This window comes from Rhizobium sp. YJ-22, from assembly GCF_029601685.1.
In the GTDB taxonomy this organism is placed as follows: domain Bacteria; phylum Pseudomonadota; class Alphaproteobacteria; order Rhizobiales; family Rhizobiaceae; genus Metarhizobium.
The window spans coordinates 1-113424 of the sequence record NZ_JARRIR010000004.1; the positions used below are offsets into that span (position 1 = coordinate 1).

Sequence of the window (113424 nt, forward strand, 5' to 3'; positions counted from 1 at the left end):
GTGACCCGGAAGTCATCAAACGCATCATGGCAGACGAGCCGAAATCATAAGCCCCGCGGCCTTCGCCGGATGGATACGTTTATTCCCCAAAAGTATTCGCCGTAATAAACTGAGTGCGTCAGTATCCTGTGAATTGCCTGAACGCTCCATCGCGACCCCGATCTGGTGCGGTACCCGTGCTCATTCAGCCAAACCACTATCGACTTGACGCCCATGGGCGGCCCGTTCCCGTCGCCGAAGACAGCCATCGAGTATGTCTTCTCGACCATCATCCGCTCCTCATTGTCTACATCAAGAACGGATCGCTGCGGGTTTTCGGGGCAAGCGATGCGCTTGTAGCCATAAGGAGGAGTGCCGCCTGGCCAGTAGCCTTTCTCGATCATATACAGGCGTGCGCGGGTTGAATCGACCGATGACCTGACGGAGTAAAATTCATCCATAAGGTTTGTCATGCGCAACGCTACCATTCCACCCGCATCTTTCGAAAAGGATTGTGATACGGCGAGAATATCAATGTTCCGATGTCGAAGAAGAGACTCAAAGAGCGAGTAGTCTCTTGATGATCGAGCAAACCTTGCGGTGTTATGTATCAGAATTTTATCGAATGGTGGATCGCCTTCGCCGGAGGCATCTCTAATCATTCTTTTGAATTCTTTCCTCGCGGTGGATTTTGCTGACCTTCCCGGCTCATAGTACACAGCGACAATCAACCAATTCTGCTGCTCGCAATATTTTCGAAGATGGCCCTCTTGATCGGGCATTGACAGATCGCTGCGCACACTTCTTTCGCCGGATACGCGAATGTACAGGGCTGCCCGTACGGGGCCTTTTATTACCGTATGGCTCGTTGTACCCGTCAGAGAGGCTTGACGCTTTCGGCGGTCTTCGGTGGTTTCTTTCTTTGTCTGCTGGCCCAATAGGTCGTTAAAGAGCATCTCCAATGGCGTCTGTGACCTATCGATGCGTATTCCGTTTGCCGTGAATTTGGTCGCCGGTGCGGCCTTTAATTTTGCACTCTTATCCCGACGGGAGGTAGAGTTTGATCGTTGGCGCGTCTTTGTCATGGGTAACTCCTTCACACGTTTGGGGTCAATTTTCGGGTCAATATTTGCGCTAAAGCCGCAACTTCCCGCTCGGTAACGCGAGATGGCAGTGCGACAGAATTTGAAACGATCCACAGCGTCTTATTGGTGCGGTAACTCGCGATTGGCTCGGTCAGTCGCATCTCTTTTTTAAATGCCTCCTGCCCAACAAAGCCAAATGCAGCATCTTGCGGCGAAATTGGTGGGGCACGGCGGCGATTGGGATTGTCGATGGTCGGCGCTTTACCATTCTCATATTTGACGGCCATTCACGCACCTCGGTTACTCGGCTTAGTACTCTGATGGTGACGAGATCGCTTCCTCTCAGTAATTCCGACACGTCGCCCTCTAATCCACAGCCATAGTGAAGCAACGATGGTGGAAAGAGTCAACAAATATCTGAAATCATTAATTAAACTCAGAATAATTGTAGACCTCATTTAAATTGAATGAGGCAATGGAGGGAAATGCCGTAGTGAAGTCTTCTACGAAAGACATCGATTTGCGCAATGCCCCAAATGATGCATTTCGAATGCATCATCTTAGTGTGCGACTCGGTTGGGGAGATGGAACAGTAGCCGGCTTCTAGCGCGTAAAAAGCCAGAGCGATGCGTTATAAATGCATCATCCAATGCCGTTCCGGTGCGTTATGAATGCATCGATGTGTAAATGTCAGTCGATTCTAGCGACCGTGGGAATATCGAAATCATGCAGGCAGCGTACCCACCTGAGCTGGCGTCGTTATTTTTCTGAGGGGAATGAGAATATTGATTGGAGCCAATTGCGGCCGCTATTGCTTGGTCGCCGTCAAAATAAGGCGGTCTATTCGGCGGTAGCCGCGTCCGGATCATGTATCTTTGCAAATCTGAGCCCACAGATTTGGCCACTAGCCTCGTCGCGTATCAACGACACACCGTTTTCAAAAAGCACTTGCAGAATTTTTTCCAGCGTCTCTTTTGTTACGCGTCCGTCTTTCTCAAGCTTATAAATCGTTCTCGATGCGACGTTTGCCTTCTGGGCCAATGCTATGTGTCCAAGGCCGGTATAAGCCCTGGCGGCACGCGCAATCGCGGGTTCAAAGATTTTTTTCAAGCTCAAGCTCTTCTGACTTTGTGACTGATTGTCTTAAATGATCTCGTCATGCGGAGATTCCGCCCTAAGGCTCATCCCTCCATCGGACGCCAACGCCATAGAACAAGCCGGAGGTCACATCGCCCCATCCAAGAAAGGCAATACCCTCCCGCTCATAGAACGATCTCAGACGATGTGATGACTGTTGGTCCGTAGACCCGCCTGCCTCGAGCTGCCCGATTTTCCGCTCAGCCATATTCAGTAGGCCAGCGATCTCGGATTGCTTTTTATTTAGCAGTGACCTCGCGGCGGCGAAGGCGACGCCAGTTCGCTCCGTACGAAACTCCGATGCTCTCTGTGCGTGTTCAGGTAACTCCGCTGGCACTCGCCATCGTGCACCAAGTCCTGACGTTCGCCCTGAAGCGAAATCGATCGTCCCAAGAAATTCAATGCCCAGCGCTTCATAAAGCGCCCGCAGCCTTATGTTTGTTGATCTACCAAGCTCGTCTGTGTTTTCAGCGATCCATACCGCTTTCTGCGTGATGGCAATACGCGCAGCCGCCTCTCGCTGACTAAGACCAGCGAGTGTTCGGGCCACCCTGAGGGCATCGGCGAATAATAGCGTCGTCATGAAACCGTAAGGCCGGTTTCCTCTACAAATGTCAATTTTCTCCTTTTTGAAGTCTTTTAATGCTTCATAGAATCAATATAAATGCATCTATGACGTCTTCATGGGCGTCGCATGGCATGGCGGCACCACAGGCTCCTTGATTCGGTGGGGCGGTCTTCTTGACGGCGGTTGTGCGTGGGCCTGACCGAGCACAGGCCGCTCACCACGAATGACACTTAACGGAGAATAAGATGAGTCACGCGCCATCACTGGGATGGTTTGGGATGATCAACGCTCAGTTGATCGATCAACCACAAAGTCTTGCTGTAGAGTTACAGGAGCCAACCATTGACGCAAACGGGGTCGCAACAGCGTCCATTGATCAATGGTCCGTGACTACACGAGCAGTCCCCCGCCTTATTGGCCTTCCGTCTTTACATGCGAAGATTGTTGACGGCAACCCGTTGTTCTCTGTTGAATTGTATAACGCCGACCAGGAGGACAGTGTCGCGGGAACTTTTTCGCGCTGGTATGAGCTGAGAGCCGAACCGGCGTATTGCGAACATAATTATCCGAGGCCGCGATGAGGGCCTGGATATTCTCCGACTTGCACCTCGAGGTCGACCCAGAGTTCAAACTTATGGATATCCCCGACGCGGATGTTTGCTTATGTGCGGGCGACATCTTCGACGGCGGGGTTGCGGCAAGTATGTTGTTTTTACGCGATTATGTGGCTCGCCAGATGCCGGTCGTGTTCGTCCCCGGAAATCATGAATACTACCGGGGGTCTATCAAGGAGGGATTGGAGGTCGGTTACCGGTTGGCTGAGAGTTGCGATGACCTGTTTATGCTGAACGGAGATTCGGTGTTAATTGGCGGCTATCGCTTTATCGGTGCAACGTTATGGACAGATTTCGATCTCTACGGCGAACCGCGGTTGGCAATGGCAATCGCTCGCGAAGAGTTGAACGACTTTAAGCGAATCAAGCTTTCAAAGACACCATTTAAAAAATTCACACCGCAGGAAAGCCAGCACCTGCACCGGATCGCGACCATTAACATCGACAACGTGTACCGGTCCCAGCCAAATCTTCCGACAGTCATCGTCAGCCACCATGCGCCGAGCATGATGTCGGTACCGCCGCAGTTTCTAAGAGACGGCCTGACACCCTCCTTCGCGTCGCGGTTCGAGCGCCGAATACTTGAATATGAGCCGCTCCTGTGGGTGCACGGCCACATCCATACACCTAGCGACTATCGGATAGGGAAAACACGGGTTGTGTGTAATCCACTCGGTTACCCCGACGAGCCTTCGCGGAAAACGTTCAATCCTCATCTGGTGATCGATCTTGCCAAACTCGCCGAAGCATAAAATCCTGAGAATGCGCGGTCGGTCGTTGTGGGCTCCGGATAATACCGCCGATCTTTCCGATCTGACCGTGCCTATCCATCTCGCTTATTGTCAGGTGGTCGCCGCGCTGCGGCATCACGCGGGCGCGGGACCACCGAACCTTGCCATTGTTGTGGTTCCAGCGGTCGACGCCGTGGATAGCTTCGTTTCGGCCAGTCGCCTCTATCTCCGTCAGGTTCTCGATCAAAACGGATACATCGAACCATTCGTTCGCGCGCTGAAAACTACGAAACGGGATCGACTGACGGAACTGGAAATTCAGCGCCGAGCGGCTGAGGCGGGTAAAAGCATTTTGATTTGTTCGAGCGTGGATGAGGTAGACGAGGAACTTAGGTTGTTCGCGGACGTCATCGCAATGATCCCGACGCCGACGTCACATCAGATCAAAGCGACCTTCCGTCGATACGGACACGCGGTAACGACGGCCGACGAGGAGATGATAAAATCGGAGACCTGGACGCGGCTCGTCTACGCGTTTCAACCCAATCGCCCGGTCAAAGCGGCGCTGCGCCGACTGAGGGATACCATAGATCGTCCACCAGCGCCAACGGCTGCACCGCTTTCCACTGGGCCGACGCTGGCCGATCTTAGCGGGCTCGGCGCGGCGAAGGACTGGGGTCTCGAGCTCGCGCGCGACCTCGATGATTTCAAAGCCGGTCTGATCGCGTGGGATGACGTCGACATTGGGGCGCTGATCTCAGGACCACCTGGAACCGGGAAGACACTCTTCGCCGAAGCCCTTGCGCGGACATGCCGCATACCGATCGTGGTGACGTCCGCTGCACAGTGGCAGGCCTGTGGCTATTTGAACGACATGTTGAAAGCCATGCGCGACAGTTTCGCCGAGGCACGGTCGATAGAGACGGCGTTGCTGTTCATCGACGAGATCGACGCCGTCGGCAGCCGGGCAACCAACCGAAGTCACAATGCCGATTACACGCGCCAAGTCATCAATGGACTTCTTGAACTGCTCGATGGCTTCGAACGCCGTCGCGGGATCGTTGTCGTCGGAGCAACAAACCATCCGGAATACATCGATCCCGCGATTCTGCGGCCGGGACGCCTCGATAAGCACTTAGTTATCCAACTTCCGGACGCAGCCACTCGTAGACAGATATTTCAATTCCATGCCGGCTTCCCCGTGCCCGAAGATCAAGAGGATGGGTTTGCGCGCTCGACGCAGGGGATGGCAGGCGCTCACCTGGAGCAACTCGTTCGAGATGGTCGTCGAACCTCACGTCGCCAGGGACAGCCATTCGAATTCCGACACGTGGCATCGATCGCCACTCCATTGATAGACCTTCCCGCCGAGCAAATGCGGCGCGCCGCCTATCATGAGGCGGGACATGCGATTGTCGGTCTCGAACTCGGAATGGAGCTTCATGGCATATCGATCAACGATAAGGTCTTGGCGACCGGCGTAGACAATCTGGGCGGCGCGGTATTCAGGACGCCCACATTTCCGATGAAGACACGATCATACTTTCTCGATCAGATATGCATGTATCTCGCGGGGCTCGGAGCGGAATCCTTGATCTTCGGCGAGTTCACAGAGACTGGAGGCGATCCGCGATCGGACCTGGCTCGGGCCACGGCGATCGCGAGCAAGGTTGAAGCGTGTTACGGGATGGGAGCCACGCTGGCGATCGATTTGGTGGAAGAGCGCGATCTCGCACGGCTGCGCGCTGGAGACTTTAGGCTTCGCAAGGCGGTTACCAAACTTCTCGACGCGGAATCGACAAGGGCGAAGACAATTCTGGACATGAGGATCGATGCCTTGAACACGGTCGCCGAAACTTTGATGGAATCACGCGTCATAAGCGCCGCAGAGGTGCAGGATACCCTGAAGGTTCATCCTGCACGGGAAGATTCCCTGGGAGTGGAAGGGGATCGACCTGACTATGCGGCGCGAGTTGCACGCCGGGTGATGCACGGTCTTCATGAGGATGACATCCGCAAGGAGGTTGATGCAGCGCTGAGGCGCTGGGGCATGATCTAGCCCGCCACTGTTAGGGGAGACATCACCTTGTCAAAACGAAGAAAGACAAAGAAAGGGAAGTCAGATGGCGGCGAGCGCTCGTTCGGATCGGGTCTTGATGAAGTAGGCTGGAAACCGCGTTCCGGAACATCCCATCTCAAGCCGCGTGTGAATAAAACACCGAATGACATTCGTCGGACCTACGAGCGCGCGTTCGATGCCCTGGTCGCCGAGGGGCGGTTCGGCGGCCCAAGCCATATCTCTACCGAACTCGAGATTCTTGAAGAAGCTACCAGGCTTGTTAAGCAGGCGCGCGAAAAAGGCGATTAACACGTCGCTTACCGCGACCTGTCGTGGACGTAGGAACCGACCGTGCGATCTGCAGGTTCTGGGCAAGCGAAACCGTTCAATACGGCACGTCCAGCGATGCCGCGCACCATTCTAAAAACTCTGAACTACGTGCAGCATCGTGCGCTTGCTAGGTCGCTGCAACAATCTGCATTGTCGTCCAGCTTCTGGGCTAACCAGCGATCACGTGGCTTGCAACTGGCGGGCCTTGGCATCAGGTTTATGGCCAGAGCGCCATTTCCCGTCACGGGTTGGTCGGCGCAGAAAAGCTGCATCGGGCGTACGCCGTCACTGACCTCGAAGGTCAGCTTTGCCGATGCGTCCAGTTTAACGTGTTCGGAAACCTTGCGGACGATCGCCGAAAACTTTCCCGCAGTCATATGCGTTCGCTCGCCTTCCTCGACATCCCATAGCTGTACGAAGATTTCCGACCAGGCTTCGGGATTGGCACCACAGTCCAGCGCCGAAAACTTTCCCGCCTTTACTTCCGTGACATGATAGCCTGGCTTGATCTGGCGGCCATCGTAACTGAATACCAGCGGAAGTTCCGGCGTCTCCGCCATCCTGTCGAGAAGATCGCCGAGTGTGATGTCCGTGTCAGCCGAAACCGCCTTGTCGATCATGTTCATCTGCGCTATCTCCTGATTCAACTATTCAAGGAATATTGAAACATGGATGAACGTCAAGCCCTGTCTTCTTTCTCGGCCCTGTCTCAGGAGACCCGCCTCGGAATCGTAAGGTCTCTGGTTGTCGCTGGACATGAAGGTCTGGCAGCCGGGGCAATCGCACAACGTCTCGGTGTATCGGCTTCCGCTCTAAGCTTCCATCTCAAGGACCTTGTCCACGCGAACCTGATCGCGCAACGGCGGGAATCGCGGTCGCTCGTTTACACGGCGAACTACGACGCTCTGGCCGCGCTGGTGACGTTTCTCCTTGAGGACTGCTGTGCAGGCCATCCGAAAGTCAGGACCTCTGTGGAAGCCTGCTGCGCGCCGGGTGCCGAGAGCGGAGCCGACGTCGTTGCGTGATAACAGCATTCAGACCGGGATAGTCGCGGCGCTCGGGGTCACGCAGATCATCGGATACGGGACACTCTATTACGCTTTTTCGATTCTCGCCGAGGGCATGGCCTCCGACTTCGGTATCAGCGTCGAGCAGGTCTTCGCCGTCTTCTCCGTGTCGCTGTTCGTCGGCGGCCTCACGGCTCCCCTGATCGGGCGCGAGCTGGACCGCAGGGGTGCGGCCGCGGTCATGACATTCGGTTCGGCGATCGCGGCCGCCACGCTCGCCCTTTGTGCCTGGTCGCCATCCGTCGCCGTGTTCGCGCTCACCATTGTTCTGCTCGAGGTCTCGTCGGGCATGGTCCAGTACCAGGCTGCCTTCGCCGCCCTCGTGGAGAGCGACCCCAAGACTGCGCCGAGGAGCATCACTTATCTCACGCTGATCGCGGGTTTCGCCTCCAGCATCTTCTGGCCGATCTCGGCGGCGTTGACGGCTTATCTCTCATGGCGGGAAATCTATCTCGTTTTCGCGGCCCTTAATCTGGCGCTCTGCATGCCCTTGCACTTCTGGATCATGCGGGCGGGAAGGATCGCCAACGCGCAGGGGATGCGGAAGGAAAGGCAACACGTCGTCGGGGCGATCCCCGTCGAGCGCCGTCGAGGCGCGATGCTGGTCGTATCCGCGGCTTTCGCCCTCCTCGGCTTCACGCTGGCGTCCATCCTTGCCCACATGGTGCCGATGCTGGGCGCGCTCGGGCTTGGCGGCGCGGCGGTGGTCATCGGTTCACTGTTCGGACCGGCTCAGGTCCTGAGCCGCCTGATCAACATGATCTTCGGCACGAGCCTCGCGCCGCCCGGTCTCGCGGTCGTTTCCGCCGTACTGATGGTACTCGGCGTCTTCATCCTCGGGGTTTCCGGGGAATGGCTGCCTGGCGCTGTGGCCTTCGCGGTCTGCCTCGGTTTAGGCTCGGGCATCAACTCGATCGCGCAAGGCAGCCTCCCTCTGTATCTGTTCGGGTCTGACGGATACGGGGCCGTTACGGGGCGCATGGCCGCGGCAAGACTCGCGGCCGGCGCAGCAGCACCCTTCGCGTTCGCCGCCGCCATGCATCAGATCGGTATCGGTTTCTCGCTATTCGCGACCGCCGCGCTCGGGACACTTGGCATCGGCGCATTCGTCCTGGTCGCGATCGAGGCACGTCGTCACCCCGTCGCGGCCGAATGACCGATTAGATCGACTTGAGGGAAACCCGCTTCTCGAGTTCGGCCGCAGCTTCTCTCCGCTCGCTGTAACGGTCCGTCAGGTATGGCGATGCGTCCCGTGTCAGGATCGTGAACTTGACCAGTTCCTCGCAGACGTCCACGACGCGCTCGTAGTACGAGGACGGCTTCATGCGGCCGTCGGCGTCGAACTCCTGAAACGCCTTGGCAACGGAAGACTGGTTGGGGATGGTGATCATCCGCATCCAGCGCCCGAGGACGCGCATCTGGTTTACGGCATTGAAGGACTGACTGCCACCTGACACCTCCATGACCGCAAGCGTCTTGCCCTGTGTCGGCCGAACCGATCCGATCGACAGCGGTATCCAGTCGATCTGGGATTTCATGATGCCCGTCATCGCGCCATGGCGCTCGGGGCTGACCCATACCTGGCCCTCAGACCACTCGGACAATTCGCGGAGTTCCTGCACCTTGGGATGGCTGACTGGCGCTTCGTCGGGAAGCGGCAGGCCCTTCGGATCATAGACGCGGACCTCGCATTCGAAATACTCGAGCAGACGACGTGCCTCGTGCGCGAGAAGCCTGCTGTACGACACCTCCCGAAGAGAGCCGTACAAGATCAGGATGCGCGGCTTGTGCATCGAGAACTGGGGACGCAAGGCCTCGAGGTCGGGCTTTCGAAGATGGTCGATGGATGCGGCGGACAATGGTTCAGACAATGCGCTTTCCTTCTTCGTCGAGAAGACGCTCGCCGTCTTCCTTTGCAAACGGCCCCTTGAACGCTTCCGCCGGGAGGATGTCGAGCACGACCTCGGATGGCCGTGACAAGCGCGTACCAATCGGCGTGATGACGAACGGGCGGTTTATCAGGATCGGGTCCTTCAGCATGGCGTCAAGCAACTGGTCATCCGTCAGGTCGGGGTTGTCGAGACTAAGCTCCGCGTAGGGCGTTCCTTTCTCCCGGATCGCCTGCCTGACAGTGAGACCCGCCTCCGCGATCATCGTCACGAGCTCGTCGCGGGTCGGCGGTGTCTTGAGATATTCGATCACCGTCGGCTCGATCCCCGCATGCCGGATCAGATCGAGAGTGTTGCGCGACGTCCCGCAGGCGGGATTGTGGTAGATGGTGACGTCCATGTTCAGGTCCTTTCGGAGACGGTGTTTCTGGAAACGGCCGGCGCGGCTTCGTACCAGCCCTTGGAGCGGTTCACGATCCAGACGACGGATAGCATCACCGGGACTTCGATCAGGACGCCGACGACTGTCGCCAGCGCCGCCCCCGACTGGAATCCGAACAGGCTGATGGCTGCGGCCACGGCCAGCTCGAAGAAATTGGAGGCACCGATCAGCGCCGAGGGTCCGGCCACGCAGTGGCGTTCGCCCGACATGCGGTTGAGGACGTAGGCCAGGCCGGAATTGAAGTAGACTTGGATCAGGATCGGGACGGCAAGCAAGGCGATTATTGTCGGCTGCGCGATTATCTGCTCGCCCTGGAAGCCAAACAGCAGCACGAGGGTCGCCAGCAGTGACACGAGCGAGATCGGCGAAAGCACCTCAAGCATCCGGTCAAGCCGGGCGCTCGTGCCGTCGGCCGTCAGCTTCCTCCGCAGAACCTGCGCGATGATGACCGGGACGACGATATAGAGCCCGACCGAGATGGCGAGCGTGTCCCATGGCACCGTGATGGCCGACAAACCGAGAAGCAGACCGACGAGAGGTGCGAAGGCGACGATCATGATGGCGTCATTCAGTGCCACTTGGGACAGCGTGAAGAGCGGCTCGCCGCGGGTCAGGTTCGACCAGACGAAGACCATGGCCGTACACGGAGCAGCGGCAAGGATTATCAGGCCCGCGATGTAGGAATCGATCTGGTCGGCAGGCAGGTACGGCCTGAACAACCACCCGATGAAGAGCCACCCGAGGAGCGCCATGGAGAACGGCTTGACGGCCCAGTTGATGAAAAGCGTGACCCCGATACCCCGCCAGTAGGTGCCGACCTTCGCCAGGGAGCGGAAGTCGATCTTGAGTAGCATCGGGATGACCATCAGCCAGATCAGGACGGCCACGGGAATGTTGACCTTGGCGATCTCCGCTGCGCCGACAGTCCGGAAGACACCGGGCATCAGATGGCCGAGCGCGATCCCGACGAGAATGCAAAGGGCGACCCAGACGGTCAGGTAACGTTCGAACGTGGACATCAGGCAGTCCTCGTGTCCGGTCGCGTCGAACCTTCCATAGCGCCGATCTGGCGGAGCTTGGTTTCGAGCGCCATTCGGTCGATGGACTCGAGCGGCAGGCTAAGGAAGGCGGTGATACGGTTCTTGAGGAAGCGGGCCGCCTGTGCGAAGGCGCGCTGGATTTCGACATCCGTGCCGGCGACGGCTGCGGGGTCTTCGACGCCCCAATGAGCGGTCATCGGGTGTCCGATCCAGACGGGGCATGCTTCGCCCGCGGCGCTGTCGCAGACGGTGAAGATGAAATCCATCTCTGGTGCGTTCGGCTCGGCGAAGACATCCCAGCTTTTCGACGAGAAGCCCGTCGAGGCGTAGCCGAGGGCGGAAAGCTCCCGAAGCGCGTGCGGGTTCACTTCTCCTTTGGGTTGGCTACCCGCCGAGTACGCCGTGAAACGCCCGCCGCCCTCCTTGTTGAGGATGGATTCGGCGAGAATTGAACGTGCGGAATTGCCCGTGCACAGGAAGAGCACGTTGTAGGTTTTATCGGTCATGGTCGTGATCCGTTGCTAGGTCGGTGGCCTGTTGAGCTTCATGATGGTGGCCGACGCCGGGCAGATGCCCGAAAGCTGGCGGGTGGAAAGTACGGCGGCTGGAACATCGCGTCTGTCGATCAGGCCGAAGCCGAGGCGCTCGAAAAGGGGAGCCGCGCTCGTCGTTGCCAGAAAGACGCCGACATCTCTACCGGCCTTTTCCACGGTGGCTTCCGCAAGCGTCCGACCGAAGCCCCTGCCGCGGAAGCTTTCAAGAACGACGAGTGACCTCAAGAGGACGTCGTCGCCGCATGCTTCCAATCCGGAGTATCCGACAGTGTCTCCGTTAGACGTCACGGCGCGGAAGAAAGAGCGCCCTTCGTCTTCGACGTCTGCCGTCGGCAGTCCGGCACGGACAAGGGCATCCTTGAATTCAGCATCGCTTCCGGAAACAGGAACCAGCTCGATGCTCATGACGATATCGCCTTGGGTCCGCAACACGGGGTCAGTTCGGCAATGAGCGGTGCGCACAACTCCGCTGAACCGCCGCAGCAGTCCTTGAGGAGAAAAAGGGTCAGATCGCGTAGGCCGTCCAGATCGGCCCGGTAGATGATCGAACGGCTCTGGCGCTCGCTTTTAACGAGGCCCGCCCGTGACAGGGTCGCGAGATGCGCCGACATGGTGTTCTGCGGGACATCAAGCATCCTCGCAAGCTCGCCCGCCGGGACGCCGTCTGGTTCGTGTCGGACCAGAAGCCTGAAGGTGTCGAGCCTCGTTGTCTGTGCAAGCGCTCCAAGCGCAGTGATTGCCGTATTATTTTCCATATATCCAGAATAATGGATATTTTAGGCGTGTCAATCCTTCACCATGCACATACAGCCCCTAGTTATCTGCTTTAAAAATGGCGGTACACGATGATAGGATAACTGCTGTTGTTGGCTCAAAGCAAACATTCAGCTCCTCGGCCATCACATTCTCACGGTCGCGGGTGGCAGCATGCGGACAACCGTGATCTAGGAAATACCAAGCTACTTTGCGATCAGTCCGTTGAGAGCTTCAAAAAGCGTCTCCGCGCGTTTAAGCGTCTCCAGAACCGGCTCTGCACCCCCGGCGAGCGTCTCGGGGTGCATTAGCAACCAGGAAGCTGGGGTGAAGTGACTATAAAGCGGTGCCGGCTCAGGAAGCACATTGAAGTACGCCTCTGCCTTCTTCACCTGACGCTGGGTGTTCTCGTCAGCGGCGATGAGTTTTCCTGGATCAAGCGCCTGCTTGCCTTTCAGTTCATAGGTACCATTGACGATTGTACAGAACAGCTGCGGATCAAAGAGGTCTTCGATATCGGCCTCCTCTTGGGTCACGAAGTCAGCGATCGACAACACCCCGCCGTCCTTGATGACCTCAGATTTCCTGAGGTTTTCAAGCTTGTTCTTGTCTTTTTTGGTATAGTCGGAAAGCGCTACCACATCGAGGCTATTGCCTGCGAAGAGAGACACAAACGATTGAATTTTATCGATTCCGCCAGCTGGGCACATAACCCATTTAGGATTGAGACCGGTACGCTGGCGGCGGATTAGCTCAGCCGAGAGCGCTTGTAGATAGAGAATGTCGCCCGGTCCTTCAACGAGCACGGTGTGCTTTCCGATGAAGAGCGACTGGGTCAGCGAGTAGCCAAGCGCTCCCTGAAGGGGAAACACAGAATCCTTTTCGGCTTTGAGCACGTCTTCACGTACCATCGTGCCAGTAGGCGTACGCCGTCCACGCCCATCGACTTCCACAAGGTCCTCAACAATTCTCGAGGCCATAATGTTGTCGTGTGGCACCATAAAGGGGGAGTGTGTCGAGTAAATGATCTGGTGGTGCGGCTCGAGCTTTTCGGTGAAATATCGCAGCAGATCGGCTTGGGCCAAGCCGTGGAGCGTTAAACCCGGCTCGTCGAGGAGCAGGAAGACATTACCCGTGGCGTCCTTCTTCACACGGTCAAACTTTATGAGGAATGAGAAGAACCAGGTAAAGCCGGCGCTCCTCTCCGAGAACGACGTGTCCGCCTTGTGGAGAAGATTATAGATACGGGCACGGCCAACGGCTCCGGAGTTGAAGGGTGCTGGATCGCCGGGGAGGCCCTCGGCAACGCTCACACGTATCTCAATGTCTTGGTTCTGGGTCCAGTATTCCAGGATTTCTTCCGTTAAAACGTTAGATGCAGCCTGCAATTTTGCGTTGAAGCTCTCGAACGTCGTCGTACCCAAAATCTCAGACAGGGGCACACCCGAGTACTCGAGGAATTCCCAGAAAAGCCTATCGCCTCGGTATAGATCATTGCTGAAAAGCGTTTTGTCGTTCGCCCAGGCGTTAAGCGATGGTAAATGCACCATCGCATTCATGCGGTCGTAGTTTGAAAAATACATGAATTGGGGAAAGTGCGGCTCGAGAATCTCTCGCGCCCTAGAATAGATCGACTTGTACGGGTAGGCGTTGACAAGATCGAGAAACGTCTTGTGTTTGGTGTTCGCCTCAAGCTCGGTAAGCTTAGCGATAAGCTCCCTAATCGTCTTCGGGCTGCCAACCTGACTCTTCTCGGCAGCTGAAAAGCCACGCTGAGAGACTAGGAAAGCTATTGCCTTTTCCTCATCGATCGGGAGAGTCCAAACCGTGCCGGTCGAGTTGTAGTAGCGAGAGACCGTTATCGTTGTGCCTGTGACCGCGTCTGGACCAAATTCACCCTTCAGTTCATCTCTTTCTTCCTCGCTAAGCTCCCAGACCGAGCGAATAACTTCGGCTTGTTTGCCCTCGTGCCGTTCCTTGTACCGAGCCAGATAACGCTTCGGGTAATCGCGTTCAAGTTCATACCCAAACGGCGTTGCAGGGTGGGGATTGAGGCCTGCTATCGCTTGAAGAATAGCGGTCTTGCCTGCTTCATTCTTGCCGACGAGGCACGTGAGATGTTCAACGGTAAACTCGCCTGAGTCCTCGACGGAACGGAAATTCTTGATGCGTACACTTTTCAGTTCCACGGACCCCTCCAAGCAACACCGAATATAATGTCCAAAGACAACTAGCACTGAGGACATTGTGGCGCGAGTCTTGCGAAGTCGATATACCGAAATCTATGGTTCGATCCATCCTCGCTGTGTATCGTGTTAACAGCCGTCGTCACAGATCGGGACCGTCGAGAGAATCTCACATTTACAGCTAGATCAAGATCGCAAGGTCAAGCCCGCGATCCTGTCAGCGTGATCGCCGAAGGCCGACCAAACCACGTCGTTTTGCGGGATGAGGATCGTTATATGTCATAGGCTAGGCGGGCAGGGACAGACGACGGAGATTGCGACTTCTAACGCCATGTTTCATAGCCAATCATTGCATTTGATCGATGGAGTCACTGGGTCAAAGTTTCCCCTAAATTATGGTAACATCACATATCTGTCGGCCTCTCCGCTTCCGGAATTGATGCGGACCTCGTTTTTGGCATGCCGGAATGCTCGATCGTAGGGCTCCCCGTGCGCTAGCGCTCGGTAGAATGACCGCGTGAAGGCGACCGCCGCTTCGTCACCAATCTCGCTGTTGCAACCGATAACTGCTTTTAGATATGGGGCCGCAAGACGTGCAACGCTCTCCGAATAACATGCATTCAGGAGCAGGCACTCGATACTTCTATTGAGTTCTACCAACTCAGCAATCGCTTCCCCGGAAACTTCCGTGGTTTTTCCGCCGACATCTTCAAAAATCAATAGCCCATGATCGCCATGGCCGCTGAAGTGCAATATTTGCGGCTTTGCGTTCATCACTTCCATCTGGAGTTGGTTTGAACGTACCGCCCACCGATTTTCTAGCAGGACATCCACCGTCGGCTCTTGCACCAACTTCAATTGTTCGCGCAGATCACGCGCCTCGGTGTCCAGACGAAGAGGCTGCTGGTCGGTTGGCGACGAGGCAAGCATGAGAGCCTTGATCACTTTGCGTTCCTTCTTGATAAGCGGTGAGCCACGCAGCACTGCCTCGAGATCGGAACCATTCTGAAATAGGTCCATTGTTCCGTTTGAGGATTCATTTGCCTTCAATAGCCCATAAAGCGAGGTCTGCTCCGCCCCGAGAAATACGCGGTCCCGAAGATCAGGTTCCTCGTCCACGATCGCCAGCGCTTTGTCCGAATAGGGTGGGCATTCATCTGAGAATCGAGCGATGTGTTCCGCTAGAAGGCCTTTCACCTCGCGACTGTCCTCAGTGCCGAACCAGTTGATCGTGACCTCCTCGAGCCCATCATAGTAGTTGGCTAAAAGCCCTTTCGCCAGTCCGCAACGAGCCTCCGCATTCTCTATAAACGAGCCGCGATAAATCACATCATGCCGCTCTCTAGGGTCCTTTATCTGTTCAGCTCCCAGTTGAAGGAGCTTTGCCTGCACATTCGGAGCCTCATCCTCAAGGGTATCAAAAGATATCCCCAGGTCAGCGATTGATAAACGTTCGTTCTCGATTACCGACCAAACACAATACTGCCGGACGATGTCATCGGGATATTGTCCAAGCGCCTTCACGATCTGACCATTACTGTGCTTTGGATCAAAAAGGTTTTCGACATCGCGATTAAGTCCCACGGTGATTAGCGCGAGTTTTAGGACTTGGGGATCGGCGGTATCGATTTTAATCTGAAGCCCTGAAAGGTCGAGCTTCGAAGGCTCTGTCACCTGCATCGCAGCGAGAACCCTGATTTCCGGGTCAATAGAACTAAGGCAGTCCACCTCATTGAGCCGACCGTTGTACATTTTTGAAAGCGCCGCCACCGCGGAAGCAACTATTTCTGGCTTACCCTCATTCGCCTTCAAAGCAAGTTCGACATATTTCGTTGATCCTGTACGGGTCCCGAGTTGCGCCAAAGCGTTTAAACACCATCTGACGACCTTATCGTCTTGATGTGAAAGAACTATTCCGCATATGAGCTGCTCAAACGCAGCTCGTCCATCTGGCTTCAGATAATATTTACTTCGATACAGCCTTGAAATGTCCTGTAGCGCAGTCTTCTTACGCCGTGGACTTCCACTTTCGATCTCGTATTTGAGGAATGCCGTTTTCCCGGCTGAGATAACTGGTGACACTAGGCGCGGTTACCAATGCTTGCGACAGCGTCCAGCGCGGCCAGTGTCCAAGGCTCGAAGTCTTCAAGATTATTCGGCTTTACTCGCGTATCCATCCAGCTGGGATCATTGATGGATAGGCGACGCGTCGTCGGCTCGAACCACTCGGGACACGTCCAGTCCATCACGACCAACAATGCGCTGTCGTGGCCGTCACGATCAACTTTCAGAGCCCGCAACGGCTTAGGGCGTGAGATCGCACCTCCATGGACGGCGATTGCAGAGATATCCAGGTCAGAAAGGATCGCTTCGAGAGCATTTTCGCTAGCGCCGTAATCTCCATCCGAGAAAAGCGTACAGTCGAAGAGGCTAACGATACCCGGAAAGCCAATCGTTCGCTTGTTCGCGAAGGTATCGTGGTCGTCTCGATAGCGTCCAAGACGATAGGACAATACGTCGTAGCCCCGCCGGACGATCGAGAAAGTCCAGACCACTAACATGTTCGATTTCTCGTCGGAACTTGCGTAGTGTAAGGCGTTCGCGACCTCCGCAGACCGTATGAAAAGTGTCCAATCAGCGAGAAGTTTTGGGTTGCAACCCTCGACGAAACTCCGGTCGATTGCCAGAGCTGGCCCTTGGTGTAGGTCTCTTGTACGCCTTCGAGCGGCAAAACGCTCTTTGAATTTCTGCGGTATCTCAGGGTCGGCGATAAGCGCTGTAAGGAAAAAAACTCCCGGCTCAGTACGGAAAAATGCCGACGTCGATCTGTGATTAAGAATGTCAGTGCTCAGGCGCGCCTGTAAAGTTTTTGCCTGTGTTTTCCCGTAAAGATGTTTTGGGACAAGTCGCGCCTTATAGGCAGCATCGAGGATGCCCTTCGCCGTCATCGGGCGTCGCGATGCATTCAGAACCGTTTGGGCGATTTCAAGATAGCTATCCATGATGCGTCTGTATACTCAGGGTAGCGAACCATATCTAAGCGATTTCGTGCAAACAAGGTTTCTTATTTTATCAAACAATCGATACTCACGGTTTTCATGAGCGTCGCTACATTTGGGACGCCGCTGTGGCCTTTGCCCCGCCACGCGACCGGCCCATGTCCTTCCCGATGCAAGATTCTCGGAGGAAGCCCCGACTTCAATGGCGCGACGCCAGAAATCGGGGTCGCCGACGATCCGTTCTAGTTCTCACATTCTGCGTTCCGCCGTGCTTTCGCAGACGCTAAAATTCGCCAAACTGAAGACTTTCCGACACCGAGTGTCTTGGAGATACCATATGCGGGAACTCCGTTTGAATGCATCGCGATTATCTTCTGTTCATGCGACTGAGCGGAACCAAGCTTACATATTGATGCTCGTAAAATACTGATATTCCACACACTTTCTGGGTTCGCATTTATATTCTCCCTAATCCGCCAGTTCACCGCCGATTGCCGCACAAATTGGTTGGCTTCCTCTCAAGTACCGAAATGGAGATTCGTGGGCGCGTTCTCAGGAACCAAATATCTAGCGGACATAGGCAAACAGTCCGCCTGGAGCGCCACCGAACAGCGAGAGCGAGCCTGCGCCAGCGACGGCCAGGGCGAAAAATCCTCCCGCCATCGTTACGTTCTTCAGAAGTTCGGTGATGTTGGCTCGATGGGCATCATAGCCTGTAACAAGGCACCAGAGGCCAAGCAGGATGCTCGCCGTGCTGATCGGGTAGCCGAGGGCGACCATTATCCCACCGACGAACTCGCAGAATCCAACCAGATAGGCGAAGAACACGGCGTCAGGCAGCCCCAAGGCGCGAAGTCCCGGGACGAGCTTTGCCTCGCCGCCGCGCAGCTTCAATATTCCCCATACGATAAAGGGCACGCCCAAGAATAGCCGGGCGATCAAAAAGACCTTCATTATGCATATCGGGTTCCTCCAATAATTACGCTGCCCATGCGCCGCGATGAGCGCGCCAGATTCGGCCACGCAGGCGCGCCCATCCCCTGCTATCCTAGGGCTACTGATTTTGTAGGGCTATAGCGAAGACGTAGTTCTCATCGGTATCCCGCACGTCCCGCCAGAAAAGACACCCCCTTTTCATGGATACGGAAAACTCGCTTGTGAGCCTCGCGCGCGTGCGCGTATTGCCCGTACCGAGGATGGGGACGGCGCATCTCGCAATTCATGGACCGGATGCTCAGGGAATGAGCCGGCCAAGTATCGCATCCCGCCGCTTCCAGAAGTCGGCTGCATCGTGAAGAGCGGTAGCCATGGTCGACTGCGCCTCATCAGGAGGCTGAGGACGATCTGCCGCAAGGTACTGCGCGAAGGGATCAGCGTCGACTGGGAATGCCCTGATTGCGCACCAGGAGCGAGCGACGCGCATCGGAACGAAAGCCATGATGCCGACCCCATCCTCGTAACCGCCAGAATTCAACCGAATCCGAACCCTCAAAACGACAGCAATGCTCGCATCCCTGGCCGGTTGCACCGTGCCGTGGTCCTCGCTTTGACGTCACCAAAATTGGTCGGTAACACGATAGCAGAATACTCGGATTCCCGTTGCCAAAATTCCTCTTAACAGATTAATAAAAGTTAAAAAGTGCCATTTCGGAAATTTTAAAGTTAAGAGACGCGCCCATGGATGATATAGAAATTCAAGAATTGTCGATGTATAGGGAATTTACGAACACACCTAATCGGAGACATAATTTTTATTGCTATTGCTCGCATCTATATTGCCAAGAAATGGCAATATTCTTCATGCTCGTCGAAGATTTTCGCAGGGATCGGCGGAAACGTCAGGCTGTTTTTCTGACCGAATGGTTCGTAAAAGGAAATATCCCAAAGGATTTGAAAGACGAAGGCTTCCTGACTGAAATCAATATATCCTCGAAACAGGTCAAGGAATACGGCGCACGCGCAGAAGGGGCGGTAAACGCCGTCGGGCGCACTTTTATCGACAAGGCGAAAAATCACGGCGGCGGGGTCAAGGGGCTTTTGGGCGCCCTGAAGCAGAAGAAATCCGGCAATACACAGATTTCCGGTGAAATCTTCGACGATATGCAAATATATGTCATTGGAATGCTCAATGAAAATAGAGCGGCGGATTTCAAACTGGACCACGACTACATGCCGAATGGCAAATATGCCGGCAAGATAGCCAAGTTGCGAATGGCGCTGAAAGATGCCGGTTTCGACCCGAACGGCCTCGGCATTTATTGATCCGGCCAGCATCACGCCAGAAAAAGAAAATGGCTGCCGCATCGAAGCCGCAGCCATTTGCTAGCACAAATGAAGCTGTCTACCCGCCGGATTTCACCAATCGCGTGGCGGCGGTTTCGGCCCGTTGCCGAGGCGGCGTTCGAGTTCGAGGGCCTGGGATTCGGAGAGACGAACGTCGAGGCTGACGGAGCCGTCCTCGAGATCCTCACGGGCATCGACGATGGCGTGTTCGTAAAGCCAGGGCAGGATACCAAGCTTTTCGGCGGTCAGAATGACGGTCGCCTCGGTCATGACGCCGGAGAGGCGTTCGGCGATTTCGTCCAACAATTCGCCCACGCCCTCGCCTGTCACGGCTGAAAGGGCCGCGGCGTTGGGCATGGTGCGCGCCTTTTGCAGAAGGGCTTCCTGCGCTTCGTCTTCCAGGCGGTCGATCTTGTTCCAGACCTCGATCATCCGCTCCTGGCATTCCTTTTCGCCGATGCCGAGATCGCTGAGGATGCGCATGACATCGGCCGCCTGCGCGGGGTTGTCCGGGTCGGACATGTCGCGCACATGCAGGATGATATCGGCTTCCAGCACCTCTTCCAGCGTGGCGCGAAAGGCGGCGACCAGATGGGTCGGCAGGTCGGAAATGAAACCGACCGTATCGGAAAGAATGACCGTGCGGCCATGCGGCAGCTTCATGCGGCGCAGCGTCGGATCGAGCGTGGCGAACAGCATGTCCTCGGCGAGGACGCCGGCGCCGGTGATGCGGTTGAACAGAGTCGATTTGCCGGCATTGGTATAGCCGACCAGAGCCACGATCGGATGCGGCACCTTGCGGCGCTTGGCGCGGTGAAGCTGGCGGGTGCGCACCACCTGCTCCAATTCGCGTTCCAGGCGGACGATCCGCTCCTGCAACAGGCGGCGGTCGGCTTCGATCTGGGTTTCACCGGGGCCGCCCATGAAGCCGGCACCGCCGCGCTGGCGTTCGAGGTGGGTCCAGGAGCGGACCAGGCGGCCCTTCTGGTAATTGAGATGCGCCAGATCGACCTGCAGCGTGCCTTCCTTGGTGGAGGCGCGGCGGCCGAAAATCTCCAGGATGAGGCCGGTGCGGTCGATGACCTTGGCGTTCCATTCCTTTTCGAGATTGCGCTGCTGCACGGGCGTCAAGGGATGATCGACGATGACGAGGCCGGCATCCTGCGCATCGAGCATGCCAGAGATTTCCTCGATCTTGCCGGTTCCGAGCAGGGTCGCCGGGCGCGGCTGCGCCACCGGTACGATTAGGCCTTCGACGATATCGAGATCGATGGCGCGCGCCAGCCCCTTGGCCTCTTCCAGTCGACTTTCGCTGGAGCGGGTCGGCGCAGGCACCGAAGCCTCGCCCTGGGCGTTGCGCGCTGCGCGCTTGTCGGCCTTGAGAACGGGCACCAGCACGAGCGCCCGCATGTCGTTCCGGAGTTTCTTGCCTTCCGGAACGATCGATTCGTTTGATGTATCGCGGTTTGTGATCGCTTTTATCCTATCAGGATGCGGATTCTTCGCTTTCGAACATCTGCAGGGGCTGGCCCGGCATAATGGTCGAGATCGCGTGCTTGTAAACAAGCTGCGAGTGTCCGTCACGGCGCAGCAGAACGCAGAAATTGTCGAAGGACGTGACGACTCCGGTGAGCTTGACGCCGTTGATCAGAAATATCGTCAGGGAAATCTTTTGCTTGCGTACAGTATTGAGAAACAAATCCTGCAGGTTTTGAGAACGTTCCGCCATCGCGCCGCTTCTTTCTTTCGTTCTTGCCGGCCGTCGCGGCCGGTGAAAATAATCGATAGTCTCCCGCAGGCAGCGGCGTCAGCCCCTGCCCTGTCCGGGAGTCTTGGTATCAAATCGTCGTCTTTTCCGCAATGTCGAAAAAGGCTTCATGGATTTTCTGTGACACCCCTTAAAACACCGTCACACGCCGAGCGATTTCAGCTTACGGTGCAGCGCCGAGCGCTCCATGCCGACGAATTCCGCCGTGCGCGAAATGTTGCCGCCAAAGCGGTTGATCTGGGCGATCAGGTAATCGCGCTCGAACATCTCGCGGGCTTCGCGCAACGGCAGGGTCATGATGTGATAGTCGCCGCCCGAGGTGGTTTTCGGCAGCATGTCGCCCAGATCGGTCGGCAGCATGTCGGCGGTAATCGGCGAATCCGGGCCATCGGAACGGGCGAGAATCATCAGCCGCTCGATGTTGTTGCGAAGCTGGCGGATATTGCCCGGCCAGTCATGCGCCTGCAGCACCGCCATGGCGTCGTCGCCGATGCGGCGCTGGCGAATGCCGGCCTGCTCGGAAATCTGACGCATGAACATGTCGACGAGGAACGGGATGTCCTCGCGCCGCTCGGCCAACGCCGGCACGCGCACCGGCACGACGGCGAGGCGATGATAGAGATCCTCGCGGAAGGCGCCCTCGGCGATATGGCTTTCGAGATTATAGGCGGTAGACGAGATGATGCGCACATCCACCTTCACCCGCTTGGAGCCGCCGACGCGCTCGAACTGCTGGTCGACCAGCACGCGCAGGATCTTGTTCTGCGTCTCGCGCGGCATTTCGCCGACTTCATCGAGATAGAGAATGCCGCGATGGGCCTCTTCCAGCGCGCCGATCTTGCGCGCTTGGCCGGGGCCGCCCTCGGTGCCGAACAGTGCGATCTCCATGCGATCCGGGGTGATCGCCGCCGCATTCAGCGCCACGAAGGGACCACTCGCACGCGACGACTTCTTGTGGATCATGCGCGCCACCAGCTCCTTGCCGGAGCCGGAGGGGCCGAGAATCATCACACGGCTGTTGGTCGGCGAGACCTTCTCGACCGTCTGGCGAAGCTGCGAGACGGCAATCGAGGTGCCGATCAGCTCGACGGCGTCGCCGGCGCGCTTCTTCAGCTCCGTCACTTCGCGCTTCAGCTTGGAGGTTTCCAGCGCGCGCTCGGCGATCAGAATCAGACGGTCGGCCTTGAACGGCTTTTCGATGAAATCGAAGGCGCCGCGGCGGATGGCGGAGACGGCGGTCTCGATATTGCCGTGGCCGGAAATCATCACCACCGGCAGATCGGGATGGCGGCTCTTGATCTCGTCGAGCAGCGACAATCCATCGAGCTTCGAGCCTTGCATCCAGATGTCGAGGAAGACCAGGCGCGGCACGCGGTCGGAAATCGCGGCCAGCGCGCTGTCGCTGTCATAGGCTGTGCGCGTCTCGTGTCCTTCATCCGAGAGGATGCCGGATACGATTTCGCGGATGTCTTCTTCGTCGTCGACGACCAGAATATCAGACGCCATTTAAGCACTTTCCTTTTTCTCGGCGGTCTCCGGCATGGCCATGCGTTCGACGCGCGGCAGCAGAACGCGGATCATTGCACCGCGCCCGTGATCGAAATCCGCAGGCGCGTCGTGCAGCTCCAACTGGCCGCCATGTTCCTCGATGATCTTCTTGACGATGGCGAGGCCCAGGCCTGTGCCCTTCTCGCGCATGGTCATATAGGGTTCCAGAATGCGGTGCCGGTTTTCCACCGGCAGGCCGCGGCCATTGTCGATGACGTCGGCGATGAATCGGTCACGCACTTCGTCATAGGCGGCGCGGACAAGGATTTTCGGCTGCTCGCGCTTCTCGTCGGCGGGCACGCCTTCGATCGCTTCGACCGCGTTCTTGATGAGGTTGCCGAAAGCTTGTCCCAGCATACGCGAATCGAACATGCCCTGCAGCGGCTTGTCGCCGAACTCGCGCTGGAAGGCGATGTGGTTGTTACCCATCTCGCGCAGGAAGACGGCATCGCGCAGGATGCCGCGCAGGTCGGTCACTTCCTTCGTCGGTTTCGGCATGCGGGCGAAGGCGGAGAATTCGTCGACCATGCGGCCGATATCCTCGACCTGGCGAACAATGGTGTCGGTGCATTGATCGAAGACGGCGCGATCGTCCTCGGCGATCTGGCGGCCATATCGGCGCTTGATTCGCTCGGCGGAAAGCTGGATCGGAGTCAGCGGATTCTTGATCTCATGGGCGATGCGTCGCGCAACGTCAGCCCAGGCGGTGGAGCGCTGCGCGATGACCAGATCGGTGATGTCATCCAAAGTGACGACATAGGATTCCTTGGCGTCGTCGCGCGCTTCCTCGCGAGTGACCTGAATGTTGAGCGTCCGCTCGGTGCCGCTGCGCATCAGGTTGATCGACTTGCGGAAATCGTTGCGGTAGCGCGAAGCGGCCTCGGTCAACACCTGGTCGATTTCCGGCGCGACCTCGGCCAGCGGCTTGCCGATGAGATCGGCGGCCGGCAGCGCCAGGAACAGTTCGGCGGACGGGTTGACGATGCTGATGCGGCGGTCGTCCTCGACGCCGATGACGGCGGCGGTCACGCCGGACAGCACGGCCTCGATGAAGCGGCGACGGTCGTCCACCTCGTCCTTGGCCTCGAGGATCTCGTCGCGCTGGCTGCGGATTTCCGAGATCATCTTGTTGAAGGTGCGCGACAGGTTGCCGACGTCGCCATCGGCAGCGCGCACCGGCACGATGACGTTCATATTGCCCGAGGCGACGCTGTCGGCTGCACCGATCAGCAGGCGAATCGGGCGGACGATCCGGTCGGCGACCGCGATCGCGGTCCAGATCGCCGCCAGCAGCACGATCAGCGCGAAGCCGAGATAGAGCACGGCGAAAGCGAATTGCAGCGAGGCGCGCGAGGCCTCCATCGACTTGTATTCGGCGGTGTTCTCTTCCATCAGCCGCAACGCGGCCATAACCTTCGGATCGACAGCGCGGATGGTATAGAGGAAAGCACCAGGGATATCGTCGAGCTTGATGATCGCGCCGACGAGATTGGTGACGCCAGGCGGAATCAGCGTCGGCTGGCCGGCAGCGGAAGAGGCCAGCGCATCCTTGGGGATCGCCGGCAGGGGCTTTTCGGTGGTGACTTCGGCCTGCACGATGGTCGAGCCGTCGGCGCGAACCAGGAAGGCGCCCAACATGCCGCGTCCGCGTGCCTGTCGGGTCATCAGGTCGGCAAAGCCGGTGCGGTCGAGGCTGTAGAGCGCGCGGTTTCGCTCCAGGTCGTTCGACATCGACACTGTCTGACCCTGAAGATAACTGGCGTTTTCCATCATATAGGCCTGCGCCACGGCCATGGAGGACGAAACGATCGACTGGGTGCGTAGCGAGAACCAGCGATCGAGGCCGACATTCAGGGTGACGCTGGCGAAGATGGCGACGAGGATCGCCGGCGTGATGGCGACGATGGAGAACAGGACGACGATGCGCACATGCAGCCGCGCCGCCGCACGTCCACGACGCCGCGCCTTCAGCAGGCGGGCAATTTCGCGGCCGATCAGGATCGCGAGCCCGATGACGAACAGCGAGTTCACCCCGGCGGAAGCGATCACAACATTGGTGGTCGGCGGAATCGGTGTCAGGCCGAGCAGCACGATCAGGGATAGGATGGCGCTGATCAGCGCACCGCCGGCAAGGATCAACCCCGGCAATGCGAAAGACGCGCGACGATCATGCGCGATCGTCCCCGCCTCGTCTGTCGCCATTGGCGTCATCAACCCCTCCGCTGCTTGCCACAGCTTCAAGCCGCTTCGGATAGACCGCCGCGGCTTCGTTTCATTTACGATTACGCCAAACAGGCACACAATCTTGTGCGCAGTCGCCACCCACACGGACACCCGGCTCGGACTAGGAAAATCATTCTCCGAGTCGTTCGCGCCACGTCAGCGTGACCTTTAAGCAACGCATTGTGGCGAAAATGCAACGCTTTGCGTCGCAATGTCAAGCTGTGCGGGAACTGCGATACACGGAGACGCCAAGCTCGCGAATCTTCTTGCGCAGCGTGTTGCGGTTCAGGCCGAGCAGATCGGCGGCTTTGATCTGGTTTCCGCGCGTGGCCGTCAGCGCCGCCAGGATCAGCGGATACTCCATTTCGCCGAGGACACGCTCATAGAGGCCGGATGGCGGCAGCTTGTCGCCGAAGCTGGCGAAATAGGCGCGCATGTTCTCTTCCACCGCCTGGGCGATGGTGACGGACCCGGTCCGCACCACGCCCTTTTCGATTGGACTGTCGGGGACGTCGTTGCGCAGTTCGGCCTCGATGATCTCGCGGCTGATGATATCCTGCGGATAGAGCGCCATCAGGCGGCGGATGAGGTTTTCCAACTCGCGCACGTTTCCGGGCCAAGGATAGGCCTTCATCAGTTCCAGCGCCTCATGGTCGAAGCGCTTGGTGCCGAGCCCTTCCTTTTCCGCCTGCTGGATGAAGTGTCGCACGAGGTCTGGAATGTCCTCGGCACGGTCACGCAAGGGCGGCAGGCGCAAGGGCACGACGTTCAAGCGGTAGTAAAGGTCTTCTCGGAAAAGTCCTTGATTGATCGACTGTTTCAGATCCTTGTTGGTCGCCGCGACGATGCGCACGTCGGTGCGGATCGGGGTGCGTCCGCCGACGGTGGTATATTCGCCTTGCTGCAACACGCGCAGCAGGCGCGTCTGCGCATCCATCGGCATATCGCCGATTTCATCGAGAAACAGCGTTCCGCCTTCGGCCTGCTCGAAGCGCCCGGTGGAGCGGGCCTGCGCGCCGGTGAAGGCGCCCTTCTCATGGCCGAAGAGCTCCGATTCGATCAGGTCACGGGGGATCGCCGCCATGTTGATCGCCACGAACGGGCCGTTGCGACGCTTGCCATAGTCATGCAGGGCACGCGCCACCAGCTCTTTGCCGGTGCCGGATTCGCCTGTGATCATCAGCGTCAGGTCGGTCTGCATCAGCCTCGCCAGCACGCGGTAGATTTCCTGCATGGCGGCGGAACGGCCCACCAAAGGCATTCCGTCCTGCGATTCGTCCTCCAGCTTGGCCGGCCGGCGCTTCGGCTCCGAAAGGGCACGGCCGATGATGGCGATCAGTTCGGTGAGGTCGAAGGGCTTGGGCAGGTAGTCGTAAGCGCCCTTTTCGGAAGCCTTGATGGCGGTCATGAAGGTGTTTTGGGCGCTCATCACCAGCACGGGCAGATCCGGCCGCGCCTTTTTGATGCGCGGCAGCAGATCGAAGGCGTTCTCATCCGGCATGACCACGTCGGTGACGACGAGATCGCCCTCGCCGGCCGAGATCCAGCGCCAGAGCGTCGCGGCATTGGAGGTGATGCGCACGTCGTAACCCGCGCGGCTCAAGGCCTGGTTCAGCACCGTGCGGATGGCGGCGTCGTCGTCGGCGACAAGGATCGTGGCGGTCATCGATGGGTTCCTGTGGGGCTTGAATCTTCGAGCGCGGCATCCTTGTGGGCCGGCATCAGCACGCGGAAGGTAGTGCGGTGGTTCTGGCTGTCGCATTCGACGATGCCGCCATGGGCGCCGATGATCTTCGCGACCAGCGCAAGGCCAAGGCCGGAGCCGTTGGTCTTGGTGGTGATGAAGGGATCGAAAAGATGCGGCAACAGGTCGGCGGGCACGCCAGGACCGTTGTCATGCACACAGAACTCCAACGGCAGCGAAATCTTTTCCCGCGTACCGGCGACAGACAGACGGATACCGGGACGATAGGCCGTCGTCAGGACGATCTCGCCATCCGGCCGGTTGCCGACCGCTTCCGCCGCGTTCTTCACCAGATTGAGGAAGACCTGTATGAGTTGGTCGCGATTGGCATGGACCGAAGGCAGCGACGGATCGTAATTCTCGACGATCTTGATATCGCGAGCAAAACCGGCCTTGGCCACCGCCTTCACATGATCGAGCACCGCGTGGATGTTGATCGGCTGGCGATCGACCGGTCGCTCGTCGGAAAACACCTCCATGCGATCGACCAGCGAGACGATGCGGTCGGTTTCCTCGCAGATCAGCCGGGTCAGCGACCGGTCCTCGCCCGCGACGGCGCTTTCGAGAAGCTGGGCGGCGCCGCGAATGCCCGACAGCGGATTCTTGATCTCATGCGCCAGCATCGAGGCCAGCCCCGTCACCGAGCGCGCGGCGGCGCGATGGGTGAGCTGGCGATCGATCTTGTCGGCCATCGAGCGCTCCTGGAAGACGATGACCACCGAACCCTGCTCCGTCACGACCGGAGCGACATACAGATCGACCAGCTTTTCCTGCCCGAGACGCGGCGAACTCAGATCCACGCGGTATTCATTGACAGGCGCCAGCCGCTCACGAACCTGATCGATCAGGGCCAGCAGCGGGCTGCCGAAGGGAATGAAGGTGGAGATGCGGTAACGCGCCAGATGCGCGGCACTGGCGCCGAAAAAGGCTTCCGCCTCCCAGTTGGCGAAGGTGATGAAGCCTTCTTCATTGACCATGATGACCGAGTTCTGGATGGCGTTGAGCACGGTCAGGGCCAGCGCTTTGCCGGCGGCGTCCGGCATGTTGAACGAATCGTTCATGCTGCATCCCTTTCCGGGTTTGCGCCGGCCTCGAGCGCGACCGACAGGCGTTCGCAGACCACATCCGGCTCGCGGCAGGTCAGGAGCGCAGCCTTGTCCTCGCCGGCAAGACCAGGCGCAAAGCGTTGCAGATACCAATCGAGATGTTTTCGCGCGTGGCGAACGCCAACCGTCTCGCCGTAGAATTCCAGCATGGCGCGGTAATGGGCGACCGCGATGGCGGCGATCTCCCGCCGTCCCGGTGCGGCGTGGCCAGCCAACCAGCCGGCATGCCAGGGCCGCCCCTGAGAAGCCCGGCCGACCATGACGGCATCGGCACCGGAGCGGCGCAGAATCTCCAGCGCATCCTCACGGCTATCGACATCGCCATTGGCGATGAGAGGCACGGATACGACCTCCCGCACGGCGCGGATCGCATCCCAATCCGCCCGCCCCTCGTAGAATTGCATGCGGGTGCGGCCATGTACGGTGATGGCCGCGGCGCCAGCCTCCACCGCGCGGCGGGCAATCTCGGGCGCATTCAGCGAATTCTCGTCCCAACCGAGCCGCATCTTCACGGTCACCGGAACGGAGACGGCGGCGACCGTCGCCTCGACAAGCGAAAGAGCGAGATCGGGATCGCGCATCAGCGCCGCGCCGGAATAACCGCCGGTCACCTTCTTGGCGGGACAGCCCATGTTGATGTCAATGATATCGGCGCCATTGTCGGCAACGATCCTTGCCGCCTCACCCATCCAGCGCGCCTCGCGGCCGGCAAGCTGCACCATATGCGGCTTGAGGCCCATGCTTTTCAAGCGCGCCCAGGATTCATGGGCATTGCCGACCAGCTCTCGGCTGGCCACCATTTCGGTGACCACGAGGCCGGCGCCATAGCGCCAGGCCAATTGCCGGAAAGGCAGATCGGTAACGCCGGACATCGGCGCCAGGATCACGCGGTTGCGCAGAGCGACCCCGCCGATTTCAAGGGGTGTTTCCAGAAAGTTGAAGCTCAAATGATTATCTTTCGAGCAGTTCATTGTGTTGCACCATTTTTAGCCAGTCTTGCCGGGCTTGCCAAGACCCTTGTGACGACGGCGGTATTTTTTGGGCGGCTGCTGGAAAAGCCGTGGCCAAGCCGGTAGAGCTTGGGCGAAATTCAGCCTGACCAAAGAAACGCAAGGATCATGCCAGCGGAAGCTCCTTTCTCCATCGGCGTCGTGATTGTCGCCGCCGGGCGCGGCGAACGCGCAGGCGCGCCACAGGACGGGCCGAAACAATACCGTTTCATCGGCGGACGACCGGTGATCGCCCATACGCTGGATTGTTTCCGCAGATGGCGCCTGCCGGTTTCCGTCTGCATCGTCATCCATCCCGATGACGAATGCCTGCTGGCCCAGGCTGTTCCCAAGCGCGACGATGTCGCCGTGGTGTATGGCGGAACGACCCGGCAGCAATCGGTGCTGAACGGCTTGCGGCATTTTTCCGACGCCGGCATCGGCCATGTGATGATCCAGGATGCCGTGCGCCCCTTCATCGACCACGCCCTGCTCGACCGGGTGGTGAACGCCTTCGAAGCCGGCGCCATCGGCGTGCTGCCAGCCATTCCGGTTACAGACACGCTGAAGCGCGGCGACGCGCGGGGCCAGGTGATCGAGACGGTGCCGCGCGCCGGGCTTTATGCGGCGCAGACGCCGCAGTCCTTCCGCTTCGCCGAGATTCTCGATGCGCATGAGAAGGCGGCGTTGGCCGGCCATGCCGGCTTCACCGATGACGCCTCCATCGCCGAATGGGCCGGGCTACCGGTAACCCTTATCGCCGGCATGCCGGACAATGTAAAACTGACTGTGAAACGGGATATCGACATGGCCGACGAAAAGCTTTCCGCCCACCTGCCGGATGTGCGCACCGGCAACGGTTACGACGTCCACCAGTTGGAGCCTGGGGACGGTGTGACGCTGTGCGGCATCTTCATTCCGCATGATCAGCGGCTGAAGGGCCATTCCGATGCCGACGTCGCGCTTCACGCGCTGACCGACGCGCTGCTCGCCACCTGCGGCGCAGGCGATATCGGCGACCATTTCCCACCCTCCGATCCGCAATGGCGGGGTGCGGCGTCGCGCATCTTTCTCGAACATGCGGCCGGTATCGTCCGCGAAAAGGGCGGCACGATCATGAATGCCGATGTCTCCTTGATCGCCGAGGCCCCGAAGATCGGGCCGCATCGCGACGCCATGCGCGCCAATCTCGCCGACATGCTGAAGATCGACCTCGAACGCTGCTCGGTGAAGGCGACGACCAACGAGACCATCGGCTTCATCGGCCGCCGTGAAGGCATCGCGGCGATCGCCACCGCCACCGTCGTCTATGGAAGGAGAAGCGCATGAGCCTGTTTCCCGCTGATATCGAGGAGATAGCCCGCCGTATCGTCAACGACTTCACGTTACGGAAGCTGATGGTCGCTACGGCAGAATCCTGCACCGGCGGCCTGATCGCCGGCGCGCTGACCGAGATCGCCGGCTCCTCTGCCGTCGTGGATCGCGGCTTCGTCACCTATACCAACGAGGCCAAGAGCGACCTGCTCGGCGTGCAGACCGAGGCGCTGCGCCAATACGGGGCCGTTTCCCGCGAGACCGCATTGCAGATGGTGAACGGGGCGCTCTACCGGTCGCGCGCCAGCGTCGCGGTGGCGGTCACCGGCATTGCCGGCCCGGGCGGCGGCTCGAAGGAAAAGCCGGTCGGCCTTGTGCATCTCGCCGCCAAGGCCTGCAACGGCGATCCGCTGCATCGCGAGATGCGCTATGGCGATATCGGCCGCACGGAGATCCGGTTGGCGACGGTCAGGACTGCGCTGGAAATGCTGGTGGAAGCCGCCAGTTAGTTTTTCCCACGCCCGGACGGAAAGCCGGTATCCACTTTTCCCGGAAATGCTCAGGGCGCATAGATCTTGTCGGCGCGCTTCTCGAACGCTTCGGCGAACATGCGAAAGGCGCGGTCGAACATCGAGCCCATGAGCGCGCCGAGGATGCGGCTCTTGAACTCATAATCGATGAAGAAATTCACGACCGTGCCGCCACCGGGCGCCTCTTCGAAGCGCCAGCGGTTATCGAGATATTTGAACGGGCCGTCGATATATTTGACGTCGATCACCCGTTCGGCGCGATTGAGAAGCACCTGCGTCGCGAAGGTCTCGCGGATCGCCTTGTAGCCGACGGTCATGTCGGCGACCAGCAGTTCCTTGCCGTCCCGCTCCTTGCGGCTGCGCACGGTCAACGCCTCGCAGAGCGGCAGGAATTCCGGATAGCGTTCGACATCGGCGACGAGATCGAACATTTTTTCGGGGCTGTGGGCGACGGAGCGTCTGGTCTCGAACTGGGGCATGAATGGCAGTTAAGCGGGCGCATCGAGAAGATCAAGAAGGCGGCGCATCTGCTCGTGACTTTTCAACTGCACAACCGGAACATCCGGTCCGTATCTCTGCAACTGCAGCAGGATAATCGGAACAAAGCGCTTCTCGAAGTGCCAGATGTAAGACATGAACTCCCGGTCCGGAAATTTCTCGAGGCAACCCGGCGCCATCTCCGGGCGGGTCTGGCCCCTGTGTCGCAAACCGCGCCTGGTCACGCCGAGCAGGCACCGCCAGCGGGGAAGACGAACCCAGAGCACCATCTGCGCCCGCGGCAGCCTGAGATCAAAGGTCGACGGACCGCTGCCGTCCATCAGCCAGCGCTCGCGCGCGGCCGTTTCTGCGATCAGCGCCCGTTCCTCTGCCTTGTCGCGCTTGACCCAGCCCGGCAGCCAGTAGAAGTCGCGATCCATGGAAACGTAGGGAATGGCGAGCCGGGCGCAGAGTTTTTGCGACAGCGTGCTCTTACCGCCGCCGGAGCAGCCGATCACCATGACGCGCTCCGCCGTCCTCAGCCGTTCGGCTGCCTCTTCAAGCGAGATCGAAACCGTCATCCCTGCCTCCGATACAAAAAACCCGCCATGTCCTGCGGGACGGCGGGTTTAATCCAGGACGGCAGGAATGTCTATTCGGCGGCGGCCAGAAGTTTCTTCTCGCGGGCAGCGCGCAGGCGGGCGAAATCGTCACCGGCATGATGCGACGAGCGCGTCAGCGGGCTGGAGGCGACCATGAGGAACCCCTTGGAATAGGCTACGGTCTCGTAGGACTTGAATTCCTCCGGTGTGACGAATTTCTCCACCTTGTGATGCTTTCGGGTCGGCTGCAGGTATTGGCCGATGGTCATGAAGTCGACATCGGCGGTGCGCAGGTCGTCCATGAGCTGCAACACTTCATTGCGCTCTTCGCCAAGCCCGACCATGATGCCGGACTTGGTGAACATCGTGGGATCGAGTTCCTTCACCCGCTGCAGAAGGCGCAGCGAATGGAAGTAACGCGCGCCCGGACGGACAGTGAGGTAGTTGCCGGGTACTGTCTCGAGATTGTGGTTGAAGACATCGGGCTTGGCGGCGACGACACGCTCCAGAGCGCCCGGCTTCTTGAGAAAGTCCGGCGTCAGGATCTCGATGGTCGTCAGCGGCGAAGCGGCGCGGATCGCCCAGATCACCTTTTCGAAATGCTCGGCGCCGCCGTCTTCAAGATCGTCGCGGTCGACGGAGGTGATGACGACGTGGGACAGCCCCATGGTCTTCACCGCCCTGGCGACGTTTTCCGGCTCGTCCATATCGAGCGCATGCGGCTTGCCGGTCGCGACGTTGCAAAAGGCGCAGGCGCGGGTGCAGATCTCGCCCATGATCATGAAAGTGGCGTGCTTCTTGTCCCAGCATTCGCCGATGTTGGGACACCCCGCCTCCTCGCAGACGGTGACCAGCTTGTTTTCCTTCACGATGGCGCGGGTCTCGCTATAGCCCTTCGACACCGGCGCCTTCACACGAATCCATTCCGGCTTGCGCATCACCTCGGTATCCGGGCGATGGGCCTTTTCGGGATGGCGCACGCGCCTGGCGTCCGCCGTGATCGTGTCGAGAATCGTCACCATTTGCAAACCGCTTTCTCTGCGCCTTCGCGCAGAAACCAACTACCGCTTGATCAGCTTCACGACGAACAGCAGCAGGCTGGCGCCGAGAAATGCCGTCACCAGATAGCCGAGCTTGCTATCCTGGACGAAAACATTGAACTGCCGGAGCACGGCGACAGCGACCACAGAGCCGACGATGCCCAGGATGATGTTCATGATGACGCCGAAGCGCACATCCATGAACTTGCCGGCCAGCCACCCGGCAAGGCCACCGATGAAGATCGAAGCAATCCAGCCGACATTTTCCATATCACGTTCCCATACTATGCAATAAGCCGCGCCGCCAGCACGACGATGATGGCGCCGACCGTCGCGTGAATGATCTGCACCACCAGCGCGTTGTCGATCCCCAGGGAAATGCCGAGCGCCTGAAACAGGAAGCCGCCGACGAAAGCCCCGATCACCCCACTCAACAGGCACCGGATCAACCCGCCGCCGCCAACCACCAGGCTTGCCAGAAATCCGGCCACGAGGCCGATCAGCAGAAAGACGATCCAGGCTTGTGCACCGATCGATAGAGACATGGGCGTTTCCTTTCCTGTTTGCCAGCCTCGAAATCAAGAGCGGCAGGGGAAATTATCAAGCATTCAGCGCCCGTCCATAGGCGTCGAGCACGCTTTCCTTCAGCGTTTCCGAAATCGTCGGATGCGGGAAGATGGTGTGCATCAGTTCCTCTTCCGTCGTTTCGAGGTTCATCGCCACGACGAAGCCCTGGATCAGTTCGGTCACTTCGGCACCGACCAGATGCGCGCCGAGGAGTTCGCCGGTCTTCCTGTCGAAGATGGTCTTGACCAGGCCCTGGTCCTCGCCGAGCGCGATCGCCTTGCCATTGGCGACGAAGGGGAAGCGGCCGACGCGGATATCGCGACCCTGCTCCTTGGCCTTGGCTTCGGTCAGGCCGACGGAGGCGACCTGCGGCTGGCAATAGGTGCAGCCGGGGATCTTGTTCCGATCCATCGGATGAACGTTCGGCAGGCCGGCGATCTTCTCGACGCAGATGACAGCCTCGTGCTCGGCCTTGTGGGCAAGCAACGGCGGGCCGGCGACGTCGCCGATGGCGTAGATGCCGGGCACGTTGGTCTTGCCGTAACTGTCGATGGCGATGAAGCCGCGATCGGTCTTCACACCCAGCGCCTCAAGGCCGATATTCTCGATATTGGCCTGAACGCCGACAGCGGAAATCATGCGGTCGGCGGTGATCGTCTGGGTCTTGCCGTCCTTGGTTTCGATATGGGCGGTCACCGAATTGGCGCCCTTCTCGACCTTGGCGACCTTGGCTTCCAGCAGGATCTTCATGCCTTGCTTCTCGAACTGCTTCTTCGCAAGCGCGGAAATCTCCGCATCCTCGACCGGCATGACCTGGCTCATGATTTCGACGACCGTCACCTCGACGCCCATCGTGCGGTAGAAGGAAGCGAATTCGATGCCGATGGCGCCCGAGCCCATGACCAGCAGCGACTTCGGCATTTCCGCCGGCTTCATCGCCTCGAAATAGGTCCAGATCAGCTTTCCGTCCGGCTCGATGCCCGGCAGCGCCCGCGGGCGCGCACCGGTGGCGATGATGATGTGCTTGGCCTTGTAGGTGCCTTCCGGCAGAGTATTCTTCGGCTGCGGCGCCTGTGGCTGCTGGATGGCCTTCGTCGTCTTCGACACGACGATCTCGCCGGGCTTGACGATCTTGGCCTCGCCCCAGATGACGTCGATCTTGTTCTTCTTCATCAGGAAACCGACGCCGCCATTCATGCGCTCGGCGATACCGCGCGAGCGGGCGACGATGGCCTTCAGGTCCGGCTTGATCTGGCCCTCCAGCGTCAGGCCGTAGTTCTTGGCGTGCTGGGCATTGTGCAGCACCTCTGCAGAGCGCAGTAGCGCCTTGGTCGGGATACAGCCCCAGTTCGAGCAGATGCCGGCGAGATGCTCGCGCTCGACGACCGCCGTCTTCAGACCTAGTTGCGCGGCGCGGATCGCCGCGATGTATCCCCCCGGACCGGAGCCGATAACGATGACGTCGTAGTTCTCAGCCATTCTGTTTCCTGCCTTCTTTTTTATCAAACCGCGCTGCGGGTCATCAAAACCCATTGATGTCTGGCGCTTTCCGGATGCAGCGGCAGCGCATCGCGCCGCGCCGCTTCCGAGAAGCCCAGACTCTCGTAGAGAGACCGGGCGGCCTCGTTGTAACTTTCGGTGATCAGGCTGACCGGCCGTCCGGCCGCGCGCCCGATCTCGCTTTCCACCAGCCGCCTCGCCACGCCCTTGCGGCGGTGCCGGCGATAGACGCCGACGCTGTCGATGAACCAATGGCCGGCCAGCGGCCTTTGCAGATCGACCAGCGGCACAAGCGCCTCCTGCGCCGGCACGACGGCCAGGATATCCTCCTCCAGGGCGTAGCCGATGGCGGCCCCGGCGATATCGTCATCCGCCTCGGCGATCACCGCATCGCGCCATCCGCCGAGTTGGTCGTCGTCGGCAAGCCAGCTGCGACCGAATTCCATCGCCGTATCGGCCTCGCCGGCTTCGGTCGCGCCAAGCCACAGCCAGGTCGCAAAACTATGCGACGACAGGTCGACGATGACCGCCAGTTCCGCCGCATCGCGCCGCACGGCCGGACGAAGACGCAAGGCCATGCTCACAACCCCAGCAACATACGCACGACCGGCTCAATGCCGCGCCCGATCGCACGCGTGTTTTCCGCATCCAGGTGCACGCCATCGAGCGGCGTGGTCTTCGCCACCGAGCCGGCATCGAAGAAGCTGCATCCCAGTTCATCGGCGAGATCGCGATAGAGCGTCGCAAGCTTGTCAGATTCCTCGACGCCGCCGGCAAACATCGCCGCGAAGGCGGCATTGGCCGTCTCGCAGATCGGCGGCGGCGACAGGATGAGGATTTCCGGCTGCTCGCCGGACTCGAACGACCAGGCATGGTGGCGCACCAGTTCCACCAGCCGTTCCACCCCTTGCGCCGCGCCGAAGGCCGTGCCGCAGATCGTCGGCTTCATGTCGTTGGCGCCGAGCAAAAGAATGACGAGGTCGATGGGATCGTGGCTGTGCAGGAGGGTCGGCAGGATGCGCGCGCCGTTGCGGTCGCAATCGGCGAGATGGTCGTCATACGCGGTGGTGCGGCCGTTGAGGCCCTCCGCAATGACATGGACCTCCGGCCCGAGCGCCCTCGCCAGGACGCTCGGCCAGCGGTCCTCGAAGGCATGGCGGCCAAGCGTGGCCGCATCATACCCCCAGGTCAGGGAATCGCCGTAGCAAAGAACGGTCTTCATCACGGTTCCCCCGCTTGCATTGTCAGACAAGCATACCCATCGGATTCTCGATATAGCCCTTGAATGCCTTGAGCAGTTCGGCGCCAAGCGCGCCGTCGACGCAGCGATGGTCGGTCGAAAGCGTCACGGTCATTACGTTGGCGACGACCATCTGCTTGTTCTTGACGACGACCCGCTCCTCGCCGGCGCCGACCGCCAGGATGGTGGCGTGCGGCGGGTTGACCACGGCGGAGAAGCTCTTCACCCCCATCATGCCCATGTTGGACACGGCAGAGGTGCCGCCCTGGTATTCTTCCGGCTTCAGCTTGCGCTCCTTCGCCCGCTTGCCGAGATCCCGCATCTCGTTGGAGATGGCCGACAGGCTCTTGGTTTCGGCGCTGCGGATGATCGGGGTGATCAGGCCGCCGGGGATCGACACGGCGACCCCGACATCGGCGTGCTTGTGCTTGACCATAGCACTGTCCGTCCAGGAGACGTTGGCGTCCGGCACGTCGCGCAGCGCCAGCGCCAGGGCCTTGATGACCATGTCGTTGACCGAGAGCTTGTAGACCGCCTTGCCGTCCCTGGCGGGAGCCGCATCGTTGAGCTGGGCGCGCAACGCCATCAGAGCGTCCAGTTCGCAATCGACCGACACATAGAAATGCGGGATCGTCTGCTTGGATTCCTGCAGGCGCTTGGCAATCGTCTTGCGCATGCCGTCATGCGGCACCAATTCGTAGGAACCGGCTTCGAACAGCTTGAGCACGGCCTCGTCCGACATGCCCTTCGGGGCGGCCGTTGCCGGCGCGGCAGCCGTCGGAGCGGCCGAAGCAGCAGCAGCGGCCAGCTGGGCGGCAGCCTTCGGCGCACCGCCGGCGACCGCCTTTTCGACGTCGCTCTTGACGACGCGGCCATGCGGGCCGGAACCGGCGATTGAGCCGATATCGAGACCGGCATCCTTTGCCATACGCCGCGCCAACGGCGAGGAAAAGACGCGCGAACCATCGGCATGAGCAGCGGCGGGCGCTGCGGCCGGAGCCAGGGCAGCGGCAGGAGCCGGGGCTTGAGCAGCCGCAGGTGCAGCTTCGCTCTTTGCCGGAGTCGGCGCGGCTTCCGCCTTCGGAGCAGGCGCGGCGCCCGCACCGCTGGCGGCGGCCGAGACGTCCTCGCCTTCGCCGGCGAGAACGGCGATGACGGTATTGACCTTCACGCCTTCCGAACCGGCGGGCACGACGATCTTGGCGACGACGCCTTCATCGACGGCTTCGACTTCCATCGTCGCCTTGTCGGTTTCGATTTCGGCGATCACGTCGCCGGACTTGACGCTATCGCCTTCCTTGACCAGCCACTTGGAAAGGTTGCCCTCTTCCATGGTCGGGGAGAGCGCGGGCATGGTGATGTTGATCGGCATCGGAACGGCCCTCCCTTACTTGTAGCAGACGGCTTTGACGGCCTGGACGACTTCGCCGACATTCGGCAGAGCCAGTTTTTCGAGATTTGCCGCGTAAGGCATTGGCACATCCTTGCCGGCGATCGAAAGGATCGGCGCATCGAGATAGTCGAAGGCGGCGCGCTGGACGCTGTTGGCGATGAAATCGCCGACCGACGACTGCGGGTATCCTTCCTCGACGGTAACCAGGCGGCCCGTCTTCTTGACCGATTCAATGACGGCCGGCAGGTCCATCGGGCGGATGGTGCGCAGGTCGATCAGTTCGACGTCGATGCCTTCCTTGGTCAGCTCTTCCACGGCCTTGACGGCATAGGTCATGCCGATTCCCCAGGAGACCATGGTCACGTCCTTGCCGGCGCGATGGATGCGCGCCTTGCCGATCGGCAGGACGAAATCATCCAGCTTCGGCACCTCGAAGGACTGGCCGTACAGAATTTCGTTTTCGAGGAAGATGACCGGGTTCGGATCGCGGATCGCGGCCTTCAGCAGGCCCTTGGCATCGGCCGCCGTATAGGGCTGCACCACCTTGAGGCCCGGAATATGGCTGTACCAGGCGGCATAATCCTGGCTGTGCTGGGCGGCGACGCGCGCGGCCGCGCCGTTCGGGCCACGGAAGACGATCGGCGCACCCATCTGGCCGCCCGACATATAAAGCGTCTTGGCGGCGGAGTTGATGATCTGGTCGATCGCCTGCATGGCGAAGTTGAAGGTCATGAATTCGACGATCGGCTTCAGCCCGGCCATGGCGGCACCGACACCGACGCCGGCAAAGCCGTGCTCGGTGATCGGCGTATCGACGACACGGCGGGCGCCGAATTCCTGCAACAGCCCTTGCGTGATCTTGTAGGCGCCCTGGTATTCGGCGACTTCCTCGCCCATGACGAAGACGTCCTCGTCGCGGCGCATTTCCTCGGCCATGGCGTCACGCAGCGCTTCGCGCACCGTCATCGTCACCATTTCCGTGCCGGCGGGGACGGCTGGATCGGCGGCGACCTCAGCCTTCGGCTGGGCCGGAACCTTGTCGGAAGCAACGGAAGTCGGCTCGTTTTCGGAAGCGCGCGCCTTGCCGCCGGCATCGCTTGCCGCAGCAGGCGTATCGGCATCGGCCTTGGCGGGTGCCGGCTTCTGCGTATCGATGGCGTCGGCGCTTTCGCCATCCTGCAGGAGAACAGCGATCGGCGTATTGACCTTCACCGCTTCGGTGCCGGCCGGGATCAGCAGCTTGCCGATCACGCCTTCGTCCACGGCTTCGACTTCCATCGTCGCCTTGTCGGTTTCGATTTCGGCGATCACGTCGCCGGCAGTGACCTTGTCACCCTCGTTTTTCAGCCACTTGGAAAGCGTACCCTCTTCCATCGTCGGGGAAAGGGCGGGCATCAGGATCTGTACAGGCATTTCAATCGTCCTCCCCGTCGATCAAAGCAGGATATCAGTGTAGAGCTCGGAAGCATCCGGCTCCGGATCGTTCTGGGCGAAATCGGCGCTATCGGCGACGATGTCGCGGACGTCCTTGTCGATCGCCTTCAGATCGTCCTCGCTCGCCCAGCCCTTCTCCAGCAAACGGGCGCGCACCTGCTCGATCGGGTCGTGCTCCGACCGCATCTTCTGAACTTCGTCCTTGCTGCGATACTTCGCCGGGTCGGACATGGAATGGCCGCGATAGCGGTATGTCTGCATTTCGAGGATGATCGGGCCCTTGCCGTCGCGGCAGAAGGCGACCGCCTCATCCGCCGCCGCCTTGACGGCGCGCACATCCATACCGTCCACCTGGAAACCCGGAATGCCGATCGCCGAACCGCGCTGAGAGAAATCGACGCCGGCGGACGCGCGCGCCACGGCGGTGCCCATGGCGTAACGGTTGTTCTCGATGATGTAGATTACCGGCAGTTTCCAGAGAGCGGCCATGTTGAAGCTCTCATAGACCTGGCCCTGATTGGCAGCGCCATCGCCGAAATAGGCGAGCGAGACGTTGTCGTTGCCGCGATACTTGTTGGCGAAGGCGAGACCGGTGCCGAGCGATACCTGCGCACCGACGATGCCATGGCCGCCATAAAAATTCTTCTCTTTCGAGAACATGTGCATGGAGCCGCCCTTGCCCTTGGAAAGGCCGCCGCGGCGGCCGGTCAGCTCCGCCATCACGCCGCGGGCGCTCATGCCGCAGGCGAGCATATGGCCATGGTCGCGATAGCCGGTGATGACCTGATCGCCTTCCTTGAGCGCCATCTGCATGCCGACGACGACAGCTTCCTGGCCGATGTAAAGGTGACAGAAGCCACCGATGAAGCCCATGCCATAGAGCTGGCCGGCCTTTTCCTCGAAACGCCGGATCAGCAGCATCTCGCGATAAGCATTGAGTTCCTTGTCGCGGTCGAACTCCGCGATCGTTCCGTTGAGGAAATCCTTGGTGGCGGCTTTTGCCGCAGACGATTTGCGGCCGACGGACGCGGCGTTACGCGATGCCATTCACTCCTCCCGGATAAGTATAGGCTATGTTCTGGTGAGGAGTACCATAGGCAATAAAGCAGCCGTCAGCAATGCCATAAATGCATGGCTCTCATACAATATAAGGCCATGAATTTTATAGTCTTTTTCGAATTAACCTGAAAACGGTTAATTATCGATAGGTATTGAAAATAACGATCTCGTCCTTCCGGGACACATTCAGCGCATACCGGGCTTTTTCGTCGAGAATGTCCTTCTCCAGTGAGCCATCGCTCATCAGAGAGACCTGACGCTCCAGCGTTTCACGCGTCGCCGTCAGCTTTTCCAGCTCACTGGCACGGGCCAGACGCTGACGCTCGAACGCCTCCGTCGCGATCAGGCCGAAATCGCCGTGCACGGAATGATAGCTGAAATAGGAGACGAATGCGACAGTGATCGCAGGAAGAACGAGGCGGCCGAACTTGCGCTTCTTATGATGTTTGGTCCACATGAAAACCCGGTACTCGATACGCTGTAGACGATGCGGTTAAACCTAATCGCGATTGTTTAACTCTTCGTTGACCACGTCGGCCAGGGCTGAAGAAATTGGCCAAAAGAAAACCCGCGGCCGTGAAGCCGCGGGTTCCTGTTTTCGATACGGGTCGGTCCAATCAGCCGCGCAGGATCGAGCGGCCGGCATAAACGGCCTGCAGGCCCAGCTCTTCCTCGATGCGGATGAGCTGGTTGTACTTGGCCAGACGATCCGAGCGCGACAGCGAGCCGGTCTTGATCTGCCCGCAATTGGTGGCGACGGCGAGATCGGCGATGGTGGAGTCTTCCGTCTCGCCCGAGCGATGCGACATGACGGCGGTGTAGGCGGCCTTGTGCGCGGTCTCGACGGCGTCGAGCGTTTCCGACAGCGAGCCGATCTGGTTGACCTTGACGAGGATCGAGTTGGCGACGCCCATCTTGATGCCGTCGCGCAGGCGGGCAGAGTTGGTGACGAACAGGTCGTCGCCGACGAGCTGGCACTTCTTGCCGATCAGGTCGGTCAGGGCCTTCCAGCCGTCCCAGTCGTCTTCGGCCATGCCGTCCTCGATCGAGATGATCGGGAAGCGGGCGGCGAGATCGGCGAGGTATTCGGCCATGGCACCGGATTCCAGCGTGCGGCCCTCGCCCTCCATGACATACTTGCCGTCCTTGAAGAATTCGGTCGAGGCGCAGTCGAGACCGAGCATGACGTCGTCGCCCGGACGGTAGCCGGCCTTCTCGATCGACTTCATGATGAAATCGAGCGCTTCGGTGGCGCTCTTCAGGCCGGGCGCGAAGCCGCCTTCATCGCCGACATTGGTGTTGTGACCCTGGCTTGCCAGTTCCTTCTTGAGCACGTGGAAGATTTCCGAACCGACGCGCACGGCATCCGCCAGCGTTTCGGCGCCGACCGGCATGATCATGAATTCCTGGAAGTCGATCGGGTTGTCGGCATGCGCGCCGCCATTGATGATGTTCATCATCGGCACCGGCAGAATATGGGCGTTCGGACCGCCGACATAACGGTAGAGCGGCAGGCCGGCGCTTTGGGCCGCAGCCTTTGCGGTCGCCAGGGATACGCCGAGGATGGCATTGGCGCCGAGGCGCGATTTGTTCGGCGTTCCGTCCAGCTCGATCATCAGGCGGTCGATCTGGATCTGGTTCTCGGCGTCATGGCCGCCGACGGCGTCGAAGATCTCGGTGTTCACCGCTTCGACAGCCTTTTCGACGCCCTTGCCACCGTAGCGCTTGCCGCCGTCGCGCAGTTCGACGGCCTCATGCGCGCCCGTGGATGCGCCCGAGGGAACGGCGGCGCGGCCCATGCTGCCATCTTCCAGATGAACATCGACTTCGACGGTCGGATTGCCACGGCTGTCGAAAATCTGGCGGGCGATGATATCGGTAATTGCGGTCATGGGTCTTCCTGCCTTTGGTGGTTAAATCGTTTGAATCTGTCTTATCCCAAGACAGAGAAAATTCAATGACAGCTTTTCGCGCGCCGGCTCAGAGCGCTTTCGCGACTGTATCGAAGGCGGCGAGCTTCTCCAGCAGGCGCGGCAAGTCGGCGAGCTTGATCATGTTCGGCCCATCCGAAGGCGCATGGTCGGGATCATCATGCGTCTCGATGAAGACGCCGGCAACGCCAACGGCCACCGCCGCCCGCGCCAGCGTTTCCACGAATTCGCGCTGCCCGCCCGACGAACCGCCCTGCCCACCCGGCTGCTGCACCGAATGGGTGGCGTCGAAAATCACCGGCGCGCCCATGGCCGCCATGATCGGCAGGGCGCGCATGTCGGAAACCAGCGTGTTGTAACCGAAGGAGGCGCCGCGCTCGCACAGCATGACATTGCGGTTGCCGCTGGCATTCAGTTTGTTCAGAACGTTCTTCATGTCCCAGGGCGCGAGGAACTGCCCCTTCTTGACGTTTACCGCACGACCTGTTTTCGCAGCCGCGACCAGCAGGTCGGTCTGGCGCGACAGGAAGGCCGGAATCTGCAGCACATCCACCACGGCCGCGACAAGGCCGCATTGCTCCTCCGTATGGACGTCGGTCAAGACCGGCAAGCCGAATTCCGCCTTGATATCGGCGAAGATTTCCAGCGCTTTCTCCAGCCCGATGCCGCGTTCGGCGCCGAGCGAGGTGCGGTTTGCCTTGTCGAAGGAGGATTTGTAGACGAGGCCGAGGCCGAGCGCGCCACAGATTTCCTTGAGCCTGCCGGCCATCGTGAAGGCGTGGTCGCGGCTTTCCATCTGGCAGGGGCCGGCGATCAGCGACAGACGCGCCGTATTGCTGAAGATCACTCTGGTTCCGCCGCTTCCGACTTCGACCGATGCATTGGTGGCAGCGTTCATGATCTCTCCTCGCGTGTCGCAGCAGGCCCACCGGCAAGGCCCTGGCCCTGAAAATCACGGCTGATGTGCGACGTTTGACTGCGGAATGCAAGTCTTGGTTCGCGCCTTTGCCGGCCGAATGCAAAAAGCCCCGCGCCGAGGCGCGAGGCTTCAAAGGAATACAGAGCATTGTACGGGCCGCTCGTCTGGATTGGCAAAGCGACCACGCCCGTCACCATCAGCCGCCGAGGGCCGCAGCGACTGCCTCGATGGCCTCCGCTGCCTTCGCACCGTCCGGGCCGCCGGCCTGGGCCATATCCGGCCGGCCGCCGCCGCCCTTGCCACCAAGCGCGGCCGAGGCGATGCGCACCAGATCGACGGCGCTGAAGCGTTCGGTCATGTCCGGCGTCACCGCGACCACCGCGCTCGCCTTGCCGTCCTCGGCAACACCGATCAGCGTCACGACACCGGAGCCGATGCTGGTCTTTCCGTCATCGGCCAGACCCTTGAGATCCTTGGGATCGACGCCGGAAATCGCCTTGCCGAGGAATTTCACGCCGCCGATCTCGCGCACGGCATCCGCCGCGCCGCCCTGGCCACCGCCCATGGCGAGCTTGCGCTTGGCATCGGCCAGTTCGCGCTCCAGCTTGCGGCGTTCGTCAACCATGGATTCGACGCGAGAGAGAACCTCGCCCGGCTGCACCTTCAGCGCCGTCGCCAGGGCTTTCACTCGCTCATCCTGTTCGGCCAGATAGATGCGCGCCGCCTCGCCCGTCACCGCCTCGATGCGGCGGACGCCGGCGCCGACAGCGCTTTCGGAGAGGATGCGCACCAAGCCGATATCGCCGGTGGCATTGACATGCGTGCCGCCGCAGAGTTCGACCGAATAGGCCTTGCCGGCCTTGGAGCCATGCACGCCACGACCCATCGACACGACGCGGACTTCATCGCCGTATTTTTCACCGAACAGCGCCATCGCGCCTTCGGCGATGGCGTCATCGACGGTCATGAGGCGCGTTGTGACCGGCGCGTTCTGCAGCACGATCTCGTTGGCCATGTCCTCGACGACTTTCAACTCCTCCGCCGACATGGGCTTCGGATGCGATACGTCGAAGCGCAGACGCTCGGGCGCGACCAGCGAACCCTTCTGCGCCACATGGGTGCCGAGCACTTCACGCATGGCTTCATGCAACAGGTGGGTGGCGGAGTGGTTGGAGCGCAGCCGAGCGCGGCGGGCGTGATCGACGGCCAGGGCGACCGCGTCACCGACCTTCAGCGTGCCTTCAGAAACGGTGGCCGAATGCACGAACAGGCCTTCGCCCTTCTTCTGGGTATCGGAGACCGACACCTTGGCATGGTCGGTAGAGATTACGCCGGCATCACCCATCTGGCCACCGGATTCGCCATAGAACGGCGTCTGGTTGACGACGATCTGTACCTGCTCGCCGGCATTGGCGGCATCGACCGATGCGCCGTCGCGCACAATGGCCTGCACCACGCCTTCGGCGGTTTCGGTATCGTATCCGAGGAATTCGGTCGCGCCGTGCTTTTCCTTGAGCTCGAACCAGATCGTTTCCGTCGCCTTGTCGCCGGAACCAGCCCAGTGCGAACGCGCTTCCGCCTTCTGGCGCTCCATGGCATCGGTGAAGCCGGCGAGATCGACATTGATGCCGCGGGCGCGCAGCGCGTCCTGCGTCAGGTCGAGCGGGAAGCCATAGGTGTCGTAGAGCTTGAAGGCGGTTTCGCCGTCGAGCATATCGCCTTTGCCAAAAGTGGCGGTCGCATCCGAGAGCAGGCCGAGGCCGCGCTCCAGCGTCTTGCGGAAGCGGGTTTCCTCCAGCTTCAGCGTTTCGGAAATCAGCGCCTCGGCGCGAACGAGCTCGGGATAGGCGCGGCCCATCTGGGCGACGAGTGCGGGAACCAGCTTCCACATCAGCGGATCGCGGGCGCCAAGAAGCTGCGCATGGCGCATGGCGCGACGCATGATGCGGCGCAGGACATAACCACGGCCTTCGTTGGACGGCAACACGCCATCGGCGATCAGGAAGGAGGCCGAGCGCAGATGGTCGGCGATGACGCGGTGGCTGGCGCGACGCTCACCCTCGGCCTTGACGCCGGTCGCCTCTTCGGAGGCGGCGATCAGGGCGCGGAACAGGTCGATGTCGTAATTGTCATGCTTGCCCTGCAGCACAGCCGCGACGCGCTCCAGGCCCATGCCGGTATCGATCGACGGACGCGGCAGGTTGACGCGCTCTTCCTTGGAAATCTGCTCGTACTGCATGAAGACGAGGTTCCAGATTTCGATGAAGCGGTCGCCATCCTCCTCCGGCGAGCCGGGCGGGCCGCCCCAGATATGGTCGCCGTGGTCATAAAAAATTTCCGAACAGGGGCCGCAGGGGCCGGTATCGCCCATCGCCCAGAAATTGTCGCTGGTCGGGATGCGGATGATCTTCTGGTCCGGCAGCCCGGCGATCTTCTTCCAGAGGTCGAAGGCTTCGTCGTCGGTATGGTAGACCGTAACCAGCAGGCGCTCGCGGTCGAGGCCGAATTCCCTGGTGATCAGGTTCCAGGCCAGTTCGATGGCGCGCTCCTTGAAATAATCGCCGAAGGAGAAATTGCCGAGCATTTCGAAGAAGGTATGGTGGCGGGCGGTATAACCTACATTGTCGAGGTCGTTATGCTTGCCGCCGGCGCGCACGCATTTCTGCGCGGTGGCCGCCGTCGAGTAGGGACGCTGCTCCAGGCCGGTGAAGACGTTCTTGAACTGCACCATGCCGGCATTGGTAAACATCAGGGTCGGGTCGTTGCGCGGCACAAGCGGGCTGGAAGACACGACCTCATGGCCGTTCTTTTTAAAGTAGTCGAGAAAGGTCGACCGGATTTCATTCACACCGCTCATGATACGCCCTTCATTCACGCCGGACCCCGGCATTCTTCTTAATCAAAGTTACCGGCTTTTATCGCTCGTGCCGCACCCTGTCCAGCACCGCACAGCAAAACCGGCCGTACATCTTTCGAAATACGGCCGGCGCAAGGAAACGGAAAAGATAGGCGGGATTAAGCTTCCGCCGCCGAATCCCCATCCTCGGCTTCCGGGCCGCCGTTCTGCAAGAAGCGGTCGGCGATCAGGCCGGCATTCTGGCGCAGAGCCATTTCGATCTCACGGGCGAGATCAGGATTGTCGCGCAGGAAGGACTTGGCGTTTTCACGCCCCTGCCCCAGGCGCTGGCTGTTATAGGAGAACCAGGCACCGGACTTTTCGACGATACCGGCCTTGACGCCGAGATCGACCAGCTCGCCGGTCTTCGAGACGCCTTCGCCATACATGATGTCGAATTCGACCTGCTTGAAGGGAGGCGCCATCTTGTTCTTGACGACCTTGACGCGGGTCTGGTTGCCGACCACCTCGTCACGCTCCTTGACCGAGCCGATACGGCGGATATCGAGACGGACCGAAGCATAGAACTTCAGCGCGTTACCGCCCGTCGTCGTCTCGGGCGAACCGAACATCACCCCGATCTTCATGCGAATCTGGTTGATGAAGATCACCATGGTGTTCGACTTGGAGATCGATGCCGTCAGCTTGCGCAACGCCTGGCTCATCAGGCGGGCCTGCAGGCCCGGCAGGCTATCGCCCATCTCGCCCTCGATTTCGGCGCGCGGCGTGAGCGCCGCGACTGAATCGACGACCAGCACGTCGATGGCGCCGGAGCGCACCAGCGTATCGGTGATTTCAAGCGCCTGCTCGCCGGTATCCGGCTGGGAGATCAGCAGGTTCTGCAGATCGACGCCGAGCTTGCGGGCATAGACCGGATCGAGCGCATGTTCGGCATCGACGAAGGCGCAGATGCCGCCCTTCTTCTGCGCCTCGGCAATGGTCTGCAGCGCCAGCGTCGTCTTGCCCGAGCTTTCCGGGCCATAAATTTCGACGATACGTCCCTTCGGCAGACCGCCGACGCCGAGCGCGATATCCAGGCTGAGAGAGCCGGTGGAGACGGTTTCGATCTCCACGACATTCTCGTTGGAGCCGAGCTTCATGATCGAGCCCTTGCCGAAGGAGCGCTCGATCTGCGAAAGAGCTGCGTCCAGTGCCTTGCTTTTATCCACCGCTTTGTCCTCTACGAGCCGCAAACTATTCTGTGACATCGGGTCCACCTTTAGGTTATTGAAGCCGCACTGGCAACGAAACTGCTGTTACGCCATATGTACTCTTTTTGTTCTTATTCTTCAAGAGCCGATCAAGCACCTGATTCAAAAAAGAAATCACGCATGCGTTCCCTTTCTGTTTTCATGTGTATTATCAGAGGATTGCGATCCTCGTCCGCAGAAATGAATGATCGAATCGGGCTTTTTTCGGAGGGCGGGCGATGACGAAAGTGGTGGTTTGCGGCGGTGCGCATGTGGATCGGCGGGGGCGAATCTCGGGCCTCACCGCGCCCGGCGCGTCCAATCCCGGCTCCTGGTTCAGCGAGGCTGGCGGCGGCGGGTTCAATGCGGCGCGCAATCTCGCCCGGCTCGAGCTTTCGGTGACGATGATTTCGCCGCGCGGCGGCGATGCCGAGGGCGACATGGTGACCACGGCCGCCGAACAGGCCGGGGTCATCGACCGTCCCTTCATCTTTCTCGACCGACGCACGCCGAGCTATACGGCCATCCTGGAAAACGACGGCAATCTGGTCATCGCGCTCGCGGATATGGAGCTTTACAAGCTGTTCACGCCGCGCCGCGCGGCCATGCGTGCGATCCGCGATGCGATTGCCGATGGCGAGCTTCTGCTCTGCGACGCCAACCTGCCGGAAGAGACGATCCTGGCGCTGACGCGGCAGGCGAAAGGACTTGGCAAGCGGGTGGCGGGCATCGCGATTTCGCCGGCGAAGGTGGTCCGTTACCGACAGGCGATCGGGCTGCTCGATTTCCTGTTCATGAACGAAGCCGAGGCGCGGGCGCTGGCGGGACGAAATGTCGCCGACATGGCGGAATGGCCGGGGCTGCTGCGCGCGGCCGGACTGCGTGGCGGCGTGGTGACGCGCGGCGGCAAATCCCTGGTGGCCTTCGACGGCGAAAACGCGGCGCTGCTGGCGCCGCCGTTTGTTTCCGCTGTCGATGATGTCACAGGGGCGGGAGATTCGCTTGCAGCCGGCACGATTTTCGGCTTGATGGGCGGCTTGGACATCGCGCAGGCGGCTCGCCTGGGGATCGCCTGCGCAGCCATCACTCTGCAATCGCCCTATGCGACGAGTGAACTCCTCTCCCAGGACAGCATGCGGACGGCGCTGATGCGCGTTCCCGAGGCGCAAGCGCTCTAAGGGAAACATCTGGCGCCCGTTCGCGCCAGCCAACGGATACGAACCATGACAGAGACCAAGTCCACTCTTCCGATCGTCTATTCGCGTGAAGTCGCCGACGCCAAGGCCGGGGGCCTGCCGCTGGTGGCGCTCGAATCGACGATCATCACCCATGGCATGCCCTATCCCGGCAATATCGACATGGCGCGCAGCGTCGAGGCGATCATCCGTGCCGAGGGCGCGGTGCCGGCGACCATTGCCGTTCTCAACGGCGTGCTACATATCGGCCTCGAAGAGCCGCAGCTCGAGGCGCTGGCGCAGACCAGGGACGCGATGAAGGTGTCGCGCGCCGACCTACCCTTCTCGATCGCCGAAGGGCGTACCGGAGCGACCACCGTCGCGGCGACAATGATTGCGGCAGCGCTCGGCGGCGTGCGCGTCTTCGCGACCGGCGGCATCGGCGGCGTGCATCGCGGCGCCGAGGAGAGCTTCGATATCTCGGCCGACCTCGAAGAATTGGCGCGCACGGCTGTCATCGTCGTCTGCGCCGGGGCCAAGGCGATCCTTGATATTCCGAAGACATTGGAAGTGCTGGAAACGCGCGGCGTACCGGTCGTTACCTTCGGTTCGCGCGATTTCCCGGCCTTCTGGTCGCGGGTCTCGGGCTTTGCCAGCCCGCTGACCCTGAATAGCGCCGAAGGCATCGCCCGCTTCCAATCCGTGCGCGAACAGATGAGCATCGATGGCGGCATGCTGATCGCCAATCCGGTGCCGGAGCAGGATGAAATCGGCCGGGACGAGATGGAAGGCTTTATCAGCCAAGCCATTGATGCAGCGGAAGAAGACGGTATTAGCGGCAAGGCGGTGACGCCCTACCTGCTGTCGAAAATCTTCGACCTGACAAACGGCCGCAGCCTCAAGACCAATATCGCGCTGGTGGAAAACAATGCCCGCCTCGCCGCCCGCATCGCGGTCGCGCTGAAATAACAAAAAGGGGCGGATCGTGGGATCCGCCCCTCTTATAAAGACAACCGTCCGGCATCATTTGCCGCCGTCGAGCATTTCCCAGACGGCTTCGGCCAGTTGCTTGAGCGAAAACGGTTTCGGCAGGAAGCCGAACTTGGCCTCGGCGGGCAGGTTTCGGGCGAAGGCATCCTCTGCATAGCCCGAGACGAAGATGAATTTCAGGTCCGGATATTTCTTGCGCAGCTCGCCGAGCAGCGTCGGGCCGTCCATCTCCGGCATCACCACATCGGAGACGACGATATCGACCTTGCCGTCGAGTTCGTCCATAATGTCGAGCGCTTCGATGCCGGAGCCGGCCTCATGCACGGTGTAGCCACGCGTTTCCAGCATGCGCTTGCCGCCGCGCCGCACCGCCTCCTCGTCCTCGACCAGGAGGACGACGGCGGATTTCCCGGTGAGATCGACGGGCTCGGATTTTTTGGGCTTTTCCGCTTCGGTCGCAGCCGGCGCGACCGGCAAGTTCTCGTTGGCGGCGATGACAGGCGCGACCTCGATCACATGGCGCGGCAGGAAGATGCGGAACACCGTGCCCTTGCCGACTTCCGATTCCGGATGGATGTAGCCGCCGGACTGCTTGACGATACCATAGACCATGGCCAGTCCAAGTCCGGTGCCCTTGCCGACCTCCTTGGTGGTAAAGAAGGGCTCGAAGATCTTGTCCATGATCTCGGGCGGAATGCCGGTGCCGGTATCGGCGACCTCGATCATGACCAGATCGTCATTCGGCAGTTCGGGATAATTCAGGCTCGCCACCTCGGCGGCGGGAAGGTTACGGGTGCGCAGCGTGATCGTGCCGCCATTCGGCATGGCATCGCGCGCATTGACACAAAGATTGATCAGCACCTGCTCGAACTGTGACAGGTCAGTCTTCACCGGCCAGAGATCGCGGCCGTAATCGACCGTCAGCTTGACATTGGTGCCGGAAATCAGCCGGTCGACCAGCATGCGCAAGTCGCCGACGACATCGGTGAGACTGAGCACGGTCGGGCGCATCGTCTGCTTGCGCGAGAAGGCGAGCAATTGCCGGACCAGCACGGCGGCGCGGTTGGCGTTGCGCTTGATTTCCATCAGGTCGGCGAAGCTGGCATCCGAGGGGCGCACCTGCAGCAGCAGATGGTCGGAAGAGAGCAGGATCGCCGTCAGCACATTGTTGAAATCATGGGCGATGCCGCCGGCGAGCGTGCCGACCGCGTTCATCTTCTGCGTCTGGGCCATCTGATTTTCCAGGGCCTTCTGCTCGGTTACCTCGACCGCATAGACGATCGCCACCTCTTCCGGATCGTCGTCGTTCTGATCGATGACGGCGTTGACATAAAAGCGGAAATGGCGCGTGTCATCCTTGGGATGGCGGGAGTCGATGGGCGCGATATCGCCCTGGCGGTCGCGTGCCGCCGAGAGTGCCTGCAACAGCCGCGAGCGATCCTGATCGTGAACGATGGTTTCCAGCAGCGCGCCGCGCTCGATATCGTCACGCGAGACGACACTGGAAAACATCTTCAGGAAGGGTGCGTTGGTGCGCAGGATGCGGCCCTCGCCATCGACCGAGGCGATGGCCATCGGCGTGTTATTGAAGAAGCGGGCGAAACGCATCGAAGCGGCGGAGGCGGAGCCGTCGACATCGTCAGCGCCCTGGCGGGTGAGCACGATGGTCAGGCTTTCGCCCGGCGCGCCGTCACGCAACGCGGTCACCCGATGCACCATCTGCACCGGCAGGCTCTGGCCGTTCGAGCGGCGCAGGTCGAGATTGAAGGTTTCGGTGCGGTTCAGCCCCGGCTCGGCCTTCACCGACTGGATTAGCGCCAGTCCCTCGCCGGCGACGAGGTCGCCGATGCTCATCGAGCCCGGCGCGAATTTGGTCAGGTCGATGCCCAGCCATTCGGCCAGTGTGGCGTTGAGATAGACGATCTCGCCCTTGCGGCCAGCCGAGAAGAAGCCGGCGGGCGCATGGTCGAGATAATCGATGGCGTTCTGCAATTCCTTGAAGAAGCGCTCCTGATCGTCGCGATCAATGGTGATGTCGGTGATCTGCCAGACATGCAGCGCGCTTTTTCCGTCTGTCTTCGGCAAGAGCCTCGCCTTCAACCGATACCAGTGGGCGGCCGGGCCAGCGCTCGCCGCGCCCAGCGGCCGCATCAGGCGGAATTCCTCATGGCCGTCGCGGCCTTCGCGCAGGCCATTGGTGAGACGATACAACGCCTCGTTGGATTCGCGATGGCGCGACAGCAGGGTTTCCAGCGTCTGCACCTCTGTCGGCTTGGCCGCGCCGGTCAGCACGCCATAGGCGGCATTGGCATAGACGACTCGGCCGCGCTCGTCGGTGATCAGCGTGCCGTCCGGATGGCTGTCGAGGAAGGATTTGCCAAGCCCGTCAGACTGACGCTGCGGCATCACCTCGATGAAGCCGATGACCGACGACACCAGGAAGAACACGCCGACCATGGCGAGAACGCCGAGCAGACCGAGCACGATCTCGTTGCCGAGCTGGCGCTTGAAGACGACGAAAGCGACCGACATGCCGATCAGCACGATCGCCAGCAGAATGATGCGCGCCGCCGTGCCGGAGCGCACGTCGCGATCGACCAAGGGCGCATTCTTGTCGCCTTGTGGCGGCACTTTCGTCATGAATTCCTCGCAACTGGCTGCGCGCCGACGGCCTCGGGCAGGTGGAATCAGCAGCACTTTCCAGATCTATCAATTTGTCGCTATCGCAAAAAGCTTAAGCATCTCGCCTTCGCCCACCTATTCACAAAGATTTACGTCATCTTGTGGCGGCGGCGCTCGACAGGCCGCTGTCACCACGGCAAAATCAGCGGTAAGACGCCTCGAACCGCGCCACCGGCCCATCTTCCGGTGCGTAACCGCGAATTGCGCCTTGACCGGAATCGCCGCCGCCGCAACAGTCGGTTCCTGGAGAACTATAGCATGGAAGACGTCGTCGGAAATTATGGAGGACGCCTGCTCGTCGCGATCGCGGGCGTCGGCATAGCGCTGGCCTGCCTTGTGATGGTCCTGCGCTTCATTCGCAATCGCGGCCCGCTGCCCTTCCTGCGCGCCAGCCGCGGCCGGGAGAACCGCCTGCAGGTGCTCGACAGCACCCCTGTCGATACCCGCCGCCGCCTTGTGTTGGTGCGGCGCGACAATGTCGAGCATCTGATCATGATCGGCGGCCCGACCGATGTGGTGATCGAAAGCAGGATCGTCGCCGAAGGCGACGCCGACTATGACGATATTTCCGAAGCATTCCCCGCCGCCAGCTTTTATGACGACGACGAGACGAAGGACGACCATGCCTTCGAGGACGCGCGCGACGACGCCCCGCCCCATCCGGCCTTCACGCCGCCCTGGCGTGAGGAACCGGCGCGCGCGGCCATAGGCCCCGCCGAGGCCTGGCGCAGCCGCGCCGAAAGCCGATTTAATAGCGAAGCGACGCCGTCCGAGCCACGCCCGGTCACACCGCCTGCCGTGACGGCGAAACCGGAGCCGCCGCGCCGCGCCGCGCCTGCGCAGACCACGGCTCCCCCCAAAGCGGCGGTGATCAGCGAACAGATGAACGATTTCGAGCGCATGCTGGAAGCCGAAATGGCCTCGCGCCTCGAAGCCGGCCGCGCCAACCAGCAACGCTCCCAGCCGACCTCCGTCCGTCCGGCGACGCCGGCTGCCCCGCGCAACACGGGCGGACCGCCGCCCCCCGCCAATGCCGACCAGCGCGCCATGCAGGCTCAGATGGCGCGCATTTTCGGCGGCGAAAACAATTAAGACAGCTCGCAAATAAAAATGCCGTGCGATCCCGGGATCGCACGGCAAGTAAAATCATGGAGATCGCGATATCGTTGCCTCGCGACCGGATGCGTTATTCGTCCCGATAGACCTTCTCGCGCCGCTCGTGACGCTCCTGGGCCTCGATCGACAGGGTTGCGATCGGACGAGCGTCGAGCCGCTTCAGACCGATCGGCTCACCTGTCTCCTCACAGTAGCCGTAGGTGCCGTCGTCGATCCGCTGCAAGGCTGCATCGATTTTCGAAATCAGCTTGCGCTGCCGGTCCCGCGCCCGGAGCTCGATCGCCCGGTCGGTTTCCGACGAAGCACGGTCAGCCAAGTCGGGATGATTTGCGCTTTCCTCAGCCAGATGCCCGAGCGTTTCGCGGGCTTCACGCAGGATGTCGTTTTTCCATGCGATCAGTTTTGCGCGAAAATAGGCACGCTGGCTGGCATTCATGAACTCATCGGATTCCGAGAGAACATAGTTGTTAAGATCGATCTTCTCACTCAACGCGATTCTCCTGAAGAACATCTCAATGGCGGGTGTATACCTTAACAGCCATTGGCGATTCAAGTCTCAGAGAGGCTTTGAGCACAATAATAAATCTGACTTAAAATTCCGCTAAACGTCTCTTTTTTCATCAAAATTCCAAGCAGATCGCAGCAGGGCGAAAGATGGAAGCAAGTTTGGCAAGCAAGCTCCGCGCCAGTTTGCGTTTCGCGCCATCCGTTTCGCAATGGAACAGGCGGTCGATTGTCTGTGCCGCAAGCCGCGACAAGGCTGGATTAGCCAGCGACATTCTGTAATCTTGCCGCCACCGGAAAGGCGGCGCGACGCGGGCGCCCCGATTGCCGTACCAGACACCACGGAGCCAGTTCTTCATGCCATGCAGCATCACCCGCCTCTATCTCCTTCGCCACGCGAAAGCGGCCGCCGCACGGCCGGGCGAGCGTGACAAGCAGCGCGAACTCGACCCGACCGGCCGCGAAGAAGCCGCTTTCATTGGAGATGAGATGCGGCAGGCGGGCTGGACGCCGGATGCGCTGGTATCCTCATCTGCAACGCGCTGCCGGCAGACCAGCGACATCGTGCTTGCCGGCCTCAGCGACAACGTAGCGCTCGACGTCGCCGACATTCTTTATGAGGGCAGTCTCGATACATATCTCACCGTGCTAGCATCGCGACCGGAAACGTCGGTGATGCTGGTCGGCCACAATCCGACCATGGAGGAACTGTTCGAGCGGCTGGCCGGATCGGAAGAAACGCACCGCCATTTTCCCAGCGGCTATCCGACCGCCGGTCTTGCCGTCCTCGACAGGACCGGCGTCGGCGAATGGCAGGTCACAGCGGTGGTGACTCCCTGAGGAGACTTCCAGCGTTCATGACCGCCGGATGGCCGCGGTGGCGAAGAAAGGAATGCCCGCCGGCCCCGGGCAAAGGGGATGACGTACCGTGGACATATTGATCAATGCCCTGACGACGTTGCTGGTAACGCTCGATCCGCCCGGCCTCGCACCGATTTTTTTGGGTCTCACCGTCGGCATGAGCCGTGACCAGCGCAAGCAGGTAGCGCTACGCGGCACCGTCATCGCCTTCTTCATCCTCGCCGTCTTCGCCCTGTTCGGGGCCAGCGTGCTGGCTGTGCTTGGCATTTCCATCGGCGCGTTCCGGCTGGCGGGCGGGCTGCTGCTTTTCTGGATCGCCTTCGAAATGGTGTTCGAAAAGCGCCAGGAGCGAAAGGAAAAAACCTCGGAAGTGGCGATCACCAAGGATCACATCCACAATATCGCCGTCTTCCCCCTCGCTCTGCCTCTGATCGCCGGCCCTGGCGCCATCTCGGCGACCATCCTGCTGGCCGCCTCGATGCCGACCGCCATCGGGCGGCTGCAACTCATTGCCATCATCGCCTTCTGTGCGGCGCTGCTCTACGCGACGATGGTGGTCGCCGAGCGCATCGACCGCTTTCTCGGCGTCACCGGCCGCGCCATCCTGACCCGCCTGCTCGGCGTCATCCTCGCCGCCCTTGCCGCACAATTCGTCGTCGACGGCATCCGTTCGGCCTTCGCCCTGCCGTCATAAAATCTGCCCGCTGAATTGGCGAACTGGCTCAAGACCTTGCCAATTCGACACGGCCGTCACCGGCAATTTTTATGATATGGGCTGCCGCTTTGTGTCGAGTATCTTTGCCATCGTGATCGCGTCGATAAAGCGCTCGTCAATACAGACGGCGTGTTTGTGCAAACCTTCGGAAATGAAGCCGGCTTTTTCATAGAGCGCGATGGCCGGCATGTTGTCCGCATGAACAGAAAGCTCGATACGTATGAACCTTTCCTGAGATGCTTTTTCCAGTGCTGCATAGATCAATCGACGCCCCACGCCTCTCCCCCGATAAGCGGAAATAATTCCCATCCCCAAGGTGCCTCTATGCGCATGGGACGGAAAAAAATCCCGCCGAATATCGCACCAGCCGACAACCTGACCATCGCAAACCGCAACCAATTGCGGGTTCCGTTTGTCTATCATGTCGAGCACGAACTCACGGATTCTGGGAAGCGGCGGCGCTTCAAGCATCGTCAGATACTTGCGTTCACGCGCCACCGCATCGAGTGCGTCATGAAAACCGTCGATATGCGCTGCCGTTATAGCAGCAATCTCGATTTCAGGTGTGGCATCCATCGGCTCTATTCACCCGTCCGTTTACAATCAGAAGGGAATGTCGTCGTCGAGGTCGCGCGAGAAATTACCACCACCGGAGCTGCCCTGGCTGCCACGGCTCTGGCCACCGCCACGCGGGGCGGAGGATTGGCCGAAATCATTATCGTAGCCGCCGCCGGAGCCGTAGTCGCTGCCAACGCTACGGCCACCGCCTTCGCCGCGACCATCCAGCATGGTCAGCGTCGAATTGAAGCCCTGCAGGACGACTTCCGTCGAGTACCGGTCCTGCCCGTCGCGGTCCTGCCACTTGCGGGTCTGCAAAGCGCCTTCGATATAAAGCTTGGCGCCCTTCTTCACATATTGCTCGACCACCTTGCACAGGCCTTCGTTGAACACGACGACACTGTGCCATTCGGTCTTTTCGCGGCGCTCGCCGGAATTGCGGTCGCGCCAGGTCTCCGACGTGGCGATCCGCAGGTTCGCGATCGGCTTGCCGTCCTGCGTGCGCCGGATTTCCGGATCCGCACCGACGTTTCCGATCAGAATTACCTTGTTGACACTGCCAGCCATACGCCTCACCCTGCCTGCCGCCATCCCGGCGGCATCCGTTTTCGTTATCGCGGTATCTTAAACCAATATAATCCGCTCGCGGTCCTCTGACGACAATAATCCACAAACAAATTTGTTCTTTTTTTGTTCTAATAATTCGCTATGCTGCCGTCAAGTGAGTCCTGGGTGGCGAATCCTGGATTTCCATCTCGACATGCCCGAAAGCGTGACTACATAAGGACCGGATTGACCGGATGTCCCTTGCCGGCCGGATATGAGTGAGCCCCATGAGTGAGTTGAAGTCGATTTCCATCCGCGGTGCGCGCGAGCACAATCTGAAAGGCATCGACCTCGATCTGCCGCGCAATTCGCTGATCGTCATGACCGGCCTGTCGGGTTCGGGCAAATCTTCGCTCGCCTTCGACACGATTTATGCCGAGGGACAGCGTCGCTATGTCGAAAGCCTTTCGGCCTATGCGCGCCAGTTCCTGGAAATGATGCAGAAGCCGGATGTCGATCAGATCGACGGATTGTCGCCGGCGATTTCGATCGAGCAGAAGACGACCTCGCGCAATCCGCGCTCGACGGTCGGCACGGTCACCGAAATCTACGATTATATGCGCCTGCTCTTCGCGCGCGCCGGCATTCCCTATTCGCCGGCGACCGGCCTGCCGATCGAAAGCCAGACGGTCAGCCAGATGGTCGACCGCGTGCTGGAATTCGAAGAAGGCACGCGCCTTTATATTCTCGCGCCGATGGTGCGCGGCCGCAAGGGCGAGTACAAGAAGGAACTCGCCGAACTGATGAAGAAGGGGTTCCAGCGCGTCAAGGTCGACGGCCAGTTCTACGAGATCGCCGAGGTGCCGGCGCTGGACAAGAAATACAAGCACGACATCGACGTGGTGGTCGACCGCCTGGTGGTGCGCACCGATATCGCCGCGCGCTTGGCCGACAGCCTGGAAACCAGCCTGAAGCTGGCTGACGGGTTGGCCGTCGCCGAATTCGCCGACAAGCCGCTGCCGGCCGAAGAGACGGCGGCCGGCGGCTCGGCCAACAAGTCGCTGAACGAGACGCACCAGCGAGTGCTGTTTTCGGAAAAATTCGCCTGCCCCGTCTCCGGTTTCACCATTCCGGAAATCGAGCCGCGCTTGTTTTCCTTCAACAATCCTTTTGGTGCTTGTCCCTCCTGCGACGGCCTCGGCTCACAGCAGAAGATCGACGAGGCGCTGATCGTGCCCGAGCACGACCGCCGCCTCAAGGACGGTGCCATCGCGCCCTGGGCAAAATCCTCATCGCCCTATTATAACCAGACGCTGGAGGCGCTTGGCCAGGCCTACGGCTTCAAGTTGACGGATCGCTGGGCTGATCTGCCTGCGCCGGCGCAGAAGGCGATCCTGCACGGCACCGACGAGAAGATCGAATTCCACTATGCCGACGGTGCCCGCTCCTACAAGACGACCAAGACTTTCGAAGGCATCGTTCCCAATCTCGAACGGCGCTGGAAGGAAACCGATTCCGCCTGGGCGCGCGAGGAGATCGAGCGCTACATGTCGGCCGCGCCCTGCCCGGCCTGCAACGGCTATCGCCTGAAGCCGGAAGCGCTGGCGGTGAAGGTGCATGGCCTGCATATCGGTCAGGTCACCGACATGTCGATCCGCATCGCCCGCGACTGGTTCGAGGAATTGCCGGCCCATCTCAGCGCCAAGCAGAACGAAATCGCCGTGCGCATCCTCAAGGAAATCCGCGAGCGCCTGCGCTTCCTCAACGATGTCGGCCTGGATTATCTCAGCCTGTCGCGCAATTCCGGCACGCTGTCGGGTGGCGAAAGCCAGCGCATTCGTCTCGCCTCGCAGATAGGCTCGGGCCTGACAGGCGTGCTTTACGTGCTTGATGAGCCCTCCATCGGCCTGCATCAACGCGACAATGCCCGCCTGCTTGAAACGCTGAAGCACCTGCGCGACATCGGCAATACCGTCATCGTCGTCGAGCATGACGAGGATGCGATCCTGACGGCCGATTACGTCGTCGATATCGGTCCCGCCGCCGGCGTGCATGGCGGTCAGGTCGTGGCCGAGGGCACGCCGCAGCAGGTGATGGACAATCCGAAATCCCTCACCGGCAAGTATTTGTCGGGCGAACTCGGCGTGCGAGTTCCAGCCGAACGGCGAAAGCCGAAGAAGGGCAAGGAAATCAAGGTTATCGGCGCACGCGGTAACAATCTGAAGAATGTCACGGCTTCGATCCCGCTCGGCGTCTTCACAGCGGTGACAGGCGTGTCCGGTGGCGGCAAGTCGACCTTCCTGATCGAGACGCTCTACAAGGCGGCGGCGCGTCGCGTCATGGGTGCGCGTGAAAATCCGGCCGACCACGACCGCATCGACGGCTTCGAGCATATCGACAAGGTCATCGACATCGACCAGTCGCCGATCGGGCGCACGCCGCGCTCCAACCCAGCGACCTATACCGGCGCCTTCACGCCGATCCGTGACTGGTTCGCCGGCCTGCCGGAAGCCAAGGCGCGCGGCTACCAGCCGGGCCGCTTCTCCTTCAACGTCAAGGGCGGCCGCTGCGAGGCCTGCCAGGGCGACGGCGTCATCAAGATCGAGATGCATTTCCTGCCGGATGTCTACGTCACCTGCGACGTCTGCCACGGCAAGCGTTACAATCGCGAAACGCTCGATGTCACCTTCAAGGGCAAGTCGATCGCCGACGTGCTCGACATGACCGTCGAGGAAGGCGTCGAGTTCTTCGCGGCGGTGCCGGCGGTGCGCGACAAGCTGCAATCGCTGAAGGATGTCGGCCTCGGCTATATCAAAGTCGGTCAGCAGGCCAATACGCTCTCCGGCGGCGAGGCGCAGCGCGTCAAGCTCGCCAAGGAGCTGTCGAAGCGCTCGACGGGGCGCACGCTCTACATCCTCGACGAGCCGACGACCGGCCTGCATTTCCACGATGTCGCCAAGCTCTTGGAAATGCTGCAGGAACTGGTGAACCAGGGCAATTCGGTCGTGGTCATCGAGCACAATCTCGAAGTCATCAAGACCGCAGACTGGATCCTCGATTTCGGTCCGGAAGGCGGCGATGGCGGCGGCGAGATCGTCGCGATCGGCACGCCGGAAACCATTGTCAAGGAAAAGCGCTCCTATACCGGCCAGTTCCTCAAGGAACTGCTGGAGCGTCGCCCCTCGAGGGCCGCTGCGGCGGCGGAGTGATGCCATGATCCTGATCGGCCAATACGATTCCTCCTTCGTGCGCCGCGTGGCGCTGGCATTGCGCATCTACGGCCTGCCCTTCGAGCACCGGCCGTGGTCGGTGTTTGGCGATGGCGAGCGCATCCGCGAACTCAACCCGCTGATGCGGGTGCCGACCATGGTGCTGGATGACGGTTTCGTGCTGGTCGACAGCGTCACCATCCTCGACCATATCGATGGCCTGGTGCCGGAGAGCCGGCGGCTTTGGCCACAGGGCGAAAAGCGCCGCCATGCCATGAAAGTGGCCGCGCTCGCCACCGGCCTCGCCGACAAGGCCGTCAGCCTGTTTTATGAGATGCGGCTGCATGAATATGGCTCCGAAATCTGGTCGAAGCGTTGCGCTTCGCAGATCGGTTCCACGCTTGCGGCGCTGGAGGATATCTGCGCGGCTAAAACAGGGGAATTTCTGTTCGAGGGCCGCATCACCCATGCGGATGTCGCCGTCGTCTGCGCGATGCGGCATGCTGCGGAATCCCATCCCGATCTGCTGAAGCTTGATGATTACGCTGCGCTCGCAACCCATTGCCGGCATTTCGAGGCGCAGGTGGCGTTCCAGGAAATTTCTCAACCTTTCATTCCACCGTCTTGAATTTTCTCTCGAAGCACCAATTGGGGATCCTCAGATGACGAAGCAAGGCACGATCCGCACCGGCATCGGCGGCTGGACGTTCGAACCGTGGCGCGGACATTTCTATCCTGCCGATCTCAAGCAGAAAGACGAGTTGCATTACGCCAGCCGCCAGATGCGCATCATCGAGGTCAACGGCACCTATTACAGCACCCAGAAGCCGGAAACCTTCGCGAAATGGGCGGCGGATGTGCCCGAGGATTTCGTCTTCTCGCTGAAGGCAACGCGTTTCGTTACCAATCGCCGTGTGCTGGCCGAAGCCGGCGAGTCGATGGAAAAGTTCCTGTCCTCCGGCATCAGCGAGCTTGGCGATCATCTCGGTCCGCTGCTCTGGCAGTTCGCACCGACGAAGAAATTCGATCCGCAGGATTTCGAGGCGTTTCTGAAACTGCTGCCGGCGAAGCAGGACGGCATTGCTTTGCGCCATGTGGTGGAAGTGCGCCACGATTCCTTCAAGGTACCGGAATTCGTAACGATGCTGGAAAAATATGGCGTGGCCCCGGTTTGCGCCGAGCATTTCGATTATCCAATGGTGGCAGACGTCACCGCCGATTTCGTCTATGCCCGCCTGCAGAAAGGCTCGGACGATATTCCGACCTGCTACGACGACAAGGATCTGGGCGACTGGGCCGAGCGGCTGAAGACCTGGGCTGAGGGCAAGGTGCCCAGCGACCTGCCGCTGGTCGATGAGCACAGGAAGGTCGAGAAAATGCCGCGCGACGTCTATGCCTTCATGATCCATGAGGGCAAGGTCAATGCGCCGCATGGCGCGATCGCCCTGCAGGCACGGATCGACGGGACGGCTTGAGTGGAAGGCGGTCGCGGCCGTCGGTTTCGACAAAATAGAAGCACCGCGCGTCGGTGACGCGCGGTGCATTGACGGAGAAATCAAGCGACGTTCAGCACGCTTTCCGGCGCATAGGCTTCGTAGCCGAGCGCTTCGGCGACCGGAGCGTTGGTGATGCGGCCTTTGTGGACATTGAGGCCGTTGCGCAGGTGCCGGTCCTCGGCGATGGCCCGGAGGCCGCGATCGGCAAGCGCGAGGCCATGATGCAGCGTCGCATTGTTGAGCGCATGCGCCGAAGTGATCGGCACGGCGCCGGGCATGTTGGCCACGCAATAATGAATGATGCCGTCGACCTCATAGGTCGGGTCGGAATGGGTGGTGGCGTGCGAGGTTTCGAAGCAGCCGCCCTGGTCGATGGCGACGTCGACGATCACGGCGCCTTTCTTCATGCCGGAAAGCATTTCGCGAGTCACCAGCTTCGGTGCGGCAGCGCCCGGAATGAGCACGGCGCCGATGACGAGATCGGCGGAGAAGACTTCGTCTTCGAGCGCATCGATGGTCGAGAAACGGGTGTGCACGCGGCCGTTGAAGATATCGTCGAGCTGGCGCAGGCGCGGCAGCGAGCGGTCGAGAATGGTGACGTCTGCCCCGAGCCCGGCGGCCATCCTGGCGGCATGCAGGCCGACGACGCCGCCGCCGATGACCGCCACCTTGGCCGGCATAACGCCGGGAACGCCGCCGAGCAGGATGCCGCGGCCGCCATTGGCCTTCTGTAGCGCCACGGCGCCGGCTTGGATCGACAGGCGGCCGGCGACTTCGGACATCGGCGCGAGCAGCGGCAGGCCGCCGCGCTCGTCTGTCACGGTTTCATAGGCCACCGCCGTCACACCGGAAGCGAGCAGGCCCTTGGTCTGTTCCGGATCGGGCGCGAGGTGAAGATAGGTATAGAGGATCTGGCCGTCCCTCAGTTGCGTCCATTCGCTGGCTTGAGGTTCCTTGACCTTCACGACCATGTCCGACTTTTCGAACACATCCTTGGCGGAGCCGACAATTTTCGCGCCGGCGGCGATATAGGCGGCGTCATCGGCACCGATGCCGGCACCCGCCTTGGTTTCGATCAGCACCTCATGGCCATGCGCCACATATTCGCGCACCGCACCGGGGGTGAGACCGACACGATATTCATGGTTCTTGATTTCCTTCGGGCAACCGACACGCATGGAGCGTTCCTCTCTTGTTTATAGGCTTTCGGCCGTTTGTTGACGAAATCAGGAGACCAGAAAAGAACCGCAATGTCCTTGCAAAGAGGCTTTGCCAACGGCGCGATCTTCGAATATTCTTGCGTATCTCAGCGAAATTTCAGACGAATCCATCAATGTCGAACCTCGATACCATAGATGCTGCGATCCTGCGGATTCTGCAGCAGAACGGCCGCATGTCGAATGCAGACCTCGCCGCCAAGGTGGGGCTGTCGCCCTCGGCCTGCTCGCGCCGGGTCGATATCCTGGAAAAATCCGGCGTCATCAGCGGCTACCACGCTCGGCTGTCCAACAAGGCGCTGGACTACAAGATGATCGTCATCGTGCATATCTCGCTGAGCGGCCAGTTCGCCAAGACATTGCAGGAATTCGAGGCGGCGGTGAAGAAGTGTCCCAACATCCTCGTCTGCTACCTGATGTCGGGGGAATATGACTATATCCTGCGTGTCGCTGCCAAGGATCTGGAAGATTACGAGCGCATCCATCGCGACTGGCTGTCGGCGCTGCCTCATGTGGTAAAGATCAACTCGTCCTTCGCGCTGCGTGAGATTATCGACCGGCCGAATGTCGGGTTGTAATGCGGCTCGAGAAGACGCATTTCGTTCGAATTGAAGCGATCGCGCAAAGCCCGCATGAAGCTTTCCCGCCTAGACTGATGGCTTCGGACATCAGCATGGGGGAAGTCGTGATCAAAGGCCGTATCAATATGGAAACCCGGAAATCGACGCGCAAGGCGGCGCGGATCGTTGGGAAAATCCGCTATGGTTTGCAGGAGGTCGAAGGCCGCGTCGTCAATCTTTCGGCCGATGGCATCGCGCTCGACCTGCAAACGCCACTGCATGCCGCGACCGGCAGCCAGGTGAAAATCCAGTGCGACGAGATCGGTTATCTCGAGGGCATGGTGCGTTGGTGCAATCGCGGGCGGATCGGCGTGCGCTTCAGCCCGACCTCAAATGCCCGGGCGCAGGTGACATCCTATTTCCGCTTCGTTCACAAGGATGCGCTTCCGAGCTTCGGTCGCCGCGGCACATAAAGCATTTCTGGTGACACGGGTTCACCGGAGATGCTCCATCTTTTTGGTTTTTAGCCCATTGTCCAACGCCGAAGCGATCCCGCTTTGGCTGGAAATGCTCCAGTGCTTCTATTCCGCTGCCTCGGCCGCATTCGGCAGCATCTGTGCCTCGATCATCGTTTCGAAATCCTGGCGATTGGGACAACGCGACAGGCGCTCGCCAAACGTCTGGATCAGCCAGGAGGCGGCCGGGCCGGGCGGATTTGCGTGCTTGCGCACGACATAGATCGGATATTCGCCCTGCTCGTAGGCCGGCAGATCAAGTCGCCTCAGCCGGCCGGCGCGCAGGTCGTCTGTGATCAGCGATGCCGGTATGCCGCCCCAGCCGAGACCGCCGCGGATAAGGTGATGCTTGGTCGCCATGTCGCTGACCCGCCAGATCTTGTAGGACAGCACGTTGAAATCCCGCCCCTTCGTCAGGTCCGAGGCATCGGTGACGACCAGTTGCACCTCCTCGCGCACGTCGTTGAGGGTCAGGGGGCGTCGGAGCCGCGCCAGAGGATGATCGGCGGCGGCGACCGGCATCATGAAAGCATGGCCGATGCGCTCGGCCAGTAGCGCATCGTGCTGCTGCACGACCGCGCCGCCAATGCCGATGGAGGCCTGGTCGTTCAGCACCATGTCCATGACCACGCCGAGTTCCCCGACATTCAGCCGCATGCCGACCGAGGGAAACAGATCGCGAAATTCACGCAGCACGTCGACCACCGCATGTGTCGGCACCATGACGCTGATCGCCAGGCTGACCTCGGCCTCCAGCCCCTGCTTGAATCCCTTGGCGCGGGCGCGCATCACCTGCAGGTCGGCGACGATGCGGCGGGCATCCGACAGCAGCGCCTTGCCGGCATCCGTCAGGCGCGGCTGGCGCAGGCCGGTGCGCTCAAACAGCGGCACGTCGAACTGCGCTTCCAGATTGGCGATGGTATAGCTGATGACCGATTGCGCCCGGTTGAGACTGCGCGAAGCGCCGGAAAAACTACCGCTTTCCGCCACGGCAAGGAAAACCTGGAGCTGATCGAGCGTCGGGTTGGCTTCCATGGACCTATCCAATCTATCGATGACTTCTTTCGAAATTATCCCGGTTTTTTCGATGGAAATCCAGACCTATCTTCTGCCTCGAACAGCGCGCCTCCCCTGCCCCGGCGCCGCAAATTCGAGATTCGCAAAGGAATTCAGTCATGTCTAACATTCTTCTCGTCACTTCCAGCCCGCGTGGCGCCGAGTCCCAGTCCAACCGCATTGCGACCGAGCTGGCCACCAGGCTGGCAGACCAGTCCGGCAAAGCCGTGGTCACCCGCGACCTCGTCAGCAACCCGCTGCCGCATATCGACGGAGTCTTCGCCGCTGCCATCCGCAAGCCGGCCGACCAGCGCAATGCCGAGGAAGCCAAGGCTGCCGCCGTGTCCGACGTGCTGGTCGATGAATTGCTGGCGGCCGACACTCTGGTCATCGGCACAGGCCTGATCAACTTCAACATCTATTCGTCGCTGAAGGCCTGGATCGACCATATCGCCCGCGCCGGCCGCACCTTCACTTATACGGAAAACGGCCCGGTTGGCCTCGCCACCGGCAAGAAGGCCTATCTGGTGCTGGCTTCGGGCGGCGTCTATTCCGATGGCCCGGCCGCCGCGATGAACCACGCCGTACCATATCTGAAGACCGTTCTGGGCTTCATCGGCATTACCGATGTCGAGGTGATCTATGTCGAAGGCCTGGCCTTCGGCCCGGAAGCGGCTGAAAAATCCATCGCCGCCGCCGTCACCCGCGCCAGTGAGCTGGCACAGGCTGCCTGAGCGGGGCGCTTGCACGACATGGAAAAGGCCGGCATCACTGCCGGCCTTTTCGTTCCGTAAAGGCGGGGATCACACCTGACGCGTCTTGGCGCCATCCGAAAACAGGCTCGGGCCGTTCTGGTCGATGATCTGGCGAGCCTTGCGCAGGGTGAATTCGACGGCGTCGTCCGCGGTGGTGAAGACGTCGGCGCGCACGAAGGTGCGCACCAGCGTTTCGCCGTTCACCTGTTTCTCGATGCGCCCCGCCAGGCGATACTGCGATCCCTCGCGCATGGGCTGCGGATAGATGGTGCAATCGCCATGGGCCTGCGGCTCGGCGGAGGGCGCGGGTTCGGCCTTCTCCTGCGCGGGCGCGCCGGAAAACAGGGAAATGATGTTCGACAGGATGGACAAGGGTTCACTCCTCAAGCGCGCTGCGTTCGACCGGGTTCATGCAAGGCGCCTTATCTTGTTGTTTTCGCATGTCTTCACCCGAAACCGGCACAGACAGGCCGGACCATTTCGGCTTACCACATCATGGGCCACCCCAAAAGCTGTTTTGGGATGGCGCTCCCGGCTCAGATGATCAGGTTGGACAGGATTTCGTTTTCGGTGATGTCCTCGAAGCCGAGGCCCGCCGCCTCGAAGCGCTCGACGAGCGCGGCAAAATTTTCCGGCCTGCGGGTTTCGATGCCGATCAGGATCGAGCCGAAATTGCGGGCGGTCTTCTTCAGATATTCGAAGCGGGCGATATCGTCTTCCGGACCCAGCAGATTGAGGAAATCGCGCAAGGCGCCGGGGCGCTGGGCGAGCCGCAGGATGAAGTATTTCTTGACGCCGGAGTATCGCATGGCGCGCTCCTTGACATCGGGCAGGCGCTCGAAATCGAAATTGCCGCCGGAGACCACGGCGACGATATTGCGTCCCGCCAGCAGTTCAGGCGGCAGGGCATTGAGCGTGGCGATCGACAGCGCGCCGGCCGGCTCAAGCACCACGCCCTCGACGTTCAGCATCTCGATCATCGTCACGCAGATGGCGTTCTCGGGAATCAGCACCACTTGCTCCGGCTTGAAGCGGCTGAGTGCGGCGTAGTTCAGGTCACCGATACGGGCGACGGCGGCGCCATCGACGAAATTGTCGACCTTGGGCAAGGTCAGCACATGACCGGCCTCCAGGCTGCGCTTCAGGCTTGGCGCGCCGGCAGGCTCGGTGAAGCGAAAGCCGCTCTCCGGCACCGTTCCTTCCAGATACCCCGTCACCCCGGCGGAAAGGCCGCCGCCGCCGACCGGCAGGATGACGAGATCGGGCTTTTCGCCCTCCGGCATCTGGTCCAGGATTTCGGCGGCGACCGTCGCCTGCCCCTCGATGATGTCGGGGTTGTCGAAAGGCGGCACCATGACGCCGTCGGTTTCGGCCACATGCCGGCGGGCGGCATCGTAGCACTGGTCGAAGAAGTCGCCATGCAGGCGGATGGTGATGAACGGGCCGCCGAAGGCCTGGGTCTTGTCGATCTTCTGCTGCGGCGTGGTCACCGGCATGAAGACGACGCCATGCACCTGGAAATGCCGGCAAACGAAGGCGAAGCCTTGCGCATGGTTGCCGGCGGAGGCGCAGACGAAAATCCGGTCCGTCTGGCCGGCGGCGATCGCCTTGCGGAAGAAATTGAACGCGCCGCGAATCTTGTAGGAGCGGACGGGCGACAGATCCTCGCGCTTCAGCCAGATGGAGGCGCCATAGCGGGCGCTGAGGTAATCGTTGAGTTGCAAGGGTGTCGGCGGGAAAAGCGCGCGCATCGCGGCTTCGGCGTCCAGCACATCCGATCGGTTCACGGTGGTCATCCCCGGGATTCAGTTTTCGACAGGTGCAAGCGTGAAGCGCTCGCATTCTTCACACTCTTTTAGCCTTGATGATGCGATGAATGCCACCATAAAGCGGAGATTTCCGGCGTTTGCGCCGCTGGCAGCCGGCCTGCCTGGCACAAGCGCTGGAAATTGCACCAGAATGACACTCGCCCGGCCTTGAGAAAGGGATTTTCCATGATTTGGACTGCTGCGCGAAAAGCCGCCCTGCCGACCTGTCTTTGCCTCGGCCTCGCGCTGGTCGTCGGCGCAGCAGAAGCCCAGGCCGGGCCGTTGCAGGAGGCGGCCGCGCGCGCCGAGGAAAAGGCGGCGAGCGGCGATGCCATCGGCGCCTATACGATCATGCGCGAAGCGCTTGGCGATTTCGCCGCCAACCTGCCGCTCACCATCGGCAAGGCTGCCTTCGTCGACGGCGTGCCGACCGCCTACGGCATCTATAAGCCGCGCGCCGATTCGGTTTTCAGATCCGGCGAGCCGCTGGTCACCTATGTCGAGCCGATCGGGCTGACCTGGAAAACGACCGGCGACGGCAAGACGCAGACGAATTTCACCGTCGATTTCGAACTGGCCGACAGCAAGGGCGACGTCCTCGCCGCGCAGAAGGCCTTCGGCAATTTCAGCTTCGTCGGCTTCGTGCGCAACCAGGAAATCTTCACCCACCTGACGCTCGACATCACCGGCGCCCAGCCGGGCGATTACGTGCTGCGCTATACGCTGAACGATACGGGCAGCGGCCGCTCGGTGAATTTCGAGCAGCCATTTACGCTCAAGCCTTAGAGATTCCAGGAAAAGCAGAGCTAGGTCAGGGTTTGACGCCCATCACCTCGGCGCAGCGCGACAGGCTGAGGCCTTCGCCATCCGTATCGTTGGAGGCGCGTATCGTCTGGATACGGTCTGCGGGATCGGTGGCGATCTGTATTTCGCAAAACAACGCCTCCTCGCGCGGCCCCGAGATCATCCGCTGGCGCACCGGGCCCGAAGCGGCGAAGGTGGAGGTGGAGGTTTTCGTGACCTTGCCATCAGCGGAGACTTCGGTGGTGACGCTCTGCCCGGTCACGGGCTGTTCGACGCGTTCGTATTGCGCAGGAATGTAGCGGGTCCTGTCGCCGCCGCGCCAGGTATAGACCTTGCCGCCATTGGTCATGCGATAGAGGCTTTCCGGCGGCCCGTATTGCGCGAAGAACATATCGGCGGGCTGGCCGATCCACCGCGACTGGATAGCCTGGTTGGCTTCTTCGGTGGTCGTGCAACCGGCGGCGATCGCGAGCGCGACCACGGCGGCGAGACGGAACTTAAACGGCATGGAAACCCCCTCGATCGAATGCATCAGACGCCCGACTAACGGCAGGACCGGCCGATTCTCAACGGGCGCGGCGGGTCCGCTGAAAATTGGCCGGTGATACCAGCGTCGGCCGTGCAAAATGCCAGCCGCCAATTTCGCGAAACGGAGAAACGAAGTTGCAAACCCGGCCTTGACGACAGCGTATAAGTGCTTGAGAAGAAGCCTCACGCGGACGTGGCGAAACCGGTAGACGCAAGAGACTTAAAATCTCTCGGAGCGATCCGTGCGGGTTCGATCCCCGCCGTCCGCACCATTTTTTCTTACGCGATGCCGCCCTCCGCCCGTCGCGCTTGTTCGTCTTCGGCGCATATTGCTTGCGCGCGTAATCTGAATGAATCCGGTTAGACGTTCTTAAAACCTGATCGGCTAGAAAAGCTTTTTCATACTTTTCCGAGGGTCCGATGGCTGACAAACAGAAATTGCAGAGCTTTACGAATACGCCGACACGCCGTCACACATTCTATTGCTATTGCACGCAGCGTTTTGTTCAGGACCAGGCAATCTTCTTCCTGCTGGTCGATGCCTTCCGCGAGAGCCGCCTGAAGCGGCAGGCGGTGTTTTTGAACGATTGGTTCATCGAAGGAAACATTCCGCAGGCGCTGCAGGACAACGCCTATCTCGGCATCGTCAACATCTCGCAGAAGCTGAAGGAATTCACCAGCACCGGGACGAGCCAGGCAATTTCCAATGTCGGCCGCACCTTCGCCGACAAGCGCGCCAAGCATGGCGGCGGCGTCAGCGGCTTCTTCGGCGCCCTGAAGCAGAAGATGGGCGACACCAAACTCGACGGCAACCTGTTCGATTCGGCGCAATCGCAGGCGGCCGGCATGCTCGGCGATACGAGCCAAGGCTTCGACACCATCTACAAGCCAGACGGCACCTACCAGCCGAGCGGTGTCTTCGCCGCGCAGGTTCCGTTGCTCCGCAAGGAGCTCAAGGCCGTCAACTTCGATCCCGACAGCCTTGGCATCTATTGAATTCTTAAGGAAAAAGGCGGCCTTGAAAGCCGCCTTTTCTGTCTGAAGCGCGGGCCGTGCCGCGCCATTGCCAAGACTCAGCCGGCGAGCTTCGCGGCGATCCGTGCGACATGCTCGCCCTGGAAACGGGCGGCCTGCAGCTCGACTTCGGAGGGCTGGCGCGAACCGTCGCCATCGGTGATCGTGGAGGCGCCATAGGGCGAACCGCCCTTGACCGCATCGACGCCCATCTGGCCCTGGAAAGCATAGGGCAGGCCGACGACCACGAGGCCGTGGTGCAGCAGGGTCGGGATGAAGCCGAGGATGGTCGATTCCTGGCCGCCATGCTGGGTCGCGGAGGACGTGAAGACCGAGCCGACCTTGCCGACCAGTTTGCCCTGCGCCCAGAGTCCGCCTGTCTGGTCCCAGAAATTGCGCATCTGCGAGGCCATGGTGCCGAAACGCGTGCCGCAGCCGACAATGATGGCGTCGTATTCGGCGAGTTCGTCCGGCGTTGCGATCGGCGCGGGCTGGTCGAGCTTGAAATGCGAGTTCCTGGCAACCTCTTCCGGCACAAGTTCCGGAACGCGCTTCACGGCGACCTCGGCGCCGCCGGCGCGCGCACCTTCGGCCACAGCATTTGCCATGCTTTCGATATGCCCATACGACGAGTAATAAAGGACGAGAACTTTTGCCATTGCTTGCTCCATAAACCTGAGGCCGCCATTGCATCGTGCCTGGCTGCCTGTCTTGGTAGCAGGCTCCGATGACAAATGCATTCGGACCAACAGGCAACGCACTGTTCATTTCCAGTGAACGACGATGCCGCGTCGTCCTCCTGCGGCCGCCGCGCTTGCATTCTCCTTCCGTGGGTTTAGGGTGCGGCAACATCAATCGGAACGCTCACCCATGACCCTGCCGACCGCCGTTTCCGCCGCCATGCTCGCCATCGGCGACGAGCTTCTTTCCGGGCGCACCAAGGACAAGAATATCGGCCATCTTGCCGACGTGCTGACGCTTGCCGGCATCGACCTCAAGGAAGTGCGCATCGTCAGCGACGAGCAGGAAGCGATCGTCGAGGCGTTGAATGCTCTACGTGCCCGCTACACCTATGTGTTCACCTCCGGCGGCATCGGCCCGACGCATGACGACATCACCGCCGATGCCGTCTCCGCCGCCTTCAACCTGCCCTGCCTGCACGATGCCGAGGCCATGCGGCTGCTCGGCGACATGTACGAACGTCGCGGCGTCGAATTCACCGAGGCGCGGCAACGCATGGCGCGCATGCCCGAAGGGGCGCGGCATATCCCCAATCCGGTTTCGACCGCGCCGGGCTTCGCCATCGGCAATGTCTTCGTCATGGCCGGCGTGCCGCAGGTGTTCCAGGCGATGCTGGACAGCGTCGTCCCGCAATTGCGGCATGGCCAGACCATGCTGTCGCGCGCCATCCCCTGCCCCTTCGGCGAAGGCGATATCGGCACGCCGCTCTCCGCCATCCAGAAGGCGCATCCCGAAACCAGCATCGGTTCCTACCCCAAATTCACAGAGAGCGGCTTCTTCACCGAGATCGTGGTGCGCGCCCGCGACGAATCGGCGCTGGCTGCGGCCGTTGCCGATGTCGCTGCGATGATCGAGAATATCCGCGCCGCACGCGTGTCGGAGAACCGTACGCCGGCCGGGTGATTTGCGGCAGATCAAGGAACGCAGCTTTGCGCAGCAGCATTATTCATGCATCATCCAGAACGCCGTTCGAGGAGATTTCATCATGACATACAAGACCATCGTTGCCGTTCTCGACGTTCCCCGCTATGCGCGCCAGGTCTCCGATTTCGCGATCTTCCTGGCCGACGCCTGCGATGCCCACCTGATCGGCCTGCATGCCGAAGCGGTGACGATGACGCCCGTGGTGATGCCGATGGAGATCCCCGATCCGGTGACCATCCAGGCGCTGCAGGACATGGCGCATGAGGAGACGCTCACCATCGAGCAGCAGTTCCGCCAGCGCCTCGCCGCCAACGGCGCCACCGGCGAATGGCGCAGCCTGCTGGCCAGCGCCGGCTACAACACCTCCGGCGTCATCGAGACGGCGCGTTGCGCCGACCTGATCATTGCAGCCCAGGGCGACCCGAAGTCGCCGGAAGGTTTTCGCGACCTCGACGGCTTCCTGTTCGAGAGCGGCCGGCCGGTGCTGATGGTGCCGAACATCCTTTCGCAACCGAAGCCGATCCGGCGTGTATTGATCGCCTGGAACGGCTCGCGCGAAGCGACGCGCGCCACGTTCGACGCCCTGCCCTTCCTCAAGAAGGCCGACGAAGTGGAGATCTTCACCGTCGATCCCGACGATACGGCAACGCAGACCGGCGCCATTGCCGGGGCGGAAATCGCTGCCACGCTGGCACGGCACGGCGTCAAGGCGACGCTGTCCGTTGGCGAGGCGCATGGCATGTCGCGCTCGGCGGTCATCGAAAACCGTCTCTCGGATAGCAGCATCGACCTGCTGGTCATGGGGGCCTATACCCATTCGCGGCTGTGGCAGATGCTCTTCGGCGGCACGACGAAAACATTGCTGGAATCGATGACAGCGCTGACCCTGCTCTCACGCTGAACGAACGCGACTTGCTTTCGGCAGGAAAATAACGCTAATTGCTGCGACCGAAACGGAAGCTTGCAGGGTTTCGGGACTGGGCCCGGCCGTCTTGGCCGCCCGAGCATCCCGCAAACGGCAGGCGTTTCGCCGGCTCGGTCGCTGGCAAGCCCGGCGTAACCTCCACATTGCCGCCTTGCTGAAAGTCGAAAGTCATGTCGCTTCCGGAAAAAGCCTTTCCCGTCTCCTGGGATCAATTTCATCGTGATGCCCGCGCGCTGGCCTGGCGCCTTGCGGGGCTCGGTCGCGAGTTTCACGCGATCGTCTGCATCACCCGCGGCGGCCTTGTGCCGACGGCGATCATCTCGCGTGAGCTCAATATCCGCCTGATCGAGACCGTCTGCGTCGCCTCCTACCACGACTATGTCAACCAGGGCGAAATGAACCTGCTGAAAGGCATCTCCCCCGACCTGATGAAGAACGACGGCGACGGCGTGCTGGTCGTCGACGACCTGACCGACACCGGCAAGACGGCGATGGAAGTGCGCACGCTGATGCCGAAGGCACATTTCGCCTGCGTCTACGCCAAGCCCAAGGGCGTGCCGACCATCGACACCTTCATTACCGAGGTCAGCCAGGACACCTGGATCTATTTCCCCTGGGATCTTGGCTTCACCTATCAGGAGCCGATCGCAAAAGGCTCGCGCGGATAAAAATGCAAGCTCCCCGGGGGCTCGCCCCTGGGCCCTCACATGTGGAGACTTTCATGCGCCGTGGCGCTGCCGCCTTCCTCGCTCTTTTCCTCTCCACATGCATCGGTTCCGCTTGCGCAGCCGACGATTATCGCGTCTCGCTGATCCGGCAGTATGTCGAGACCCGCATCAAACCCTGGATCCACGATCCGATCATCCTCGCGGCGCTGAAAAAGGACAACGCGCTGCATGCGGCGCTGCGCGACGAAGATATCCAGCTTCTCGACCGGCTGTGGCGCGAGGAGCGCGCCAGCGGCCAATACAAGCTGATCCAAGGTGTGCTTTCCAGCCCGGCAAGCGCCCTGCTACGCCAGAAAAGCGACGATTCGACCGGCGTCATCACCGAGATCATCCTGATGGATGCGCGCGGCCTCAACGTCGCTGTCAGCACCATCAGCAGCGATTACTGGCAGGGCGACGAGATGAAGTTCCGCAAGACCTTCGAAGCCGGAGCGAATGGGCTGTTCATCGACGAGCCGGAGAAGGACGACTCCACCCAGGTGCTGCAATCGCAGGCGAGCATGACGATCACCGACGCCAAGGGCAATCCAATCGGCGCGATCACCGTCGGCATAAACCTCGACTATCTCTAAAGCGTGTCGCAATCTGTCAAGATTAGATTTTGCACTTTCGATCTTTGATTTTCCGCATGTCATCCGGCGCAGAACCGCTGCACACTTTTGTGCGGCAAGCTTTAGGCGGTGTGACACGGAGACGGCGGCGTTGCGTTTTTCCACACGTTTCGCAACGCTGCAGCAAACCGGCGGTCGCGGGCATATTTCAAGCATTTGCGCGGGGTTTTTCGTATGGCCGGCAAAAAGGCCCACCGCCGCATTGACAAGGCCTTTGCACAAGTCCTTGAATCTCTTTCCGTCTTTCGTTTTCCCCCATTTTCCACAGCATTGACCACAATATGTTGTGGTTAAAAATCCGCTAAGACCCACCTCTTGACGGAATCGGGGGTTTTCCGGTTAATGGGAGATGCGTTGCGGCGGCGGCGCGGCCGGATCATGACGAGGCGGTTCACCCTTCGATGCGTTCGCATTTCCATGCGGCTTCATGACGAGGCGGCACGCGGATGCCCGTGCTCGCCGCAACCAGTGCTGCGTTTAAGAAAACGTGATCGCAAGATCGGCTGCAGAGAGTTGTTGAATGGAACAAAAGCGCTATATTTAGTGTTTGCAGCTGAGTTCATCACAATATACAGGGTTCGCATCTGTTGATGTCGACCCCAAGGTCAAGCGGAGACAACTGGCCGCGCAAGGAACCGCCTTGCCGAGCCGGAACGAAATCCTGCGCGCCGCGACGAGGGCGGGCGCACCACACGAAGGACGGACGGACATGCGCATAGAACGTCGTTTCACCCGGGAAGGCCAATCCCCCTACGCGGAAATCGAATTCCGCAAGGCCACCAGCGAGATCAAGAACCCGGACGGCTCCATCGTCTTCCGGCTCGCCAACATCGACGTTCCCGCGCAGTTCAGCCAGGTCGCGGCCGACATTCTGGCGCAGAAGTATTTCCGCAAGGCGGGCGTGCCGGCCCGCCTGAAGGCGGTCGAGGAGAATACGGTTCCCTCCTGGCTCTGGCGCTCCGAAGCTGACGTCGAGGCGCTGAAGGCGCTTCCGAAGGACGAGCAGTACGGCTCGGAAACCGATGCCCGCCAGGTCTTCGACCGTCTGGCCGGCACCTGGACCTATTGGGGCTGGAAGGGCGGCTACTTCTCGTCGGAGGCGGATGCGCTCGCCTTCCGCGACGAGCTGGCCTATATGCTCGCCACCCAGCGCGTGGCGCCGAACAGCCCGCAATGGTTCAACACCGGCCTGCACTGGGCCTATGGCATCGATGGCCCCGGCCAGGGCCATTTCTATGTCGACCCCTTCACCGGCAAGCTGGTGAAGTCGAAGTCCGCCTATGAGCATCCGCAGCCGCATGCCTGCTTCATCCAGTCCGTCGAGGACGACCTCGTCAACGAGGGCGGCATTATGGACCTGTGGGTGCGCGAGGCGCGCCTGTTCAAATACGGCTCCGGCACCGGCTCCAACTTCTCGCATCTGCGCGGCGAAGGCGAAAAGCTTTCGGGCGGCGGCAAGTCTTCCGGCCTGATGAGCTTCCTCAAGATCGGCGACCGCGCCGCCGGCGCCATCAAGTCGGGCGGCACGACGCGCCGCGCCGCCAAGATGGTGGTCGTCGATATCGACCATCCCGATATCGAGGCCTACATCAACTGGAAGGTCAAGGAAGAGCAGAAGGTCGCCGCCCTCGTTACCGGCTCGAAGATCGTCGCCGGCCACCTGAAGGCGATCATGAAGGCCTGCGCGACCATCGAGGTCGCCGCCGACGACCGTTTCGACCCGGCGAAGAACCCGGAACTGAAGCGCGAAATCCGCGCAGCCAAGAAGAACCAGGTGCCGGAAAACTATGTCGGCCGCGTCATCCAGTTCGCGCGCCAGGGCTATACCGACCTCGAATTCAAGACCTACGACACCGACTGGGATTCGGAAGCCTATCTCACCGTTTCCGGCCAGAACTCCAACAACTCCGTCTCGCTGAAGGACGACTTCCTCCGTGCCGTCGAGAATGACGGCGAGTGGAACCTCACGGCCCGCAAGGACGGCCGCACCGTCAAGACGCTGAAGGCGCGCGACCTCTGGGAGCAGATCTCCTACGCCGCCTGGGCCTCTGCCGATCCCGGCCTGCACTTCAACACGACGATGAACGACTGGCACACCTGCCCGGCCGCCGGCTCGATCCGCGCTTCCAATCCGTGCTCGGAATACATGTTCCTCGACGACACGGCCTGCAATCTTGCCTCGCTGAACCTGATGCAGTTCAAGGATGCGGCGACCAAGCGCATCAACATCGCCGATTACGAACATGCCGTGCGCCTGTGGACCGTCGTGCTCGAAGTCTCGGTCATGATGGCGCAGTTCCCCTCGCGCCAGATCGCCGAGCTGTCCTACGAATACCGCACGCTCGGCCTCGGTTATGCCAATATCGGCGGCCTGCTGATGTCCTCCGGCATTCCTTACGACTCCGCTGAAGGACGCGCCATCGGCGGCGCGCTGACTGCGATCATGACCGGCATCGCCTATGCGACCTCGGCCGAAATGGCCGCCGAGCTCGGCACCTTCCCCGGCTTCAAGCCGAACCGCGACAACATGCTGCGCGTCATGCGCAACCATCGCCGCGCCGCGCATGGCAAGTCCTCGGGTTACGAGGGCCTGGCGGTCAATCCGGTGGCGCTGATCCATGGCGATTGCCCGGATCAGGATCTGGTCGCCCATGCCAAGGCCGCCTGGGACAAGGCACTGGAACTCGGCGAGAAGCACGGCTATCGCAACGCCCAGACCACCGTCATCGCGCCGACCGGCACGATCGGCCTGGTCATGGATTGCGACACGACCGGCATCGAGCCCGATTTCGCGCTGGTGAAATTCAAGAAGCTCGCCGGCGGCGGCTACTTCAAGATCATCAACCGCGCCGTTCCCGAAGCGCTGCGTTCGCTGGGCTATTCGGAAAGCCAGATCGCCGAGATCGAGGCCTATGCCGTCGGCCATGGCAACCTCAACCAGGCGCCGGCCGTCAACCCCTCGACGCTGAAGGCCAAGGGCTTTACGCAGGAGAAGATCGACGCCGTCAACGCCGCCCTCGGCCAGGCCTTCGACATCAAGTTCGTCTTCAACCAGTGGACGCTCGGCGCCGATTTCCTCAAGCAGGTGCTGAAGGTTTCCGACGCGCAGCTTTCGGCCATCGACTTCAACCTGCTGGAGCATCTCGGTTTCTCGCGGAAGGACATCGAGGCCGCCAACGTCCATGTCTGCGGCGCGATGACGCTGGAAGGCGCCCCGCACCTCAAGGACGAGCATCTGGCCGTGTTCGATTGCGCCAATCCCTGCGGCAAGATCGGCAAGCGTTACCTCTCGGTCGACAGCCATATCCGCATGATGGCGGCTGCCCAGCCGTTCATCTCGGGTGCGATCTCCAAGACGATCAACATGCCGAACGAGGCGACCGTCGAGGATTGCAAGAGCGCCTACATGCTCTCGTGGAAGCTCGGCCTGAAGGCCAACGCGCTTTATCGCGACGGCTCCAAGCTGTCGCAGCCGCTGAACGCCGCGCTGATCGACGATCAGGACGACGAGGACGCGCTGGAAGAGCTGATCCAGGCCCCGGCCGCGGCGCAGGCGGTGACCATCACCGAAAAGGTCATCGAGCGGGTGATCGAGCGCGTCGTACGCGAGCGGGAAAAGCTGCCGAACCGCCGCCAGGGCTATACCCAGAAGGCGATCATCGGCGGGCACAAGGTTTACCTGCGCACCGGCGAATTCGGCGACGGCCGCCTCGGCGAAATCTTCATCGACATGCACAAGGAAGGCGCCGCCTTCCGCGCGATGATGAACAACTTCGCCATCGCCATCTCGCTGGGCCTGCAATATGGCGTGCCGCTGGAAGAATATGTGGAGGCCTTCACCTTCACCAAGTTCGAGCCGGCCGGCATGGTTCAGGGTAACGACGCGATCAAGAACGCCACGTCGATCCTCGACTACGTGTTTCGCGAACTCGCCGTCTCCTATCTCGGCCGCCACGACCTGGCGCATGTCGATACGTCGGATTTCTCCAACACAGCACTCGGCAAGGGCATCCAGGAAGGCAAGACCAACCTGCTCTCCACCGGCTGGACGCGCGGCTACAAGCCGACGCTGGTTCCGGGCACGGGCAGCGACCGCTTCGCCGGCGAGCCGAAGGGTGCTGCCACCGCCACCCCCGCCAAGGCCTCCGCTGGCGCGACGATCACCGCTTTCACCGGCAATGCCGCGCGCAAGCTGGAACCGATCGCCTCGGTCTCGACCTCCGAAATCGTCGCCTTCAAGCGCGATTACGAGGAGCGCGCCAAGGAATTGGCCGAGGAGATCGCCGAAGAGGTCTCGGAAGCCGAAACGGAAACCACCGCCCTGTTCTCCGACAAGGCCGCCGCCGATGCGGCCAGCGCCAAGGCGGACGCCAAGAAGCTGGAAGCCGAACGCCGCGCCCGCTCGATCATGCAGGGCTACACCGGCAACATGTGCTCGGAGTGCCAGAACTTCACCATGGTCCGCAATGGCACCTGCGAAAAGTGCGACACTTGCGGCAGCACCAGCGGCTGCAGCTAAGCAACAGAACCGCATCTAGGCGGCCAATAGGTTTGTCCCACGGCCACTGAATTTGTCCCAAATCCAATCCTTCAAACGAATATTTCCAGGCGCTGAAAAGCGCCTGGAAATGCCAAGAGGAACAAACAGGGAAACAATCGCGGAAGTAGGATTTCCCTATTCGCACCACCCATCGATCTTTCAGCACCCGAATTGCAGCGATGCCAGCCAAGAGGAAGTTGTAATGAGTTGGTCCCGTAACAAGAGTCTTCAGCGTATCCGGTCGTTTCGCAACACCGCGCCCGCAGCCTCGATCAACCTTAGAAGCTTCGATTTGAGCTACATGACCGCACGAGCGGCGACGATACAGACGAAGATCAGACTGGGCGGGAAGTCCGAGCCGCTGATCTTCGATGTCCCGCCCGACACCGCTATTAAGGTCGAGGGCGTTCACGTCTACATCCAAATGCTGGACTTCGCCGCCGCCATGACTGAGCGCGAGCGCGAAACCGAAGCCAGTCACCGCCGCGTGCTCTCCATGCTCCATCTGAACTACGCAGCCTGCGATCAAGTCGCCGAAGAGTTCGAAGCCCAGCGCGTCGATTTCCATGGCGCACGCATGCATGCCGTCATTGTCTCTCCTCCTGGTCCAGGCAACGAGAAGGAGCGCGCCGAGCGAGCCCTTGCTTTTGCGGAAGCTGCCAAGCGTGCGATCGAGGAGGTCGGTCGTATTACGGAGAGCGGGCGCTATTCGACCCGCATTCGGGTCGGCGTTGACAGCGGTTCGGCGGTTGCCGTGAACAGCGGGACGAAAGACGAGCGCGAGCCGTTATTCCTTGGGGCACCCGCAAACTACGCAGCCAAGCTCGCTGAGGGTGATGAGGAAGGTATCTTCATGTCGAACAGGGTCCGCCAGGATCTTGGGCTGCAGCCGCTCTTCAGCCTCGACACGCTTGCGGCCGAACGCGCGAATCCGACTTCGCCCATAGGAAACATTGGGCTTTCGGCGAACAGCAGTTATCAGTCAAAGCGTCTCTCTGATTCCGCTATCCTGACCGCTGCCTCCCGCGCCAAGGCCCGGTTTGTGGTCGACGTTGGTACTGACGCAACCTTCTCGTTTCACAGGCATACGCCGCCCCTGAAGTCGATCGACTTCACCTCGCTGATGCCGTCGAACTCCATTAGAATGGGGCTGATGTCGATCTTCGGCGATATCGAAGGCTTCACGAAGTATGTGGACGAATGCATCACCCAACACCGGATCGGCGAGATGGTCTCCAACCTCCACGTGATCCGCAGTGAACTGGCGGCCACTCTCTCCGACGACTATTCCGGTCGCAAGGTACGGTTCATCGGAGATTGCATCCATGGCCTTCTTGCCGAGGGCACCTCTCAGGAGACGGACGCTTCGGCCTCCGTTGTTTCGGCGGTGAAGGCTGCCGGCGGGATGCGTTCGAGCTTCGAACTTTGCCAGGAAGAACTCGATGGCATCGATAATCTGGGGATCGCCATCGGTCTTGAATTTGGCGAGACACCCATCACCCGCATCGGGATCCGTGGTGAGCGAAGTGTTCGGTGCTCGGTCAGCAGGGCGGTCTCTCGGTCCGAAGAACTTCAAAGCAACTGCACGGGCGACCAGACCGCAGTTGGTCCGATCGCTCTTAACCATGCTCCCGCGACCATCCGGAGATTGTTCGAAGGTGGTGTCGCCTGGGGCCTGGACGCTGGATCGGTCGAAGAACATCTCAGCCCCCCTCCTCAGGTCAGCAGCGGTGACGTGAGCGCCACGGCGGCACCCTACAGCGGCGGAGAACGGTGAGTGCCACTAGACCACCTTCTTGCGGCGGTGCCGGGCTGGTTCAACGTCACCGGCACGACAGCCACCGAGATCTTCGGATCCACCTCGATCCGCTTCGACGACATCGTAGGTGTTATTGAGGTCGACCTTCGTGTCCATGAGGATGACGGCGTGATTGCCGTTCAGGAGCAGGTTCCCGGCACGCGGTTCCCAGGAACATGTCATGAGCGCCATTTGCAGTCTGACAAACACTTCTGCATCGGTTTCAACGCCGGATATGGCATCGTCTCATTCGACCACGGCGTTGTATGGTGGGGTTTGCTCAAGCACTTCCTCAGGCTGCAGAGAGTTGCGGAAAGAACCAGACAGTGGCCACCTCAGCAAGAAGTCGCTCATGGCAGCGCCGGGCCTCATCAGCTAGCCGCCTTGGATGCCGCTAAGGAACTCGGCATCGCTAATGAGTATATGGCGATGCTGGCTGGCGAAACTGCCTGGTTCTCTGATCCGGATCTTAAGATCGATGCCGCCGGAATCCTGGGGGATGGCTCTCTGCCCTGCCCCGTTGGGTGCGCGACGCACGGAATTCTGGTACCACGGTCTGAGTGCTGTCGCTCGCACGCCGTCGCCAAGCTCGTAATCGAAGAGAAGCTCCGGCGCGAGAAGGTCGAGTCCTACTACTCGTTCGCAAGAATGCTTGGAGAGGAATGCTGCGGAACCATGCTGACCTGCGGGCTCAAGGACTCGACGCAGTGCGCCACCCCATCCAGATCGACGCATTCAGCCCCGAATTCCCCACGGTGATCAATGGCAAAGAACGGCCAACAGGAAGCGTACGAAAAGCTATTGTGGGCGGTCAGGCAACTGCACTGATAGAGGTATCGCGATGACAATTGCGGACGACATCAGGGACAATTCGAGCACGACATTCCGAACGAACTGGATCGTGCGCGAAGGCACAACCGTACCTGCGCCTGCGGATCTGAGACTTTCCAACGACGCGGTGCACTTCAAGACCGCCACGATCCTTTATGCGGACCTGGACGGATCGACGAACCTCGTTGAGAAGAAGACATGGCAGTTCGCAGGGGAGGTATACAAGACCTTCCTCTATGCAACTTCTCGCCTGATCAGAAAACACGGCGGAACGATCGTTTCCTACGACGGCGACCGTGTAATGGGGATCTTCATATCCGACAGGCAACGAAACACCGCAGTTTCCTGCGCTCTCGAAATCAATTACGCGATCAAGGGCATCGTCCAGCAACAGTTGAACAAGCAATACACTTCGGACTTTAAGATCCGTCATGTCGTGGGCATCGACACGTCGGAAATCAGAGCATCCAGAACTGGCGTCCGCGGCGACAACGACATCGTCTGGATTGGCAACGCGGCAAATCTGGCCGCCAAACTCACAGCCCTCAGCGCTGATCAGCCGATTTGGATCACCAAGAGGGTTCACAGCTACCTGGACGAGGCTCAGAAGAAGGGCCCTCAGGGCGAGAATATCTGGAAGTCGTGGAACTGGTCGCAGCACGACAACGAAGAGATCTGGTCGACGACCTATTGGAGGACTTTCACTTGAGCAGGATGCTGGAACGCTTCCAAGGGCAGGAAGGGCGAGATCTGAGGATCGAAGCGTTTCTTTCTCAAAACATGGTCGGACGAGACCTGGCACTCGCTGAAGAGTTGTCGGATATTGCGGAGCTGGTCGAATTCGAGACTGGTGAAACGGTTATCGAGCAGAACGCCGAAGACGACGACATTTTTCTGATCATCTCCGGGTCGTTCAGCATCCATGTGAACGGCCGTCGCATCGGTGTACGCGGGCGCGGCGACCATGTCGGTGAGATGGCGGCGATCGAGCCCACTCAGCGCCGATCCGCAACGGTGATCGCGGAGGAGCCGTCGATTGTTGGACGGCTCACCTCGCAGCAGTTCGGTCAGCTTGGGAAGAAGCATCCGGACATCTATCGTCATATCGCCCGGTCCCTATCCCGCCGCCTGCTTGAGCGGAACAAGCATGTTGGCGCGTTTCGAGACAGGATTCGCGTTTTCATCATCTCCTCCGCCGAAGCCCGTCACGTCGGGAGGATGATCCGCAATGCATTCGCCCATGACACCGACACGATCCTAGCAACGCTATGGACCGACGACGTCTTCAAGATCGCAAACTACACTCTTCAGGATCTCGAGGCTGAGATCGACGATTCCGATTTTGCGGTCGCGATCGCCCATGCCGACGATCTTACCGAAAGCAGAGGCAAACCTTGGCCGAGCCCTCGCGACAACGTCATTTTCGAGCTCGGCATGTTCATGGGAAGACTTGGCAGGCAGCGTGCAATCCTCATGGAGCCTCGCGACGAGAAGGTAAAGCTCCCGAGTGACATGAGCGGAATCACAACGATCCCGTACCGCTATGAAGCCAACCAGGATGCCGCCGCTCTCATGGCTCCGGCGTGCGACAAGCTCCGCGAACACTTCATGAGGCTCGGACCCTACAATGGATAGCGTTCGCTGAGGGATGAGACCTCTTCCCCCCTCCGTGACTGCAGATCCGTTCGAAAGCGTCCCAGAGCTATCAATACTTGATAGCGGGTTTCATCAGAATCCCTATCTCCTTGGGCGTTTTGGATTGGTCGATCACAATCAACGCCTGGGGCCTCTGTTTCGTTTTCCCTTTCGGAAAGAAGAGATTTCGAGCGTCCCCGGTTGTGCAATCGATGGAGATCAATGCAAAGTCGGGTGATGGGAATGTATCGATTACGGCGCGTACTGTGTTATCCTGGAGCGCGACATAGCCATCAGCGTGAGAAGCGACCTTCTCGATAAACAACATGATCATTTCGTTGGTTACGAGCCTGTACGGCGCATCGCCCGCGCTGTCATCGACAAGCCCAACTGAAGGGCGGACTGCCATCAACTTGCGCATTGCCTCAAGTAGTGTCTCACCCCCGGAAAATCTGGGCGGGCTACGGTAATTTGAGAGAGAAAGAGGCGTGCCGCTGAAATCTGAAATGGCGGTGGGCGGCGCATTGAAGACCGCTTTCACAGTTGCATTCGCTTTGACCCAGCGCCTCGTATCGTCGCAGATAAACCCGAGGAACTCGTCGATGTGGTCCAAATAGACGACGGAATTGATTTTCGCGTGTATCGTCTCATGATGAGCAATTCGGTTTCGCAGCCAGTTGATGCGTGCGACCCTGACCTGGATCTGGGTGCGGTCGAAGCCTGATGGCATTAGAGGAAACACGCTTTTCAACAAGCCGGGCGACGACCACAGAGAATCGTACTCGGCTCGAAAGAGGTTCGACCAGAAATCAAAGGTAAGTGAAGCCACAATGTCGTCAGCGGAGTGTGGGGCCGACTTCTGCCGAGACAGTCTGCCTCTTGATGCCTGGTACGAGACCGTACTCGGTGGCGTTAGCGTAAACGGCGGCGATTTCACCCAGTCAGGGTCCTTAAACTCGGTAGCGAAGGCCTTGTTTATCGAGTTCCTCGTGACGATTTCCGCGATCTGAAGCGGAAACAAGAATGCCTTTGCAAGGCGCGCGTTCCAGAGGTACAACTTGGTGGCATAGGATCGGTCCCCATTTGCCGCTTTGATGTACGGCGCGAGGCGAGGCTCTGACAGGTTGCTTTCCAGCAACGTGTTGAAGCTCGGATCATAGGTGAAGAGGTCTTGACTTTCTGCCATACGCGCTCTAGTTTCTCTCTCATAGCAGCGAGCAATCGCACTACCAACCCTGAGACAGGTACGCCGGTCTCGGGGTTTATTTTTTCTGTCTGCAGATCACTTTGATAGATTGCACAGGTTAAATTGCGGTCAAGCTGTCCGTACGATTGTTGAGGGATGCCCGAAAATGGACGTGATGTTCACGGCTTCCGCGAGCGTTCGCCGGAGGTGACGATCGTTTCCGGGTGGTGAGCTCCATTGATCATGTGATCTCCGAGTATTCGGAAAATTCTCACAAGGCACTGGTCCGACTGCGGTCTTGCAAGGCGATACGGAACCATTGGGCGAGAAAGTCTTCCGCCACGTCGTTCAGCGTTCGCCAGAGCATCCGGATGCCGCCGCATCGATACCGCGCGAACCCGATAGCGACAATCTCCCACGCTCTCCGCCATCGATCACAGCACGACCGTGTCCGGAACCATTTCGAATCACCGAACGCGTCACCATCTCGGGAAACGGAACACCAGCGACTATCACAAAGTGAGGCAGACGTTCCGCGCTAATCGACATAGTCGAAGAGCATCGGCTCGCCGTTCCAGGGGTAGAACAGATGCCTTCCGTCCCAGTAAGTCACCTCTCGATCCCTTACGTTTCGCCTTGCGCGCCATACCAATTCACCAGTCAGGCGGCTGATCGTGGATCCATCAAGCAACGGGACCTCGGTTCCGCGCTGTCCAAATCCATCGTGGCTCAACGTGGTTCCTGAAAGCCCCATAAGCAGCGCAGCGTGTTTCGTCTCTTTCACGACTAGGGCGAATTCATTCATGGTGGTGTTGTATCCGGAGCGAGCACGCACGATCCGAGGGTCCCGCTTCCGCGCGACCTCGTAGATCAGCTTCTCCACGGCCCCCTTAGAGACGAGTGTCGACTTGTCCAAAACCACCCCGTTCGCCGCCTGCGCGCACCAGGCGACGATATCGTTGCGCTCGGCAAGAAAGAGAGGCCTTTCAATGCGAGCGGTGAACCTTCTGGCGACTGGGAGATAGCTCGAGGTCGTGACAAACAGAGCCCTGTCGGCCCGCTCTGCGTCGGCCACCCCTTGCAGGGCGGCCACCTCGGTGAGATTTATCTTGTTCCCCTGAGCATACCGCTTGGCTTGAACGACCGTCAGGACATCGCCAATGGGATCCCGCTGCCACAGCCTAAGGTCGACTCCGTCATCGCCGCTTCCTGGTCCGAGCTCCGCCTTGAATCCTTGATTCTGGAAGATCCGAAACAACAGCACTTCGAAATCCCGCCAATGAAGGCGGTGCAAGTCCTCCGGACGATTCGCGAAGTGAGCGTAGAGCTCCTCGTAAACGTCGGACGTGTCCTCCTCGATCAGGCTGCAGACCCATTGCCAGTGGAAGTAGGACTGAAACCTGGCGGAGAGTGCCCCGCCCTCCTCCGGATAGATGGCTACGGTTGCACCGTCTCGGTTCTCGTACCAGTATCCCATATCCTCAAGGAGGCGAGAGAAGCCGTTTTCAAGTTCTCCGCCGTAGTACCCCTCGAACATGTTGTGGAGGTCGCCACCTACGATCAGGAGGGTGACCACCGGGGGGTCGCCAGGTTCGCTGTCCACGTGCTTCAAGTAATCCGCGAAACCGCAGTCGAACCAAAGGTCGTGCTGTTCTGCCCACGCCTGAATGGCTCCTCGCACGCGCTGTATCTCGCCTTCAAGTTCCTCGTCACGCCATCGACCACCTGCCATCGGTAAAGCCTTCTTCCTTGCATCGGATACGCCGACCATTCCTTCATTGAAGGAGACACACCATGGAAAAATATCACCCCGTCCGCTACCCGCTTTTGCAGACCTGCATCGAGTCGGCGAGCAGCAGGGTGAACTGGCAGATGCGCGAGCTGGCGATGCAGCATGGGCCGGACAGCCCGCGGTTCAAAGCCGGGGCTACGGCGCTCGTCCACCAGGAAATCCCCAAGGATATGAACTTCAAGAGGTCGCAGAGGTTCAAGAACGCCATCGATAACGTACACCTGTCCTGGCGGGTGCAAGGAAGCGTGCTGTTCGACATCAACTCCCTGAACGGAGCCGATGCGTTCAACTGGGACGATGCCCACCTGATGGATTTCAACATTCCGGAGCAGCACTTCTACCTGCATTTCGGGGAGGAGTCCGGCTTCAAGCTAAAGCACAAGCCCTCGATCTTCCTCGATGGCGTGTACTTTACGACGGTTCCTAGGGAAGGCCGGGATGGTTTCTCCCTTGCCTTCGTGACGAACGAGACGGGCTGGGAAGAGTGGCCCGATCGCACGTATGGAGAAGAGATGGCGGCGGCTGGCCGGATGGCGGCTGCCTGGGTGGCATTCGAAGAGCCGATCTCGAAGACGCTGCGCGAACGTGGAGTGGTAGGCGACCCGACCCTGATATCGGATCCGACGATGCTCAAGGTCGTGGACGAGATGGATACGATGATCGGCCGCCTGTGTGCGGCGGAGCACGAGATGACATTCAGAAATGCGGGAACGAGGCACTAGAAGTTTCACAGCACCCACATCCCGCCGCCGTGCCATGTTGGTCGTGCCTCGCCCGCGCCACCTGCTCTAGCCGCGACCTACTCCGCTGCCACATTACAGTTCGCGAAGATCGCGTCGCGCGCGACGATCAGCCAGTCTTGGATCAGAGCGCTGTGACCGCCGTCGACCTCGCCATGTAGAAAGCGATGGCGCTCGACGAACAGCGCCATCACCAACGCGTTTGCCAACTTCCTGCTTTCTGGGCCGCTGAATAGAAGCGCATGGAGGTCCTCCGGAGTGATTTCCTCGAAACGTCCCCGCGACATTTCGTGAATGTCCATGAATATGGCCACGACCGGATCCCGACTTCCCGTCACGTCGATCGGATAATCATCCCATGCAACCCGATCCGCGGTGACGCCGAAATAAAACACGGAGAGAGGATCCTGGTTCTCGGGATCCAGCAGCGTACGTTCGAACTGCTTCATGATCCCGATGACCTGCTTCGTCTCCTCCTCGGATGGTTCGATGGTAATTGGCTGGACTGGCCCGGATGCTCGTTCAAATACGACTGGCACGATTTCACCTTTCGATTGCGTATTATGTGCACTGGGAGTTCTTGAGCACATCACGAAACCGAACTAGGCAGACAATCCTAAGCGCTTGTTACGATGCGATAACCTGGCAGAAAATCCTGCCGCCATAGTAAAATGATCGGTAAAACCCGTCAGCGAGATCGGACCAAGCTAGTTTCGAACGACCATGACCAGATCGCCCCCGCTCGTGGATTGTCTCCACGAGCCGAGCGCCGTCGTCGCCGACCTTCGCGATCGAATAAAGGTCAATCGGCGATCGTCAGGCGGCCGTAGGATTATCGTCGATGACTTCCGTCTCCGGTCGGTCGCCTCCATCGACATGCTGGGTCTGCCACTGGCCGTCCGCAAGCTGGTACGAGATTTCGGCGGGTTCGCCGCCCACCTCCTGCCGCGGCGCAGCGTCGTTCGCGGCTTTCACGGCTGTTTCGTGATCCGGGTAAGGCTCCGACCACACGTCTCCGAGCCGATACGCGTAACCACCATCGTGCTCTGCTACATGATACTTCAAAGTCATCGTGATCTCCTGCAGTGACCGGGCGCAACGCCGGAAGCCGTCGCAGGTTCCCGACCCTCTTCTCTCGGAAGCGCGGCGCGACGGAATCAGGGTGCAGAATGGCGCGATTCCCTTTGATCGATTTCGCTCCGCCGCCAGGCTCGTACCTTCGCCTTCCAGAAGTTCCATTGGGACGGATTTCGGAAGTTCGCCGAGCGTTCAGGCATCCGTAATCGATGGAATGACAGTAGTCGGCGGAAAAGATGATTACTGAGCTGGCGGAACCCTAAATGATGTGGCCGCCGCGTCAGGACTCACACTGCCCGGTCCCACCCACTCGATCAGGTCTGGGGCCTGACACCTCCCATCCTCCGCCGGAAGTCGATCAGACCTTCTTTTCCATCCCCCATGCCGTGGCTCCGCAGCTCAGTGCCCGTCATCTTTTCTGCGTAACATACGGCATCTTCGAGAAGGCCGAAGTCGCTATCCCGAAGGCGGAGAGAGCCGATCGCGAGGTGCTTCCTCCATTTGGGGCCTCGCCTCCAGGCTTCCATCCATGCCGCACCCAGTTCGAAGTCTTGTTTGGCCTCCGCCAGCCCGCGGATCAGAGAAGCAGACTGCGCCAGATCCTTTGACACCTTGCTTGCCGCCTGCATCCCGCCTTGTCGGCGGGTCGAGAGGATGAGCTTGTGCACCGCGAAACGCTGTGGTGCAGGCACCACTACCCCTACTCCGGCACCATGAAGGACGACTGATCTGACCGGTTCGTAGATCAGGAAGTCGAGAAATGGCAGGGCCTGTGCGCCGATATTACCGAGCGCAGGCATCTTCGACAGGCCCTTTCCATAGTCCGCATCGCCCCTGTTCGGGGTCAGAATCTCGATCTTTAAGCCGTCCTTGTTCCGATACCCCGCCACCAGGTTTGGAGAAAATGCGTTGAAGATCGGCTTGAACGTGCTGTCAACGTCTACGAGAAGGTTGCCGATGTCGGTCATTGAGTCCTCCACGAGGACTGAGATACTATAGAACTGAGCGATATCGATGTCGTCGGTGCGGTAGGTGGCCTGATCGAGCTTGATGCCCAGCAGCCCGCCGTAGGCCTGGAAGGCATGCGAACCCACGAGGGTTGCACGAAGGCGGAACAGGCCGTTGGCAGCCAGTTTCTCGATCGTCTCGCCTTCCGTTGCAGACGGAGACGGAAGGCCAGACCGCCTGAGCTGGCTCGCCAGCTTGCGACGTGCGACGTAGTCAGCTTTCAGTTCGCTTGCGTTTTCAACGCGCCTGGTGACATCGACATCGTCGACAGGTCCTACATATTTTGACTGAAGCTTTGGAGGTGCCGAGCCGTCACCTCTCTCGAGCGTTCGGTGATACCAATATTCACGGTTGTGCCTGCGTAGTTTGATGAAGGAACCTGTCACGGGAAACTGGTCGCTAAACTGGACATCATGAGCCCGCTCAACGAGTTCAGAAAACGCTGTTTGATCGATAATGGAAAGCGATCTCATGGCTCCACCTTGCTACAAGTCTGCCGAACTTGTAGCAAGGTTACACCAATCGACACCTTGCTACAAGTCTGCCGAACTTGTAGCAAGGTGCACCAATCGAGACGAGGAGCGCATGCAGTAGCCGAGGAAGCGCTTAGAATCGACCGGGGTACCTATTGCGCAACTTTGCGGACGGGAAGCGCAAGCTCAACGAAGCAGACATCAGGTCGTGCCTCTTCCCGCAGACCATCATGAGGGCGAGCGGGCACCCGCTGGTGCTCGCGTCTCTTCAAGTCGCGCAGCAACCCGCGCCACGGGACTGCCGGAGCCCAACATGCCTCAAGGTGATCAGCCAGCGCGGATCCCCGGGCGGCGGGTTCGAGGCATGACTTACTGTTCGTAAAAGGACCGTATCGGGTACTCGGGCCTCGGCTCGTAGGGTAGACCGAGGGCTTCCGGCTCCGTTCCATCCATCCAGAGTTTTCCGATCTCGCGGGCCTGATCGTACGATAGTCCCTGGCCATGTCCCAGATCAACGGTGTCGCGGAAACGGCTTACCCGGGCGAAATTCGACCATGGCTGCACGGTCTTTTCCGAAATCCGCACGATCCACTCGCCCGCATCGCCGAGCTGGAAAAGCTGAATCTCCCTTTCCGGAAGGTCGTATCCGCATTCAGTGTCGGAGACGAACCGCCAGCGGTAGTCGACGTTATAGTCGATCTGCCAACGCCTAGGCGCTTCCCTGGCCGGAACTTCCTCCTGCGCGCCCTCGATCCTCCCTCCCGGTGGTTCGTCGAACATGGCGACATCCGCTGGCCATTCCCTGGTCTCGGCTACATGTCGGATATGCTCCTCGTAGGCAGTGAGTATTTCAAACAGCTTGTTGTCGTGCTCGGGAGCGCGGAAGACATCGTGTTCGTTCTGGGGAAAGTGGGTGGAAAGCGCGTGAGTGACCATGCCGGAGACCGTAGCGCAGCGGCCAGCGCCTGCGTCTGGCAACTCCAGCGTCCACACCGCCGTCCAGGGCTTGCGGTCGACGTACCACCAGGCATCGTCACGCCTGCTGATATCGGCGACGACTTCCCTGAGTTCCTCTGTCGTGTCGCCATCGCTTGCGGCGACGACCCAATACCATCCATGCACGCTGCGAAGAACCGTAACTCCGAACTTCTCGTCCGTGTGCCGCGCGAGTTCGCCCATCTTGATGTTCATGTCTGCTCCATATTTTCCCCTCTGATAGCTCGCAAGAACTAAAGGAGGCCAAAACGCAGGTGGCAAATTCGTCCGGATGGATTCATCTCCCGTCAACCGTCCAGCCACACAAGGATCGACTGTAAAGGTTTCGCCAAGGTTCGGCGTGCGAGGTCAGCGCCTCGAACGAGGACATCATCAACGTGAACAGCATCCACACCTTCGCAATTGGCGACATACACGGACGGGCGGACCTACTTCGCGGCCTGCTCGACGGGATCTCGTCACGTGCGTCTCGCATGGGATACACCTACCGGATCGTCTTCCTGGGTGACGTGATCGACCACGGGCCCGAGAGCCGACAGGCGATGAGCTTGGTCTCCACGACACTGAACCAGATTCCCGGTTCGCGGCTGATCCTCGGAAATCACGACTCCTTCATCCTTCGCATGCTGGACGAGACCGATCAGGTTCGAAGGCAGGCTCTTATCCTGCATTGGATCGCCAAGATGGGCGGCGGAGCCACCCTCGCCTCCTACGGCTTGGATTTTTCAGATGTCGATCCCGCCCGGATACTCGATGTGATCGATGCCGGACACGTGGAGATCCTCCGCGGCGCCGAAAAGTATGTCGAGCTTGATCGACACATTCTCGTCCATGCCGGGCTCGAGCCTGGGGTGGCTATGGATCGGCAGGATCCGTACAAACTGATGTGGATCCGGGAGCCGTTTCTGAGCCATCGCGGCTCCTTCGGGAAAACCGTCGTTCACGGCCACACTGCAACGTCCTCGTTGATGGCCGAGCGTTTCCACGGGCGCATCGCCGTCGACACTGGTGCCTATGAGAGAGGTCTCCTTTCGGCTCTCCACATAAAGCCGGACGGCCGCGAGACAGTTGTTCAGGCGGTCGCTCCTGTCGCGGGTGTGGTGACAGTGATCGACGGCGGCATCCTGGATCTGAGCGTCGCTGATACCGCACATTCCCGTTTCGTTGGCCGCCTCAGGAATGCCTGACGCATGAAGATCGTCATCTCCTTGTTCGAATGGATCATCGGCATCTACCGTCTTCCGGACCGAGTACGATATCCAAATCGATTTTCGCTGGTCTTCGAGATGCAGTTGCAGCAGTGGGACAATTGGTGCTGGGCCGCGACGGCCTCGAGCATCTCGCACTACTACGGTCCAGACTACCATCTTTCTCAGGACGAGATCGTCGGACGCGCGCTCGGTCTTCCGCCGCCTTGGGTCTCCGACGAGTCGTGGAATAGAGGTGCCACGATGCTTACAGGACTTTGCATAGTGCGTTGCGAGAGCTCGACATATCCTGGCTTTGCCAGTCTTCGGCAAGTTTTGCGGCAACTGGATCTGGGAAACCCTGTTTGCGTCCAGATAAAGTGGCCGTCGAATAAAGGGCATGCTGTGGTGATCCATGGAGGTTGGTTCGATGAAGCCGGAGATGATCATTTCCTCGTGGGTGATCCCGGCTTTGGATGTTCGTTTCCAGTGCCTGGGCGCGAACTTCGAGATGACTACCTTGAGGTAGGCGGTCGCTGGGTTCAAACATACCAGGTCCGCAAGCCTTGAAGACGGCTTGATGGGCTTGCGACAGGAGAGACGGAATGACGATTGCGATACGTGAGGCCCCGACATCGGTCAGCGAGAAATTCGATCGCGCAATGGCAATCTTGGCCGCGATGCCAGGGCGGAACCATAGCAGCACCGAATATCGTCATATCGGCCCCTTTCCGAGGAGAGTGCTTGAAGGCATTCCACGCTCCGAAGCCGACCTTGCCGCTCCATATTCAATGGGATGGCAGTATCTGGTTCAGGACGCGGACGGGTATGGCGTGCTGGACATCAGTGGCAAGCCGGATGGATCATACAGTTCCTTCCGACGCGGCGACTTCGCGCGCGGATACTTTGAAGCACTAGAAGCCGCCCAGGCCGATGCATCAAGCACCCCAGGAGTGCACGAGCTTGAGATCGTCGATGTTCCTTCGGCGTTCACGCTCTTGATCACCATGAGGGCGCAAGAACTAACGCTATATCCTGCCTTCTTTCGGGGAAAACGTATCGTTCCTTCATCGTGCACGTTGGGAGATCTGCAAAGTCTGCGTCCGGGAGATTTCCACCGCGACGACGGCGGCCCTTCACTGATCTGATGCAGTCTCTTCGGAGAAATCACGGATCTTCAGCTTCAACTCTATCCCGCTCCCCGCTATCACCCGCAGCGTCCTGATCATGTCCGCGGCTTCAAGCAGCGCGCTGGAAACATCGCCATCGGGCTGATCCTCCGCCCGGGCGGCGACATCAAGCAGCCTGATGATCGCGTCCTGATTCGTGCCTGAGCCCGGAATACCGACCGACACCCGAAGATCGCTGATTTCCCGGATGGCGCGATAGAGCAGGTCGCTGGTCCCAGCTCTGCTGATCTTATGCAGGCTGTTCGCGGCTCGCAGAAGGTCGGCGGTGATGGTGTCGCTCATCGGATGGAGTCGTCGATCGTTTTCATGCTCGTACCGTGTCCACGGATTCGGTAGCCGCGTGCAAGCCACTTGCGTCGACCGACGAGGTTTTGATCACAGATCCTGCGCGCGATGTCATCGAATCGTCATTCGAACGGTCGTGCCGCCTCTCCAACTGTCCGAGCAACTGCGGAGCGTCGGCGGCGAAATGATTGTCCATGTCAATCATGACGGAAGATCTTGCCATCGTTGGGAAGTCGAAACGGAATGCTTTGCGATGGGATCCGAGCGCAACAAAAAAGGCCGGGGCGAAATCGCACCGACCTTCCTCATTTCGCCATTCACCTAAGCCAGTACATCCGTGGTCGGAAGCCGATCAGCGAAATCGCATCGCGAGCAACGAAATCATTTCAGCGCTCACTAGCAATGCTGCGTAGATCTTTACAGATGGAATGTGACCAGATGAAGTCCGCATCGCCTTCCATGCCCCACAAGCCGTTCGAGACCTTGCGTCTAGTGCACGGATGAGGACGAAGGCGCGTTCACCGCAGTCGCCAACGGACCGAAATAGGTGGCGATGAGCACTGTCGCGACATCGTCGACGCTTCGGTAGCCTTGCCAGTATATTCGGATCGCGGCCTCGCACACGAATCTGTCGACGTGCTCGGTCCGTTCGACCTCGTGGAAGTCGAACCACCGTTGGACGGCTTCCGCGAGCATCGCCGCATCCGGGCTGATATCATGACGTTCGGTTTCCATGTGAGTTCCTCCATTGCGAGACCTAGGCAGGAACTCGCCGCCGTCAATGGCGGGACGTGTCGCGCCTCCGACGCGGTTCGCGCTCGACAGGCACACGGGATGTCGTTAACCGTGCTTCGCGTCTCACGGGAGCAGGCGTGCGCATGGACATGGAAACGGTTTGGCTCTCTATCGGGTTCGGCCTCGTGGCCCTTCTCTATGCCGCAGTGGGTCAGGCTGGAGCATCCGGTTACATAGCGCTGATGTCACTGCAGGGTTTTCCTCCGTCGACGATCAGGATCACGGCTCTGACCCTCAATCTCCTCGTAGCGGGGATCGGCACAGCTCTTTTCTTCAGGAGGGGTCTGGTCTCGTGGAAGGCCGTCTATCCGTTCATGATCCTTGGCTTGCCTCTGTCGGTGATCGGGGGAATGGTCGAGCTCCCGGAAGAGGTCTACAACCCCGTTGTGGGGGTGGTGCTCATCGTCTCCGCTTTTCAGATGGCTAAAGCATCGCTCGGGCGGGGAATGGTGTCTTCGAGCACCGTGAAGCCACCGCTGCCCGCAGCCATTGCGGTGGGTGCGGTGATCGGGTTCATATCGGGAACGACGGGGACCGGAGGTGGCGTATTCTTGGCTCCGGTCATCCTTGCTTTTGGCTGGGCGACGGCCAGGCAGACGGCGGCCACGACGGCCGTCTACAATCTCCTGGCCTCGGCGGCCGCTCTTGCCGGGGCGAGCACCAGCTACGAAGGCGTCGCCCTTCCCTCGTCATGGTGGATAGCCGCCGTAGTGGCAGGTGGTGGACTGGGTGCCTTCGTCGGGAGCCGATTTCTCTCCGAACGAATACTGAGGGGGATCCTGGCGCTGCTGCTGCTCGTTTCCGGCATCAAGCTTGTGTGGTAGCGGGGCCACCCGCTCCGGCGGGCCCGGCTGAAGGTCAAGATGCAGTTCCGTTTCGCTCGTCCGACGTTGTCGCTTGCACCTGGATCCGCTCTTGTCTCCCAGGAGGCAATCACGGTCATGACACCAGAAGCACGCGAAGCATATCTCGAGAAGATCGACACGGCCTGCCTTGCGCTTGAGGCCACGGCAGTGGGCGGGCGGCTCGCATTCGGAGCGACAGTGATGGAAATGGGGTCAACCCTCTTTCGCCACGGCCACTTCGATCACGATGTCGAGGAAGGCAGATACCGTCTTCGCGCAGTTGTCATCAGGCAGGCCGATGCGCTGCTGGAACTGTTGGAGTTCATCGGAGAGTGAGCTCGCTGTCGTGCGACCTCGTCGATCAGAATGATTGCCTGTGCCGTGACCGTCGGCGTGCCATGGTGGAAGACGAAGGGCGCTCGACCCATGTTCCGGGGAGCGCCCTTCTGACCCGGAGAATCGCGAACGCGCGGCCGCCAGCGGCGCTGCAGGCAATCATCGTAACGGGTGATGAGGGGTAGATGTGATGCGGGGCGATCGATTTCAAGCGAATCGTGACCGCCGTGCGCGGTTAGAGCCTCCTTGACCTTCCCACAGTGGGAAACCCTATCTCTGGATTCGCTCACATCGACAGGAGAACAAGATGTACGAATTCGACATTCCCAACATGACCTGCGGCCACTGCGCGGGGACCGTCAAGAAGGCGATCGAGCAGGCCGACCCGGCAGCGAGTTCGATCATCGATGTCGGCACCAGGAAGGCGAAGATAGAGACTTCGGTCTCGCCGGAGGCGATGGCGGCAGCCATCAACGACGCTGGGTATCCGACGACCTTCAAGTCTGTCTGACTACGTCAATCCCATGATGGGTGCTCTCGCTTGTGACGGCAGGCGAGCCACCACTATCTCATTCGGATGGGGAGAAATGATGGGAGGGCGCAAGAAGACCTACAGGATCAATCCAACCGCTGGTGCGCCTACCGGGCCGCATCGGAGGCGGAGCCTCCCCCGTCCAATCCGTACGAAGGCCCGGAAGCACTTTCTGGCCGCCGCGCTCGTGGCAGCGGGCGCGCTTGCGGCAACGATCGCAATACTGAGCTGGGCGTGATGCTGTGCCGGGATGCCCATCCGTTCCAACACCTGAACCCATCCCGCGTTGCGCCACAGTCGCAATAGTCCCGGGAAAAGCATTTGACATTTCGAGATTATATCCGTTATTCTGGATACATGGATAATATAGCTGCCATCGCCGCGCTTGCCGCGCTTGCCCAGAACACCCGGCTCGAGACCTTTCGGTTGCTTGTGCGCCGCGAGCCCGACGGCGTTCCAGCAGGTGAACTCGCGAGATTGCTTGACGTGCCTCAGAACACGATGTCTGCGCATCTCGCGACCCTTTCACGCGCCGGACTGGTCAGGAACGAGCGGCAGAGCCGATCGATCATATACCGAGCGGATCTTGATGGCCTCCGCGACCTCACACTGTTTCTCCTGAAGGATTGCTGTGGCGGTTCGGCAGAGCTGTGTGCACCACTGATCGCGGAACTCACGCCATGCTGCTTACCGGAGGCGAGACAATGCTGAACGCGATTTCGCTGAAACAGGTGTCGGGGAGCGACCCGGAGCTCCGCCAAGCACTCGTTGAGGCACACCTCCCGACCGACGATATCGAGGATGAGGGCCGCATCTTCTACAAAGCCGTGGCAGGGGATGGCTCATCCGTCGGATATTGCGGCATCGAGCGATGTGGCGACTGCCGTCTGTTGCGTTCCGTCGTGGTCGACCCCGAGCGCCGTGGTCGGGGCTTTGGCCGCGCAATCGTTGAAGCCACCCTGCGAGAATCGAACGGTTACTCAGACACATACCTGGCAACCACGACGGCGGCGCCGTTCTTCTCGATCATCGGGTTCTTTGAAGTTCCGCGGGAGAGCGTGCCTCCGGCTGTGCGCGCCACCCGCCAGCTTTCCTCCATCTGCCCATCGTCGGCGACCATCATGAAGCTCCAAAGGCCTCCGACCTAAAACGGACAACGACCATGACCGACAAGATCTACAACGTGCTCTTCCTGTGCACGGGCAATTCCGCTCGCTCTATTCTCGCCGAATCCATCCTCGACAAGGAAGGCGGCGGCCGCTTCAAGGCCTATTCCGCTGGCAGCCAGCCGAAGGGCGAGGTCAATCCTCATGCCTTGGCGGAGCTGACTGCCCTAGGGTATCCGGCGACAGGTTTCTCGTCCAAGAGCTGGGATGTCTTCGCCGAACCCGGCGCTCCCGAGATGGATTTCATTTTCACCGTCTGCGACAGCGCGGCGGGCGAGGCCTGCCCGGTCTGGATCGGCCATCCGATGACGGCGCACTGGGGTGTCGAGGATCCGGCGGCCGTCGTCGGATCCGAGGTCGAGATCCAACGCGCCTTTGCGCAGGCCGCCCGCTTCCTGAAGAACCGCATCTCAGCCTTCATCAACCTGCCGATCACCTCGATCGATCGGCTGGCTCTCGAGACAAGGCTCCGCCAGATCGGCGCGATGGAGGGCTCGACCTCGCCGCAAGGGAAGGCATCCTGATGTCCACTTTCGAACGATACCTGACCGTCTGGGTCTTCCTCTGCATCGCCGTCGGCGTAGCTCTCGGCCACCTCCTGCCTGGCTTCTTCCAGATCATCGGCTCCGCCGAGATCGCCAAGGTCAACATCCCCGTCGCTATCCTGATCTGGCTGATGATCATCCCGATGCTGCTGAAAATCGATTTCCGGTCGCTCACGCAGGTCGGATCCTACTGGCGCGGGATCGGAGTCACCCTATTCATCAACTGGGCGGTCAAGCCGTTCTCGATGGCACTTCTGGGATGGCTGTTCATCGGATGGCTCTTCCGACCCTATCTGCCAGCGGATCAGATCGACTCCTACATCGCTGGCCTGATCATCCTTGCCGCGGCACCATGTACCGCCATGGTTTTCGTGTGGAGCAACCTGACGCGCGGCGAGCCGCTGTTCACGCTCTCTCAGGTGGCTCTGAACGATGCGATCATGGTCGTCGCCTTCGCGCCGATCGTCGGTCTGCTGCTCGGGCTTTCCGCGATCACTGTTCCGTGGGCGACGCTTGCCCTGTCCGTCGCTCTCTACATCGTCGTGCCCGTCATCATCGCGCAGGTTCTCCGGAGCCGCCTGACCTCCGACGGAACCACCCGAGCGCTCGACGGACTGCTCGCGAAGCTTCAACCGTTGTCGCTGGTCGCGCTGCTCGCCACCCTCGTGCTTCTCTTTGCATTTCAAGGTGAGCAGATCATCGCGCAGCCGACGATCATCGCTCTGCTCGCGGTTCCGATCCTGATCCAGGTCTACTTCAACTCGGGTCTCGCCTACCTCCTGAACCGGATGTCTGGAGAACGCCATTGCGTCGCCGGACCCTCCGCACTCATCGGTGCCAGCAACTTTTTCGAACTCGCAGTCGCCGCCGCCATCAGCCTGTTCGGATTTCAGTCGGGCGCGGCGCTCGCCACAGTCGTCGGAGTTCTGATCGAGGTCCCGGTGATGCTGTCCGTCGTCTGGATCGTGAACCGTTCCAAGGGCTGGTACGAGGCATCGCCCGCCGTCGCAAAAACAACCGCTACCGAAAGGACATGATCATGGATGTCACCATCTACCACAACCCGGCCTGCGGCACGTCTCGCAACACGCTGGCGCTCATCCGCGCCGCCGGGATCGAGCCCACCGTCATCGAATATCTCCAGAACCCGCCGACGCGGGACCTGCTCGCGAAGATGATTATGGACGCTGGCCTATCTGTACGCGAGGCGATCCGGGAGAAGGGCACGCCCTATGCCGAGCTTGGTCTCGACAATCCCGATCTGACCGACGAGCAATTGCTGGATGCGATGATCGCGACACCGATCCTCATTAACCGTCCGCTCGTTGTCACCCCGCTTGGCACCAGGCTTGCCCGGCCTTCGGAGGCAGTTCTCGACATCCTGCCCGCCGACGCATTCACGGGGCCCTTCACCAAGGAAGACGGTGAGCAGGTCCTCGACAGTGAAGGAAAGCGCATTGCCTGATACACTCCCCGCACTGAACGACCAGCACATCCAGCCGATCGACATCGAATCCCTGCGGCCCGCCTTCTCGACGCACAAGCCACGGATCCTGATCCTCTACGGATCGCTCCGCGAGGTGTCGTACAGTCGTCTGCTCGCGTTCGAGGTTCGTCGGCTGCTCGAACGCATGGGATGCGAGGTTCGGATCTTTGATCCGGCGGGACTGCCGCTACCGGACGAGGCGCCTGTCAGCCATCCGAAGGTTCAGGAACTCCGCGAACTGACCCAGTGGTCTGAAGGCCATGTCTGGATCAGCCCGGAACGGCATGGCGCGATGACCGGGATCATGAAATCGCAGATCGACTGGATCCCGCTATCGGTCGGTTCCGTGCGGCCGACGCAGGGCAAGACGCTTGCGGTGATGGAGGTTTCCGGCGGCAGTCAGTCCTTCAACGCCGTCAATCAGTTGCGCATCCTTGGCCGCTGGATGCGGATGATCACCATTCCCAACCAGAGCAGCGTGGCGAAGGCGTTTCAGGAATTCGATGCCGATGGTCGCATGAAGCCGTCATCCTACTACGACCGTGTGGTCGACGTCTGCGAGGAGTTGGTGAAGTTCACCATCATGACCCGCGATGCCTCCACCTACCTGACCGACCGCTACAGCGAGCGGAAGGAAGAGGCGGCCGAGTTGGAGAAGCGGGTTTCGCTGAAGTCGATCTGACGAGCTAGGCCGTTGCGGTGACGGGCCGCCGACAGGATGTCGCCACCGCAACGAATGCCGCGATGCTGACCGCGCCAAGACATGCGTTTCCAATGAGTGACAGGCTCAGGCCCAGGTTCTCCATCGCGGCCGCGAACGCGAAGGGTGCCCCGGCACCGAGCGCCAGTCGAGCCGCTGCCATCTTGCCCGTGATTGCGCCATACCCGTCCGACCCGAAGAGGTAGAGCGGCAGGCTGCCCTGCGCGATGCTGTTGATGCCGGAACCGAGCCCGAGGCAGATTGCGAACGCGACAGCCCCCGGCATCCAGTCTCCACTAGCCAGCAGGATCAGGATGCCGAACACGATCAGCACTGCGGACACCACCGCGAGTGCCGGCGGCGACAGATTCTTTCCGAAGACCATGTTGATCAGGCGGCTGGCGACCTGTGCCGGGCCGAACAGGGATCCGATCGCCACGGCCGCGGCACCGAGGCCGATGGAGCTGAGCATCGGCACCATGTGCGCGAGGATCGCGGCAAGGGTGAACCCGAGAAGCGCGAAGGCGAATGACACCATGATCATGCTTCGGCGGCGCGCAACGTGGGGGACTGCTCCGATGACAGCTTCGCGAGGCCTGGCGGCTGCTTCCGCATTCGATCCGGACTTGCCGACGCGCATGATCCAGAAATGCAGCGGCATGCAGAGGAGCAGGTTCAGCGCTGCGAAAACCAGATAGATCTCGCGCCACGACATCCATCCGGAAAGTGCTGCCGAGATCGGCCAGAAGATGGTCGATGCAAACCCTCCGATCAGGGTGAGGTAGGTGATGCTCCGGGATGCCGTGCGCGGATCGCTCTCGACCAGCGTCGCGAATGCCGCCTGATACTGCACCATGCCCGATGACACCTCGAGCAGGATGATGGCGATGGCGAACACCGCGACCGAAGGCGACCAGGCGCACAGCGCGAGCGTCAAGGCGGCGAGCATGGATCCGATCGTCATGATGGTGGCGGCGCCGATCCGATCCATCTGCTTGCCGAGATAGGTGGCTGACAGACCGCCTACGAACAGGGAGATGGAGAAGACCCCAAAGACCTGCGAGAGCGAGAGGTCGAGATCGGCGGCCATGCCGGGGGCGAGAATGCTGAAACTGTAATAGAGAGTGCCGTAGCCGATGATCTGCGTGATCCCGAGTGCGGAGACGATCCCCGCGAGAAGCTGTCGACTATGCACTTGCTACCTCATCAGCCGGACTGCAGCAGCCGTCGCTCTTCTCGATATTCTCCCGGATCGCAGGGTGTCCGGCACAGCAATCCTCCATCAGGAACTTCACGAGATCGGCCAGGCTCTCGTAGCTGGCGCTGTAGATGATCGAGCGGGATTCCCTTCGCTGGGAGATAAGTCCAGAACGCTCCAGCTCTTTCAGATGGAATGAGACATTCGTGGCCGATACGCCCATGCGCTCGGCGATCACGCCTGCTGCCAATCCCTCGGGGCCAGCAACGACCAGCGCCCGGACGATGGCAAGACGGGTCTCCTGGGAGAGTGCCGCGAATGACGAAAGAGCTTGACGTTCGTCCATACTTCAATATTCCTTGAATTATCGCACAGAAGGGATATCGCACATGAACGCGATCGACAAGGCAGTTTCTTCAGACATCACACTCGGCCATCTCCTCGACGTTCTGGCGGTCGTTCCGGATGCACCACTGGTGTTCACCTATGACGGCAACCCCATCCGTCCGGGATACCATGTCACCGAGGTGAAGGCCGGGCAGTTCGCGGCCCTTGACTGCGGGGCCAACCCGGAAGCCTGGTCGGAGATTTTCGTTCAGCTATGGGATATCGACGAGGATGGCCGGACACACATGCATGCTGGCAAGTTCTCGGCGATCATAAGGAAAGTCTCCGACCATGTCCGGCTCGTGTCATCCGCAAAGCTGACGTTCGAAGTCAGTGATGGCGTGCGGCCGATGTCGCTCTATTGCGCGTCCGCACCGCGCCTTCATGCCGGAGTATTCGAGGTAGCTCTGGCCCCACGGACTGCAAGCTGCAAGCCGCGCGACCGCTGGCTCGCAGAAAACCCAAAGACAGACGACGGATGCTTTGGTTCACAGCCGCAGAAGGCCTGTTGCTCGTGATCGACGACGACCCGTTGCCCGCCCACAGCCCGCTGCGATCCATGCAAATCCCTCACGGCATGCGGAACCTCGCATGGCAGCTCGTGCATGTTTGAAGCATGAGGTGGTACGCATGTTCCGGGGGCATCGAAGCCGCATCCCGATCTGCATCCGCCTTACGCCCGAAGGGACTGCCGAGAAGCGTGCCGCCCATCCTGGTGTCGGGCCCCAGTTCCTTCGGATTTCTGTCGGCGGCCGAGGAGAGCGCGGCGGCGTATGTCTCGAGGTCGCGGGCGAGCCTTCCAAATTCTTCGGACGATGAAGAGATCATTTCCGCATCCGCCTTCGAATCGGGTTGGTGCCCGCCGCCGAAGTCGTCGACAAGGCGCTTTCCCGCACGCGTCCGGATGCTTTCCGCAGCCGCCCTGAACTCCGTCTGGGAGTACGCCCGTCTACCGCTGAACAGGTCCCCGATGATCCTTGCGGAGTCCGCCATCGATTTCATGCCGGATTGCCGCTCCCAAGCTGGCGCGGCGGCAACTGCGCCAGCCAGTGTGAGAAGAACGACCGTGGTCGCGCCGATGCCGCCGTACGATCTCACTGATGCACCTCCCGGGTTTCGGTTGCGCGACCGAGCCGCCAGCCTTTGGCGAGAGCATAGACGGCCGGGATGACGACGAGGGTCAGCACCGTCGACGACATCATGCCGCCGATCATCGGAACCGCGATCCTCTGCATGATCTCAGACCCGGTTCCGGTGCTCCACAGAATGGGTATCAGTCCGGCCATGATGGCGACCACGGTCATCATCTTGGGGCGAACGCGCTCGACCGCTCCGACGACGATCGCCCTGTGCAGGTCCTCAGCGGTCAGCTCGCGCCCTTCCGCCGCGCACCGTGCTCGCTCTTCGGCCAGCGCGTGATCCAGATAGATGAGCATGATCACCCCCGTTTCGGCCGCCACGCCCGCGAGCGCTATGAAGCCCACCGCGACCGCGACGGACATGTTGAAGCCCAGCCACCACATCAGCCAGATGCCGCCGACCAGCGCGAAGGGCAGAGAGAGCATGACGATGAGGGTCTCGGTTAGCCGCCTGAAATTGAGGTAGAGCAGCAGGAAGATCAGGGCCAGCGTCAGAGGCACGACAAATGCCAGTCGCGCCTTCGCCCGCTCGAGATATTCGAACTGCCCACTCCAGCCGAGTGAATAGCCCGGCGGCAAAGAGACCTCGCCCTCGACTGCAGCCTTCGCCTCGGCCACATATCCGCCGAGGTCGCGGCCCGCGATGTCGACGAAGACGTAGACGGCAAGCTGACCGTTCTCTGTTCGGATCGATGTCGCACCTCTGGTCAGCTCGATCCTGGCGACATCTCCGAGCGGCACGGTTCCGCCGCCCGGCAGACTGACGAGAACGTACCTGCCGATCGCCTGCGGGTCGCTGCGGTAGTCGCGCGGGTAGCGGATGGCGACCGAATAACGCTCCCTTCCCTCCACTGTTTGAGTCAGGGTCTCGGATCCCAGAGCCATGCCGACCACATCCTGAACACTGTCGACCGTCAGGCCGTATCGGGCGAGCGCCGCACGGTCGGGAAGGATATCGAGGTAATAGCCGCCGATCACCCGTTCGGCATAGGCAGATGAGGTTCCGGGAACCGTCCGGAGGATGGTCTCGACGCGGCGCGCCACCTTCTCCATCTCACCGAGATCGGTGCCGAAGACCTTCACGCCGACCGGGGTGCGGATCCCGGTCGACAGCATGTCGATCCGTGCACGGATGGGCATCGTCCAAGCGTTGGAGACCCCGGGAAACTGAAGCGCGCCATCCATCTCCTGCCTGAGGGAATCTACCGTCACGCCGGGCCGCCACTGGTCCTTGGGCTTCAGGGTGATGATGGTCTCGAACATTTCGGTCGGAGCGGGATCGGTCGCCGTGAGCGCCCTGCCCGCCTTGCCGAACACGGTTTCGACTTCCGGGAAGGACTTGATGATCCGATCCTGCGTCTGCATCAGTTCGGCTGCCTTGGTGACCGAAAGACCTGGCAGGGTTGTCGGCATGTACATGAGCGTCCCTTCGTCGAGCGCGGGCATGAACTCGCTGCCGAGCTGCCGCGCTGGCCAGACCGTGACCGCCAGCGCCGCGAGCGCGATGACGATTGTCAGCGTCCTGGCTTTGAGGACCCCTGCGATGATCGGGCGGTAGACCCAGATAAGCACCCGGTTCACAGGGTTCCTGTGCTCGGGAATGATCCTGCCTCGGACGAAAACGACCATGAGCGCTGGCACGAGCGTCACCGACAGGATCGCCGCCGCGGCCATTGCGAAGGTCTTGGTGAACGCGAGCGGCCCGAACAGCCGTCCCTCCTGGGATTCAAGCGTGAATATCGGCAGGAACGAGACGGTGATGATCAGCAGGCTGAAGAAAAGTGCCGGACCGACTTCGGATGCAGCTTCGATCAGGACCTCCAGGCGTGGCTTGTCCGCAGGGGCGCGCTCCAAATGCTTGTGGGCATTCTCGATCATCACGATGGCCGCGTCGATCATCGCGCCGATGGCGATGGCGATGCCGCCGAGGCTCATGATGTTGGCTCCGATTCCAAGCATCCTCATCGCCCCGAATGCCATCAGGATCCCGATGGGAAGCATGATGATGGCGACGAGCGCGCTCCTTACATGCATCAGGAAGACGATCGTCACGACCGCGACGACGAGCGACTCTTCGAGCAGCGTCCCCTTCAGAGTCTCGATCGCCGCCTCGATGAGCCGCGATCGGTCATAGACGGGAACGATCTCCACTCCGGTAGGAAGGCTGGCCTTCATGGCTTCGATGTTCTTTTTGGTGTTTTCGATGACGGTCAGAGCGTTGGAGCCGTAGCGCTGCAGCACTATGCCCCCGGCGACTTCGCCGTCACCGTTCATCTCCGTGATCCCGCGGCGCTCGTCGGGAACCAGCTCCACCCTCGCCACGTCCGCCAGCCGCAACGGCACTCCCTTCTCGGACTTGAGGACGATGTTCTCGATGTCTGCGATACCCTGAAGGTAGCCGCGGCCGCGCACCATGTATTCGAACTCGGACAGCTCGACTGTGCGACCACCGACGTCCCGATTGCTGGCCTTCACCGCAGACGCGACGTCGTCCAGGGTGATGCCCTGCGCCTTCAGCCTGACCGGGTCGACGACGATCGAATACTGTTTCACGAAGCCGCCGACGCTCGCCACCTCCGCCACGCCTTCGGAGCGCGACAGGCCGAACTTCACGACCCAGTCCTGTAGCGAGCGGAGTTCGGCAAGGGACATCTCCTTGGCGATCACCGCATACTGATAGACCCAGCCCACGCCTGTGGCATCTGGGCCGAGCGTCGGCGTGACGCTCTCCGGCAGGCGGCTTGAGGCGGCGTTCAGAAACTCGAGCACCCGGCTTCTCGCCCAGTATGGATCCGTCCCGTCCTCGAAGATCACGTAGACGAAGGAGACTCCGAAGAAGGAAAAGCCTCTGACGACCTTGGACTTTGGGACCGTCAGCATCGAACTCGTGAGCGGATAGGTGACCTGGTCCTCCACGACCTGGGGAGCCTGTCCGGGGAAGTCCGTGTAGACGATGACCTGAACGTCGGAGAGATCAGGGATCGCATCGAGCGGGAGCGTGCGCAGCGCATGAACGCCTCCTGCCGCCACCATAAAGGCGCAGACGAAGACGAGCAGCAGGTTGCGCGCCGACCAGGAGATAAGTTTCGATATCATGGCTGTTCGTCTCCTGCGGTAAGGGCGCTTAAGGCAGAGTTCAGGTTGCTCTCGGCATCGATGAGGAAGTTGGCCGAGACGACCACTCGATCTCCTGCCGCGAGGCCGACCGTCACCTCCGTCCTCTGCGCACCCCTGACACCGACCTCGATGTCGCGTGGTTCGAACCTCCCCTCGCCCTTATCGATGAACACGACGCGTCTGCTGCCGGTGTCGACGATCGCGTCGTTGGGAACCGAGACGACAGGGTTCGGCTGACCGGACGATATCTCGGCAATTGCGAACATGTTCGGAAGAAGCGTGCCATCCGCATTCGGTATCCGGATCCGCACCTTGGCCGTTCGTGTCCGGTCGCGGATTTCGGGATCGACGAGCTCGACTGTGCCGCGCACTGCGACACCGGGCCGGGCGCTTACGGTCACGGTTGCGGTAGCGCCGACTGCGACAGCGCCGAGCTGGCTTTCCGGCACATCGGCCACGATCCACATTTCCCGGGTGTCGGCAATCCTGAAGAGGATGTCGCCCGGTTCGGCCATACTGCCGGGGGTCGTCGCCCGCTCAATAATGATCCCATCCGCAGGCGCATCGAACGACATGCTTGGTGGAACCTTGCGATCCCTGCGAATAGTTTCGATCGCACGGTCGGACATTCCGAGGTTGCGAAGCCTCAGGGCGCTCCCGGCGGTATCACCACCTCCGGACACGACGTTTGCGTACTCGGATGCGGCTGTCGCGACTTCCCTGGAGTAGAACCTGAAGAGGCTATCCCCGGCCTTCACGCGGCTGCCCGCGGTCACTGAGGCGACCTCCTCGATAAAGGAGTCGGAGCGCATGCTTACCGAGTGGATCCTGCGGTCGTCGAGCATGACGATGCCGGGTATACTTAGCTTGGTCGGCAGCCTTTCTCTCGTGACCTCCGCGGTCCTGACACCTGTGCGCTGAAGCTTCCCGAGCGGAACCCGCACGGTCGAGCCGCCATCGGCCGCGCCCTCGTATACCGGGATGTAATCCATCCCCATCGAATCCTTCTTCGGCAATTTGGAGGTGTCGGGAAGCCCCATGGGGTTGCGGTAATAGAGTATCTTCCGCTCAATCGCGGGAGCTCGTGCAGATCCAGCTTCCTCCATGCCGGGATCGGCCTGCCTCGCCTCGGGCTTGTCGGCGAAACTGATATCCTGACTGGCGAGCACCGGGACGAAGTTCCTGCCTTCCGACGTTTTTGCAGGTTTCGCAGACCATGCGGGGGCACCGTCAGGATGCCGATAGTAGATGACGCGGCCGCCGCCCGGAGACGGGGCATCTTTGGCGACGGCCGGAGCCTCGGCCATCAGAAGCCTGATGGCGGCGAAATCGGGCATGGCGACCCTGCCGGAGCCAAGCAGGTACCCTCCCCCGCCACCGATGGCGAGAGAGCACGCGATTAATAGCAATGCAGCGCTCTTCACGGTAGTGCCTTCAGAACGACTTCGCCCTGCACGGTCTCGGGCTCGCCCTGCACCTTGGCAGCCACTTTGAAACGCCAGCCGCCAGCCATCGACAGGTTGGTGCGGAAGCGATACGTGCCCGGCTCCGTTTCCGGGAGGTTTTCCACCGAGGTCGTCATCATCTCCATGCCGTCCGGTGCCATATCCATCCGGGTGGTGAAGATAACGGCGCCAGACACGGGATTTCCGGACCTCTTGTCGACAAGTCTGACGGCTACTTCGGCCTGGGGACCATGCTTCACCTCGGAAGCGACGGGTTGGAATTCGTAATCTCTGGCTCCGGCCAGAGCGGTGCCCGCGGTTACGGTAAGCATAGCGAGTGCGGCGACGACGGCGCGCACGGAAAGGTTTCTCTTCATCATGATTCACATCTCTTGACGCGTGGAAGCGCGTGGAATCCGGATGCGCCGGGAAGTTCCGCAAATCGGAACAGGCTGACGCAGTGAACGAGAGTGAATCAGGCGCGCGGTGGTCTCGGGAGTGGCTCGACAAGAGTCGATGCGAATTCCTCTCCGGCAATGCGCGGGAACGATACTGGTAGTGGGTGGATAAGAGGCAGGCTGGCATCCGAAGAGAGGTTGCCGACGATCACAGTCGAGCAAACGAGCGCGAGAGGGCAGGATTTCATGCAGTCGGGTTTGGCGGGCTTTTTCCCTTCCGGACAGCATGGCATATCCGCCATTGCCTCTTCGTCCGCAACCTGGCTCCCCATCGCCATGCCCGGCATCGGGGCTGATGAAGCCATGGCCGCTGCAGCCGCCGTCACGCTCACTGGTCCGATGAGGACCGCGAGCATGGCGAACGCGCAGAGAATGCGTTGAATGACCATCAGTGGCTTCATGGGTTCATTCTTGCACGACAACGGAGCCTTTGTGAAGCCGCTGGAGCGCGCTGCGCCATCCGGTCGCCCCGTGCGGCGCATTATCGGAGGTGGTCGGGAGGGTGACGACACCCTCCCGACGCTGGGTTAGGCTGCCATCTTCTGGCAACTATCGGCGCAGTTTCGGCAGGCATCGACACAGCTCTGCATGTCGCCCACACGTTCGCAGTCGTCAGCGCACTGCCTGCAGATCTCCGCGCACTCCTTGCAGGTATGCCTGTGGTGCTCGGTGCCGATCAGCATGAAATGCGCGGATGTCCGGCACATCTCAGAGCACGCCATCATCAGCTTGAAATGCGACGGTTCGGTGTGCTTGCCGCCCGTCTCCAGGCAGTGACCCATCGCCATCGACAGGCACTCGCTATAGCATGCGAGGCAGTTGTCGATGCATTCCTTCATCTCGGAAGACATGTGATGCATCACTTGGCCTCCTTCTCAACCCAGGCCGTCAGCTCCTTGATCTCCTTGGTCTGGTCGTCGATGATCTTCTGGGCCTTCGCTTTCGTTTCGGCATTCTTACCGTACTTCAGCTCGACCTGGGCCATGCTGATCGCGCCCATGTGGTGGGCGATCATCCCGCAGGCGAAGGCCACATCGGGATCCTTCTTCATCATTCCCTGCATCATGTTCATATTCATCGACTTCATGCCGTCCATGGATTCCTTCTGGAATTCGGCCATGCCCGACATCTGGTGCCCCTGCATGGACATGTCACCGCCGGACGACATTTCGGACTTGCACTTATCCGGATAGGCCATCTGCGAGGATGCCATCTGGGCGGAGGCAGAAAGCGGTAAGGCGACGACGGCCGCGGCGAGGAAAGACGAGGCGAGAGCAGTCTTGATCATGTTGTTCATCTTGAACTCCTGTTTCGTGAGATAACGTTCTGGTTCACGAGCCAAGAGATCGTGGAGGGGGATCGATCGATTTCACGAGCAGTAGAGGCTGCTCGGATTTCAAATAGGCCTCGGGACGGAGCAAGGTTTCCGACGGCAGTCCTGACGACGGGAGGTGCGGAAGCATCGGACAGCAGTGCACGCTGTCGCAGCAACCTGGCTGTGTTCCGGCATGATGATCATGGTTGGCCGCCGCCTCTGAATGGACAGCATCGCATGCGTGCGGTGCAGCGGCAGCGGCAGCGGATGTCATCGCGAGCAGGTTCAGCGCCACCATCACGATCGCGAGGGCGCACAGCACATGCCGCAGGCCGAGTTTGAGGATCATATGCCACTCCCGAGGTTGCGGCTTGAACATCGGGCAGAGGATAAAGTTCCAAGCAGGGGATGGCAGCCAGTGCGAATTTTCCGATTTGCCGACATTCGATAGATTTCTTTGTTGAGGCGGACGGCAGCAGCCCGGAACACCTGCCCCATCACTCACTAAATTAACCATTTCTCGAATATGAAGAATAATAATGGACAAGTGTGACATTTATGACATCCTCCCGCCGCAATGACAGTTGATGAGGCTGAAGCGGCGGCGGAGACAGGACTCACCTTGAAGCGAATGTTGGCAACTGAAGCGCGGCATACTGCTGCCTCGAAGAAAAATCGCAACCGCATGTCGGGAAGAGGCCGCGCCCTCATGGCGGGCGGCCTCCTGGCGCTTCTTGGATCCGCCACACACGCATCTGCCGAAGACCGCACCCTGAAGCTCTACTTCGGGCACACTGGCGAACGCGCCGTCATCACCTTCAAAAGGAACGGCGTATTCGACCAGGCCGGGTTGAACCAGCTCAATCAGTTCCTGCGCGACTGGCGTGCGGAAAAGAGCACAAAGATGGATCCCCGGCTCTTCGACATTGTCTGGGAGGTGTACAGACGAAGCGGTGCGAGCGACTACATTAACGTCGTGTCCGGCTATAGGTCTCCGAACACCAATGCGATGCTACGCACCCGTTCGTCGGGCGTGGCTAAGGAAAGCCAGCATACACATGGCAAGGCCATGGACTTCTTCATTCCCGGAGTGAAGCTCGCAAGCCTTCGCGCGCTCGCGATGCAGGTTCAAGGTGGCGGAGTCGGCTACTACCCAGCGTCGGGATCACCCTTCGTCCATGTCGACGTGGGTGGGGTGCGGGCATGGCCCCGCATGAGCCGACAGGAGCTCGTTCAACTCTTTCCGAATGGCAAGACGCTCCACGTCCCAAGCGACGGAAAGCCCCTGCCAGGCTACGAGACGGCTGTCGCGGAATACAAACGCCGGGGCGCGGGTTCTGCCGTCGAAATTGCCAGCTTCGGTGGTGCAAAGCGGAAGGGCAATTTCTTCACAGCCCTGTTCGGAGGAGGCGATACCGAGGAGGAGGAGGACGTAGCGGAAAGCACGGCATCGACCAGGAACAAGCCCGCCGCGCAGCCGACGAAGTCCGAGCAGCAGCCCGTTGTGATGGCCTCAGCGGAGCCGGCGGCGAAGTTCACGGCCCCGGTTCCGGTCGCCCGCCCGGGCAACGGAACCCTCCTGACGGCACTGCGTCCCACCACGCCGACAGAGCACGAAGCTTTTGTCGCAGTGACATCAGCGGCTTCTGGAAAGGTCGAGCAGACTGCGCCCTTCGAAGACCTGTCCGGCTACGCGATCCCGATCCCTGTCTTCGCCTCGCGGCCCGTGCAGGCTGAGAAGGTTATCACTGCATCGACTGCGAAGATGTCGGACACGGTTCAGGCTTCGGCCGGATCTATCCCCCTGCCCAGCAAGGAGCTTGCGGCAGCTCTCGTGACTCCGACGGAATCGCAACGTATTGCGAAGAGTTCCTTCAGTGCGAGCTACACGACCGGATATCCGTCCCAGGATGGCTTCAAGCCAGTGACCGCAACAGCGACGTTCGATCTCGGACGCTTCGGCGATCTCCCTGCCAGGCAGTGAGTTTTCCACCTTCACTTTCGACCGCCTGGGAAGATGACCGTGACCTTGAGGCCAGGAGCGTTGTCGGAGAGTTCGATCCGGGCATCATGCAGTTCACAGATCGCCTTCACCATGCTCAGGCCGAGACCTGAACCTTCGGTCGTCCTGCTCTTATCGAGGCGATAAAAGCGCTCGAGTACCTTGGAGCGTTCGGCCTCTGGAACTCCCGGACCATTATCGCTGATGGTGAGTGCGATGCTCTTTTCATGGCGCACGAGCTCGAGGACGATTGCCGTTCCGGTGGGAGTGTGCCGCATGGAGTTCGCGAGCAGATTTGTCATCATCTGCCTGATAAGATCGGGATCGCCCTGCAGGCGAAGCTCCCCCTCGAGAACCACCATTCGAAGAAGGTGTCCTTCCTCGGAGGCGATTACCTCATATATCTCGTGAATGTCGCGAACGAGGTCGACCAGATTGATCTCGACAAACTGCGCCCTTCTGCTTCTGGATTCGATCTGGGCGATGCGGAGCAGAGCGTCGAAGGTTTTGGCGAGAGATGTTAATTCCTGAAGCGATACCGCGACGGCGCTCTTCACTTCATCCGGATGCTCGCTGCTCAACGCGTCGTCAAGTGCAAGAAAAGCGCGTCCGATCGGGGTCTTGAGATCGTGGGCGATATCTGTCGTAACCTGTTTAAGGGCGGTTACGCTCGCCTCCAACCTACCCAGGGCGACATTTACCTCGCTCGAAAGTACATCGATCTCGTCCATGCGCGGCGACACCGCAAGCCTTCTCGACAGTTCGCCATGACCGATTGCGTGCGCCGCCTGCGACAGAGCAAAAATCCGGTTGCGCGCGCGGTATCTGAGCACTGCCGCACCAAGCAAACCCACGGCGAAGACGATGGCGGTTGTCCATCCGAAGCTGAGAAGTACGATACGGGCGAGTTGCTCGGTGTCTCCTTCGCTTGTGCCCACCACGAGATCGTTGTCGCCGAGCTTTCCCCTGAAGAGCTTGTACCCTGTCGCTCCCTCGCGCTGGCTCTGCGACATCAGATCTGAGAATCCGTCGGGAACGGTCCCGAGCGCGGCGTTGCCTGCCAGCACCTTTCCCTTCGGATCTCGAAGAGTGTAGACGGTCTCCTGTCCCCTGATGGCGGGGCCGTGGCTGTTGACCATGTCGATCGCCCCGGACACGCCTCGGGCCAGGAACGCGGTCTCGATCTCCCGGTACCGCTCCATGACGGCCGCGTCGAGACGGTCGTCGAGATACCCGAGCACCATCTGATATGCGACGACATTTGCCCCAAGATAGGCGAATACGAACAGCGAGCTGTAGATGATGGCGAGCCGGACAGCGGTGCTCTTGAAGAAGCTACCGCCGAGCATGGAGCGAATAGCCGACGTTGCGCACGGTGTGGAGCAGCGGGAAGTCGAAGGGCTTGTCGATCTTCGCGCGCAGCCTGCTGATATGCGTTTCTACGACGGAACTTTCGGGGTCGAAATTGAAGTTCCAGATCCGCTCGAGAAGCATCGTCTTGGTAAGAACCCTGCCCTCGTTCCTCATGAAATGCTCCAGCAACAGGAATTCCCGGGGCAGCAGTTCAACGGGGGCGCCTCCGCGTTGCGTAGTCCGCTTCACGAGATCGATCTCCAGATCGCCCACTCGCAACGTCGTCTTCTCTGCGGCAATCGGAGGACGTCTCACAAGTGCGTTTATCCTGGCGGCGAGTTCGGAAAAAGCGAAAGGTTTCACGAGGTAGTCGTCACCGCCCGCCTCGAGCCCTTCAACGCGGTCATCTACACCGCTCATGGAGGTCAGGAAGAGCACTGGAGTGCGTACGGCGGCGGCACGCATTGTCTTGACGACCAGAAGCCCGTCCAATCCAGGCACCATGCGATCTACGACCATCACGTCGTAGCTCGATTCCAGGGCAGCCGAGAGACAGTCGCGGCCGTCGCGAACCCAATCGACGACGTGCCCGGACGAGTTCAACCCTTTCGAAAGGTATTCTCCGGTTTTCTGGTCATCTTCAAGAAGCAGGATCTTCATCGTAGTGGAATCCATGCGCGATTCGTATGCCGCTGTCGCGTTCACAAGCCGGGAAGCCGGAAAAATCAGGCATTGTTACGGCGGAGCGCTACGTTTACAGCCAGCGCACCTGACGCATAGCGAGTTCAGCCGTTCACGACGATGTATTTTTCGATCCGGCCAGAGTTCTCTTCGATCATTCGCCCCTTTAATGGACCCCTCCGCGGATTCAGGCGCGCCCGATCGCCGTACTTTACAAAATTGTAAAGTTCGCGAGAGGGCCATGTCAGAACGTCGATCTATTGTCTCCATGCTGCAAACCGCAGCTTTCATGCGAGGAGATCATCATGAAGACAAAGTTCGTAACGGCATTCATTGTCCTGGCATCGACCGCAACGTCCGCGTTTGCGACTGGACCACTGAGCGAGAGGGCAAGCAACGTTGACCGGATCGTCCAGGGCCATGGTCGAGCTGGCGAGAGCGCAGTCGCATCTTCGGACCGCTCGGTATCGTTTGAAGTACTCGCCGATGGCCGTGTTCGTCGGACCAACGCCAAGTACGGAACAGTTACGTTCTCCGATCCGGCGGCGGAAGCTCTCCGGGCTCGCAACCGTCACTGATCAGGGTGTTTGCGTAGTCGGCCTTGTTATGAAGACGATATCCATCAGGTTCCTGGCACAAGCGCTGGGGAGCATCCTTTTCACCACGGCGTGGGCCGAGCACGAGCGGGTGTTCCGCGTGGGAAGGGAAGAACCGTCGCGCCGGAGTTCAGCGCGACGCGTTTCAGGCTGAAACCATGATCAAAGTGTCCCGGTGTCCTCAGATGCATCGGGAGACACCCTCCGCGTCGTGTTGGCATTGCCACACAATCAACGCGAATGGATGATTGAAGACTACGTCGATTGACAAGCTCGATGGCTCTGGCGATCCTTGAAGGCATGAGCGGGATGTATCGAATCACATCTAAAGCGATGGCACTGTTGTTCAGACTGGTGATGATACTGTCACTGGCTGGCTACAGCTTTTCCGCCGTCAATGCTGCGATGCATCCCGAAAGCGCGCCTCAAGTCTCCCAGATGGAGAACGATCATTCGTCCCACCACGGCAACGATCACAGTGCCATGGTCCAGTCGGATGATCACGGCGACCAGCATGATCACAGCAGCCCGGAGAAGACAAAGAACTCCTGCTGCAAGGACTACTGCGGTGTCGCCGCCATCACGTGCACTGGCTCTTCGCTGAGCCACCCGCGCGTGGTCTCCATCCGCGAGTTCGCTGACGACACGGACACCGTCGGCGAAGCTCCGAGCCTTCATCGTCCACCTAATATCTGAGAACTAGCACCCGCACTGCGGGTCTTGCTGTGCGTCCGCGCGCTACCGCGTGGCCGCACAAACGCGATCTTATTCTCGGATTCTCACCATGAAACGTTTGTTCCTGGTGGTTGCCATGCCGCTCGCTGTGAGCGGATGCGCGTCCACCCTTCCTGAAGTCGTAGCCATCGCCGACAGTCCCGACACTGTGTCGGACGCTCGCCCTGTCCGTTATCAGAGCCCCATCGGTGGATACACCCACCGCGTTCCCGTCGATCCGAAGCCCTGGCGGGATCTCAACGATTCCCAGGCCCCGAAGAAGAAGGGCTGAGGGAAAATGATGCTACGCAACATCAAGATCATTTCCGCCGTCGCTCTGCCATTGGTAGCCGCCGGGTGTGTGACGACCGACTATTCGGCTGTTGACACAGGGTTCGCGAACGCGTCGCTAAAGAGCGGCGAGGCCACGGGCAAGCAGACCGTCTGGATCCAGAATCAGAAGCAGGCCCAGGCGACCCGTGATCGGGTAAAATCGCTTATGGCGAAGAAGACCATCGACGTTGAGACAGCCGTCCAGGTCGCGCTCCTCAACAACAAGGGTCTTCAGGCATCCTATGCGGATCTCGGCGACAGTTCCGCCGACGCATGGCAGACACAGCTTTCTGTGTTTCCGACGTTTTCGGTCGGTTTG

116 protein-coding genes, 1 tRNA gene and 1 pseudogene (1 of these 118 only partly in view) are annotated in these 113424 nt (G+C 60.4%); 50 read left to right on the top strand and 68 right to left on the bottom strand.

The features are described from left to right. Positions 1–44 precede the first annotated feature (44 nt). From P7F60_RS10540 to P7F60_RS10550, 3 genes are all read right to left on the bottom strand, one after another. Positions 45–1064: a recombinase family protein gene (locus P7F60_RS10540; protein ID WP_277917702.1), complete on the bottom strand. Its 1020-nt coding sequence runs from the start codon at positions 1062–1064 to the stop codon at positions 45–47. 11 nt (positions 1065–1075) lie between these two features. Further along, positions 1076–1351 (bottom strand): hypothetical protein, encoded by a 276-nt coding sequence (locus P7F60_RS10545; RefSeq protein WP_277917703.1) that lies wholly within the window; start codon positions 1349–1351, stop codon positions 1076–1078. Between the two features lie 553 nt (positions 1352–1904). Then, a complete protein-coding gene (locus P7F60_RS10550) occupies positions 1905–2174 on the bottom strand; it encodes a helix-turn-helix transcriptional regulator (protein WP_277917704.1) in 270 nt (89 codons plus the stop codon). Between the two features lie 1172 nt (positions 2175–3346). Between P7F60_RS10550 and P7F60_RS10555 the strand changes: the two genes are divergently transcribed. From P7F60_RS10555 to P7F60_RS10565, 3 genes are read left to right on the top strand one after another with little or no spacing between them, the layout of a single operon-like run. Next, entirely contained in the window at positions 3347–4135 is a 789-nt protein-coding gene (locus tag P7F60_RS10555) for a metallophosphoesterase (RefSeq protein WP_277917705.1), read from the top strand. Further along, positions 4113–6173, top strand: a complete 2061-nt coding sequence (locus P7F60_RS10560; protein ID WP_166096763.1) for an AAA family ATPase — start codon at positions 4113–4115, stop codon at positions 6171–6173. The genes P7F60_RS10555 and P7F60_RS10560 overlap by 23 nt, the downstream gene beginning before the upstream one ends. Positions 6174–6200: 27 nt before the next feature. Then, on the top strand, positions 6201–6482 hold the full coding sequence (locus tag P7F60_RS10565; RefSeq protein WP_166096761.1) for a hypothetical protein: 282 nt from the start codon (positions 6201–6203) through the stop codon (positions 6480–6482). A gap of 125 nt (positions 6483–6607) precedes the next feature. Here P7F60_RS10565 and P7F60_RS10570 read toward each other — a convergent pair whose 3' ends face one another. Next, entirely contained in the window at positions 6608–7129 is a 522-nt protein-coding gene (locus P7F60_RS10570; protein WP_166096760.1) for a DUF6428 family protein, read from the bottom strand. 42 nt (positions 7130–7171) lie between these two features. On the opposite strand from P7F60_RS10570, the gene P7F60_RS10575 reads away from it, so the two are divergent. Beyond that, complete coding sequence (locus tag P7F60_RS10575) at positions 7172–7528, top strand: metalloregulator ArsR/SmtB family transcription factor (RefSeq protein WP_166096759.1); 357 nt, start codon at positions 7172–7174, stop codon at positions 7526–7528. Then, a complete protein-coding gene (gene arsK, locus P7F60_RS10580; protein ID WP_166096757.1) occupies positions 7521–8726 on the top strand; it encodes an arsenite efflux MFS transporter ArsK in 1206 nt (401 codons plus the stop codon). The genes P7F60_RS10575 and arsK (P7F60_RS10580) overlap by 8 nt, the downstream gene beginning before the upstream one ends. A 4-nt stretch (positions 8727–8730) precedes the next feature. Here arsK (P7F60_RS10580) and arsH (P7F60_RS10585) read toward each other — a convergent pair whose 3' ends face one another. The 10 genes from arsH (P7F60_RS10585) to P7F60_RS10630 all read right to left on the bottom strand — a co-directional run bounded on the left by arsH (P7F60_RS10585) (position 8731) and on the right by P7F60_RS10630 (position 18387). Beyond that, a complete protein-coding gene (arsH, locus tag P7F60_RS10585) occupies positions 8731–9441 on the bottom strand; it encodes an arsenical resistance protein ArsH (RefSeq protein WP_277917706.1) in 711 nt (236 codons plus the stop codon). Beyond that, the gene (arsC, locus tag P7F60_RS10590) at positions 9434–9859 is read right to left on the bottom strand and encodes an arsenate reductase (glutaredoxin) (RefSeq protein ID WP_197738780.1); all 426 of its coding nucleotides are present in this window, start codon (positions 9857–9859) and stop codon (positions 9434–9436) included. Before arsC (P7F60_RS10590) ends, arsH (P7F60_RS10585) begins: the two co-directional genes overlap by 8 nt. Before the next feature lie 2 nt (positions 9860–9861). Continuing rightward, positions 9862–10920, bottom strand: a complete 1059-nt coding sequence (arsB, locus tag P7F60_RS10595) for an ACR3 family arsenite efflux transporter (protein WP_166096756.1) — start codon at positions 10918–10920, stop codon at positions 9862–9864. Then, positions 10920–11447, bottom strand: a complete 528-nt coding sequence (locus P7F60_RS10600; RefSeq protein ID WP_166096755.1) for an arsenate reductase ArsC — start codon at positions 11445–11447, stop codon at positions 10920–10922. The genes arsB (P7F60_RS10595) and P7F60_RS10600 overlap by 1 nt, the downstream gene beginning before the upstream one ends. Before the next feature lie 15 nt (positions 11448–11462). Further along, positions 11463–11900 carry an arsenic resistance N-acetyltransferase ArsN2 gene (arsN2, locus tag P7F60_RS10605; protein ID WP_166096754.1) on the bottom strand — a complete coding sequence of 146 codons (438 nt, stop codon included), beginning with the start codon at positions 11898–11900 and terminating at the stop codon, positions 11463–11465. After that, the gene (locus tag P7F60_RS10610; RefSeq protein ID WP_166096753.1) at positions 11897–12250 is read right to left on the bottom strand and encodes a metalloregulator ArsR/SmtB family transcription factor; all 354 of its coding nucleotides are present in this window, start codon (positions 12248–12250) and stop codon (positions 11897–11899) included. The genes arsN2 (P7F60_RS10605) and P7F60_RS10610 overlap by 4 nt, the downstream gene beginning before the upstream one ends. Before the next feature lie 204 nt (positions 12251–12454). Further along, positions 12455–14437, bottom strand: a complete 1983-nt coding sequence (locus P7F60_RS10615) for an AAA family ATPase (protein WP_277917707.1) — start codon at positions 14435–14437, stop codon at positions 12455–12457. A gap of 390 nt (positions 14438–14827) precedes the next feature. Further along, a complete protein-coding gene (locus P7F60_RS10620; RefSeq protein WP_277917708.1) occupies positions 14828–16246 on the bottom strand; it encodes a CHAT domain-containing protein in 1419 nt (472 codons plus the stop codon). Positions 16247–16515: 269 nt separating this feature from the next. After that, the gene (locus P7F60_RS10625; RefSeq protein ID WP_166096749.1) at positions 16516–17436 is read right to left on the bottom strand and encodes a winged helix-turn-helix domain-containing protein; all 921 of its coding nucleotides are present in this window, start codon (positions 17434–17436) and stop codon (positions 16516–16518) included. 564 nt (positions 17437–18000) lie between these two features. Beyond that, complete coding sequence (locus P7F60_RS10630; protein WP_277917709.1) at positions 18001–18387, bottom strand: DoxX family protein; 387 nt, start codon at positions 18385–18387, stop codon at positions 18001–18003. Positions 18388–19233: 846 nt separating this feature from the next. Here P7F60_RS10630 and P7F60_RS10635 point away from each other — a divergent pair. Then, positions 19234–19695, top strand: coding sequence for a hypothetical protein (locus tag P7F60_RS10635; protein WP_277917710.1), 462 nt, complete (start codon positions 19234–19236; stop codon positions 19693–19695). A 93-nt stretch (positions 19696–19788) separates the two neighbouring features. Here P7F60_RS10635 and hflX read toward each other — a convergent pair whose 3' ends face one another. The 7 genes from hflX to dusB form a co-directional block, all read right to left on the bottom strand. Beyond that, positions 19789–21198 (bottom strand): GTPase HflX, encoded by a 1410-nt coding sequence (gene hflX, locus P7F60_RS10640; protein WP_277918168.1) that lies wholly within the window; start codon positions 21196–21198, stop codon positions 19789–19791. 4 nt (positions 21199–21202) lie between these two features. After that, on the bottom strand, positions 21203–21445 hold the full coding sequence (gene hfq, locus P7F60_RS10645) for an RNA chaperone Hfq (RefSeq protein ID WP_183799062.1): 243 nt from the start codon (positions 21443–21445) through the stop codon (positions 21203–21205). Between the two features lie 180 nt (positions 21446–21625). Beyond that, positions 21626–22990 (bottom strand): sigma-54 dependent transcriptional regulator, encoded by a 1365-nt coding sequence (locus P7F60_RS10650; protein WP_277917711.1) that lies wholly within the window; start codon positions 22988–22990, stop codon positions 21626–21628. Then, positions 22991–25243 (bottom strand): PAS domain-containing sensor histidine kinase, encoded by a 2253-nt coding sequence (locus P7F60_RS10655; RefSeq protein WP_277917712.1) that lies wholly within the window; start codon positions 25241–25243, stop codon positions 22991–22993. A gap of 226 nt (positions 25244–25469) precedes the next feature. Further along, positions 25470–26921 (bottom strand): nitrogen regulation protein NR(I), encoded by a 1452-nt coding sequence (gene ntrC, locus P7F60_RS10660; RefSeq protein WP_277917713.1) that lies wholly within the window; start codon positions 26919–26921, stop codon positions 25470–25472. Further along, positions 26918–28060 (bottom strand): nitrogen regulation protein NR(II), encoded by a 1143-nt coding sequence (locus tag P7F60_RS10665; RefSeq protein WP_277917714.1) that lies wholly within the window; start codon positions 28058–28060, stop codon positions 26918–26920. The genes ntrC and P7F60_RS10665 overlap by 4 nt, the downstream gene beginning before the upstream one ends. Continuing rightward, positions 28057–29076 carry a tRNA dihydrouridine synthase DusB gene (gene dusB, locus P7F60_RS10670; RefSeq protein WP_277917715.1) on the bottom strand — a complete coding sequence of 340 codons (1020 nt, stop codon included), beginning with the start codon at positions 29074–29076 and terminating at the stop codon, positions 28057–28059. Before dusB ends, P7F60_RS10665 begins: the two co-directional genes overlap by 4 nt. A gap of 147 nt (positions 29077–29223) precedes the next feature. On the opposite strand from dusB, the gene P7F60_RS10675 reads away from it, so the two are divergent. Both P7F60_RS10675 and P7F60_RS10680 read left to right on the top strand, forming a co-directional pair. Beyond that, positions 29224–30423, top strand: a complete 1200-nt coding sequence (locus tag P7F60_RS10675) for a bifunctional 2-C-methyl-D-erythritol 4-phosphate cytidylyltransferase/2-C-methyl-D-erythritol 2,4-cyclodiphosphate synthase (RefSeq protein ID WP_277917716.1) — start codon at positions 29224–29226, stop codon at positions 30421–30423. Further along, positions 30420–30917, top strand: a complete 498-nt coding sequence (locus P7F60_RS10680; RefSeq protein ID WP_277917717.1) for a CinA family protein — start codon at positions 30420–30422, stop codon at positions 30915–30917. The genes P7F60_RS10675 and P7F60_RS10680 overlap by 4 nt, the downstream gene beginning before the upstream one ends. Before the next feature lie 50 nt (positions 30918–30967). Here the strand turns inward: P7F60_RS10680 and P7F60_RS10685 are convergent, their stop codons facing one another. The 16 genes from P7F60_RS10685 to recA all read right to left on the bottom strand — a co-directional run bounded on the left by P7F60_RS10685 (position 30968) and on the right by recA (position 47204). Next, entirely contained in the window at positions 30968–31417 is a 450-nt protein-coding gene (locus P7F60_RS10685) for a type II toxin-antitoxin system RatA family toxin (RefSeq protein ID WP_277917718.1), read from the bottom strand. 9 nt (positions 31418–31426) lie between these two features. Continuing rightward, on the bottom strand, positions 31427–31996 hold the full coding sequence (locus tag P7F60_RS10690) for an AAA family ATPase (protein ID WP_277917719.1): 570 nt from the start codon (positions 31994–31996) through the stop codon (positions 31427–31429). Between the two features lie 71 nt (positions 31997–32067). Continuing rightward, the gene (lipA, locus tag P7F60_RS10695) at positions 32068–33039 is read right to left on the bottom strand and encodes a lipoyl synthase (RefSeq protein ID WP_277917720.1); all 972 of its coding nucleotides are present in this window, start codon (positions 33037–33039) and stop codon (positions 32068–32070) included. A 39-nt stretch (positions 33040–33078) separates the two neighbouring features. After that, on the bottom strand, positions 33079–33327 hold the full coding sequence (locus P7F60_RS10700; protein WP_277917721.1) for a GlsB/YeaQ/YmgE family stress response membrane protein: 249 nt from the start codon (positions 33325–33327) through the stop codon (positions 33079–33081). Positions 33328–33341: 14 nt separating this feature from the next. After that, entirely contained in the window at positions 33342–33602 is a 261-nt protein-coding gene (locus P7F60_RS10705) for a GlsB/YeaQ/YmgE family stress response membrane protein (protein ID WP_277917722.1), read from the bottom strand. Positions 33603–33657: 55 nt separating this feature from the next. After that, positions 33658–35103 carry a dihydrolipoyl dehydrogenase gene (gene lpdA, locus P7F60_RS10710; RefSeq protein WP_277917723.1) on the bottom strand — a complete coding sequence of 482 codons (1446 nt, stop codon included), beginning with the start codon at positions 35101–35103 and terminating at the stop codon, positions 33658–33660. A 23-nt stretch (positions 35104–35126) separates the two neighbouring features. Then, the gene (locus P7F60_RS10715; protein ID WP_277917724.1) at positions 35127–35702 is read right to left on the bottom strand and encodes a GNAT family N-acetyltransferase; all 576 of its coding nucleotides are present in this window, start codon (positions 35700–35702) and stop codon (positions 35127–35129) included. Positions 35703–35704: 2 nt separating this feature from the next. Continuing rightward, positions 35705–36346 (bottom strand): SGNH/GDSL hydrolase family protein, encoded by a 642-nt coding sequence (locus P7F60_RS10720; RefSeq protein ID WP_277917725.1) that lies wholly within the window; start codon positions 36344–36346, stop codon positions 35705–35707. Positions 36347–36368: 22 nt separating this feature from the next. Further along, a complete protein-coding gene (locus P7F60_RS10725) occupies positions 36369–37736 on the bottom strand; it encodes a pyruvate dehydrogenase complex dihydrolipoamide acetyltransferase (protein WP_277917726.1) in 1368 nt (455 codons plus the stop codon). Positions 37737–37751: 15 nt separating this feature from the next. Then, on the bottom strand, positions 37752–39170 hold the full coding sequence (locus P7F60_RS10730; protein ID WP_277917727.1) for a pyruvate dehydrogenase complex E1 component subunit beta: 1419 nt from the start codon (positions 39168–39170) through the stop codon (positions 37752–37754). A gap of 21 nt (positions 39171–39191) precedes the next feature. Beyond that, positions 39192–40238: a pyruvate dehydrogenase (acetyl-transferring) E1 component subunit alpha gene (pdhA, locus tag P7F60_RS10735; protein ID WP_277917728.1), complete on the bottom strand. Its 1047-nt coding sequence runs from the start codon at positions 40236–40238 to the stop codon at positions 39192–39194. Positions 40239–40389: 151 nt separating this feature from the next. Continuing rightward, positions 40390–40707 (bottom strand): septum formation initiator family protein, encoded by a 318-nt coding sequence (locus P7F60_RS10740; RefSeq protein WP_277917729.1) that lies wholly within the window; start codon positions 40705–40707, stop codon positions 40390–40392. Positions 40708–40867: 160 nt separating this feature from the next. Continuing rightward, positions 40868–42142: a phosphopyruvate hydratase gene (gene eno / locus P7F60_RS10745; protein WP_277917730.1), complete on the bottom strand. Its 1275-nt coding sequence runs from the start codon at positions 42140–42142 to the stop codon at positions 40868–40870. 88 nt (positions 42143–42230) lie between these two features. Then, positions 42231–43079, bottom strand: coding sequence for a 3-deoxy-8-phosphooctulonate synthase (kdsA, locus tag P7F60_RS10750; protein WP_277917731.1), 849 nt, complete (start codon positions 43077–43079; stop codon positions 42231–42233). Positions 43080–43296: 217 nt separating this feature from the next. Next, positions 43297–45957 (bottom strand): alanine--tRNA ligase, encoded by a 2661-nt coding sequence (alaS, locus tag P7F60_RS10755; RefSeq protein WP_277917732.1) that lies wholly within the window; start codon positions 45955–45957, stop codon positions 43297–43299. 158 nt (positions 45958–46115) lie between these two features. Next, the gene (gene recA / locus P7F60_RS10760; RefSeq protein WP_277917733.1) at positions 46116–47204 is read right to left on the bottom strand and encodes a recombinase RecA; all 1089 of its coding nucleotides are present in this window, start codon (positions 47202–47204) and stop codon (positions 46116–46118) included. Positions 47205–47425: 221 nt separating this feature from the next. On the opposite strand from recA, the gene P7F60_RS10765 reads away from it, so the two are divergent. Continuing rightward, complete coding sequence (locus tag P7F60_RS10765) at positions 47426–48364, top strand: carbohydrate kinase family protein (RefSeq protein ID WP_277917734.1); 939 nt, start codon at positions 47426–47428, stop codon at positions 48362–48364. 45 nt (positions 48365–48409) lie between these two features. Then, on the top strand, positions 48410–49330 hold the full coding sequence (locus P7F60_RS10770) for a pseudouridine-5'-phosphate glycosidase (protein WP_277917735.1): 921 nt from the start codon (positions 48410–48412) through the stop codon (positions 49328–49330). Between the two features lie 54 nt (positions 49331–49384). Here P7F60_RS10770 and P7F60_RS10775 read toward each other — a convergent pair whose 3' ends face one another. Next, entirely contained in the window at positions 49385–51991 is a 2607-nt protein-coding gene (locus tag P7F60_RS10775; RefSeq protein WP_277917736.1) for a PAS domain-containing sensor histidine kinase, read from the bottom strand. A gap of 300 nt (positions 51992–52291) precedes the next feature. Between P7F60_RS10775 and P7F60_RS10780 the strand changes: the two genes are divergently transcribed. Further along, positions 52292–53125 carry a flagellar biosynthetic protein FliO gene (locus tag P7F60_RS10780; RefSeq protein WP_277917737.1) on the top strand — a complete coding sequence of 278 codons (834 nt, stop codon included), beginning with the start codon at positions 52292–52294 and terminating at the stop codon, positions 53123–53125. Positions 53126–53219: 94 nt separating this feature from the next. Here the strand turns inward: P7F60_RS10780 and dksA are convergent, their stop codons facing one another. Further along, positions 53220–53639 (bottom strand): RNA polymerase-binding protein DksA, encoded by a 420-nt coding sequence (gene dksA, locus P7F60_RS10785; RefSeq protein ID WP_277917738.1) that lies wholly within the window; start codon positions 53637–53639, stop codon positions 53220–53222. A gap of 130 nt (positions 53640–53769) precedes the next feature. Next, the gene (locus tag P7F60_RS10790; RefSeq protein WP_277917739.1) at positions 53770–54024 is read right to left on the bottom strand and encodes a hypothetical protein; all 255 of its coding nucleotides are present in this window, start codon (positions 54022–54024) and stop codon (positions 53770–53772) included. Here P7F60_RS10790 and P7F60_RS10795 point away from each other — a divergent pair. Together P7F60_RS10795 and P7F60_RS10800 are read left to right on the top strand one after the other, a co-directional pair. Beyond that, positions 54011–54493 (top strand): histidine phosphatase family protein, encoded by a 483-nt coding sequence (locus P7F60_RS10795; RefSeq protein WP_277917740.1) that lies wholly within the window; start codon positions 54011–54013, stop codon positions 54491–54493. The two genes, P7F60_RS10790 and P7F60_RS10795, sit on opposite strands and share 14 nt — an antisense overlap. An 88-nt stretch (positions 54494–54581) precedes the next feature. Continuing rightward, on the top strand, positions 54582–55208 hold the full coding sequence (locus P7F60_RS10800) for a MarC family protein (RefSeq protein WP_277917741.1): 627 nt from the start codon (positions 54582–54584) through the stop codon (positions 55206–55208). Positions 55209–55277: 69 nt separating this feature from the next. Here P7F60_RS10800 and P7F60_RS10805 read toward each other — a convergent pair whose 3' ends face one another. Both P7F60_RS10805 and P7F60_RS10810 read right to left on the bottom strand, forming a co-directional pair. Beyond that, on the bottom strand, positions 55278–55805 hold the full coding sequence (locus tag P7F60_RS10805; RefSeq protein WP_277917742.1) for a GNAT family N-acetyltransferase: 528 nt from the start codon (positions 55803–55805) through the stop codon (positions 55278–55280). A 27-nt stretch (positions 55806–55832) separates the two neighbouring features. Then, entirely contained in the window at positions 55833–56354 is a 522-nt protein-coding gene (locus tag P7F60_RS10810; protein ID WP_277917743.1) for a single-stranded DNA-binding protein, read from the bottom strand. A 266-nt stretch (positions 56355–56620) separates the two neighbouring features. Here P7F60_RS10810 and uvrA point away from each other — a divergent pair, with 266 nt between their 5' ends. The 3 genes from uvrA to P7F60_RS10825 are packed head-to-tail and all read left to right on the top strand — an operon-like array spanning position 56621 to position 61017. Beyond that, positions 56621–59542, top strand: coding sequence for an excinuclease ABC subunit UvrA (gene uvrA, locus P7F60_RS10815; protein ID WP_277917744.1), 2922 nt, complete (start codon positions 56621–56623; stop codon positions 59540–59542). A 4-nt stretch (positions 59543–59546) separates the two neighbouring features. Next, complete coding sequence (locus tag P7F60_RS10820) at positions 59547–60170, top strand: glutathione S-transferase family protein (protein WP_277917745.1); 624 nt, start codon at positions 59547–59549, stop codon at positions 60168–60170. Between the two features lie 34 nt (positions 60171–60204). Then, a complete protein-coding gene (locus P7F60_RS10825) occupies positions 60205–61017 on the top strand; it encodes a DUF72 domain-containing protein (RefSeq protein WP_277917746.1) in 813 nt (270 codons plus the stop codon). 80 nt (positions 61018–61097) lie between these two features. On the opposite strand, the gene ald is transcribed toward P7F60_RS10825, so the two are convergent. Continuing rightward, positions 61098–62216, bottom strand: coding sequence for an alanine dehydrogenase (gene ald / locus P7F60_RS10830; RefSeq protein ID WP_277917747.1), 1119 nt, complete (start codon positions 62214–62216; stop codon positions 61098–61100). Positions 62217–62371: 155 nt separating this feature from the next. Here ald and P7F60_RS10835 point away from each other — a divergent pair, with 155 nt between their 5' ends. Together P7F60_RS10835 and P7F60_RS10840 are read left to right on the top strand one after the other, a co-directional pair. Then, complete coding sequence (locus P7F60_RS10835; protein WP_277917748.1) at positions 62372–62833, top strand: Lrp/AsnC family transcriptional regulator; 462 nt, start codon at positions 62372–62374, stop codon at positions 62831–62833. A gap of 95 nt (positions 62834–62928) precedes the next feature. After that, the gene (locus P7F60_RS10840; RefSeq protein ID WP_277917749.1) at positions 62929–63288 is read left to right on the top strand and encodes a PilZ domain-containing protein; all 360 of its coding nucleotides are present in this window, start codon (positions 62929–62931) and stop codon (positions 63286–63288) included. Between the two features lie 108 nt (positions 63289–63396). Here P7F60_RS10840 and P7F60_RS10845 read toward each other — a convergent pair whose 3' ends face one another. After that, entirely contained in the window at positions 63397–64365 is a 969-nt protein-coding gene (locus P7F60_RS10845; protein ID WP_277917750.1) for a LysR family transcriptional regulator, read from the bottom strand. 140 nt (positions 64366–64505) lie between these two features. Between P7F60_RS10845 and P7F60_RS10850 the strand changes: the two genes are divergently transcribed. Then, on the top strand, positions 64506–65120 hold the full coding sequence (locus P7F60_RS10850; RefSeq protein WP_277917751.1) for an FMN-dependent NADH-azoreductase: 615 nt from the start codon (positions 64506–64508) through the stop codon (positions 65118–65120). A gap of 69 nt (positions 65121–65189) precedes the next feature. Here the strand turns inward: P7F60_RS10850 and P7F60_RS10855 are convergent, their stop codons facing one another. Then, a complete protein-coding gene (locus tag P7F60_RS10855; protein WP_277917752.1) occupies positions 65190–65513 on the bottom strand; it encodes an HlyU family transcriptional regulator in 324 nt (107 codons plus the stop codon). 164 nt (positions 65514–65677) lie between these two features. Beyond that, on the bottom strand, positions 65678–66928 hold the full coding sequence (ilvA, locus tag P7F60_RS10860; RefSeq protein ID WP_277917753.1) for a threonine ammonia-lyase: 1251 nt from the start codon (positions 66926–66928) through the stop codon (positions 65678–65680). A 207-nt stretch (positions 66929–67135) separates the two neighbouring features. Between ilvA and P7F60_RS10865 the strand changes: the two genes are divergently transcribed. After that, a complete protein-coding gene (locus P7F60_RS10865) occupies positions 67136–67735 on the top strand; it encodes a hypothetical protein (RefSeq protein WP_277917754.1) in 600 nt (199 codons plus the stop codon). A 25-nt stretch (positions 67736–67760) separates the two neighbouring features. On the opposite strand, the gene P7F60_RS10870 is transcribed toward P7F60_RS10865, so the two are convergent. Beyond that, positions 67761–68261: a hypothetical protein gene (locus tag P7F60_RS10870; RefSeq protein WP_277917755.1), complete on the bottom strand. Its 501-nt coding sequence runs from the start codon at positions 68259–68261 to the stop codon at positions 67761–67763. A gap of 207 nt (positions 68262–68468) precedes the next feature. On the opposite strand from P7F60_RS10870, the gene P7F60_RS10875 reads away from it, so the two are divergent. Both P7F60_RS10875 and P7F60_RS10880 read left to right on the top strand, forming a co-directional pair. Further along, a tRNA-Leu gene (locus P7F60_RS10875) sits at positions 68469–68553 on the top strand. Positions 68554–68701: 148 nt separating this feature from the next. Further along, positions 68702–69277 (top strand): hypothetical protein, encoded by a 576-nt coding sequence (locus P7F60_RS10880; protein ID WP_277917756.1) that lies wholly within the window; start codon positions 68702–68704, stop codon positions 69275–69277. Positions 69278–69354: 77 nt separating this feature from the next. Here the strand turns inward: P7F60_RS10880 and wrbA are convergent, their stop codons facing one another. After that, positions 69355–69954 (bottom strand): NAD(P)H:quinone oxidoreductase type IV, encoded by a 600-nt coding sequence (gene wrbA / locus P7F60_RS10885; protein ID WP_277917757.1) that lies wholly within the window; start codon positions 69952–69954, stop codon positions 69355–69357. Between the two features lie 211 nt (positions 69955–70165). On the opposite strand from wrbA, the gene P7F60_RS10890 reads away from it, so the two are divergent. The 9 genes from P7F60_RS10890 (at position 70166) to P7F60_RS10930 (ending at position 82028) form a co-directional block, all read left to right on the top strand. Then, a complete protein-coding gene (locus P7F60_RS10890; protein WP_277917758.1) occupies positions 70166–70939 on the top strand; it encodes a competence/damage-inducible protein A in 774 nt (257 codons plus the stop codon). A gap of 82 nt (positions 70940–71021) precedes the next feature. Then, positions 71022–71861 carry a universal stress protein gene (locus tag P7F60_RS10895; protein WP_277917759.1) on the top strand — a complete coding sequence of 280 codons (840 nt, stop codon included), beginning with the start codon at positions 71022–71024 and terminating at the stop codon, positions 71859–71861. A gap of 194 nt (positions 71862–72055) precedes the next feature. After that, entirely contained in the window at positions 72056–72553 is a 498-nt protein-coding gene (gpt, locus tag P7F60_RS10900; RefSeq protein WP_277917760.1) for a xanthine phosphoribosyltransferase, read from the top strand. Positions 72554–72606: 53 nt separating this feature from the next. Beyond that, positions 72607–73185, top strand: coding sequence for a PDC sensor domain-containing protein (locus P7F60_RS10905; RefSeq protein ID WP_277917761.1), 579 nt, complete (start codon positions 72607–72609; stop codon positions 73183–73185). A 748-nt stretch (positions 73186–73933) separates the two neighbouring features. Then, positions 73934–77743 carry a vitamin B12-dependent ribonucleotide reductase gene (locus P7F60_RS10910; protein ID WP_277917762.1) on the top strand — a complete coding sequence of 1270 codons (3810 nt, stop codon included), beginning with the start codon at positions 73934–73936 and terminating at the stop codon, positions 77741–77743. A 223-nt stretch (positions 77744–77966) separates the two neighbouring features. Next, entirely contained in the window at positions 77967–79541 is a 1575-nt protein-coding gene (locus P7F60_RS10915) for an adenylate/guanylate cyclase domain-containing protein (RefSeq protein ID WP_277917763.1), read from the top strand. After that, a complete protein-coding gene (locus P7F60_RS10920; RefSeq protein ID WP_277917764.1) occupies positions 79542–80321 on the top strand; it encodes an E2 domain-containing protein in 780 nt (259 codons plus the stop codon). Between the two features lie 82 nt (positions 80322–80403). Beyond that, complete coding sequence (locus P7F60_RS10925; RefSeq protein ID WP_277917765.1) at positions 80404–81102, top strand: adenylate/guanylate cyclase domain-containing protein; 699 nt, start codon at positions 80404–80406, stop codon at positions 81100–81102. A gap of 5 nt (positions 81103–81107) precedes the next feature. Beyond that, positions 81108–82028, top strand: coding sequence for a TIR domain-containing protein (locus tag P7F60_RS10930; RefSeq protein ID WP_277918169.1), 921 nt, complete (start codon positions 81108–81110; stop codon positions 82026–82028). Positions 82029–82098: 70 nt separating this feature from the next. Here the strand turns inward: P7F60_RS10930 and P7F60_RS10935 are convergent, their stop codons facing one another. Together P7F60_RS10935 and P7F60_RS10940 are read right to left on the bottom strand one after the other, a co-directional pair. After that, positions 82099–83214, bottom strand: a complete 1116-nt coding sequence (locus P7F60_RS10935; protein ID WP_277917766.1) for a hypothetical protein — start codon at positions 83212–83214, stop codon at positions 82099–82101. A 538-nt stretch (positions 83215–83752) separates the two neighbouring features. Next, a complete protein-coding gene (locus P7F60_RS10940; RefSeq protein WP_277917767.1) occupies positions 83753–84985 on the bottom strand; it encodes a restriction endonuclease in 1233 nt (410 codons plus the stop codon). A 23-nt stretch (positions 84986–85008) separates the two neighbouring features. Between P7F60_RS10940 and P7F60_RS10945 the strand changes: the two genes are divergently transcribed. Further along, on the top strand, positions 85009–85728 hold the full coding sequence (locus P7F60_RS10945) for a hypothetical protein (RefSeq protein WP_277917768.1): 720 nt from the start codon (positions 85009–85011) through the stop codon (positions 85726–85728). A 77-nt stretch (positions 85729–85805) separates the two neighbouring features. Here the strand turns inward: P7F60_RS10945 and P7F60_RS10950 are convergent, their stop codons facing one another. From P7F60_RS10950 to P7F60_RS10965, 4 genes are all read right to left on the bottom strand, one after another. After that, on the bottom strand, positions 85806–86195 hold the full coding sequence (locus P7F60_RS10950) for a hypothetical protein (protein WP_277917769.1): 390 nt from the start codon (positions 86193–86195) through the stop codon (positions 85806–85808). A gap of 367 nt (positions 86196–86562) precedes the next feature. Then, positions 86563–86817 carry a DUF2188 domain-containing protein gene (locus P7F60_RS10955; protein ID WP_277917770.1) on the bottom strand — a complete coding sequence of 85 codons (255 nt, stop codon included), beginning with the start codon at positions 86815–86817 and terminating at the stop codon, positions 86563–86565. A 320-nt stretch (positions 86818–87137) separates the two neighbouring features. Continuing rightward, entirely contained in the window at positions 87138–88304 is a 1167-nt protein-coding gene (locus P7F60_RS10960; protein ID WP_277917771.1) for a GSU2403 family nucleotidyltransferase fold protein, read from the bottom strand. Positions 88305–88673: 369 nt separating this feature from the next. Next, entirely contained in the window at positions 88674–89495 is an 822-nt protein-coding gene (locus P7F60_RS10965; protein ID WP_277917772.1) for a hypothetical protein, read from the bottom strand. A 182-nt stretch (positions 89496–89677) separates the two neighbouring features. Here P7F60_RS10965 and P7F60_RS10970 point away from each other — a divergent pair, with 182 nt between their 5' ends. The 3 genes from P7F60_RS10970 to P7F60_RS10980 are packed head-to-tail and all read left to right on the top strand — an operon-like array spanning position 89678 to position 91635. Then, positions 89678–90487 carry a metallophosphoesterase gene (locus P7F60_RS10970; protein WP_277917773.1) on the top strand — a complete coding sequence of 270 codons (810 nt, stop codon included), beginning with the start codon at positions 89678–89680 and terminating at the stop codon, positions 90485–90487. A gap of 3 nt (positions 90488–90490) precedes the next feature. Continuing rightward, the gene (locus P7F60_RS10975) at positions 90491–91057 is read left to right on the top strand and encodes a papain-like cysteine protease family protein (RefSeq protein ID WP_277917774.1); all 567 of its coding nucleotides are present in this window, start codon (positions 90491–90493) and stop codon (positions 91055–91057) included. A gap of 35 nt (positions 91058–91092) precedes the next feature. Further along, positions 91093–91635: a hypothetical protein gene (locus P7F60_RS10980; RefSeq protein ID WP_277917775.1), complete on the top strand. Its 543-nt coding sequence runs from the start codon at positions 91093–91095 to the stop codon at positions 91633–91635. Here the strand turns inward: P7F60_RS10980 and P7F60_RS10985 are convergent. Continuing rightward, positions 91624–91959, bottom strand: coding sequence for a hypothetical protein (locus P7F60_RS10985; protein ID WP_277917776.1), 336 nt, complete (start codon positions 91957–91959; stop codon positions 91624–91626). The genes P7F60_RS10980 and P7F60_RS10985 overlap by 12 nt on opposite strands. Before the next feature lie 492 nt (positions 91960–92451). Beyond that, a complete protein-coding gene (locus P7F60_RS10990) occupies positions 92452–92697 on the bottom strand; it encodes a hypothetical protein (protein WP_244616055.1) in 246 nt (81 codons plus the stop codon). A gap of 143 nt (positions 92698–92840) precedes the next feature. On the opposite strand from P7F60_RS10990, the gene P7F60_RS10995 reads away from it, so the two are divergent. The 9 genes from P7F60_RS10995 (at position 92841) to arsH (P7F60_RS11035) (ending at position 98349) form a co-directional block, all read left to right on the top strand. Further along, positions 92841–93581, top strand: a complete 741-nt coding sequence (locus P7F60_RS10995; RefSeq protein WP_277917777.1) for a sulfite exporter TauE/SafE family protein — start codon at positions 92841–92843, stop codon at positions 93579–93581. A 39-nt stretch (positions 93582–93620) separates the two neighbouring features. Next, positions 93621–93938: a hypothetical protein gene (locus P7F60_RS11000; RefSeq protein WP_277917778.1), complete on the top strand. Its 318-nt coding sequence runs from the start codon at positions 93621–93623 to the stop codon at positions 93936–93938. 307 nt (positions 93939–94245) lie between these two features. Further along, positions 94246–94449, top strand: a complete 204-nt coding sequence (locus P7F60_RS11005) for a heavy-metal-associated domain-containing protein (protein WP_149737050.1) — start codon at positions 94246–94248, stop codon at positions 94447–94449. A gap of 378 nt (positions 94450–94827) precedes the next feature. Next, positions 94828–95181, top strand: coding sequence for a metalloregulator ArsR/SmtB family transcription factor (locus P7F60_RS11010; RefSeq protein ID WP_277918170.1), 354 nt, complete (start codon positions 94828–94830; stop codon positions 95179–95181). Further along, a complete protein-coding gene (arsN2, locus tag P7F60_RS11015) occupies positions 95175–95618 on the top strand; it encodes an arsenic resistance N-acetyltransferase ArsN2 (protein ID WP_277917779.1) in 444 nt (147 codons plus the stop codon). Before P7F60_RS11010 ends, arsN2 (P7F60_RS11015) begins: the two co-directional genes overlap by 7 nt. A 14-nt stretch (positions 95619–95632) precedes the next feature. Then, positions 95633–96160: an arsenate reductase ArsC gene (locus P7F60_RS11020; protein WP_277917780.1), complete on the top strand. Its 528-nt coding sequence runs from the start codon at positions 95633–95635 to the stop codon at positions 96158–96160. Beyond that, on the top strand, positions 96160–97218 hold the full coding sequence (gene arsB, locus P7F60_RS11025) for an ACR3 family arsenite efflux transporter (protein ID WP_277917781.1): 1059 nt from the start codon (positions 96160–96162) through the stop codon (positions 97216–97218). Before P7F60_RS11020 ends, arsB (P7F60_RS11025) begins: the two co-directional genes overlap by 1 nt. Positions 97219–97220: 2 nt before the next feature. After that, the gene (gene arsC / locus P7F60_RS11030) at positions 97221–97646 is read left to right on the top strand and encodes an arsenate reductase (glutaredoxin) (protein WP_277917782.1); all 426 of its coding nucleotides are present in this window, start codon (positions 97221–97223) and stop codon (positions 97644–97646) included. Then, the gene (arsH, locus tag P7F60_RS11035; protein WP_277917783.1) at positions 97624–98349 is read left to right on the top strand and encodes an arsenical resistance protein ArsH; all 726 of its coding nucleotides are present in this window, start codon (positions 97624–97626) and stop codon (positions 98347–98349) included. The genes arsC (P7F60_RS11030) and arsH (P7F60_RS11035) overlap by 23 nt, the downstream gene beginning before the upstream one ends. A 4-nt stretch (positions 98350–98353) precedes the next feature. Here arsH (P7F60_RS11035) and arsK (P7F60_RS11040) read toward each other — a convergent pair whose 3' ends face one another. Together arsK (P7F60_RS11040) and P7F60_RS11045 are read right to left on the bottom strand one after the other, a co-directional pair. After that, complete coding sequence (gene arsK / locus P7F60_RS11040) at positions 98354–99562, bottom strand: arsenite efflux MFS transporter ArsK (RefSeq protein WP_277917784.1); 1209 nt, start codon at positions 99560–99562, stop codon at positions 98354–98356. Beyond that, entirely contained in the window at positions 99555–99911 is a 357-nt protein-coding gene (locus P7F60_RS11045) for a metalloregulator ArsR/SmtB family transcription factor (RefSeq protein WP_277917785.1), read from the bottom strand. The genes arsK (P7F60_RS11040) and P7F60_RS11045 overlap by 8 nt, the downstream gene beginning before the upstream one ends. A 43-nt stretch (positions 99912–99954) precedes the next feature. Between P7F60_RS11045 and P7F60_RS11050 the strand changes: the two genes are divergently transcribed. Next, positions 99955–100470, top strand: coding sequence for a DUF6428 family protein (locus P7F60_RS11050; protein WP_277917786.1), 516 nt, complete (start codon positions 99955–99957; stop codon positions 100468–100470). A 52-nt stretch (positions 100471–100522) separates the two neighbouring features. Here the strand turns inward: P7F60_RS11050 and P7F60_RS11055 are convergent, their stop codons facing one another. The 8 genes from P7F60_RS11055 to P7F60_RS11090 all read right to left on the bottom strand — a co-directional run bounded on the left by P7F60_RS11055 (position 100523) and on the right by P7F60_RS11090 (position 107775). Continuing rightward, the gene (locus tag P7F60_RS11055) at positions 100523–101050 is read right to left on the bottom strand and encodes a cytochrome c (RefSeq protein WP_277917787.1); all 528 of its coding nucleotides are present in this window, start codon (positions 101048–101050) and stop codon (positions 100523–100525) included. Next, the gene (locus P7F60_RS11060) at positions 101047–104187 is read right to left on the bottom strand and encodes a CusA/CzcA family heavy metal efflux RND transporter (RefSeq protein ID WP_277917788.1); all 3141 of its coding nucleotides are present in this window, start codon (positions 104185–104187) and stop codon (positions 101047–101049) included. Before P7F60_RS11060 ends, P7F60_RS11055 begins: the two co-directional genes overlap by 4 nt. Beyond that, complete coding sequence (locus P7F60_RS11065; protein ID WP_277917789.1) at positions 104184–105545, bottom strand: efflux RND transporter periplasmic adaptor subunit; 1362 nt, start codon at positions 105543–105545, stop codon at positions 104184–104186. The genes P7F60_RS11060 and P7F60_RS11065 overlap by 4 nt, the downstream gene beginning before the upstream one ends. An 83-nt stretch (positions 105546–105628) precedes the next feature. Then, positions 105629–106033, bottom strand: a complete 405-nt coding sequence (locus P7F60_RS11070) for a FixH family protein (protein ID WP_277917790.1) — start codon at positions 106031–106033, stop codon at positions 105629–105631. A 95-nt stretch (positions 106034–106128) separates the two neighbouring features. Further along, positions 106129–106512, bottom strand: a complete 384-nt coding sequence (locus tag P7F60_RS11075) for a hypothetical protein (protein ID WP_277917791.1) — start codon at positions 106510–106512, stop codon at positions 106129–106131. 126 nt (positions 106513–106638) lie between these two features. Then, positions 106639–106971: a four-helix bundle copper-binding protein gene (locus tag P7F60_RS11080; protein ID WP_277917792.1), complete on the bottom strand. Its 333-nt coding sequence runs from the start codon at positions 106969–106971 to the stop codon at positions 106639–106641. Then, positions 106971–107408, bottom strand: a complete 438-nt coding sequence (locus tag P7F60_RS11085) for a DUF305 domain-containing protein (protein ID WP_277917793.1) — start codon at positions 107406–107408, stop codon at positions 106971–106973. Before P7F60_RS11085 ends, P7F60_RS11080 begins: the two co-directional genes overlap by 1 nt. Positions 107409–107442: 34 nt before the next feature. Continuing rightward, positions 107443–107775, bottom strand: coding sequence for a hypothetical protein (locus P7F60_RS11090; RefSeq protein ID WP_277917794.1), 333 nt, complete (start codon positions 107773–107775; stop codon positions 107443–107445). Between the two features lie 336 nt (positions 107776–108111). On the opposite strand from P7F60_RS11090, the pseudogene P7F60_RS11095 reads away from it, so the two are divergent. Next, positions 108112–108873: pseudogene (locus tag P7F60_RS11095) on the top strand (DUF882 domain-containing protein); the annotation flags it as partial. Between the two features lie 548 nt (positions 108874–109421). Here the strand turns inward: P7F60_RS11095 and P7F60_RS11100 are convergent. Together P7F60_RS11100 and P7F60_RS11105 are read right to left on the bottom strand one after the other, a co-directional pair. Next, positions 109422–110777, bottom strand: a complete 1356-nt coding sequence (locus tag P7F60_RS11100; RefSeq protein ID WP_277917795.1) for an ATP-binding protein — start codon at positions 110775–110777, stop codon at positions 109422–109424. Then, entirely contained in the window at positions 110764–111441 is a 678-nt protein-coding gene (locus P7F60_RS11105) for a winged helix-turn-helix domain-containing protein (protein WP_149737037.1), read from the bottom strand. Before P7F60_RS11105 ends, P7F60_RS11100 begins: the two co-directional genes overlap by 14 nt. A gap of 326 nt (positions 111442–111767) precedes the next feature. Here P7F60_RS11105 and P7F60_RS11110 point away from each other — a divergent pair, with 326 nt between their 5' ends. The 4 genes from P7F60_RS11110 to P7F60_RS11125 form a co-directional block, all read left to right on the top strand. Next, positions 111768–112040, top strand: coding sequence for a hypothetical protein (locus tag P7F60_RS11110; RefSeq protein WP_149737036.1), 273 nt, complete (start codon positions 111768–111770; stop codon positions 112038–112040). 294 nt (positions 112041–112334) lie between these two features. Then, entirely contained in the window at positions 112335–112754 is a 420-nt protein-coding gene (locus P7F60_RS11115; protein ID WP_277917796.1) for a hypothetical protein, read from the top strand. 88 nt (positions 112755–112842) lie between these two features. After that, positions 112843–113064 (top strand): hypothetical protein, encoded by a 222-nt coding sequence (locus P7F60_RS11120; RefSeq protein WP_277917797.1) that lies wholly within the window; start codon positions 112843–112845, stop codon positions 113062–113064. A gap of 6 nt (positions 113065–113070) precedes the next feature. Then, positions 113071–113424, top strand: partial view of a TolC family protein gene (locus P7F60_RS11125; RefSeq protein ID WP_277917798.1) — the start only. Its footprint extends 1110 nt past the window's final position; the window shows 354 of its 1464 coding nt (coding positions 1–354); it begins with the start codon at positions 113071–113073; the stop codon falls past the right edge of the window.

Coding starts and splice junctions, on each gene's coding strand:
- P7F60_RS10540 (WP_277917702.1), bottom strand. CDS start 1,064: ATGACAAAGACGCGCCAACGATCAAACTCTACCTCCCGTCGGGATAAG.
- P7F60_RS10545 (WP_277917703.1), bottom strand. CDS start 1,351: ATGGCCGTCAAATATGAGAATGGTAAAGCGCCGACCATCGACAATCCC.
- P7F60_RS10555 (WP_277917705.1), top strand. CDS start 3,347: ATGAGGGCCTGGATATTCTCCGACTTGCACCTCGAGGTCGACCCAGAG.
- P7F60_RS10570 (WP_166096760.1), bottom strand. CDS start 7,129: ATGAACATGATCGACAAGGCGGTTTCGGCTGACACGGACATCACACTC.
- P7F60_RS10575 (WP_166096759.1), top strand. CDS start 7,172: ATGGATGAACGTCAAGCCCTGTCTTCTTTCTCGGCCCTGTCTCAGGAG.
- arsC (WP_197738780.1), bottom strand. CDS start 9,859: ATGGACGTCACCATCTACCACAATCCCGCCTGCGGGACGTCGCGCAAC.
- arsB (WP_166096756.1), bottom strand. CDS start 10,920: ATGTCCACGTTCGAACGTTACCTGACCGTCTGGGTCGCCCTTTGCATT.
- P7F60_RS10600 (WP_166096755.1), bottom strand. CDS start 11,447: ATGACCGATAAAACCTACAACGTGCTCTTCCTGTGCACGGGCAATTCC.
- arsN2 (WP_166096754.1), bottom strand. CDS start 11,900: ATGAGCATCGAGCTGGTTCCTGTTTCCGGAAGCGATGCTGAATTCAAG.
- P7F60_RS10610 (WP_166096753.1), bottom strand. CDS start 12,250: ATGGAAAATAATACGGCAATCACTGCGCTTGGAGCGCTTGCACAGACA.
- P7F60_RS10625 (WP_166096749.1), bottom strand. CDS start 17,436: ATGGATAGCTATCTTGAAATCGCCCAAACGGTTCTGAATGCATCGCGA.
- P7F60_RS10630 (WP_277917709.1), bottom strand. CDS start 18,387: ATGAAGGTCTTTTTGATCGCCCGGCTATTCTTGGGCGTGCCCTTTATC.
- P7F60_RS10635 (WP_277917710.1), top strand. CDS start 19,234: ATGCTCGTCGAAGATTTTCGCAGGGATCGGCGGAAACGTCAGGCTGTT.
- hfq (WP_183799062.1), bottom strand. CDS start 21,445: ATGGCGGAACGTTCTCAAAACCTGCAGGATTTGTTTCTCAATACTGTA.
- P7F60_RS10650 (WP_277917711.1), bottom strand. CDS start 22,990: ATGGCGTCTGATATTCTGGTCGTCGACGACGAAGAAGACATCCGCGAA.
- P7F60_RS10655 (WP_277917712.1), bottom strand. CDS start 25,243: ATGACGCCAATGGCGACAGACGAGGCGGGGACGATCGCGCATGATCGT.
- ntrC (WP_277917713.1), bottom strand. CDS start 26,921: ATGACCGCCACGATCCTTGTCGCCGACGACGACGCCGCCATCCGCACG.
- P7F60_RS10665 (WP_277917714.1), bottom strand. CDS start 28,060: ATGAACGATTCGTTCAACATGCCGGACGCCGCCGGCAAAGCGCTGGCC.
- dusB (WP_277917715.1), bottom strand. CDS start 29,076: ATGAACTGCTCGAAAGATAATCATTTGAGCTTCAACTTTCTGGAAACA.
- P7F60_RS10675 (WP_277917716.1), top strand. CDS start 29,224: ATGCCAGCGGAAGCTCCTTTCTCCATCGGCGTCGTGATTGTCGCCGCC.
- P7F60_RS10680 (WP_277917717.1), top strand. CDS start 30,420: ATGAGCCTGTTTCCCGCTGATATCGAGGAGATAGCCCGCCGTATCGTC.
- P7F60_RS10685 (WP_277917718.1), bottom strand. CDS start 31,417: ATGCCCCAGTTCGAGACCAGACGCTCCGTCGCCCACAGCCCCGAAAAA.
- P7F60_RS10690 (WP_277917719.1), bottom strand. CDS start 31,996: ATGACGGTTTCGATCTCGCTTGAAGAGGCAGCCGAACGGCTGAGGACG.
- lipA (WP_277917720.1), bottom strand. CDS start 33,039: ATGGTGACGATTCTCGACACGATCACGGCGGACGCCAGGCGCGTGCGC.
- P7F60_RS10700 (WP_277917721.1), bottom strand. CDS start 33,327: ATGGAAAATGTCGGCTGGATTGCTTCGATCTTCATCGGTGGCCTTGCC.
- P7F60_RS10705 (WP_277917722.1), bottom strand. CDS start 33,602: ATGTCTCTATCGATCGGTGCACAAGCCTGGATCGTCTTTCTGCTGATC.
- lpdA (WP_277917723.1), bottom strand. CDS start 35,103: ATGGCTGAGAACTACGACGTCATCGTTATCGGCTCCGGTCCGGGGGGA.
- P7F60_RS10715 (WP_277917724.1), bottom strand. CDS start 35,702: ATGGCCTTGCGTCTTCGTCCGGCCGTGCGGCGCGATGCGGCGGAACTG.
- P7F60_RS10720 (WP_277917725.1), bottom strand. CDS start 36,346: ATGAAGACCGTTCTTTGCTACGGCGATTCCCTGACCTGGGGGTATGAT.
- P7F60_RS10725 (WP_277917726.1), bottom strand. CDS start 37,736: ATGCCGATCAACATCACCATGCCCGCGCTCTCCCCGACCATGGAAGAG.
- P7F60_RS10730 (WP_277917727.1), bottom strand. CDS start 39,170: ATGCCTGTACAGATCCTGATGCCCGCCCTTTCCCCGACGATGGAAGAG.
- pdhA (WP_277917728.1), bottom strand. CDS start 40,238: ATGGCATCGCGTAACGCCGCGTCCGTCGGCCGCAAATCGTCTGCGGCA.
- P7F60_RS10740 (WP_277917729.1), bottom strand. CDS start 40,707: ATGTGGACCAAACATCATAAGAAGCGCAAGTTCGGCCGCCTCGTTCTT.
- eno (WP_277917730.1), bottom strand. CDS start 42,142: ATGACCGCAATTACCGATATCATCGCCCGCCAGATTTTCGACAGCCGT.
- kdsA (WP_277917731.1), bottom strand. CDS start 43,079: ATGAACGCTGCCACCAATGCATCGGTCGAAGTCGGAAGCGGCGGAACC.
- alaS (WP_277917732.1), bottom strand. CDS start 45,957: ATGAGCGGTGTGAATGAAATCCGGTCGACCTTTCTCGACTACTTTAAA.
- recA (WP_277917733.1), bottom strand. CDS start 47,204: ATGTCACAGAATAGTTTGCGGCTCGTAGAGGACAAAGCGGTGGATAAA.
- P7F60_RS10765 (WP_277917734.1), top strand. CDS start 47,426: ATGACGAAAGTGGTGGTTTGCGGCGGTGCGCATGTGGATCGGCGGGGG.
- P7F60_RS10770 (WP_277917735.1), top strand. CDS start 48,410: ATGACAGAGACCAAGTCCACTCTTCCGATCGTCTATTCGCGTGAAGTC.
- P7F60_RS10775 (WP_277917736.1), bottom strand. CDS start 51,991: ATGACGAAAGTGCCGCCACAAGGCGACAAGAATGCGCCCTTGGTCGAT.
- P7F60_RS10780 (WP_277917737.1), top strand. CDS start 52,292: ATGGAAGACGTCGTCGGAAATTATGGAGGACGCCTGCTCGTCGCGATC.
- P7F60_RS10795 (WP_277917740.1), top strand. CDS start 54,011: ATGCCATGCAGCATCACCCGCCTCTATCTCCTTCGCCACGCGAAAGCG.
- P7F60_RS10790 (WP_277917739.1), bottom strand. CDS start 54,024: ATGCTGCATGGCATGAAGAACTGGCTCCGTGGTGTCTGGTACGGCAAT.
- P7F60_RS10805 (WP_277917742.1), bottom strand. CDS start 55,805: ATGGATGCCACACCTGAAATCGAGATTGCTGCTATAACGGCAGCGCAT.
- P7F60_RS10810 (WP_277917743.1), bottom strand. CDS start 56,354: ATGGCTGGCAGTGTCAACAAGGTAATTCTGATCGGAAACGTCGGTGCG.
- uvrA (WP_277917744.1), top strand. CDS start 56,621: ATGAGTGAGTTGAAGTCGATTTCCATCCGCGGTGCGCGCGAGCACAAT.
- P7F60_RS10820 (WP_277917745.1), top strand. CDS start 59,547: ATGATCCTGATCGGCCAATACGATTCCTCCTTCGTGCGCCGCGTGGCG.
- P7F60_RS10825 (WP_277917746.1), top strand. CDS start 60,205: ATGACGAAGCAAGGCACGATCCGCACCGGCATCGGCGGCTGGACGTTC.
- ald (WP_277917747.1), bottom strand. CDS start 62,216: ATGCGTGTCGGTTGCCCGAAGGAAATCAAGAACCATGAATATCGTGTC.
- P7F60_RS10835 (WP_277917748.1), top strand. CDS start 62,372: ATGTCGAACCTCGATACCATAGATGCTGCGATCCTGCGGATTCTGCAG.
- P7F60_RS10840 (WP_277917749.1), top strand. CDS start 62,929: ATGGGGGAAGTCGTGATCAAAGGCCGTATCAATATGGAAACCCGGAAA.
- P7F60_RS10845 (WP_277917750.1), bottom strand. CDS start 64,365: ATGGAAGCCAACCCGACGCTCGATCAGCTCCAGGTTTTCCTTGCCGTG.
- P7F60_RS10850 (WP_277917751.1), top strand. CDS start 64,506: ATGTCTAACATTCTTCTCGTCACTTCCAGCCCGCGTGGCGCCGAGTCC.
- P7F60_RS10865 (WP_277917754.1), top strand. CDS start 67,136: ATGATTTGGACTGCTGCGCGAAAAGCCGCCCTGCCGACCTGTCTTTGC.
- P7F60_RS10870 (WP_277917755.1), bottom strand. CDS start 68,261: ATGCCGTTTAAGTTCCGTCTCGCCGCCGTGGTCGCGCTCGCGATCGCC.
- P7F60_RS10880 (WP_277917756.1), top strand. CDS start 68,702: ATGGCTGACAAACAGAAATTGCAGAGCTTTACGAATACGCCGACACGC.
- wrbA (WP_277917757.1), bottom strand. CDS start 69,954: ATGGCAAAAGTTCTCGTCCTTTATTACTCGTCGTATGGGCATATCGAA.
- P7F60_RS10890 (WP_277917758.1), top strand. CDS start 70,166: ATGACCCTGCCGACCGCCGTTTCCGCCGCCATGCTCGCCATCGGCGAC.
- P7F60_RS10895 (WP_277917759.1), top strand. CDS start 71,022: ATGACATACAAGACCATCGTTGCCGTTCTCGACGTTCCCCGCTATGCG.
- gpt (WP_277917760.1), top strand. CDS start 72,056: ATGTCGCTTCCGGAAAAAGCCTTTCCCGTCTCCTGGGATCAATTTCAT.
- P7F60_RS10905 (WP_277917761.1), top strand. CDS start 72,607: ATGCGCCGTGGCGCTGCCGCCTTCCTCGCTCTTTTCCTCTCCACATGC.
- P7F60_RS10910 (WP_277917762.1), top strand. CDS start 73,934: ATGCGCATAGAACGTCGTTTCACCCGGGAAGGCCAATCCCCCTACGCG.
- P7F60_RS10915 (WP_277917763.1), top strand. CDS start 77,967: ATGAGTTGGTCCCGTAACAAGAGTCTTCAGCGTATCCGGTCGTTTCGC.
- P7F60_RS10925 (WP_277917765.1), top strand. CDS start 80,404: ATGACAATTGCGGACGACATCAGGGACAATTCGAGCACGACATTCCGA.
- P7F60_RS10930 (WP_277918169.1), top strand. CDS start 81,108: ATGCTGGAACGCTTCCAAGGGCAGGAAGGGCGAGATCTGAGGATCGAA.
- P7F60_RS10935 (WP_277917766.1), bottom strand. CDS start 83,214: ATGGCAGAAAGTCAAGACCTCTTCACCTATGATCCGAGCTTCAACACG.
- P7F60_RS10940 (WP_277917767.1), bottom strand. CDS start 84,985: ATGGTCGGCGTATCCGATGCAAGGAAGAAGGCTTTACCGATGGCAGGT.
- P7F60_RS10945 (WP_277917768.1), top strand. CDS start 85,009: ATGGAAAAATATCACCCCGTCCGCTACCCGCTTTTGCAGACCTGCATC.
- P7F60_RS10950 (WP_277917769.1), bottom strand. CDS start 86,195: ATGAAGCAGTTCGAACGTACGCTGCTGGATCCCGAGAACCAGGATCCT.
- P7F60_RS10955 (WP_277917770.1), bottom strand. CDS start 86,817: ATGACTTTGAAGTATCATGTAGCAGAGCACGATGGTGGTTACGCGTAT.
- P7F60_RS10960 (WP_277917771.1), bottom strand. CDS start 88,304: ATGAGATCGCTTTCCATTATCGATCAAACAGCGTTTTCTGAACTCGTT.
- P7F60_RS10965 (WP_277917772.1), bottom strand. CDS start 89,495: ATGAACATCAAGATGGGCGAACTCGCGCGGCACACGGACGAGAAGTTC.
- P7F60_RS10975 (WP_277917774.1), top strand. CDS start 90,491: ATGAAGATCGTCATCTCCTTGTTCGAATGGATCATCGGCATCTACCGT.
- P7F60_RS10980 (WP_277917775.1), top strand. CDS start 91,093: ATGACGATTGCGATACGTGAGGCCCCGACATCGGTCAGCGAGAAATTC.
- P7F60_RS10985 (WP_277917776.1), bottom strand. CDS start 91,959: ATGAGCGACACCATCACCGCCGACCTTCTGCGAGCCGCGAACAGCCTG.
- P7F60_RS10990 (WP_244616055.1), bottom strand. CDS start 92,697: ATGGAAACCGAACGTCATGATATCAGCCCGGATGCGGCGATGCTCGCG.
- P7F60_RS10995 (WP_277917777.1), top strand. CDS start 92,841: ATGGACATGGAAACGGTTTGGCTCTCTATCGGGTTCGGCCTCGTGGCC.
- P7F60_RS11000 (WP_277917778.1), top strand. CDS start 93,621: ATGCAGTTCCGTTTCGCTCGTCCGACGTTGTCGCTTGCACCTGGATCC.
- P7F60_RS11005 (WP_149737050.1), top strand. CDS start 94,246: ATGTACGAATTCGACATTCCCAACATGACCTGCGGCCACTGCGCGGGG.
- P7F60_RS11010 (WP_277918170.1), top strand. CDS start 94,828: ATGGATAATATAGCTGCCATCGCCGCGCTTGCCGCGCTTGCCCAGAAC.
- arsN2 (WP_277917779.1), top strand. CDS start 95,175: ATGCTGAACGCGATTTCGCTGAAACAGGTGTCGGGGAGCGACCCGGAG.
- P7F60_RS11020 (WP_277917780.1), top strand. CDS start 95,633: ATGACCGACAAGATCTACAACGTGCTCTTCCTGTGCACGGGCAATTCC.
- arsB (WP_277917781.1), top strand. CDS start 96,160: ATGTCCACTTTCGAACGATACCTGACCGTCTGGGTCTTCCTCTGCATC.
- arsC (WP_277917782.1), top strand. CDS start 97,221: ATGGATGTCACCATCTACCACAACCCGGCCTGCGGCACGTCTCGCAAC.
- P7F60_RS11045 (WP_277917785.1), bottom strand. CDS start 99,911: ATGGACGAACGTCAAGCTCTTTCGTCATTCGCGGCACTCTCCCAGGAG.
- P7F60_RS11050 (WP_277917786.1), top strand. CDS start 99,955: ATGAACGCGATCGACAAGGCAGTTTCTTCAGACATCACACTCGGCCAT.
- P7F60_RS11060 (WP_277917788.1), bottom strand. CDS start 104,187: ATGATATCGAAACTTATCTCCTGGTCGGCGCGCAACCTGCTGCTCGTC.
- P7F60_RS11065 (WP_277917789.1), bottom strand. CDS start 105,545: ATGCCCGATTTCGCCGCCATCAGGCTTCTGATGGCCGAGGCTCCGGCC.
- P7F60_RS11070 (WP_277917790.1), bottom strand. CDS start 106,033: ATGATGAAGAGAAACCTTTCCGTGCGCGCCGTCGTCGCCGCACTCGCT.
- P7F60_RS11075 (WP_277917791.1), bottom strand. CDS start 106,512: ATGAAGCCACTGATGGTCATTCAACGCATTCTCTGCGCGTTCGCCATG.
- P7F60_RS11080 (WP_277917792.1), bottom strand. CDS start 106,971: ATGCATCACATGTCTTCCGAGATGAAGGAATGCATCGACAACTGCCTC.
- P7F60_RS11085 (WP_277917793.1), bottom strand. CDS start 107,408: ATGAACAACATGATCAAGACTGCTCTCGCCTCGTCTTTCCTCGCCGCG.
- P7F60_RS11090 (WP_277917794.1), bottom strand. CDS start 107,775: ATGATCCTCAAACTCGGCCTGCGGCATGTGCTGTGCGCCCTCGCGATC.
- P7F60_RS11100 (WP_277917795.1), bottom strand. CDS start 110,777: ATGCTCGGCGGTAGCTTCTTCAAGAGCACCGCTGTCCGGCTCGCCATC.
- P7F60_RS11105 (WP_149737037.1), bottom strand. CDS start 111,441: ATGAAGATCCTGCTTCTTGAAGATGACCAGAAAACCGGAGAATACCTT.
- P7F60_RS11110 (WP_149737036.1), top strand. CDS start 111,768: ATGAAGACAAAGTTCGTAACGGCATTCATTGTCCTGGCATCGACCGCA.
- P7F60_RS11115 (WP_277917796.1), top strand. CDS start 112,335: ATGGCTCTGGCGATCCTTGAAGGCATGAGCGGGATGTATCGAATCACA.
- P7F60_RS11120 (WP_277917797.1), top strand. CDS start 112,843: ATGAAACGTTTGTTCCTGGTGGTTGCCATGCCGCTCGCTGTGAGCGGA.